Genomic DNA, 115,343 nt, shown 5'->3' with positions numbered 1-115,343 from the left:
GCGTTGCCGATGGGGGTATTCAGCTCGTGTGCGATGCCTGCGACCAGGGAGCCGAGTGAGGACAGTTTTTCATTCTGAACCAATTCATCTTGGAGTGTTTCTAAACGCAACAGCAGTGCCTTTAGTTTATCACCATAATCGTTGACGGCATGGCGTAATTCCCCGACTTCATTCAGGTTTCCCACGTCGAGTGCTTGGGTGGTTTCACCATCGATCAACTCTCGGATCTGATGGGTGGTTTGTCGAATTTTATCCAGTAAATTGCGGGCGGTGATCGTCGCGATGACACCGACAACGAGCAGCAAGCCACCAATCGCTATCATTAAAAACAACCCCATGTTGTCAGCGGCGGCGGTCATTTTGCTTTTAGGGACGGCGAGGCCAATCACCCAGTCGGCTTCAGGGTAGCGAATCAAATGAACATATGCGGCTTCGTTGAGGATGCCGTCATTTTCTACCGTGATTAGCTTGCTGGTGCTGAGTGTTTGGGTTGCCTTGAACGCCGATTGCAACCAAGGCAATTGCACTTGCAGTTCGTCTCGCGTCCATAGTGTGTTCCTGTAGGGTTGAAAGGTGACGGCTGATTGCGGAAAGCTGATCGCTTTGCTGTCTGCGTCGAAGGCGAAGACATAGCCACCGTTTTCTTTGCCATACTGGGACAAAATATCTGAGATGCCGGCGAGCCTCATATCGACGGTGGCGACACCCACAAAGCGCTTATCATCTTTCATTGGCACGGTGCAGGTGATCATCGGCTCTTTGGTAAAAGGGTCAATATAGGCGTTGGACCAACTGCAATGATCGGCGGGGGTTGTTTTGCCCGCTACGTACCAACTTTCATTGTGATACCCCTTCCCGTCTGGATGGTTGTAATCGTCGTAGTACTCCATGGTCGCGCCTGCTCGGCCCCAGAAAAAACTGCGCCGCGCCACCCCTTGTGTAAATGTGCCGGGCTCGGGCCAGATACCACCGCCGGCAATCGCTGGATCGCCATGATTATTGAGGATCTCGGGAAAGGTGGTGCGGAACAGAGCTTCATCTTTGGGGAGTGTGGTCCCCGCTAACGCCATGGTGCTGGTTAACAGTTCAATTTGGCCGAGTTTGGCGTCGAGTAAATCGAGCAGGGCGTGTTGATTGATGCTGATCCGCTCTTGTCGCTGCTCAATAAGCTCGGGTTTTACCTTCCATTCCACCACCGCAAAAATCGTCAGTAATGCCATAATCAGAACAAACGCAAAACCGAGGTTGATCTGATGACGAATCATGGGTGCGACTTTGGCCATTTTGAATACATCCTCTTTCTTAGCTGAAACAGGTGTGGAGCGGTTGCGTCCTGCGGTCAGCCTTGCCAAATTTCGATGAAGCTAGTCAATCATCCCCATTAGTGTAGTTGGCACTGAGTGTTTCTTCTGCATCAAAAAGGGGAGTGGAACGGAAAAGCGAACGTCACTCATAAAAAACCCCCTTAGCTATCCATCGCTAAGGGGGAGGCAGGGTTTTCGGTATTGCGAAATAAAGCGCGGATACTTTAGTTAATATTGACGACCATCTTGCCGAAGTTTCGGCCTTCGAGTACATCAATCAGTGCTTGAGGCGCTTGCTCAAAGCCATTCACCGCGTGTTCACGGTAATGGATTTGGCCTTCACCGACCCATTTGGCCATGTCGTGAGCGAACTCGGGATAACGGTGCGCGTAGTCATCAAAAATGATGAAACCTTTTACGGTTAGGCGCTTAACCAAGATGGTCCCCATCAACTGCGAAAGGCGGTCTGGGCCTTCTGGCAGGGCGGTGTTGTTGTATTGAGATACCAAGCCACACACGGGAACACGTGCCCCTGTGTTAAGCAGTGGCATCACTGCATCAAATACCTTGCCGCCGACGTTTTCAAAGTACACATCAATGCCTTGCGGGCAGGCTTCGGCAAGCTGCTCGGCAAAGTTGTCGGCTTTGTGGTCGATACACGCGTCAACATTGAGGTGGTTACGGGCGTATTGGCATTTGTCTTCACCACCGGCAATCGCTACCACGCGGCAGCCTTTCAGCTTACCGATTTGTGCGACGGTCGCGCCAACGGGGCCGGTTGCGGCTGCGACGACAAGGGTATCGCCTTCTTTAGGCTGGCCAATATCTAATAAGCCCATGTAGGCGGTGAAGCCGGGCATCCCCAAGATCCCAAGCGCGTATGAAACCGGCGCGAGATCAGGATTAAGTTTAAGCAGGGTATCGCCATCAACCACGGAGTGGGTTTCCCAACCTTTGTAAGCGAGTACCCAATCACCCGCCTGGTAATCGGCGTGGTTAGATTCCAGTACTTTACCCACGGTGGCACCGACCATCAGGCCATCAATCGCCACGGGTTCTGCGTACGATTTGGCATCACTCATTCGACCGCGCATGTAAGGGTCAATCGATAGGTGATGGTTTTCAATTAGGACGTCATTGTTACCTAGTGCGGGAATGGCGACTTCTTCTAAGCGAAAGTTCTCAGCGGTGGGCGCGCCAACCGGGCGCGATGCGAGAACAAAACGTTGATTTGTTAATGCTGACATTGATTCCTCCCTTGATGATGGGAAAAGAGGCGGCTGGATCAGCGCGCCTCATCATGAAATAAAACGGCGATTACAGCGCGGCTTGAAGCACGCGGCGGCAAACGTCTGGCGTCACATCGCCATGTTCACCGAGTTGGGTCATACCGTGTTGAGTCAGGCTTTCAATCAAGGGCTCAATCGCGGTTTCCTCCAGATCGTAATCGCTCATGCGCGTTTTTACGTTCATGCGCTCGAAAAAGTCGCGTGTTTTCTCAATCGCTTGCTGTGCTTTTTCGGCTTCGCTGCCTTGGTCAATATGCCAAACACGCTCAGCAAATTGTGCGAGCTTGGCCTGTTTTTGCTCAAACTTCTCATTAAGCATTGCAGGCAGTACCACGGCGAGGGTTTGTGCGTGGTCTAAGCCATGTTGAGCTGTAAGCTCGTGACCCAGCATATGGGTTGACCAATCTTGCGGCACACCCACGCCAATCAAGCCGTTAAGCGCTAAGGTGGCTGTCCACATCAGGCTGGCACGCACGTTGTAGTCTTCTGGTGTTTCCAGCGCTTGTGGGCCAAGCTCGACGAGGGTTTGTAGCAGGCCTTCGGCGAATCGGTCTTGTACCGGCGCATTGGCTGGATAGGTCAGATATTGCTCAACCACGTGAACGAACGCATCCACCGCACCGTTACCCACTTGACGAATCGGCAGGGTGTAGGTTTTCACCGGATCCAATACTGAGAACTGCGGGAAGACCAGCTCGCTCATAAACGGCAGTTTGGCTTGCATTGACTCACGGGTTACCACCGAGCCTTTGTTCATCTCAGAGCCGGTTGCAGGTAGGGTGAGTACGGTACCAAATGGCAGTGCCGCGTCTACTTTGCCGCCCATGCTGGTGAGAATGTCCCATGCGTCGCCATCATATTTGGCGGCCGCGGCTACGAATTTAGTGCCATCGATCACTGAGCCGCCGCCCACGGCGAGGAGGTAGTCATAGTCTTCGGCGCTGACTTTCTCGACGGCTTTCATCAAGGTTTCATAGCGCGGGTTGGGTTCAATGCCACCAAACAGGCCAAATTGACGTTGCCCCAGCGCTTGCTCTACTTCATCCAAGGTGCCGTTTTTGCGAGCACTTTGGCCGCCGAAAAGAATCAATACTTTTGAATCGGCCGGGATGAGCCGATCCAGCTCGGCAATCTTACCTTCGCCAAAAACGATACGTGTGGGATTGTAGAACTCAAAGTTGTTCATTGCTCATCCTTCCTTTTATTGTGCTTGATGGTATCAAGCGTTTATTTAAATTAGACCGGTCGTCTAGTTGATGCCGGTTAAAAACCCGCCTTAGCGGGTTTCGAGTTGGTGGTGGGGCGATAATCTATGGCGCCGCCACGTATCAACGGTTATTTATTGCTTACTGCGTGCTGAGTAGAGCACAACAGGATTAATCGATCAGTCCGAGCTTTTCTTCGGTGATGGTCATCGCTTGCGTGAGATGACTGTCGTTACGATGTAGCTTGGTCAGTAGGCTTGCGCCTAGCCATAACTGATACAAGGTCGTGGCGGTGGTCAGTGCGGCTTTATCGTCAAAGACATCACCCGCTTGTGCAAGAGTATCAGCTAGGCTGCCAATTAATTGGTCGGTGCCATCGCGCAGCGCTAATCGCATTGGTTCGGATAAATCCGCCACCTCTGCACTTAACTTCACCACTAAGCATGTTTGCACCGGATCTAGGCTGCAATACTGGGCTTGCCAGCGACTAAAATAGCTGTGTACGCGCGCAATTGGCGAAAGTGTTTTGTCGGTCAGTAGGCGATTCACATCGGCAACATAGCTCGCGAAATAGTGATCTAACACCGCTTGGCCGAATTGTTCTTTCGACGCAAAATAATGGTAGAAAGACCCTTTAGGTACGCCAGCTTGTTTTAGTATCGCGCTTAGGCCGACGCCGCTAAAGCCGAATTGCGCCATCACGCTCACGCCCGTTTCCAACAAATGTTGGTGAGTGGCGTTGTGAGTGCTGGTTTCTTGGGTGCTGCTCGATTTCATGTGGGGTAGCATAATTAAAATTAGACCGGTCGTCTAGTGGTGAGAGACATTTTTTATCTTGCCGTGGTTCGGCGGCATAAATCAGGCCGGTATGCTGTGCGAAATCGCAGTTTGTGTCGGATTTATTACGTTGTTCACAATTTGAACGGCACACCATGGCACAGTGGAAAAAGTGTGCTTTACTGAAATTGTCAGCCGAGCTGACACACAATTTGGTAGATGATTAGCGCGCAGTGACGCGCCACATAATGCGTTAAGTCCCCGTTAATGTCAGGCGCCCATGATGACACCTTGTTAGCCGCCAGCCAGGCAATTAACACAAGACCATGCGGTGAGGACGCTCAACGTAGTGAGCACACGGGGCAATGTAAAAACAGGTTCATTGACCAACAACCAACAAGGAATGCATCTCGAAGCCGCTCAGCAGAGCGGCTTTATCTTTTGTAGGCCTCGCGCCTGACCTATTGGGTGCGTATTTAGCGCCCTGATCCGTCTGTTTTCTCTCCTTATCGCTGCTTGACGGTGATCGAATTTGCTTTCCGGAACGAAATAATATAAGACTATGAATTGGCGCTGCATTCGGCGCTTGGCATCAATATCGTTCATTAATCTGATTGAGAGGTGTTCGATGAACAACAAAAGCAGACGTTTGTGGTATTACTACAAAACAAAGTCGAATAAGACTCGCCCAGTTAAAGCGGCTGGGTCAGCGTAATCAAGCGTTAGTCAGGCAACCGATCGGTTGCCTTTTGTCGTTCTAAGCGATTGAAAAAATCACTAAGCCATTGTGCATTGTCGAATTTTTCGTCTAATCTTATCGGTAAAGCTTTAACAAGCGCACTGACCCAAAGAGGGGCGCGGGAGGGACGATGAATGTACTATCTTTCCAGCATGTCAATGAATTGATTGATGAAACGATCACGCTCATTGATGGAACGGATACGGAATATGCAATGACGCTGGCGCGTGTCGACACCCATCCTGGCCACGGTGATGAGGTGGGCGGGCACACGGTAGAAAATTTCAGCCTGGTGTTGAAAGGGCCGGAAGACACCCGCTTTCCGCAAGGAAATTACCTGCTTACCCATCCCGCGCTTGGAGAGCAGATCCTACATATGCTCCCCGTCGGGGATGCCACCTATACCATTAACATCAACACGCAAGCCTGATCTTTCTTTGGTCGCTCTCTGTTGCCCATTGGGCATTATAATAGTTAGCGGCCAATGCTGATTAAATAACCGCCAGTCAATGAGTTACTTTCGCCTTTTCATAGATTAGTCACGGAAATTGAGTAGAATAAGACCGCTAAGCTAGCAGTAGGGGGGTCATATGTTTGCCTGGCTGAGTGGCTTATTTGAAAAGGAACAGCTGCAATCGTTTGTCTGGGTGAGAGACATCATGGCGAGCAATCCCAAAGGGAGCTACGCCAAGTATAAAAAGTATTACGATCGCCACGTTGATCGCATTCTTAAGGGTTATCACAAAGACTTTCTTCGCTTTGAGAAATTCGCCGCCCGTAATTACAAATACAGCGACCAATCGATTTTTATGGCGATAAAGGTTGCTAACTATGCCTATCAGCTTGGACAGCTGAAAGTGGCCGCTTGCATAACGGCGGCTGTGATTTCGGCGTGTAATCGTGCAAAAACAGGCGAGTCACAGGTTCACCCTAAACTGTATCGCGCCACCGTGGTGCTGCATAAAAAAGTGCTCGAAACGGGTAAGGCGAATAAGACAGAGAAACCGAAGACACCAGCGTGACGACACGGTGTTGGGTAAATTTTGCCCACTTAACAAAAATGTCATATTCCTATTCAGCCCCCGCCATGGCTGAATAGGTGATACTTGTCACGTTTTTCCCTTCTTTGACTGTAACAATTTGTTCTGGTCATTCATTCGCCACACTGATAGAGTCCCCTCCCTCACACACCTTGTGAGCGAACTAATGCTTAAATCTACACAAAATAATGACCGTCTCGTAGCCGTGTTTACTATCGGCTTTGTTGCTGTCTTCCTTGCCTTTGCCTTGTTTGACCTGAAACACTTCTCTTCTGTTATCCAGTCTCTGTTTGCTGAGTCTGCCAACCTTTTTGGTTACTGGTGGCAGTGGTTGATGGTGATCAATTTCGTGCTGGCGCTTGCTATCGGCGGCAGTAAATTTGGTAAATTAAAACTTGGCGCCACGGATACTGTCTCAATGAGTCGTTTCCGTTGGGTTGCGATGATCATGTGCACCCTGCTTGCGGGTGGTGGTGTTTTCTGGTCAGCCGCGGAACCTATTTATCACTTCATGACGCCGCCCCCGGCGCTAGGTGAGATGGAAGCGGGTGTGATGGAAACCGTCGCTCCTGCCCTGAGCCAAAGCTTTTTCCACTGGGGCTTTTTAGCCTGGGCAGTATTAGGCACCTTGGCAACCATCGTACTGATGTATGCCCACCATCAAGCGGGTGTACGCCTGCGCCCTCGTGCGTTGCTGTATCCGTTGCTCGGCGACAAGCTAGAAAACCACTGGTTAGGCTCTGTGATTGATGCCTGCTCTATCATTGCAGTCGCAGCGGGTACCATCGGTCCGATTGGCTTTTTGGCCACCCAGCTTGGCTACAGCTTGGAAAGCTTTGTGGGTATCGAAAACACCATGCCAATGCAGATGCTGATTTTGGCTGCAGTCGTGGCGATTTACTCTATCTCCGCGTTTACCGGTATGGATAAAGGTCTGCAATGGCTGAGCCGCATGAATGTGATTGGTGCAGCCGTGTTGTTGGGCGTGGTGATTGTGCTGGGTCCAACAGGCTTTATCTTTGAGCAGTTTGGCTCAGGCTTTAGCTACTACCTCAGCAATATGCATACGCTAGCACTGAATACCGATAACGGTAGCTGGAATGCATGGTGGACTTGGTTCTTCTGGGGTTGGTTTATTGGTTTTGCGCCGATGATGGCGATCTTTATCGCGCGTATCTCGAAAGGCCGCTCGATTCGTGAACTTATCTTCGCCGTTGCGATTTGTGCGCCGATTGCGACTAACTTCTGGTTCTCGGTACTGGGTGGTACGGGTATCTTTTATGAGTTGCAATCGCCTGGTAGCATCTCTGGCCCAATGGCGGATGCGGGTTTGCCTGCGATCTTGATTGCGTCCTTGTCACAGCTGCCTTACAGCGTGGTTCTGATCCCAGCCTTTATGCTGCTGACCACCACCTTCGTGGCGACCACGGGTGACTCAATGGCGTATTCTATCGCGATGGCCGTATCAGGTGATAACCAGCCAACTCGCCGCCATCGTCTGTTCTGGGCGATTGTGATGGGTGTGGTTGCCGGTGTGCTTCTGCTTGCCGGAGACGGTGGCTTGAATGCGCTTCAGTCGTTTATCGTGATCACCGCCGTGCCTGTGTCTTTCTTGATTGCCTTCACCTTTATCACCGGCCCAATTGCGGTGATGCGAATGCAGCAAGAGAAAGAAGCGAACTTGGCGTTACAGCCGGCGACTGCCAGCTAGTAAGGCCTGAGTCTGTTAATGAGAAAAGCGCCGAGTTATCGGCGCTTTTTTTTGCTTATTGGATAGGGATCATCGCGTTATTTGGGCTGCCACTGTCCGCTGGTGACGAGTTTATCCATCACCTTATCGACGGCGACTTGCGCTTTAGCGACGATTTCATCCACTTCGTTGGGGGTGACCACCAAGGGTGGGGCAAAACCAAGAATATCGCCATGTGGCATCGCACGCGCAATCAGACCTTGCTCCATACAGGCTGCGGCCACTTGTGGGCCCACTTTAAGGCTAGGGTCAAAGTGGCTGCGGTTGGCACGATCAGGCGAAAACTCGAGAGCATGGAGCAAGCCCACCCCGCGGCTATCGCCAATCAGTGGGTGATTGGCAAACGCGGCTTTCATCTTCATTTGCAAATATTCCCCCGTGGTCGCGGCGTTTTGAGTCAGATTCTCGCGCTCAATGATATCGAGGTTACACAGTGCGGCTGCCGCGCCCAGTGGGTGGCCAGAGTAGGTGTAACCATGGCCAATCGCGCCCCACGCATCGGTGCCGTCTTCCAGTACATCCCATACCTTGTGACCGATCATCACCCCAGACAGTGGCTGATAGGCGGAGGTTAATCCTTTGGCAACGGTAATCAGATCAGGCTTCATGTCGTAGTAAATAGAGCCAAAATCACTCCCGATACGGCCAAAGCCACATACCACTTCGTCGGCGATCAACAAGACATCATACTTATCCAGTACTTTGCGAATTGCCGCCCAGTAGCCCTCGGGAGGTGGCACAATGCCACCGGTGCCGAGTACAGGTTCGGCAATCATCGCTGCGACCGTGTCGGGCCCCTCCGCAAGGATCATTTTCTCCAGTTCATCGGCACAGTGTTGCGCGAATTCAGGCTCTGTCATGCCGCTGTCTTCACGGCGATAATAGTAGGGGGCCATGGTATGTTTGATGCGCTCGATGGGCAGATCAAAGTGCGCATGGAACAGTGGTAACCCCGTGAGTGACCCTGATGCCACGCTGGAGCCGTGATAACCCCGATCCCGAGAGATGATTTTCTTTTTCTCAGGCTTGCCACGCGCATTGTTGTAGTACCAAACAATTTTAAGCTGTGACTCATTGGCGTCGCTGCCCGACATGCCGTAATAGACTTTGCTCATGCCCGGCGCCATCTTGATCAGCCGCTCCGATAAGGTCACGAGCGCTTCGTTGGTGTGGCCCACATAGGTGTGGTAATAGGCTAGCTTTTTCGCTTGCTCATAAATGGCGTCGGCCATTTCTTCACGGCCATAGCCGATATTGACGCAGTAGAGCCCAGCGAAGCCGTCAATCAGCTCAATCCCTTCGGAATCGGTGATGCGAATACCTTTGCCTGTCTCAATCACTCGGCCTGGCATTTCGCCGTGCGCATACTGCTTCAAGTGGGTTGAAGCATGGAATACGGTGTTTCTGTCTTTTTCCAACAAGGCTTTTGTTTCTGGACGCATGATCAGTCTCCTTATCCGTCAGCAAACCTGAATTAGCTGCCGCTCACCGTGGGCAAGCCACCTAAACAGTAGTATTTGATTTCACTAAATTCGTCGATGCCATAGCGGCTTCCTTCACGGCCCAAGCCCGACTGTTTGACGCCACCAAATGGAATAGGGTGACCGGTCATCTTCACTGAGTTGACACTGACCATGCCGACCTCAAGGCCGCGCAGACAGCGCCAAATATCTCGAATATCATTGCCATAGATATACGCCGAGAGTCCGTACTCGGTATCGTTACCCATCGCAATCGCCTCATCCAGATTGTCGTAGGCAATCACGCCCGCCACAGGACAAAAATTCTCTTCTTGATACACCAGCATATCGGGCGTCACCTTGGTGATAAGCGTTGGGGCAAAGAAGTTTTCGCCTAGGTTGGGGTTGAGTTTTCCGCCCATCACGGTCGCGCCTTTGGCAATGGCGTCATCGACAATGGCTTGGGCTTTATCCACGGCACGAGACGAAATCAATGGGCCGATATCTGTGCTGGGCAGCAAACCATTACCCACTTCAAGTTCATCCATTAATGCGGCGAAGGCATCGACAAAGGCTTGATGTTTGTCGCGCGGGACTAAAATTTTGTTGGCGGCCAAACAATCTTGTCCCGATGTTTGAAACTTGGCATCGATGGCCGCGCGCGCCGCTTGTTGAATATCCATATCAGGCAAGACAATAAAGGGCGCATTGCCGCCAAGCTCCATGGCACACTTTTTCACGGTTTGGGCGCTTTGCTCGAGCAATAAGCGGCCCACACGCGTTGAGCCTGTAAAGCTCAGCGCTTTGACTTTGTCACTTTGACAAAGCTGGGCCGAGACCATGGGCGCGTCACCCATAATCACGTTAAACACCCCTGCAGGGATCCCGGCACGTTCTGCGAGCTCCGCCAACGCCAGCGCAGAAAAGGGCGTTTCTTCTGCGGGCTTGACGATCACACTACAGCCAATCGCGAGCGCTGCTGCTGCCTTACGGGTGATCATCGCGTTAGGGAAATTCCATGGGGTGATTAAAGCTGCCACCCCAATGGGCTCACGTAGTGTCGCCAGATGGGCGTTGGGAATGTGGCTAGGCATGGTGTCGCCATACACGCGTTTCGCTTCTTCGGCAAACCATTGAATGAACGACGCGCCGTAAGCGACTTCACCCTCGGCGTCGCGCAACGTTTTGCCTTGCTCGAGCACCATCAAATGCGCGAGATCGTGTTGGTTGTCCATGATGAGGTCATGCCATTTCATCAATAGCTTGGCGCGCGTTTCGGCGGACTCGGCACGCCACAGATGGAAAGCGGTGTCGGCGTCATCAATGGCTTGATTGATTTGCGCAGCATTGAGTGATGCGGTGTAACCGAGCACTTCGCCCGTTGCCGGGTTGAGCACGGGTGTATCTGAATCGCCATTGACCCATTTACCATTGGCATAGGCAAGTTGGCGAAATAGACGCTGATCGTCCAGGTACGCGAGAACGTCTGAACTGGCTTTGCCGGCTACATCATGACGCAATGCATTGGCTGCGCTGCCAGTGTAGTTAAGATCGCGTGATTGGAATACGGTCATACTCCCTCCTGATTCAAAATCGCCACGCTGCCTATCAGCGTTTGCCCACTGTTACTGTATGCAATGAGTAAAAAAGAGGTTTTTTGTTAAGAAGGGGGATTAACGAAATTTTTTCTGGAACCATGCAAGAACAGAAGAAAATTTTCTGATAGTGATAAAAATGCTGAATTGGCGTGCTAAAACCATGGGAGATAAGCCGTTAAGTAATGAATAAGGCGCACGAGAAATACCGTGCGCCTTACCGTTATTATTGGCTGACATCAAGGGTAACACCGCTGAATGTGCGGTACGCTCGAATGCCAATCAAGACCTCATCGCCAGCATTGACCTCAACCTCACAGCGTTCATTGTTGCCACTGGTGTATGGGCGACACTGGTACTGGTTTTGGTCTGGTTTGGTGCCTTTTTGTACATACAAGTCGGCATCTCCCGTGCCACCATACATGCGCACGGTGGCGCTACCTGTTTGTGGCGCGGTATAAGCGAAGTATTGCCAGCTACTGCGTTGACCGCTTAGCTCGGTGCGTGGAAAGTCGTTAACACTACCCACGGTAAAGGCTTTGCTTACCGAGTCAGTCAGCCCTTGGTCATCGGTGACGGTCAGTGTCACGGAATAGGTGCTAGCGCTGCCATACTTATGTGACGCTGTCACGCCAGTCGCTTGATAGCCATCACCAAATTCCCATTGATAACTGACGATGCTGCCATCGCTGTCATTGGCGCCATTGGCGTCAAACTTACAGCTTAGTGCTGTGCATTGGCCTGTAAAGACGGCATTCGGCGCGCCTCCCGATTGATGATCGCCTTGCGGAGGGACATTATCAAACTCACCGGCCACTTGTGGCCAAATCTTGTCAATGCGTACCCCTTGGTTTTCACAGCCGCCAAAGTGGTGAAGCGCTATCACATTGTGGCTGTCTTTTGCGAGTACGGGTGAGCCCGATGAGCCGCCGGTGGTATCACAAAAATAGCCTGTATCCGTGTTGCTGCCTCGACCATTCGTGATGGCGACGTCAATCTGGCATATTCCACCACTGTTTTGGTCGCTTTCAATCGAGAGTTCTTTCGGGTTACCTGCGCCGTGTTGCGGAATAAAAATGGTTTCGCCACGTTGAGGTTGGCGCACATCAAGTCCCATATAACCGAACTGCGCCACTTTGGCGAAGTTGTTCACGCTAAATAGGGTGTAATCGAGGGTGTAATCGGTGTTGAGTAGTTGCGCGCCAGTGACTTTTACCACATCAGTAATTTGACCACTGCCACAGGTGGGGCGCTGATAATTAAACCACACTTCGGTGTTGGCAAGCTCGGTCTGGCTTTCGACACAGTGATTGTTGGTGAACATGTGATTGTCTGGCCCTACACGCCAGCCGGTGCATAAGCCACTGCCATTCATTAATAAGCGCGCCACTGGGCGACTGCGCTCATATTCTTCTGGGTGACTGTCCTGCCAGCAAGCGACGTCTTTGCGCTCATTGATACCACAGGTTGAGAGTTGACCAACCTCTTGCTCGGCGATGATTTCATCACTGGGATCGCCCGCTTTATAGGTATCGATACGCAAGGCATGTTTTGATTGCCATTGTGTGCCAGCGGGGAGGGTGAGCGTGACTCTTGCGGTGTCGCCATGCACTGACATGGCAGAAAACTGATTCACACCGTCTTCGCCGTTTTCTGCGTTGAAGGTTCTCTGACCATTGGCTTGCATGGTGTAACGATATTGCTCTTGACCATCTTCACTGCTCACCGTGACATAGGCCCCTTCTGGTAAAGAAAATTGTGAAAAATGCACCTTAATAAAAGCCGCGTCAGTCTGATGTACCGTGATGGTTTTTTGGTAAGGGCTTGTGAGTGAAAATGCCTGGAAATTTGGCGGTGGTGTAAGGTCGGCATCCAGTGCGAACTGACTGGCGATTTGGATTGGGCTGAGTGGGGTGTCACCCATGCTCGCCAGTGCCGATGATGAACAAAGTGTTATTGCTGCGAGAGTTGTACAAACTAAGAACGGTCGTTTCATGATTTCCTCTATTTTCCGTGAGTGTCAATGTGCAAACGTCACAGTGATAGAGGCTAGTGAAGGTTTTATTGATAGGTGAATTTGTTTGTCTGTAATGTTGGACAAATCATGCCGTGATGTAACAGGAAGAGATATGTTGCTAAAAAGTTAATGGCCCATGCGTCAATGTCATTGAGTACTAGCAAACAAGGACAAGCAATGATTAGCCATTGGCAGCAACATCTGGTGTTTCAAGTGGTAAGGTGAGGGCTGGTCGCTTCACCTGTTTGGTGACGATATAGGTGTAGTACTGTTTGATGCCAAGGTCATCGGTCAACCAGCTGTCAATCAAACGCTGATAATAGTCGATATCAGTGACACCAAGACGAAGGATATAGTCTATCCCACCGCCCGTCGCCCAACACTCTTTGACATCGTCGCAGTGCTGCATGGCACGTTCGAAACGTTGAAAGCTGTTAACATCATGCTGGCCAAGGGTGATCTCGACCAGCACAGTGTTAAGTTTTACCACCGCATCTGGATTGATACGTGCGCCATAGCCCTCGATGATACCTGCTTGCTCAAGCCGTTTTACCCGCTCCCAGCAGGGGCTTACAGACAGGTTGATCGCCTGTGCGAGGTTAGATTTGGTAATACGACCATCTTGCTGCAAGATCTGCAAGATTTTGATATCAAATTTATCCAGCTTCATGGCCCCTCCGCTAAACAGGTTCGGCAATCACCGCAAAGGTATCGCCGATATAAATCCGTCCGAGGTGACGTTTGGCCAGTAAAATACCGTCGCGCTCGGCGTAGTAGGGGATGGGTTCGGTCCCTGTACGCTCAATATTATGCACTTTGCCAATTAAATCACCCTGTTTGATGGTATCGCCTAAGTGGACAGAGAACTCAATAATCCCAGCGTGCTCGCTTTGTACATAACAATGTTTATCTGGTAACTCGAGTTTGATAGGGGCGATGGGTGGGTGACGGTAGTCGTCTTGTAAGATCCCTGAAAATACCAAGAAGTTATGAATACCACGTTGGGTAATCGCGATGGAGTCTGGTGTGCTGGTGCCGCCGCCGCCAAGCTCTGTGGTGACAAAAATCTTACCTTGTTGCTCTACCGCCGTGTCGTACATGCTGGTGGCATCCATTTCAGTGGTTTGCACTTGATAGGGGGCACCAAACAGGCGAGCACCTTCGGCACAGGCGTCGGCTTGCTGAAGATTCTCTAAGCGGTGGGACGCCGCATAGGGAATAAGATCTAAGGTTTTACCGCCTGAGTGAATGTCTAAAGCGGTATCGCACTGTGGGATTAAATATCGGGTGAAGTAATCGGCAATTTGTTCGGTAACACTGCCGGTTGGTGAACCAGGAAAAGCGCGGTTCATGTTGCCTTGATCCCAAGGGGAAGTGCGTGTGCCTGCGGTCACGGCGGGCGCGTTCATCATCGGTAAGATGATCACACGGCCTTTGATATCGTTTGGCATCAGTTGATGGCAGGTATTGAGTAACGCTGTGATGCCCTCGTATTCATCCCCATGGTTGCCGCCCGTCAGCAGGGCCGTTTTCCCCTCACCGTTTTTAACCACAGTGATCGGAATAGTGACACAGCCCCATGCGGATTGGTCGTGTGAGTGAGGCAGTTTAAGAAAGCCATGCTGTACACCATCGGCATGAAAATCGACGGTGGCTTCAATTGCGGTGGGTTCCATAACCTCTCCTTGTGATCTGTTGTGACGCTCAATCCGGCGGAAACGGGTAAAGTTTAATTTTTAAATCATCACGTTATGAGTGTAGCTAAAAATAGTAACGAGGCTGAACAGAAAAGGGCACAAGTATGGTGCCCGTATCTGACGCGATGTACCAAGCTAATGTTTGACAAACAACTGGCGCGGTAGGTCGCACAAGGTTTGTGCACCATCGCGGGTGATCACAATGCTTTCTGTGGTTTCCATGCCCCAGTCTTTCATCCAAAGCCCTGGCATGAAATGAAACGTCATCCCCTCGCGCAATAGGGTTTGATCACTGGGTCGCAAGCTCATGGTGCGCTCGCCCCAATCGGGTGGGTAGCTTAACCCTATCGGATAGCCACAGCGCGCGCCTTCCCGATCAAACCCATAGCGCAACAAGGCATCATTGAGGGCATTGGCAATGTCTCCGCATGTGTTGCCGGGCTTGGCGACCGCGAGACCGGCTTCTAGTCCGGCCTGTAGCGCCTCGTCAGCACGGAGGAACTCATAACCCGGCTCTCCTAAGAAAATGGTACGAGAGAGTGGGCAGTGATAGCGACGATGCACCCCAGCGATTTCGAAGAAGGTCCCTTCTCCCCGTTTAAATGGGCGATCGTCCCACGTTAAGTGAGGCGCAGCAGCATCACCGCCTGAGGGCAACATCGGCACGATAGCGGCATAATCCCCAAAGTGACCGTCATGACCGACCACCGCGTGTTTATTAATCTCTGCCACCAGTAAATGCTTGGGTAAGCCGGGCTCGATCATCTCAAAGGCGACACGGTGCATATTCTCCACGATACGCGCAGCTGTATGCATGTAGGTGAGCTCTTGATCAGACTTGACCGCGCGGCACCAATTAACCAGCCCGGTAGTATCGACGAGGGTCGCCATTGGCAGATGTTCTTTGAGCGATTCAAACGCCGTGGCGCTGAAATAGTAGTTGTCTTTCTCGACGCCGATGCGGCCACGATCCCAATAGCGTTCTGCCAGCACATAGTTTGCCAAGTATTCCATGGGGTGCAGGGGCGGATTCATCACGTAATGGTCAGGGTAGTAGGTGATGCACTCGGCACTCATATAGACAGTACGCAGCGCGCCATTCGCGTCTTGGACACGTCCGAACCACAAAGGGTCACCCGTTGCGCCAATCACTACGCACTGAGGCACATAGAAAGACCAGCCATCGTAACCGGTTAGCCACGCCATGTTAGATGGATCGTGCACTAACAAGGTGTCGATCTCTTGTTCTTCCATGGCATAGCGAACCTTGGCTAAACGGGCGCTGTATTCTTCGTAAGAGAACTTCAATACAACGTCGCTCATACGCGTGACTCCTGTTCAATACCACGACTGTGGTGCTTATAAACGTACTACTGACCGGTAATCAAACTTGGATCAAGTATGATTACCGGTGCAGAAAGGTGCCGTCTTTCGGTCTTGTTATCGAACAAACGGAGGAAGCGCTGGTGTTGCGCGGTCCTGTCTAGGCGACTCTACTGTCTGCTGTGGCTCATCGTTCATGCGGCCATGTGGCTCGCTCACCGGATAAGATTTTGTTTCGCCTCTAGTTAAGTGTTAAACCATGGAGTGAAAACCCGTCAAGTTTTATTAGCAACAAATTTGTCACTAAACTGCCAATCTGTGCAGACAGGCAAGTGTTGGCGTGAAGCGGGAAAGCGTGGGAAGGGGATACGAAATACGCGAAAAGAGCCTAGTGCTGGTTTATGGGGCAAGCGCTAGGCTCTTATCAAGTAAGATTATATTGGTAGATTACTGCTTTTTCAGGTGATACATCTCAGCAAGGTCGCCTTCGATGGTTTCGCCGTTCATGTCTTGCATGATCACCTGGTTTTCCGCCACAAAGAAGTGGTTAGGGCTGTCAGTCAGGCCTTCAAGGATCACGACACTGCCTGTTTCATCCCACTTGAAGGTGCCCGATTCTTTAAGGGCTTCTCCTTCTTTGCCCAGATAGGTTTTGGTGAGTGAATACGTGTTGTCTGGGTTCAGTGTTAGTGTGGTATCAATACCCTCACAGTCGGCGCAGGGCACCACACCTTGATACGTACCATTCCAGTCTAGTGATAGTTTTGCATTGTGGTGATCAACCATCTCGTTGACAGCATCACCTGCTGCATCAACCGTATTCTCGGCGCTATCCATCGCTTGTTCTGCGCCTTCTTTCACTGCATTTTGGGCATCGTCTAAGCTAGATTCGACTTGCGACTGCGCTTCTTGGGGTTCGTTGGTTTGCTGTTCACAGCCGACAAGTGCGACAACCAGTGCCAGTGGTACAAGTAAATAGGTTTTTTTCATGTTTACCTCGTTGAATCATTGTTTAAAGCTAAATTGGTGCTGGGAGCCAGCGATGAATGGCTCCATGATAGGTGTTTGTTGCGCTTGGGTGTCATTATTGCGCTAGCATTAAGTCAGAGTTAGCCAATCAACGTAAAGAAACCGTCAATAGATTACGGTGATCGAATCGGCTTCCTTTTACGTTAGTAGTCATGTCTTGTTAGTCTACTCGATGAAAACCAAGTGAATATTACCCAAACGCGTGACAATAAGGAGCGATGATGCAACAACACAAAATTTTGATGGTGCTGACATCTCACGATGCCATGGGCGATACGGGACACAAGACAGGCTTTTGGCTTGAAGAGTTCACCACCCCTTATTACGCGTTTAAAGATGCAGGGGCAACCGTTGTGGTTGCGAGCCCTGAAGGTGGCGCGGCACCGATTGACCCAAACAGCGAAGCAGAAGATGCGCAATCGGAATCTACTCGCCGCTTTGATGGCGATGCTGAGCTGCAAGATATGATTAATAACACCGTCAAGCTGAGCGGTGTGAATGCGTACGAGTACGACGCGATTTTCTATCCCGGTGGACACGGCCCATTGTGGGACTTGGCGGAAGATCCAACATCTCGTCAGCTGATTGAGACCTTCTATTATCAGGGCAAACCCGTTGGTGCGGTATGCCACGGTCCCGCCGTGTTCCGTCACACGCGTTCAGATCGCGACGAGCCTTTGGTGCAAGGTAAACGTGTAACCGGCTTTACCAACGGTGAAGAAGCTGCGGTTGGCCTGACTGAGGTGGTGCCGTTTTTAGTTGAGGATATGCTCAAAGAAAATGGCGGCCTTTACGAGAAAGCGGATGACTTCACTTCGTATGTGGTCACCGATGGCAACTTAGTGACAGGGCAAAACCCAGTGTCGTCTGAAGCGTGCGTCAACGCGGTGTTGGCGTTGCTAAAGTAAGTCATATGATAGTCCCTAGATGAAAGCGCCTGCGGGCGCTTTTTTTGTATCGGACGAGATTACTAGGGGTGTTTTTTATTCAATGGATTCGTGTAGATTAAACACGACACGGATAGAAGAGCACGTCGCATGAAAATACTCATCATTGAAGATGACCACGACCTCAGCTTAGCGATTTCAGAATATTTAGAGCTGCATAATATCGACTGTGATTTTGCTTATAACGGCGAAACGGGTATTCAGCTTGCCAGCCAGCAGGTATTTGATTGTGTGATACTCGATAACATGCTGCCCAAAACACAGGGTATGGCGGTTTGTCGAGAGCTGCGCGAACAGGGCATTGATACCCCGGTGTTAATGCTGACCGCGTGTGATGCGGAAACCGACCAGCTTGAGGGTTTTCGCGCTGGCGTGGATGATTATGTGGTCAAACCTTGCACCATGCCCTTGTTGCTCGCACGTTTACAAGCCTTGCATCGGCGTCATCAACCGGTGCGAGAATGTATTACCATCGCCGATCTGACGATTTACCCCAAAGAGCATATCGCGTCGCGCGGTGACACGCCGCTTAAATTGACCCCCATCGGTTGGAATATTTTATTGTTGTTAGCGCGCCGTTCACCCACTGTGGTGTCCAAAAGCGATATTGAAGAAGCGATTTGGGCTAGCGAGGATGTGCGCCAAGGGACCATTAACGTGCACCTTCACCATTTGCGAAAAGTGGTTGATAAGCCGTTTGCAAAAACGCTGATCCACACCCATGTCGGCATTGGTTTGTCTCTTTCTGAAGCCGCGCCGGTATGAGCCAAAGTCCGGTTCGAAGCCTCGCAGCACAATCGCGCCGCCAGCTTTTTTTGATGGCGTTGGCGATCTTTATTGGGCTGTTGGCGCTTGTCACCGTGTTTAGTTTTTATCAAATCAGTCAGGCGGGCAAAAACTACATGCGGCTCGATGCTATCAAGCTCGAGCAAAAGCTGGCCGCCGATCCTAACTATCCATTGCCCCAAAGCGACACTGTTAGTGCGTATCGAGATTGGCTTGCTATCCCAAAATCGGTGCGTGATTTGTTTTCCTCAGAGCCGATACAACCCGATGATCCAGTTGAAATTCAGCGTATCAACGATAGTGGATCACGCGAGTATGGCTATTTGTTGTACTCCGACCATCATCTATCCCAAGGCCTGTACTTGGTCGAATTTGAAGCGGCAGAAAAAATCGAGGCATTAGCCGCCATGATTGTCGAGCGCTCTTTGGCCGATGCCAGCGTGTTAATTGCCGCTTTTATGCTGGTGCTTGTCACCGTGATTGGGCTGTTGTTCAACAATGCATTGAAGCCACTCAAAGAGTTGGTGGCATGGTCGGCGCGAGTAAAAACACACCCTGATCAAGCTATCGATGTGCGCTTTTCGGTACGTGAAGTTAACCAAATCGCCGACCACTTGATGGCCTCGCTGCAACAGGTGCGTGAGCATAACCAACGAGAGCAGCAGTTTTTAAAGCATGCTAGCCATGAGCTGCGCACGCCCTTGGCGATTATGCAGGCTTCCTTGGATACCTTGTCACTACGCATCGGTGAAAAGGATGCCAGTTATCCGGCATTACAGCGTGCCTCGCGTGCCAACGCCAATATGATGGCGCTGTCTGAATCACTGCTTTGGCTGGCAAGGCAACATCCAGATAAGGTTCGCCAATCAAAGGTCGACCTTGGCTCGCTGTGCGCAACTTTGGTGGATGAGCTGGCGTATCTTACAGCGCATAAGCCAGTGACTGTCCATATCGATAATCACAGTGATCCTATTTGTATCGAGAGGGAGTTATTTCGCATTGCGAGCGCCAACCTGATTCGCAATGCGCTCACCTACAGTGCGTCCGGCGTCATTGAGATTAAGATCACCAGCGGACAGTTTTTGATTGCCAACCCCATCGATTCAGACTTGGACGAGAATCAGCTGGGATTTGGCCTAGGTCTACAGCTTGTTGAACGCATTGCCGGTCAGCTCAACTGGCATTTTGAATTTCAGTGCGACGCTCAGATTGCTAGAGCGGTTATCAATTGGGAAGCCGCGCACAATTTGAGGGAGCGAGCTTAAGGTTTTCTTAATACCGGTTGTTTCAAGATAAGGGCGAACTCTCAGTTACTATTTCGCCATTATGGAGAATCGCCGGTGAATCCATTTGTCACACTTATCTGTTTAGTTTTGATCTTGGTGCCTTGGGTTGCGCAAGCGCAAACCGATAGCGTATCTGGGGATAATTATCTGACCGTCGGCCTGGTCGGCTATACCGAGCCGTCGATTTATAAAGATGGTGAAGATGACCAAGACATTGAGCTGGTGGTTGAAGCGCAATGGGAGGGGATTTTCTATCGTAACGACACCCTAGGTGTGTATCTCGCCGAGGGCGACAGCTGGTATGTGTCGGTGGGTGTGGGCGACGATGTGTTTGGCGATCACACCCGCGGTGACAGCAAAACCCTCAAGGATATGAAAAGTCTCGATAAGGTATATACCGCTAATCTAACTACCGGCTGGATAACGTCGGTGGGCTATTTTGAGCTCGGCTACCATCATGATATCTCGGATAATCATAACAGTGGTGCGGTATTGGCCCGCTATGGTGCGCCGATAGAACAAGGCCAATGGGTGGTGGATCCACAATTGTCACTGACTTGCGTGGGTAGTGTGGTGAGTCGTTATTATGTTGGTGTGTCTGCCCAAGACGCCAAAGCTGGCCGAACGACTTATCAACCTGATCAAACCTGCACATTCCAATCCGACCTCAATCTCTATTACACGCTTGGCCGCGCGCATCATCTGTTGTTGGGGGTGGGCTATCGCCACTATGGCGATGAAGTATCAGACAGCCCGATTGTTGATAGAGACGATTTGTGGTCGTTCAATACCGGCTATTTATACACCTTTTAGCGGTAATGGGGTGGAAGGAGAAAGGGTATGAAGTGGCTAAAGCGAGGTTTGACAGCGCTGGTGCTGATAGGCACGTTTTTGGTCATAGTCATGGATGACCCAAACGCGGGGCTAAAGCGTCAAGCCATTCACTTTAACGTAGGCGATAATCAGCTCACGGGTGAGTTAATTTTACCTGAAGGTACTGAGGCGCCGAATCAGTGTGTGGTGTTTGTGCATGGTTCTGGTGACGTGCCGACCGATGCGTTTGGTTATTACCTCCCACTTTGGCGAGTGTTAGCGGCGAATGGGTGGTGTGCGTTGTCTTGGGATAAACCGGGAGTGGGAGAGTCGAGCGGGGATTGGCGGTCGCAATCGATGCAAGATCGGGCCGATGAAGTCGCGGCGGCGATTCGCTATTTGCGCCAAACCTTGGGGCTAAAGGATGGCAAACTGGGGTTGATGGGCTTTAGCCAAGCCGGTTGGGTGATCCCGAAGGTGGCGCACCAAGTCGAAAACATCGACTTTTTGATCAGTGTCGGTGGGGCAGTCAACTGGATGGCGCAATCCGAGTATTCTGGACGTCAACGGCGATTAGCCGCCGGATACAGTGAATCCGCTATTGCGGAAGAGCAAGCTGCCGAGGCGACAGTGGATGCCTTGATCCAATCCGGCGCGTCGTATCAGCAGTACCTCAACCACGTAAACTCGAATGGCAACGCGCCCATGAGCGAGGCCTTTTGGCAATTTGTACAACGTAATTGGGCCTCGGATGTGACTGCTGATTTAATCGATCTCGACGTGCCTACGTTAGCGTTGTTTGGTGCGCGGGATGCTTATGTCGACTCAGATAAAACCGCTTCTACGTATCACCAGCTGCTCGCTAACGCGCCGCTGCCTTTTTATCACGTGCGTGTGTTTGAAAATGCCGACCACAGCCTACTGCGCACCGACAACATCGCCAATGCACACAGTGAGCGTCACCGCTGGTTAACACTGGCACGGATTTGGTGGCATGGGGACGCAGCGTTCGCCGATGGTGTGATGCCATGCTTAACGGCTTGGCTGGCTCAGTTTGAGAGTGGGCAACCAAGACCGACAACTATCTGCGTGCCCGAGCGGGTAAGCGATTCAAAGCCAGCACTAAACGCGGATACAACGCAGGGGTAACGTTTCAATTTGCGGTGAATTGGGGTTTAATGCAGACATTGACGCTAACGCTAAGAGAACCAGCATGCAAATATGGGTAGACGCGGACGCTTGTCCGGTCGCAATGCGCGAGATGATAGTGCGCGCGGCACACCGAACACACATTCAAGCCACCTTTATTGCCAACCAGTTTATTCGCTTGCCACCGTCGCCCTATGCCAGCGCACGTCAGGTCGAGAAGGGCTTTGATGTGGCCGACAACCAAATTGTTGCCGAGGCAGAGGCGGGCGATTTGGTGATCACCCAAGACATTCCGCTGGCGGATGAAGTGATTGAAAAGGGCGTGACAGTGATTAACACCCGCGGCGAATTGCTGACCAAAGAAAACATCCGCGCCCGGCTTAATATCCGTGATTTTATGGAAACCATGCGCAGTAGCGGTGTGCACACAGGGGGGCCCGCTCCGCTTGGCCCGCAGCAAAAACAAGCCTTTGCCAATCAGCTCGATAAATGGTTGGTTAAAGCGCAGCGTCATCATGCCGCGCAAGCAAAATCGTCTGATTAAGCCCGCGTGCTTATTCTCACTCAATTTTTCTTATCATTAGAAGGTGTTAGGTACCGAGAACTGATCAGCGGTATCGTGGGAAATACTAGATAGATAACCAGCTTGTCGGCGGGAGCACGTCAATTGAGTGCATGCTTTGTCATTGCTCTGCACACTACCCCAGAACGTGAGAGAAGAAAGTAAGTATAATCAATAAATTATGGAAGTAGGTGTGGTGATAGTGTGAACACATCATCAGAGATAGGCGTCATGCACACTTTCTCGGAAAAGAGGCAGGCTGGAATGATAAAAATATTCATACTAACAGTAGGTTAGGAAAGAACAATTGCGTATAGCGATTTTGACAAATAGAGCATGCGCACTAATACAATTTTAGTATTTTCAGGATAAACCTCGGAACTTAAAGGTTGCTAATTAGTCCTAGTTCTGTCCAGTTTTCGAGGTTTTTATGAAGTATGTACAGTATTTTGTTATAGCGGCTATCGCATCAAGTTGCGGTTTTATCGTTCATGTATTCAGCGCTGAATGGCTGCAAGCTTGGATTGCACAATATATGGAAGGACAACGTATTATTCCTTCTTGGGATGTCAGATATATAGCTATGCTGACATCATTGGAATATGGCATATCAGCAATAGTGTTGTATTGGCTTATCAGAGATAAAATCATCAAATATGGTCAATTTAAAGCTTTTATTATCTTAAGTTTGTTGCTTACAGCTCTACATGGAGCATTAATTCGTCAACCGTTAATGGACTTTGTTGTTGGTAACCCAATAGAGGTTGCTGTAGTGCAGAATGCCTTTAAGTGGCTAGTATGGGTCTTGATGTCACTAGTTACCGTTTATGGTTTTGAGCGGCTTTGTGGTCAGGGCGAACGCATGAGTACAGAATATTGAACACTCTCCGCCCTGGGGTCTGAAGTTTATTACACTTTGAACTTACTGAGCTTATCTTTGAGGCTGTCAGTGCTTTGTTGCATTTCATCGGATGTAGATGACGAGTTATCACTGATCGCCTTAATTTCTTCCGACATGTCTGAAATAATTGTAATATTCCGAGTGACTTCTTCACTTACTCTCGACTGTTCTTCGGCGGCACTGGCAATTTGGTGGGCTTGTTCGTTTACGTCTTCAATTTGCTCGGCGATTGACTGAAAAAGCTGTTCTGTTTCTTGGATATCTGACACTGTCTCCTTGACGGCTTTGTAATTTTCATTGATTGACAACACAACTGCCTTGGTATTGTCAGAGAGTTGATCAATCATTTCAGTGATTTCCTGAGTTGACTCTTGAGTCCTTTGCGCTAGAAGACGGACCTCGTCTGCAACAACAGCAAAGCCTCTTCCTTGATCACCTGCACGAGCAGCCTCGATGGCGGCATTCAGGGCGAGAAGATTGGTTTGCTCAGCGATATTACCGATCACGGTAAGAATGCTTTCAATGTTTTCTGTGGATGCAGATAGAGATTGTGCGCGCTCTTCTGTGCTACCCAAATCTTGATAGATAGTGGTGATCTGGCTCGATGTTGATTGTAGTCGCTTGACTCCTTGCGAACACGAATTTTGAGCGTTAGAAGCGGAATCTGATGCTTGACGCGTTGATGATGCGACTTCCTCTGCTGATTTTGACATTTGATGCACTGCGACTGTTAGTGAACCAATTTCTTTTGTTTGAGCATCAATTTTTTCTTTTGTATCCATAGAAAGAGAGCTCGACTCGCTGGCTCGCTCGTTGACTTTTAGACCAATATCTTTAATGTCTTTTATGAGTTCTTGCAAGCTTTCGAAGAAAAGGTTTGTCTTTTGTGATATTTGCCCTGTCTCGTCCTTTCTTTTCACTGCGAGTCTTTTGGTAAGATCCCCTTCTCCCTGTAGAATATCATCGAGATTGCCGATGATATCTCTGAGGGTAGAAGTAGACTGGCGTGATGTGACAATCATTGCTAGCGTACCTAGAAGTAAAGAAACACACCCACCCAGAAACGCGAAATACAACGACTTAGATGTTTCCTTATCAAGCCAGCTAGTAAAACTGTTTTGCTCTTCCTGAATCAGGGCTTCAGGCACCAGTACACTAACTAACCAAGGGTTGTTGGTGTAGGTATTGACTTCACCTGACAGGCCAATGTCATCACCTGAACGAATAAATGCTTTTTCACTCGCACTGTTTTTTATATCATTAATGTCAAAGTCTTGAAATTCTGATAGTTTTGAACCAACATTAGATGCATTATCACTATCGCCTAATGTGACACCTTTCCAAGATAGAATTTTAACGCGTCCCTTTCCGTCGAAAAGGTTTGAGTCAATTTCTTCAGCCATATTCTGAACTGTTTTTAAAGAAAGGTCTAATCCAATACTGCCAACAACTTGGCCATTAATCTCTATTGAATCACTGATTGTGGTAATTAATTCTTCACCGCGACTAGGAACTTCATAAAAATAGGGTTCCATGAGAAATAGTTTGTTATTTTCGTAAGGGTATAAATGCCAGTCATCTTTGCGCTCTCCATTGTTATTCAGCTCGGTATTTGAAAATGAGTTCATGGCTACGAAATCATACCCACCTTTACCATCCGGATAATAAAAGGGTGCGAGAAAACCAGTATCGTTAAATCCTTTTTTTGTATAGGGCGTAGAGTTAAAAGAAGAGGGCCATGCCGGTTCTTCGAATACCATATAACCAGAAAAAACAGCTTCTTCTTGAGGCATCATAGTTGCCTCAAAAAGCTTGAGAAGAAAATCAGGATCTTTTCCTTGTTCAGCAGACACTTCCATATTGCTCTTTAATATTTCCAGGTTTTTAATAACAGGAATAACGAGCTCTTCAATATCAGCAACTGCATTACTGACTGCAAGCTTCATTTCGAGATTCGACTCTCGAGTAAAAGTTTCAGTCATACGGTGGTTGATGTCGTCATAGACGCCGAGATTGTTAGATAAGTTGACACCTAGCCCAACAATCAAGACGGAGGCCATCAAAAAGGTAGAAAGTAGAGTTATTCTCGCAGTTAATGACAAGGACATTGATGATCCTCCCTTTTTAAGTTAATGAAATTATTAGTCTTTAAGCGTTGTTCTAATTTGTTGCTGTTTTGTTAATGTAGACTAAGATTAAAAAGAATGTCTCACCGAGGATGAAATAATGCGTAATAAGTCTCTAGCTTTTATCGCAGGCGCCTTTCTCACCTTCTCTTTTGTGCCAAAGGCACTCTCAACCCCCGTTACTCTGCTGGAGTTAGATTGGGCAAGTCAGCGTGTGCTGACGCATGCTCTCTCTCAGGTGATGCAAGACAACGGCGTTGAAACCGAGATAAGGAAATCGTCTGCAGCCCCGCAGTGGATGTTTTTAAGTACTGGAAAAGCAGATGTCCAAGTCGAAGTATGGGAAGGCTCAATGGGACCCAAATTCAGTGAAATGAGAGAGCGGGGACTAGTTTTAGAAGGTGTCACTCACAATGCAAAAACGCGTGAGGATTGGTGGTACCCATCGTATGTTGAGGAGCTATGTCCAGGATTACCCGACTGGAAAGCACTGCAAAAATGCCCCGGTGTTTTTTCTGGAGGCGATAGTGTTGGCCACTATTACTCTGGCCCTTGGGAAAAGCCGGACCGCGCAAGAATAAGAGCGCTTGATCTTGAGTTTGACGTAACTATGCTGAAGTCCGGTGGTGAGATTAATGAACGCATTCATAAGTACATTGCTGATAAAAAACCCTTAATGATTTTTAATTGGTCACCAAACTGGGTAGAAGCTGTTTACGATGGAAGTTTTGTTGAATTTCCCGAATACACGGAAGAGTGTGAAACGCGACCGTCGTGGGGTTATAACAAGAAGTTCACCTGGGATTGTGGTAATCCAGCTGGCGGGTGGTTAAAGAGTGCAATATCGACTGATCTAGAGAGCAAGTCTAGCTGTGCTTACTCCATCATGAAAAACTTTAAGCTGACTAACGCTGATATAGCCTTGGCTGCTTCTTTGCTTGATGTCGAAAAATTGCCAATAGAAAAAGCAGCGCAAACATGGTTGGAGAAAAAGCAGGATCTTATTGATCAAACTCTTTCAGCTTCAAGTTGCAATGTTTAGCGTTGGTTTATAGATATCAACTGTGGCTTCGCTCGTACTCTTGGCCTTGAGTCTATGACTCAAGGCTTTTTAGTCAGCGATCTCGTTCAAATGTTTATTGATGCCCACTCGCTATCTGCGAAGTGGGCAATCAGCGCATCTAGCAATGCTCGCACCGCCGGTGGTTGATTGCGACGTGACGGGTATAAGGCGTAGATATCCATTGCCTTGGGTTGCCAATCGGGGAGTACCACCTCCAGCTGACCTCGCGCAATGGCACTATGAGCCAGGTACACCGGCTGCATGCTCACGCCCATGCCCTGAATGGCAGCACTGAGTAAAGTAGTCGCCTCGTTAGCTGAGAGCTTACCTTGCACTTCAACCGCGGCGTGCTCCTCGTCTTTGTCTAAATGCCAAATCGGTCGATCAAATTGCTTATAACTGAGACAGCTATGCGCGGTGAGATCTTCCGGGGAGCGGATCGGTGCATGGGCCGCCAAATAATCCGGTGCCGCTACCAAAACGGAATCACACGCGGCGATCGGACGACCAATTAGGGAAGGGTCGGGGTTGGATGCAATGCGAATGGCTATATCAATCCGATCTGCAATCAAATCGACCGCCTTATCTTGCACTTCAATATCTACATCGACCCCAGGGTGAGCGGCCATAAAAGGCTTTACCGCGGGGATCAGTTGCGCAAAACCAAACGACATACTGGTGGCCACCCGCACTTTTCCGGTCAAGCCCGCGTCTTGTTGCCATTGCTGTGTCAGGGCATTGGCTTGCTCAACCCATTGTTCCAGTTGCGGCAAGCTTTGCTCGCCGGCGGAAGTTAATGAAACCTTGCGCGTGGTGCGCTGCAATAAGCGCACACCTAACCAGTCTTCCAGCGCTTCGACATGGCGAGTCACCATCGGGCGCGACATCTCGAGACGCTCGGCAGTGGCGGTAAAACTTTGCGTTAGGGCGACATCTACCATGACTCTTGCCGCAGTAAGTTTATCCATGAGTGTGCTCCGAGGTTGGCTATAAACAATATCGATCGTGTGATGAATGGCGACGACGCATCAATATGATCGAAATATGAAACAATGATGCAAATTATTAGCTATATATCCGAACAAGTCGAGCCCGTAAACTGCACAGCATCTCAACACCGAATGCAAACAACGGAGCACGACGATGAAATTGATAAAAACCCTAGCCGCCTCTTTATTACTAACCGGTAGCGCAATGGCAGCAAATAATGCTGAACCCTTGAACTTAGACGTGTATAACGCGGATGGTAACAGCTTCCACGTAAACTCAACCTTGGTGTATGGCGAAACCGAAGCCATGGTGGTTGATACGGGCTTTACTAAAGCAGACGCGCTACGTATTGCTGCTAAGGTGCTGGATTCTGGGAAAGCGCTGACCACTATCTTTATTAGCCAAGCAGACCCAGATTACTATTTTGGTGCGGAAGTGCTGCACGGTATGTTCCCTGATGCAAACGTGATCACCACACCGGCAGTGCGCGCCACCATTGCAGAAAAACTGGATGGAAAAATGGCATTTTGGGGCCCAAAAATGGGTGACAATGCGCCGCAAAATCCCGTGGTACCTGCTGCGTATACCCGTACGTCATTGACACTGGACGGTCGTAAAATTGAAATTCGCGGCGCGAAAGGCGAGTTGGCGCATCGTCCGTATCTTTGGATCCCAGCCAACAAGGCGATCCTGGGTAACGTCGCTGTATATGGCAATGTTCACCTTTGGATGGCAGACGCACAATCTGACCAAGCGCGTGAAGGTTGGGCCGCACAACTAGAAGAAATGGCAGCACTGAAGCCTAACGTGGTGATCCCAGGACACATGACCGCGGGCACGGCACTGAACGCTGACACCATTACTTTTGCCCAGCAGTATTTGCAAGACTTTGCCGAGGCGAAAGCAAACAGTAAAGACAGTGCTGAGCTGATTAAAACCATGCAAGCGAAATATCCGAAAGCGGGTTTGCCGATGGCTTTGGAAATTGGTGCCAAAGTACATATGGGAGAAATGGAATGGTAAACGTCCACTATATTTTTGACCCAATGTGTGGCTGGTGCTTTGGCGCCGCCACCTTGATTGAAAGCCTGAGCAACACCCCTGAGATTAACTTGCAGCTTCATCCAGGTGGCATGCGTGAGCGTGCGCCGATTGAAGACAGCTTTCGTCAACACATTTTGGCGGCAGATCAGACCATTGCCGATCAAACCGGACAGACATTTGGTCAAGCTTATCTTGACCGCGTGGCAAGCGACCAGCCGGTAATTTTGGACTCCTTTATTACCGCGCAAGCCATCCTCGCTGCTCAGCAGCTTGATGGTCAGGGGGCAGAGATGCTGAAACGCATCCAGCGTGGCCATTATCAGCAAGGTCGCTCCGTCTATGACGCTGACACGCTCGCAGAGCTTGCCAGTGAGATGGGGATAGAGGCAGAGGCTTGGCAACAGGCGATGAATCGCGCCGAAAATGACGTGATGCCCGCGGTGAATCAAACCCGTCAATTGATGGTAGCGCATGGCTTACGCGGTTTTCCATCCATGCTGGTGGAGCAAAACGGCCAATGGCAAGCCATAACAGTGAGCCAATACTATCGCCGCCCAGACGCATGGCAGGCGCTGTGGCAAACACTGACTCAGGCATAAAGCAAACAAAAACGGCGAGCACCAGGCTCGCCGTTTTTTGTCGCGATCATTGTTTGTACATTATCACTTGGGTGCAGTCAGCGGCACCGGCTTTTTAGGCTCAAAGCCTTCGATGATGCGACGTTCAAGTGGATGCCCGAGACGTGCTTCAATCATGCGCAAGTTTTTGGTGTTATCTTTTGAGACCAATGAAATCGCTTCGCCTTGAGCACTGGCGCGACCGGTACGGCCAATTCGGTGGACGTACTCGTCGGCCGGGAAGGGCAGATCGTAATTGACCACGCGTTCGAGCGACTCAATATCAATGCCGCGTGCAGCGACACCGGTGGCAATTAAAAATTGGATGTCACCGTTTTTAAAGTTTTCCAGCAGTTGGGTCCGCACGGCTTGGCTGCGTCCACTGTGAAAAGCTTCGGCGGCAATGCCCCGTTTTTCCAGCTGGGTGGCGAGTTTGGCGGCGCCGTGTTTGGTTTCGATAAAAATCAACGCCTGTGTCCAGCCATTCTCTTTAATCAAATGACTAAGGAGTGCGGATTTCTTATCTTTATCGATTGGAATGCACCACTGAGTAATGTTGTCTTTCGAGGCATCTCGTGCGGCAATGCTGATTTCTTTGCCTTCATCGCCAATGGTCGCTTTGGCCAGATCGCGCACTTTATTAGAGAGTGTGGCCGAAAACAGTAAGCACTGCGTGCTGGCAGGCAAGCGGTCAAGAATATTCTGAATGGCATCAATAAAGCCCATATCGAGCATACGATCGGCTTCATCCAGCACCAGCACTTCCACTTCATCTAAATAGACGGCACGTTGGCTGAGTAAATCCCGTAGACGTCCCGGGGTGGCGACCAAAATGTCGACGCCGTCGATCAAGGCTTGCTTTTGTGCCTGCTCGTCCATGCCGCCAACCATCGCTAAGGTCTTTAGCTCAGTAAACTGGCTGTCTTGACGTGCGCTCTCAGCCACTTGCAGGGCGAGTTCACGAGTGGGAGCGATGACGAGAGCGCGCGCGCGCTTTTTACGTCCTGCTTCACCGGCAGATAATTTATCGATGATAGGCCAGATAAAACTCGAGGTTTTTCCGGTGCCCGTTTGTGCCGCGGCAATCAGATCATGCCCTTGTTGGATGATTGGAATCGCTTTGGCTTGAATAGATGTTGGCGTGGTAAAGCCGCGTTGGGCTATGGCTTGGCAAAGTGGGTCGCTTAAACCCAGTTTTTTAAATGGCATAACAGACTCAACAAACAAGAAGCGTGTGTCCGCGTTACTGCACAGACACACTGAATGGCGTGGAGTCTAGCACGAACCTTACAGTAGCACGACGCAAAATCTGCTGGTGTTCTAGGGACAGTTTGTTCTAGGCCGCGTACTTTCTGAGCTCATGAGGATATACACGCATGCCATTGAGGGTGTTTTCATAAACAGCTTGCTCTCGAAGGTAAGACCAAACATGGGGCTCTGTCCCTGTTTGCGCCGCTAATCAATCGATAACAGCGTCGATATGTCGGCCGGCATAGTCTTTATGAGGGGTAAAAAGTTCCTTAATTGCAGATAACATAGCACGCTCCTTGTGTGTAACTAAATTACATATTGGTATATTTAGAGCATAGTTCGTGTTTCATTTGTGATCAATGTTTAATTAATATCTGTATTAAATGACAATGTTGTAATTAATTTTCAGTAGCGTGGTTCTATTTAGTGGTTTGGGTTTCTTCTTCTATTGACGGCCTTGACCGAGTGACACGACAAGACGGAAATCGGTTACTCAATAGATATAATAACCCTATTTTTTGTAGCACATTAAAGTGGTTTGGATTTGTTTAATATCAAAGGCAGTGTTTTCGTGTGTGCTAGGGTGACATCATCGAAATTCTCCTATGGAGTGCTTTACCATGCTACTGAATGTCACCGACAAACAAAAAGAAGATAAGATCCCACCGTTGCTCCGATTGGGCTTTCGGCCCTTCTTCCTCTTTGGTGCTCTTTACTCATGTCTGGTTATTATTATATGGAGTGGGCTTTACACGCATCCTGGAATGGTTTCACTGACCGTTCCCTCCCTTTGGTGGCATGCCCACGAGATGCTGTTTGGGTTTTCGATGGCCATTGTCGGTGGGTTCTTAATGACGGCGGTGCAAAACTGGACGGGTGTGCCGGGTACCCGAGGGCTGAAGCTTTTCGCCATTTTTTCATTATGGCTGTTGGCGCGGTTGAGCTTCTGGGTGGATGTCCCAATGTGGTCGAGCCTTGTACTTGATACCCTGTTTATGGCCTGCGTGGCATGGTCGTTGGGTTATCGCGTGGTAGTGACTAAGCGTCAGCGCAATTATCTGTTTATTCCTATTTTAGCGGTGGCGGCTTTGCTTAACGCATTGTCTTACGGCGTAATGCTAGGGGAAGTTTCACTACCTATTAATCAAGTTTGGCACAGTACCTTGTTGTGGTTCATGCTGCTTATTAGCGTCATGGGTGGCCGCGTGATCCCGTTTTTCACGGAGAAGAAGTTGGGTATACAGGTGTCCAGCCCACCTGTGTGGCTAGAGCGAGCGATTATTGCTCTGTTTGTGCTACTGATTGGCGTCACTTTGGTGTCCGGTACTGATAACATGGTCGCGCGTGGGTTGCTGCTTACAGCGGGTATTGCGCAATGTGTTCGGCTCTACCGCTGGCAAGGTTGGAGAGCGTACCAGGTACCTATGCTGTTCTCGTTGCACGTATTCTATCTCTTTTTACCACTTGGCTTGTTATTAAAAGCCTTGGTGATTAACCCCTGGGCATCAAATCTTATCTGGCACTTATTCGCGATAGGTGCGCTCGGTGGCGTTGTCTTGGCCATGATTGTGCGAGTCACGCTCGGCCATACTGGGCGCAATGTCTATCAAGGTCCCACTGTTTCTTGGCTCTTTTATGCCTTACTCATTTCAGCCCTCGTCCGTGTATTTGGCATGTGGTTTTGGCCGGTGTATACCCTAGAGCTGGTTGCCGCATCAGCACTGCTTTGGACGATCAGCTATGGCTGGTTTGCGGTGCGATTTGGCCCTATGCTGAGCCAAGCACGCGCAGATGGCGCGGCGGGGTAATGTATGACGCTTTACCGGATTGTGTTGGATTGATGCTAGGTAGTTTAACGCCTAATCATTGATGAGATGGCTGATAGAGATGGAAGGCGTTTATCAATTAGTAGGTTGTTTATTGTCGTTTTTTCTAGCGAACAACTAACATTAGACCTAATATGCAGTTACACACTTTAAAAACGCTGTCTCATTTTTAATAATGGATTGAAAGAGGTCGGTTTTATTGCCGCCTCCTTCACTTTGCGTCACGGTGGGCGTGAGGTAGGGTGTTGCAAAAAGGTTGAATGGACGTCATCGCACGGGAACCACAATGAAAAAAACGAACTACTACGCACTGAAGCTGGCGTTTATCTATTTCTTTTTTGCGACTTTGTGGATCTTATTCTCCGATCGCGTGGTGACTGCCTTAACAACAAACCTGGAGCTGTACGAGCTGGCACAAGCATTCAAAGGGCACCTCTTTGTTGTGGTGACATCGATTATGCTCTGGAACTTGGCAAGAAGGAATAACCTAGCGTTAGAGCGAGCGAGTGACATTGATAGTGTCACAGGGTTGCACAGCCCTTCAGTGTTTATGCGTCATGTGGATACCTTGCTTGCCCCACGGGAGCAACAAACCTCGTATGTTTTGGTGATTATCGACATTGATGGGTTTACATCACTCACCAATAAACTTGGGTTTGAACGTACTAATCACCTGCTGTCTGACATGGCTCATGCCATTGAGGTATCAACGCTATTCGATAAACTCACGTCGCGCGTCCATGCAGACCGCTTTGCCTGCCTTGTAGCGTTAGACGGTGCTAGCGATATGGCCCTTTATATTGATAGGTTGCACCGTGAGTGTCATCGTCATTTGCAACGATACGATCAAAAAGCCACTTGCTCGATAGGGGTGGCGTTATTTGGGCCAGATGGTGACGATGCCGCCACCTTGATGACGGCGGCTACGCGCGCCCTGAATGATGCCAAAAAGCGCAAAGGGGCGATAACGTATCATGATATTCATTTAACTGAGCAAGCTCAAAAGCGTAGGCAGCTCGTTTCCGCACTCAGGATTGCAATCAATAACAAAGAGATTGAGGTTGTCTTTCAGCCGCAATATCGCTTGGCATCAGGCGAGCTAACCGGCTTAGAAGTATTGGCGAGATGGACCCATGAAACCTATGGTGTGGTGCCACCGAGTACGTTTATCACGCTCGCCGAAGAGCAGGGGTTTTGCGAAGACCTAACGGCGCTCGTGCTCGAAAAAGCTGCCAAGCAGTTACATGATAGCGGTCTGTTGGGAACTGTCATTCAGCGTGTGTCGGTTAATATTTCTGCGGTTGAGTTTAATAGTGAGAGTGCGATCCGGCGTATTGATGACTACTTGCAACTGAATCCAGAATTCGCGCGTTACCTGTGCCTAGAAATAACCGAAACCGCGGCACTTGATGATATTCTTGAGTGCGCACGAGTGGTTGATACGCTCAAACGCCATGGCGTGGCTTTCTCCATTGATGATTTTGGTGTGGGATATACCTCTTTAGGGATGTTTAACCGAATCAACGTCGATGAGATCAAGATTGACCGTAGTTTCATCCAATCGATGGAAACCGACAGTCGTGCCAAAGCGATCACTGCAGGTATTATTGATATTGCCAAACGACTTGACATTAACGTGGTGGCTGAAGGCGTGGAAACGGACACTCAGCTTGCATTGTTGAAAAGCTTTGAGTGCGAATATGCACAAGGTTATTACCTAGGCTACCCTTCTTCGCTATCCGAATTGAAAGTGGCGATGTCTGTTTGAAAGGCGGATACTGAGTAGAGAGTTGATAAAGCACCGCCAAGATTTACCCGCAAAACCATTAAATATCGTATACCAAGCTATCTTTCGCCAAAAATGGCCAATTAAGGCGTTGTGGCTCCATGTCAGTGCCGTTGAAAAAATATCCGCGGTGCGGCATCGCATACACGGTATCGCCCTTTTGATACGCTGCGGCTTGCCACGCATGATGGGTCAAGGTGGCCTCCCACAGTTGTTCACTCTCCCAGCCTTGTGGAGCGAGTGAAACCCGCACCTCGGCACCGACTGGATTGATAGAGACCACACGCATGGGCAGCGAGAGTTGGCTATTGGGTTTATCGGCCAGAGTTAACTCATGGCTGCGCACATACAAAGTGCCTGATTGTTGGATGTGCGTGTTTAATGTGGGTTGGATAAAGGCATTGCCATTTTTCCAGACGCCTTGTTGATAGGCGCCGGAAAAGACATTTACATTCCCCAAAAAATCAAACACAAAGCGACTTTTCGGCGCAGCATATAGATCAACCGGGCTGTCGACTTGTTCAATTTGACCGTTACTCATCACCACCACGCGATCCGATAGTTCCAGTGCTTCGTCTTGGTCGTGGGTAACAAACACACTGGTAAAAGCCATTTCATCATGCAGTCGGCGTAACCATTGACGCAGCTCTTTGCGCACTTGTGCATCTAATGCCCCAAATGGCTCATCAAGCAATAGGATTTCCGGCTGTGTCGCTAACGCTCGCGCCAGCGCGATACGCTGCTTTTGCCCGCCTGATAATTGTTCGGGATACCGCTGGCCCAGGTGGCCTAACTGCACGACCTCAAGCAGTTGATTAACCCTTTGTGTAATCGTGGCCGGTGAAGGACGCTCGCGACGCGGCATCACTTGCAAGCCAAAGGCGATGTTCTCCGCCACCGTCATGTGTTTAAACAAGGCATAGTTTTGAAAAACAAACCCGACACGGCGATCTCGCACGTGAACGCGGGTGACATCGCGCTCTCCAAACAGGATCTGGCCGCTGTCACTGCTTTCTAATCCGGCAATAATGCGCAATAAAGTGGTTTTCCCGGATCCTGAGGGGCCAAGCAGCCCCATCATTTCACCTTGCTCAATGGTGAGTGATAACGGCGATAACGCTTGGAATTGGCCAAAGTGTTTGGTGATATCGTTCAGTTGAATGCGCATGGCTTACGGCTCACTCTGGTTCGTTTGTAAAGTTAAGTGGGCAGGCGTTGATGCACTGCTTTCATCCATCGGCGCGGTGCTGGCGTGCACACGATGCTGACGCCATTCCACCAAAGCTTTTAGCGCCAAGGTGGCGAGAGCCATAAAGGCAAGTAATGACGCACAGGCGAACGCCGCTTGGGTTTGGTAGTCCTCATAGAGCAGCTGTACCTGCAAAGGCAGGGTATTGGTTTGACCGCGAATGCTGCCTGACACCACAGCGACCGCACCAAACTCGCCGATGGCGCGCGCATTAGTCAAAATGACCCCGTAGATGAGGGCCCACTTAATATTGGGCAAGGTGACGCGGCGAAAAAGCTGCCACCATGATGCGCCTAACACCACCGCCGCTTCTTCCTCTGCTTGCCCTTGCTGTTGCATGAGCGGGATCAGCTCGCGGGCGACAAAAGGGCAGGTAACAAAAATAGTGACCAACACAATGCCGGGTAGGGCAAACATTACTTGAAGATCATGCTCAAATAGCCACGCGCCTAGCCAGCCGTTACTGCCATAAAGCAGCAAATAGAGTAAGCCTGCGACCACGGGCGACACGGCAAACGGGATATCAATCAAGGTGGTGACCAGCTTTCGTCCCGGAAACTGGAAGCGGGTGACCGCCCATGCCAACATCACACCAAATACGAGGTTAATGGGTACCGTGAGAACGGCCACCAACAATGTAAGGCCAATCGCGTGGCGGGTATCCGGTGCGAGTAAATGCTGAAAATAACTTATGATGCCATCGGCGAAGGCGATGGAAAAAATACTCACCAGCGGCACAACCAACACCAGCGCCACGAGCAGCAGCATAAGCGCGATTAAACTGCGCCTGATCCATGTGGTATCACCAATTCTCACCGAGTTTGTGCTCATAAAGTGTCCTTACCGCCCGTGAATACGTTTTAGATAACGGCCTTGCCAAAGGTTGATGGCAAACAATAACGACAGCGATGCCATCAAGATCACCGAGGCAATGGCACTCGCCGCTGGGAAATCAAACTCTTGCAAGCGAACAAAGATCATCAGCGACGTGATCTCGCTGACGTAGGGCATATTGCCAGCAATAAAAATGACCGCGCCAAACTCGCCTAAGCTGCGGGTAAACGATAAGGCCACACCGACTAACAACGCTGGCTTGATGGTCGGCAGAATAATCCGCCAAAATACCGCAGCGTCGCTCGCCCCGAGCACAGTACCGGCCTCTTCTTCCTCTTGGGAAATTTCCTCCAACACGGGTTGGACGGTACGCACCACAAACGGCAAGCTGGTAAACATCATGGCAATCACGATCCCAAGCGGCGTGTAAGCAACTTGGATACCGACGTTAGCAAGCACACTGCCTATCCAGCCGTTATCGGCGTACAGGGTGGCGAGCGTGACACCGGCAACGGCGGTGGGGAGAGCAAACGGCAAATCAACCAGCGCATCGACCAAGCGTTTGCCCGCAAAATCGTATCGCACCAGCACCCACGCAAAGAGCAGGCCAATCACACCATTTAGTAGTGAGGCAATCAGCGCCGCACCGGCTGTGACTTTATAACTGGCAACAATGCGTGGGTCAGTGATGGCAAACCAGTATTCTTGCCAACTCATTTGGCTGGTTTGCATGATAAGGCCGCTGGCTGGTAACAGCAGGATTAAGCTGATGAACAGCAAAGACACGCCCAAACTGATGCCAAACCCGGGCAGCACGCGCTGCTGACGTGCTGCCCAAGGTGTGGATTGGCGTTGATACGATAGCGATGGCATAGCGTCTCAATACCTAGAAAACATTAACGGCGTTGTAGTTGGTCGAGTTTTCCGCCACTGGCAAAGTGCGTTTTCATGGCCTGATCCCAACTCCCTGCGATGGCTTCTACGGTCAGCAGTTCGACTTCAGGGAAACGATCGGCATGGTCTTTGACTACGTCAGGATGATGGACGCGGTAGTTAAAATCGGCCAGTAAGCGTTGTGCTTTTTCGCTGTAAAGGTAAGACAAATACTCGGTCGCCAGCTTGGTAGTGCCGTTGCGTTTGGCGTTGCGCTCGACCACGGCGACGGGGAACTCGGCCAAAATCGAGGTTTTAGGTACCACAATATCGTATTTATCACTGCCATATTGCTGGCGGATATTATTGACCTCTGATTCAAAGGTGACCAGCACATCGCCAATTCCGCGTTCAACAAACGAGGTGGTTGCGCCGCGGCCGCCGGTATCAAACACCGCCACATTGGCGAGAAGCTGTTTCAAAAATTGGTCTTGCTGCTCGGTGTTATCTTTGCCGAATGCCTTTTGTGCATAACCGAGTGCGGCAAGGTAGGTATAACGGGCGTTACCAGAGGTTTTTGGGTTTGGGAAGACAGAGGCTACGTCGTCCTTGGCTAAATCATCCCAATTTTCAATGTTCTTTGGGTTGCCCTTGCGCACCAAAAACGCGGTGGTTGAGTAGTACGGCGAGCTACTGTTGGGGAAATTCTCTTTCCAGTTTTTATCGATCAACTTGCCGCGATCGTACAACACCTGCACATCCGTGACTTGGTTGAAGGTGACCACATCCGCCTGCAGCCCTTGCATGATGGCGCGCGCCTGCGCCGAGGATCCACCGTGCGACTGCTTAATGGTCACCGATTCTCCGGTTTTTTCTTGCCAGTGCGCTGCAAACAGCGGATTGTAATCAGCAAAAAGCTCACGTGCGATATCGTAAGATGAATTCAAGAGGGTTTGCTCGGCGGCAGATACCGGCGCCGCGCTGGTGGCAAGCAAGGCCGAAAGAGCCAGAGTTTTGAATACCTTCATTGTTAAATCCTTGATGGCCGTTTGTTGCTGTGATCAGCAAAGAAAGTTGGGATAGGTCACAGAATAAAAGCAATTGAAGGGAATAAAAAACAGTTTAAATATAACCATTTTGTATATGTTAGTGAAAAAATGTCTGCGTGTCGTGTCAAGCCTCCTTGTAGGATGTGGCGGTAGACAGTGTCTTACGCGGTGTTGAGAGCATCCATCAGGCAGGCAATTCATGAAACATGAAGAGGTAAACAACGTGGCTGATTTCCCCACGCTTGAAGACTATGTGGGTCAGACCCCTTTGGTGCGCTTGCAGCGGTTAGCCGCAGCGACAGGCAGCACTGTTTTAGTCAAACTCGAGGGTAATAATCCGGCCGGTTCGGTGAAAGATAGACCCGCACTCAATATGATCGTGCAGGCAGAAGCGCGGGGTGATATCCAACCCGGCGATACCTTGATTGAAGCGACCAGTGGCAACACAGGGATCGCGTTGGCGATGGCGGCGGCGATTAAAGGTTATCGACTGATTTTAATCATGCCTGAAAACGCCACACAGGAGCGCAAAGATGCCATGCGAGCCTATGGCAGTGAGTTGATCCTCGTCTCTCAAGCGGCGGGGATGGAGGGCGCTCGCGATTTAGCTTTATCCATGCAAGCACAGGGCAAGGGCAAAGTGTTGGATCAGTTCAATAACCCGGATAACTGGCGGGCGCATTTAATGGGTACGGGGCCAGAAATTTGGCAACAGAGTCAGCAACAAATCACCCACTTTATTGCCAGCATGGGCACCACAGGTACCATTGTGGGAACCTCAAAGTACTTAAAAACGCAAAATTCCGCGATTAAAACCATTGGTTTACAACCGACAGAGGGGAGCGCGATTCCTGGTATTCGCCGCTGGCCAGCTGAATATCTTCCCGGCATTTATACCGACGAGCACATTGATGCAGTGATGGACATTTCCGAGCAAGATGCGAAAGAGACCGCGCGCGCCCTCGCCAGAGAAGAGGGTATTTGTGCAGGGGTTAGCTCGGGTGGTGCCGTGTTTGCGGCCCTGCAAGTCGCCAAAGCCGAACCCGGCTCTGTGGTGGTGGCCATTGTTTGCGATCGCGGCGATCGTTATTTGTCGTCTGGGTTGTTTTCGTAACCGTTTACTGGCGAGCATAAAAAAGGTGACCCATGTGGGGTCACCCAGTTGAATTTGAACATAGTGTTCGCACTACGCTGTGGCGAATTTGTAGGTGCGATAGCCACCAATTAAGTTGCGGGCTTTAAAGCCATTGTTGACTAGCTGGCGGTAGGCGACGTTGCCGCGCAGACCGACTTGGCAGTACACCACAATTTCTTTGTCTTTTGGCAGCTCATTAATGCGTCCGCGCAGCTCGTCGACCGGAATATGCACATCGCCTTCAATGTACTGGCTGTTTTCGCGCTCTGGCGCATTGCGCACATCGAGTAGCACTTGATCGTCGGTAAGCTTTTCTAACTCATCAAAGTGGATCGGCGTCGCGTCACCTTTAAGAATATTGGTGGCCACAAAGGCCGCTTGGTTAATCACATCTTTGGCACTACCGTAAGGTGGCGCGTAAGTCAACTCTAAGTGTTGAAGCTGCTCGACTGTCATACCAGCACGCTGCGCGACCGCCATGACATCAATGCGCTTATCAATGCCATCTTTACCCACCGCTTGTGCGCCTAAAATCGCGCCGGTATCTGGGGCAAACAGCAGCTTAAATGAGACGATTTCCGCGCCAGGATAATAACCGGCATGACTGGCGGCGTGGACATAGACCTTTTGATAATCGATATCAGCGAGCTTGAGTTGTTTCTCGTTTTGGCCCACCGAGGCGACGGCCAGATCGAAAATCTTACAGATGGCGGTGCCTTGGGTGCCGAGATAATGTTCAGTACTTCCTAGCATATTGTCAGCGGCCATCCGCCCTTGACGGTTCGCCGGACCTGCCAGTGGTACTAACGTCGGTTTATGGGTCACAAAGTCGATTTCTTCCACTGCATCACCGACCGCGTAAATGTCGGGGTCTTGGGTCTGCATGGCGCTGTTGACCACAATGCCGCCTTTTTCACCAATGGCAAGCCCCGCCTGTTGCGCCAGCGTGACTTCAGGCTTAACGCCAACCGCCATGATCAACAATTCAGTATGCAGCGTGTCACCATTATTTAGCGTGAGGTTCAGTGAACCTTCTAGGTGTTGCGGCTCACTCGGCTCGCCGGCATCATCACTGGCGACATGCGTGGTGGGAATAAACTCGGCGGACTCCAGCGCTGTGCCTAGGCGTAAATCCACTCCTTGATCGCGAATGCTCTGGTGGGCAAAGCCGGCCATTTCGCGATCAACTGGCGTCATGACCTGATCGGCCATCTCCAATAGGGTGGTTTTAATCCCGCGTTGATGCAGCGCTTCCATCATCTCAAGGCCAATAAATCCTCCGCCAACGACAGTCGCATGGCTGGGGTTATTCATATCAATGGTATGCAAAATCGCATCCATATCTGGAATATTGCGGAGCGAGTGGGTCAGCGGGTTATCTAAGCCAGGAATGGGCGGCATGATGGGGGCCGCACCTGGGCTTAACAACAACTTGTCGTAGCTTTCTTGATAATTGCTACCATCGGCACGGGTGACGGTAACGGTTTTGGCCTCGCGATTAATCGCAGTGACTGTGCTGTTGATGCGCACATCCACATTAAAGCGGGCGCGAAAACTATCTGGGGTTTGCAGCAAGAGTTTACTGCGATCGGTAATATCTCCGCCGATATGATAAGGCAAACCACAATTAGCGAACGAGACGTACGGGCCACGTTCGAACATGATAATTTCGGCTTCTTCACTTAAGCGACGGGCGCGAGCGGCGGCAGAGGCGCCACCAGCGACGCCGCCAATAATTACGATTTTGGTCATTATGACTCCATCAAGCGTTGCTTAGTCCAAGTTTTTTCAGGAAAAAGGCAGCCGGACAAATCCCTGTAAACGCACTTTGGATCAGGTTTACGCCAATGAAGACGGTTAGCCAAATAAATTGGCTGTGAACTGTGAGGGTAAGCACGACAGAAAGTAGCACCATCATGCCAGCGATTACACGTACGCCATTATCAATTGTCATAGCAAGACTCCTTTGCATCCTCTATACGATTCCCCGACAGACCGAACCGCTTTGGCTCGAACGCCTTCAGTGTTTGTCGGCACTGGGATCACTCTAGAAGTTATATTTAGAAAAGTCTAATTATATTTAAACTAAATTAGAATTGACTAAATAAAATGGCGCGCTAAGCTATGAGTATTGGCGAGAGAGGAGTAGGCGATGGCAGAGTCAAGCGTGCCGTTTGAGACAGAAAGCATACCTGACATGGACATTGTTGCCATGCGTGAGCAAGCGTCTTTGGTGGCGACCATGTTGAAAGTGATGGCCCATCCTGAGCGCTTAATTGTGCTGTGCCAGCTCTTGGCCGGAGAGTGCTCCGTGGGGCAATTGCTGCAAGGGTCGTCGCTCAGTCAGTCGGCGTTTTCCCAGCACCTTAGCGTGTTAAAGCGGCATCAACTGGTTAAGGTGCGCAAGTCATCTCAGCAGGTGTTTTATCAGCTCAATGACCCCCACGTCGCGGCGATTATCGCCACCTTGCAGCGGCTCTATTGTGCCTGATGTGTCTGAATCTGAGCGATCAGCATACATTTATTGCCCGTCGATGCGCTAAGTTAATTAATATTCAGCGTTTTTACCTATCGTTTTCTTGTCGTTACTGACATCAGCCAAAGGATCGAATATGCGAGATGCCCAGCCACAAGGTCAGCTGATCACCCGAGTAATGAACAGCTTCTTCCCGCCTATCCTCATCGTGCTCGCACTGCTGGTCGGGGCGGCGGCGCTGTGGCTTACACCCAAAGAAGAAGATCCGCAAATCGTGGTGCCAATGGCAGATGTTGTGGTACAAGCGCCCGGTTTGAGTTCGTCACAAGTGGCAAAGCAGGTGACGCAGCCGCTCGAGAAAAAAGTCAGTCAAATTGATGGGGTGGAGTATGTTTATTCCACCACCCAAGCAGGCTCCGCGTTGGTCACGGTGCGCTTTTACGTGGGTGAAGATCGCGAGTCTGCCTTGGTGAAACTTTATAACAAGCTGTACGCCAACCAAGATGCGATCCCAGCTGCTGTGAGCGAATGGGCAATCAAGCCGGTGGAAATTGATGATGTGCCAATTGTGATTGCGGCACTGCGTAGCGAAAACCCTGACCAGCTCGACCATTATGCGCTTCGACGCATTGCCGAGCAGGCCACCTTGGATCTCAAAGCCCTTCCCGAAACCAATGCGGTGAAGGTGGTGGGTGGTGTGCCGCGGCAGGTATTGGTCACGCTCGATCCTGCGGCTATGGCTAGCTATCAAATCAGCGTGTCTGATCTGACTAATGCCTTTTCGCTAAGCCATCAAAAGCGTGATGTCGGGGATATTCAGCATCAGGGTGAGCGCTATGTATTAAAAACCGGCCAGTGGTATCAAAGCCTTGAGGAGATACGCCATTTAGTGGTGGCGGTGGTTAATGGCAAACCTGTGTACCTGCAGGATGTAGCCGAATTATCCGACGGCGCGCAAGAGTCCACCACAGATACCTGGATCCAATCGACCGATGATAGCCAGCCGCATCCAGCAGTGTTTCTCTCGGTGGCCAAGCAAAAAGGTTCGAACGCGGTGAGCGTGGCCGAGGATATCACCGCCACGCTCAATCATCTGGTCGCCACACAATTTCCCGAGGGCGTGAGCGTTGAGATTATTCGCAATTACGGTCAAACCGCCGATGCCAAAGTAAAAAACTTGGTGTCCAGCCTCGGTATTGCGGTGCTCACCGTGGTGGTCTTTGTTGGCTTGTTCTTAAACTGGCGAAGTGCCTTAGTGGTAGCGATTGCGATCCCAATCAGTTATGGCGCGGCATTAGGGCTGGATTTAGCCTTTGGCTATTCGATTAACCGCGTCACCCTGTTTGCGTTAATTTTGGCGCTGGGACTGATTGTTGATGATCCGATTGCCAGTATCGACAACATTGAACGGCACCTGACCCATGATAATAAGCCGCGTGGACGCACGATTGTGCTGGCGATGTTGGAAATCAAACGCGCATTGATCATGTCGACGGTGGCGATTGTGATTGTGTTTACCCCGATGTTTTTTATCACCGGCATGATGGGGCCGTATATGGCGCCCCTTGCATTCAATGTGCCGGTCAGTGTGGTGATCAGTACCTTGGTAGCGTTTTTAGTCACCCCTTGGCTTGCCAAAAAAATTGTCCGCGCTTCCAATAAAGGTGATGACTATCGCATAGAGACCACGCCGTTGTACCGTGGCTACCGACGCGTGTTGCTGCCATTGCTCGAGAGTAATCGTCGCGCCAAAGCGTTTTTATGGCTAGTGGGCGTGTTGTTCGTCATCGCCGCCTTGCTGCCTGCTTTGCGCCTCGTGCCACTCAAACTCTTGCCGTATGACAATAAAAACGAGTTTCAGGTGGTACTGGATTTGCCGGAAACCGCCAATCATGTTGATACCTCCAACGTGCTGCGAGAAATGAACCGTTATCTACAAACGCAAGCCGAGGTGGTGTCGGTATCCGGCTTTGCCGGGCTCGCCTCACCGATGGATTTTAATGGCATGGTGCGACATTACTTTACTCGCCAAGCGCCTTACCAGGGTGAACTGCGTGTGGTGCTGGTGGATAAGCACCGGCGCACGTTGCAATCGCATGGCTTGGTCACGCGCATGCGTGATGAATTAGAAGCCATTGCAGCAAATTATGATGCCGAGGTGCAATTAGTGGAAATGCCGCCAGGGCCGCCGGTGCTGGCAACCATTGTCGCGGAAGTGTATGGCTCACCAAGCACGCCTTATTCAACCCTGCAAGCGCAAGCGACGCAGGTGGCCGAGCGATTAAAGCGTGAAGCCTTGGTGTCAGAAGTGAGCACCAGTATTCAAGGGCCTTTATCGAGCTGGCAGTTTGTGGTGGACCAAGAAAAAGCCGCCTTGTCGGGTATTGCTGTGGCCGATATCAACCAAGCGCTCAGGGCCGCGAACCAAGGGGTCACGCTGGCCCATTTAGCGGATGCCGATGAAATGGATCCCTTGCCCGTGAGGCTGCAGCTTGCGCCGGATGCGCGCGATCAACTTGATGCGCTGCTTGCACTGCATGTACGCGGTCGGGCTGGGGTAGCTAAACAATCTGTTCAAGGTGCCTTGGTGGATGCGCCGCAGCCGCTGGTCGCCTTGAGTGAGCTCGGTCATTTTACGCGGCAACCGGTTGATCAGCCTATCTATCATAAAAATTTGCGCCCCGTCGTGTATGTGTACGCCGAACCCACTGGACGCGTGCCGGGCGAAGTAGTCGCCGATGTGATGGCCGACTTTAATCAACCTGAATCGGATAGTGCTCGCCCGCTATCAGCGCGTAGTTATTTGGATAATGGCGCGGGTGATGGCTGGCAAGTTGATGAGGGTATCGAGGTGGTATGGAGTGGTGAAGGAGAGTGGAAGATCACCATTGATGTCTTTCGCGATCTGGGGATTGCCTATGGCGCAGCACTGCTGGGCGTCTTTATTGTGATGCTGATACAAACTGGGCTACCGGCGGTATCGGGTATTATTATGCTCGCGATCCCGCTGACCGTGATTGGCATCATGCCGGGTTTTTGGTTGCTCAATGGCTTAAGCGGTGAGATCAACGGCTACCCAAACCCTGCGCTATTCACCGCCACCGCGATGATTGGCATGATTGCATTGGCAGGGATTGTGGTGCGTAACTCACTGGTGTTAATTGAATTTATTCAACAGTCACTTGCACAAGGCATGGCGCTGAGTGAAGCCCTAGTACAAGCGGGCGCAGTGCGAATGCGGCCTATTTTGCTCACCGCCGGCACCACCTTATTGGGGAATGTGATTATCACCCTCGACCCTATTTTCAATGGCTTAGCGTGGGCAATTATTTTCGGCATTGCCGCGTCTACCGTGTTTACCTTGCTGGTTGTGCCTGTGGTGTACAACCTTGCGTATCAACATCACCCGACCCATGGCTTATCAGTAGAAGGAGAGGATGCATGAAGGTAAAAAAAGGCTTACTCGCACTGGTGCTAGGCACTGGGTTATTGGTGTTATTTTTAGCGATGGCTGGCGCCTTTACCGAGAAAGTGGGGTCAGAATCGCCCCCCAAACCTGTCGCAAGCGATATGAAAACGCTAACACTGGAAGCGGTCGAACAGCCGCAAACGCGTACCTTCTCGGGTAAGCTAGTGGCACGACAAAACGCCACGCTGGCAGCGCGGATGACGGCCACCGTCGCGGAAGTGTTGGTTGATGTCGGTGACCGCGTTGAGCAAGGCGATGTATTACTGCGTTTAGATAATGCCGACCTCAGTGCCAAAGTTCGCCAAGTGCAACAAGCCTTGGCCTCGGCGCAATCGCAACTGAATACCGCGCGCAGTGACTACCGCCGAATGGAGACCTTGTTGGCGAAAAAACTGGTGCCTCAATCTCAGTTTGATGAAGCGGAAAATCGCTTAAAAACGGCGCAGTCTGATTATCGCCGCGCCCTTGCTGCGGTGGACGAGGCAGAAACCCAATTTGGTTTTAGTCTGGTGCGAGCGCCTTTCTCGGGCGTGATCACGGAAAAGATCATCAACCAAGGTGATACGGCAACACCGGGCGCGGCAATGTTATCCCTGTATAACCCTGCCAGTATTGAAGCGGCGGTGAATATGGCTGAGTCTGTTTTGCCTTTTGTGGCGATTGGCCAATCGTTAACGGTTGAATTGCCCACCTATGATAAAACGCTGACAGGTATGGTGCGCACGATGACGCCCGCCGCCGATGCGAGCTCACGTAGTTATCGTGTCGTGGTGACACTGCCTCATTCGGATCCTAACGATAGCTTGCTGCCAGGCATGTTTGCAAAAGTGACCGTGTCACAAAATTCCGAACCTGTGCTTTACTTACCGAGCAATGCGTATTATCAAATTGGACAACTTAACTATGTGAAGGTGCTCGATGTGGGTGAGGTGAGAACACGGCTTGTATCGCTCACACAGCAAGGACGCGTACGTAAGGGGTTAAAGCCTGGCGAGGTGGTTATATTGAATCCGTAAAAAAATGCAGTGATTCAGGTCGCATTATGGAGAATATCGTCAATACTTAAGGTGAGTTTTCCTAAAAGGAGTTCACTATGAAAATAGCGACACTTTCTGCAACCGCAATCGCCGCGACAGCACTCACTGGTTCCCTACTATCTGGGCCAGCGCTCGCTTTAGAGACATCATCACTCAAAGCCTGTGGAGACGGTGCTGGTTGGCCACCATATACCTTTGAAAAAGGCGGACAAGTGCAAGGGTATGATGTTGACGTCCTTGACGCGATATTCGGCAAAGAAGGGGTTGATGTTTCGGTCGAAATGCCTCCTTGGAAACGTTGTGTACTGCAAACGAAGGCCGGCAACTATGATATCGCCCTCAGTGCTTCGTACAGTGAAGAACGAGATAAAAATTATCTTCTTACTGATTATTACTATACGTTACAGCCTAGCTATATTTATTCGACAAGCCAACATCCTAATGGCTTGAATATAAACTCAGTGGACGATTTAAACGGCCTAAGAATGTGTGGCTTACTTGGCTATAATTATACCGGTTTTGGTGTTGACGACAGTAAAGTCAGAAAATCAGCAAAAAGTTTCGAACAGCTCGTGCAAAAAACGGAAGCAGGACGCTGTGATGTCTTCTTGGCGCGTTACGAAATATTGGCTGGATTTAAAGTTTCCCAAGGGACTGATTATCTCGCCGGTGGTATGAAAGCTGAACCTATTCCGGGCAACAGTGGGGATAAGTTCCACATGATGATCTCGCGTGAGCATCCAGAAGCCATGGAAATAAAAGCCACGCTGGATGCCGGGTTTGAGTCAATGCGTAACGCCGGTGAATTACAGTCTATTCTCGATACTTATATTAAATAAATGGTTATTAAAAAATAAAAAAAAGAGGTGATGCGTCACCTCTTTTTTTATTGTTGATAAATATTGTAGTAGAAAGACCAACAGACAGCCGTTTTAATAGTTGGGTGTAAACCCAGTCTATAGCATGAAAAAATGGTTTGCGCTCTCTTTCGATCAACCGATGGCGTTAATGGATAGTCCGGATGTGTTTTTCTCTGATTTTGCTTTGTACATATCTTGATCTGCCGAGGCCATCAGCTCATCTAAATCACGAGGTGAACGATGGTTAAAGAGGGCACAGCCAATACTGAGCGATGGGTAGATATGGTAACGTTGCCATCGACATGCGGAGGCCTCGACCGTTTCTTGCAGGCTCTTTATCACTTTGTTGACATCGCTAGGATGTACATCTCGCAATATAACAATAAACTCGTCACCGCCCATCCTTGCGACCAAGTCTGATGAACGGGTGCTTTGGTTTAGTGCTGAGGCGACATGGCTAAGCAGTGCATCGCCAGCTTCATGACCGTATGCGTCGTTAACCTTCTTAAAATCATTTAAGTCGATATTGAGCAGCGCAAAGGACTCTTTTTTCTCTTGCGTGAGTGAATCAAGTTTTTCGATCGCGAACCGCCGGTTAGGAAGTTGGGTTAACTCGTCGACGAGTGCTTGTTTTTTCGCGATAAGAAAACTGCGATAGAAAAGTAATATGAGGCCATAAATAACGATAAATATGCCCGCGCTGATCACGTAAATCATGATACCTAGGCGCACGATTTCGGGCGAGCGTTTAAGTGTGTATTCGACGGCGAGAGACCATTCGCCGCTAGGTAAAGAAATCGGGACTGTAAAGTCGGCATTGACAACTGTCGATTGGGAGCCATAAAAGTAAGCCAGTGTTTCACTGTTTTTGATGGCTACATTGGCGCCACTGAGATCGTATAATCCGACTTCACCGAGCATCTTGATATGGTCAATGACAACACTGACTCCTCCCCAGTAGTTCGACGTATCTGTCGGGGAGGAGAAGATAGGAAACCGTGCAATGATCGCTTGACCACCTTGAACGAGGTTAACGGGTCCGGCGATGTAAACGTCACCAAGATTTCGTGCTTTTAATACCGCACGGTACTGGTCTGGCCGGGTGCGAAAGTCTAATCCGATGGCAGCTTGGTTCCCTTCGAGAGGATACACATGACTGATAATATTATCGGGCGCTAAACCCACATTGCGGACATAATCTGCCTTGTCTAGGAGTTTTTGCGCCACACTGTCCCAATTGGCCATGGCGAATTCCGGATCAATGGTGACCACGGTCGCTAAGCTATCAGCGACATAGGTATCATGATATATCGCCGCCTCAATCCGGGACCGTATCAAGGAGGCTTTACGATTAATGTCCTCTTGCTCTTCTTGGATGACTCGGTTGACGATAGTGTCGCCAATGAGAGCCGTCACGCCTACTGCAGCACCTAGGTACGCGAGCGTGAAAAGGATAAACCAAGTTTTAAGGCGGCGAGGTAAAACCATATTGCTCCAAGCTAAAAAAGGGGAAAAGAGCCATTCTCTTCCCCTTAAGCATACTCAATATTTCTGTATGCGATCAGTTTATGCCATATTTTTTCAGGATTTTTTCAAATGTACCATCTGCTTTTATCGTATTAAGCCCTTTATTGTAGGCATTGATAAACATCTGGCTATCGGGGTTGGCTTTGCCACTCGTGACATGTAAAGGGTTGGTTGAGAGCGCCTGGTCAGTAAAGGCAAACTGGTTACTATCAAGCCCCTCTTCCTGCATCACTGATTGGGCGACGACCTTGTCTTCCAAAGTCAGGTCAATACGGTCAGCGAGCAGTTTTTTCAAATTGGTTGCTAGGTTATTGGCAGCAGGTTTATCAAAATGCGTCGCCTCCAAAAACGCATCACCGTAGCCGTAATCGCGCACAATACCAACCACTTTTCCCTGTAAGTCATTCAAACTCGAGAACTGAAAAACGTCATCTGCGCGTTTAATAAACGTTAGCTGATTGCTCATATAAGGGTTGCTGTAACGCAGGAACTCAGTGCGTGCTTCAGTGTGCCAAGTGGCGGGAAGCAAGTCGATATTCCCTTTGCTGACAGCATCGAGGGCGCGAGCCCATGGCATGTTTTTAAACTCGACTTCATAGCCTTGTGTTGCCATCGCTGCTTTGACAAGCTCGACAGAAATCCCCGGCCGATCGGGATCTGCAGTCACAAAGGGTGGCCACGGATCCTGAGCCGCTGTCAGCGTTCTTGCCATCGCACTAGGCACCAGTAATAGTATTGCCAAGCTAACGGTAAACAGCTTTTTCATGTTCTCTCCTTGTTATTATTCCTTTGATTACGTTTTAAATTTCCCCATTTGTGCTTTGATGTCTTCACTTAGAGTGAGCACTTTGTCGGTGCGTGCTGCGTTTTCTTGTGCACCTTCAGTCACGTAATTGGTTGCTTCTGAGGCTTCATTGATTGCTTGACTCACTTCATCAATGGCTTGACGTTGCTCGTCAGTGGCTTGCGAGATTTGTCCACTACGCTCGGAAATATCCGTGATGGTCTCGCGTACCTGACTGACAGACTCTTGCGACTCAGAGACACGACCGGCGGTGTTTTCTAAGATACTACCAATGCGTTTTATCTCTTTTTCTACCGACTCAGTCGCTTCACTCAACGACTTGATGTTGGATTGAATTTGCTCGGTGGACTCACTGGTTTTGACTGAAAGACTACGTACTTCGTCAGCCACCACCGCAAAGCCTCGGCCTTGTTCACCCGCACGCGCCGCCTCAATCGCAGCGTTCAGCGCCAAGAGGTTGGTTTGTTCAGAGATATCATTGATGACGTTCACGACATCTGAAATTTTCTCGCCTTCCTCAAGCAGTTTATGCATTTCAGCATTCACGTTCTCCATCTCTGAACGCATATTGATGATTTCAGAGGCTGAACTCTCAATGGTGCCGTACACTTGGTTAACCAGATCAGTGGCCCCCGCTGCACGTGTGGCGGCATCGTTCGCCGTATCCGCAACGGTGGCAATGGATTGATTCATCTGCGTGGCGGCGGCAGCAACGGTAGAGAGGCTTTGTTTCTGTTGCTCCAAGCGTTCCGCATTCGTGCGCGCCATTTGCCCACTCTCTGCCGAAACTTCAGCGAGATTGATAGAAGCTTGGGTCACTTCATTGACGATTTCACGTAACGAAGCGGTGAAGTGGTTAATATGCTCGGTGATCTGGGCGAATTCTTTGTATTTCGGTGCTGGTATAACGGTAGAGAGATCGCCATCACCACTGGCGAGTTCTCGGACGCGCCCAGTTAAATCGTTGAGCGGTTTAACGACGGTGGCAGTTAAGGCCAAAATTAAGAATACGATGATCACAAGATCGAGCACTAGCAGCTCAATGAGGCTTCGAGTGAGGGTCTCGGATAACTCCGCCTCTAGCCTGTCGGTATTGTAGAATACCTGAAGTGTCCCCACTTTGTTGGTTTCACCATACTCGGTAAATGAAAGCTCACTTTCTTCGTTGGGCATGGACTCGTACATCGATTTTTCGCCGTCGCCAATGTCTTTCGGCTGGCGTTGCCCCTCGTCATTGGGTGGCCCGAGGCGCAGAAAGACGATGGCAGACCCTTGATTATCCAGTATTCGCACCGCTTTGATATCGGGTGCTTTTAATTCGGCAGAAATCGAGAGTTTGGCCGCTTCCAGGTCGAAGTCCCAAATGGCTTTGGGCAAACTGAGATTCATACGATTGGTGGCATTTTCCACTGTGGTTTCAAGCGCGCTATTCAGTTCCTGTTTGGTATTTTGATAATCAATATAACTTGATATCCCTAATACCACAGAAACAGCAATAACCACTTGAGTGACAAATATTGCTTTTAGACTCTTAAACATAGCGCTACTCTTCCATTTACATTGTCATGCGACCTGACTGCGGCCACTTTCCCCTCGAGTGTTCATTATTCACCCAGGTGTTCTTTCATTATCTGTTCAATATTGATTTTCTTTAGTCCTTGGTTGACGATGTCACGCCATTTTTGCCCTTCGGCATTGTCGGCAAACGCAATGTAGAGTTTTTTATCAACCAAGAGTTTTTTGTTCATTTGTAGATTGGCTTTAACGGCACTGAGAGCAGGGTCATTCTCTTTGAGATAGTCCAGCACATTGGCATCCACGACGGCTAGCGGGATACGTTCACGTCCTACTTTTTGTAAATTTTGTGTGTCACTGGTGACCGCAGACGACTTGAGTGTGCCATTCGCAATGCGCTCATCTAGTTCTGGTGTGTTGACATAGCCACGCACCACACCAATGGTATGTTGAGTAAGATCATCAAGGGTTGACCACTCGATAGGCTTATTGACGTTTTCAACGAACCCGAGCGGGCCTGTGCCTATGGGGTCAGAGAAGATCAGTTCGTCTGTTTCGTAGTGATATTCTGGGAAATAGCCAGCGTACTGCGCATCATTCTTTACCAAATACACAGTGCGCGACCACGGGTAAAATTCGACGTTAAGTTCGTGCCCCATGGCTTGTACGGCTGCACGCACAACCGCAACGGATGCGCCCTGATCAGGCAAATTTTTGCCAGAATAAGGCGGCCATTCGAGCGATGGCATGGTGAGAACATCGGCTCGAGCTGGTGTTGCTAGAAGAAGGGCCGAGAAAACGATGGCGAACAGATGCTTGAGCATAATGCCTCCAATTTATCCATAATTCTCTTAAGCGTAGACGAGATAAAAATAGGTGGGCGCAGTGATCGTTTATTTGTCGAAAAATATGCGTTTTTTATTGTCATAATGTGATGAAAATAAACAATTTTCTGGTCGGGCCAACAGAAGAGAAGACGATGACTAGCCGGAAATACAGGGGGGATTTCTGGCTTTGTCTATAAAGCTGGTCTTTTTTGTCTTTGAGTTAGACAAAAAAGCCGCTGCTTTAAACAGCGGCTTGTTAGTGAGCGATTAATCACGCTCAAGACTAACGTTAGAGTAGCTACGGTAGCCACGCACCATTACATGGTACTCGGTACCTTCTTGTGCACTGATACGACAGGTCTCATCGTTGCCATAGTCATAAGGACGACAGTCCCAGTTGTTAGTAGTGGGTTTGCTGCCCGCTTTTACATAAAGGTCGGCATCACCCGTGCCACCGCTCATTGCCACATTCACGTTGCGGCTGCTATCAACTGTGAACGTAAAAAAGGTTTCACTGCCGCTGCCACCACTTAAACCGGTAACCGGCTGGTTGGGCTGAAGCACGTTTCCACCGTTGTCACCACAACTTGCATCGACGCCTACGGTATTAAATGCATCGATAACGTCTTGCGCATTGTAAGCCAAGTCTTGCGTGGCTTTCACTACGCCGCAAGCACCTTGGTCAAATGTGCTGCTGGCGGTCCAGTACAGTTGGTTCGCGGTGGTGAATACTTCGAAGCCTTTGCGAACATCCCAGTTTGCTTTGTTAGCGAGGAGGTAGAAAGCACGGTTATATACGCCGCTTGAATAGTGCACATTCATGCCGTCACGGTACTGGCTGGCGTCATCAATGGATTTGCCATCGCGTGAAGGTTGGTCAAAATAGCGCAGACCACCAGTGCCTTTAAAGATGTCGGCACCGACCACCCAATCGACTTCATCATGCATGTAGTATTCTGCAGCTTCACCGGCAATATCAGAAAACGCCTCATTGATCCCGCCCGACATGTCTGCATAGATGAGACCAGAGTTTTGCTCAGTAAAGCCGTGGCTGACCTCGTGGGCACTCACGTTGATATCGACCAGTGGGTAGAACGTTGATTTGCCATCCCCGAATGTCATTGAGCTACCATTCCAGAATGCATTCTCATAGTCGTTGCCGTAGTGGACGCGCATAGTGAGCTGGAAAGTCAGAGGTGCGGTGTTCATCCAATCTTGGTACATGTCAAAAACAACGTTACCGAAATAGTGCGCATCGTTCAGTGCAGAGTAAGCGCCGTTAACATATCTTTCGTCGTTGTAGTTACTGCTATCTGTACATGGGTAGGTGAAGGCAGTGCTGCCTGTGGTACCGTTCTCTAGATCGACCGTTTTCACTTTGTCGTTTTCTAACGTACACGTGGTGCCGGTTTTGTCGATAGGGAAGCCATCATAGTCCGTGCCATAAATATATTGGCCCGTTTTTTCGTTCCCACCAGGGCCTGTTCCAACGGCAGTGGCATGATTAATACCATCCCAGTGCTTCAAGATCTCACCAGTGTCGGCATCAATCATATAAAAAGGACGGCTTGGGTCGTCACCAGCGATAAAGAAATCAACGATGTAGACGAGCTGCGCATTCTGCTCATCATCCAGTTTGACCACCAAGCGAGTGTTCTCGTTTTCAAATGGGGCAGAGGTAATGGTTTGTTGGTTCTGCGTGAAAGCAGCCTTCGCGGTTTCTAAGGCCGCTTGGCTATTGAGCGCGGGTGAGATAGAGGTGATATCGTTCGCGACACCTTGTGCCATGGTACCGTAGACGTCGCTACGTTGACCTTGTTTTTCTGTCGCGACGACAGCCGTGTCAATAACGGGCACACCTTGATAGGTTTGCTGGTAACGCACTTTGACTTTGCCGTTTGGCAAGGTGACACGCTTCACTTCTTTAAACCCTAGTGGGTTGGCTTGTGAACCTGATGGCGCATAAACACCTGCAGGTTGGTCTAAGACCTGACTTAGCATTGCATCATCAGTGACGTTAATCAGTTCTGCACTCAGTGCCGGTGTGCTAGCGACAACGCTAGAGGCGATAAGCCATGTCAATTTAGAGAGTTTCATTTTATTGCCCTAATTGTTGTTGAAAGATTCCTTTCTTCCCAACTGCACAATAGGAAGACGAACATGTCGGTTCGCATCTTTAACGTGGCCTATCAATAGAATCATTTACAAGCTCGTTACAATTAACAGTGTAAACAATAAATTACGCTATCGGTGTGTTTCAAACGTCAATGAGGTAGAAAACGTATCGTGACTAGTTTATCTGACAGTTATGCTGGTTAATTATTAATTAATGACCATAATTCTTTACAGCATAAATGACTGTTCATTTATGAGATATTTACCGCAATATTGATGAATGAGCTTGCCGCCCAAAAAAGAGGTGAAGGCCACAAATTAAGTGACCTTATTGTTATTTGTGGGGCGTGAAGCGGTCAGCTTGTTAAGGATTACTGATACGTCGCCACATACAGGTTTTGTCGCCTGTCTGGGTGTCAGTCAGCCAAGTATACTGGCAATTATCATCGTAGCTATAGCGTCCTGTCTGTACTTGAAAGCGACCTAGCTCCGTGTCTTGCAGAGACGTGAAACGACCATCTTTAAGGATTGAGAAGTGCAGGTGCGGACCTGTTGATGAACCGCCTTGGCACAAGGCGACTGTGCGTTGGCTAGCATAGGTACCGATTTTTGTGTTCTTACTGACCCACTGATTGTTGTTCACTTGAATCCCATCCATGTGGTAATAATTGGTTGCCCAACCATTATCGTGCGTGACCCGTAATTGGCAGCGAGATAGCACAGTGACATAGCCGTCATGTGCGGCTGTGACACTGTAGGTTGTCCCGCCCCAGCGAGGCCAATCGTATGAGACGTCGATGGATGAAAGTGGATAGCCTGAACCCGAGTGGGCATGTGGACCATTTGGAACCCAAGCATATCCTTGACGCCACGGCCACTGCATGAACCCAGTGGCTTTTGATCACTAAACCAAGCTTGATAGTGCGCTTTCCATGCTTGCCAATCACTGGGCGTATTAAGTGCGCTGACTAGCACTTGTGTCGCATGATGCGCCATTTGAGTGGTAGGTTTTTGGGACTGGTATAACAGAGAAGATAGAGTTGCCGCCGTTTGTTTAATGTCTTCGAGCAGCTTGAGTTTGCTGATCCGATCGAGGGCGATGTTTTGCGCTAAAGCAGGCTCATTTGTAATCAGCGTTGTAATCACAATACGCGGGTCGATACCAGATGCGCCGCTCCAGTGCATAACAGCTTCACTCACCGGTTGCCAGTGTGGGAGGTGTGATCCGAGAAACGCATTGATATCGAGCGGATACTGCCGTGGTCGAAAAGTCAGGTCTTCTTCCGTGACTAACTGACTATTAATGCCGACATTTTCAAGGCTTGTCTCTGGGCGTGTTTGTACGTGATTTGCCATCAATGTATGTGCTTGCGATGAGATTGAAAATGCAATAACGCAGGCTGTAGCAAGGTGGGGTAAACGTAGCATGCTATGCTCTCCTTTCATGGTATGAAAAGTAAGCGTGGCACGATATGCCTTGCTTTCTAGTCATTGTTGTCGGTCTGCGATTGCCTGAAAAGATTGAATGTAATGAAGGAGACACAATGATAGAAAATGTGATGCCGGCCATCCGCTGGCCGATGATAAACGCCTTGAGTTTTATGGCGTACGGCGTTGACTTGCACTTTGCGATTTCACTGCAGGAACCGGATCTTTCGGCCAGAATAGACTAGAGGGGTGTTGTTTGATTTGTGTCAGTACCGCGGTTCTCACCGACTTAATGTCTAATTCACAGTTACGAGAGCGTAGAGCGACGAATAACGCCAAACCAAAGCTGACCCAAAGGTTAATAAAGCCGATCATTAACACAAAGAATAGGCTGGATAATACTGTCCCCCATGACTGGAAATCACTAATATGTGCGTATGCCGCGTGCGCAGATGAGAACGCCACGTGGCGTATATCTAGGGGGACCTCAATCAGATAGCCCAAATAACTCGTCATGCCCAATAAGACACCAAAAATAAAGTTACCACCCAGTGCGCCATAGTTTTCGTGAATGTAAAAAGCCGCTTTCTCACGGTGTTTAGAGGGGATGACCCGAAACAACCGATGGGCGACTAATCGATCTTTTAGCTCAATATAATCCGCTCGGTTATCTAAAATGCCGGTGATGATGCCAGATAAAAACAGCCACACACCGGCGATGCCAGCATAGAGCCAAGCCAAACCACTAAGTGGATGGATGGCTGCTTTTTGATAAGCCGCTTGTTCGCTACTCAGTAATGGGCTGTGATAAAAGTGGCTAAAAAGCAGGCTTACTAAGATGCTCACAGTGATGGCTGCAGTAATGTTTCCCCACACCGCAAACCATTGAGAGCGGTTTACATTTATTAACAGGCGCGCGAGTTTTTTACTGCGTGTCCGTCCTTGTTTGTTTTTCTCTACGTGCGCAGCAAAGTTTGCTGCAGTCATCGCGGGCTGCTTGGTGGCAATGGTAAAGTGCAAAATGTGTACGAGCATAAAGCCGACGCCATAGTTTAGGCTCACCAGTAGGGCGTTATTGAGAGGGGCGAGTTGCAGGCTCTCAATATATATTTTTACCCACGCTAGTAGCGAAATAATCACCCCAGCACCACAGGCCCCGCGCAGGATTTTAAAATAATCCTTTTTGGTCTTGGCAATGTAGTGCTCGCCGTGATTGCTTTTGTTTTGGGTGACACTTTGCGCAAAGGTGCGAGTGCTTTTGCGGTAAATCGCGCGCACACTGTTGCGCTCGGTCACTGAGGTCAGTAGTTGGCGCCATAGGTTAAGCACACAACGCGCTTTTTGGTGAGGATGGCGAAAATCTAAGATTTGAATCAGCAGCACCATGCGGTTCAACGTTTGATCAAGGCGCTCGAGCATATGCGAAGCGTGTGCGGAGAAACCCATTTGGCTGATGCCGCGTGCGCGGATCCGTTTTACCTGTTGTTGGCATTGTTCAATCATTACCCAAAAATGGGCTGTGTCTTGGCCAGATATGTCGTTGGCCTTGATAGCCGCGACCAAGTGGCTGGTTTCACGTTGAAGCGCAATGAACGGTGAGTCGATTTCACTCAAACGGCGGTCTATGCGAAGTAGCTCAGGGTCTAGCTCTTCTGCCGCAATCCAGATAGATAGCATTTCTAGCGAATAACAAAGTTCGCTTTTGATATAAGCGCCTGTTGTGCGAATAGCCTCTGTAGAGGCGTTTTTCACCAACAGGCAATAAAGCTTAAACCAACATTTATGGGAAATGGTTTTAACCCACGCTTTGTCTTCACCACCGACAAAGTAACTGAGCAAGTCATTGATATCGTTGCAGCGTTTTGGCGGCGGATTGACTTTATTGTAAAGGCGTCGAAAAATTTCGGTGACGAGCCCGTTTTTAGAAAAGATCCCCAATTGCACAAATGCGGGTGACAGTTTTATTTTCTTTGCCTCATTGCACACGCTATTGGCGAATAATGCAGCTTGAGAAGGGGAGTTGGCTAAGGCTAAGACAAGTTGTTCAAGACGCAGCTCTGCCAGCTCGGGTTCACCTTCACGAAGATAGGTAAAAAATATATCAAGGCGCTCTGTGTCGCTGGCACAGAGTGAGAAACCGTCTATCACTTTAAAGGCCGGTGTAATTGCAGGCATATATCAATTTTCTTATCAGTAGATAGTCAACGCGCGCGTAGTCTACAAGAGGGAGTGAATAGGGGGAAGTAAAAGTGTGTTTAGATCACATCTGCAATGTTCTGACTTGGAGGCGGCAAGCATGAATTTTATCTCTATCCTTGTTCGTTTAATAAAAAAAAGCTTTTTTATTAATATCTTGGATAAGATGGTATAAATGCACCATCATGAGTCGATGCTATCGGCTGAGCCAACTGAATAGGCCTTTAAGGGGGAGCCATGATCAGAGAAATTACCCGACCTGACTTTGCGTCGTTTTGGCCAACATTCTCAGCCATTATTAAGGCAGAAGAAACCTATGCGTTGGATCCTGACATGACGCAGCAAGAGGCTTTTTCGCTTTGGTGTGAATCAACACTGGAAGCCTATGCATTGGTAGAAAATGATGTAGTTTTGGGTATTTACTACCTCAAATCTAATGGAATGGGCCCAAGTCGCCATATCTGTAATTGTGGTTATATGGTGGCCAACGAGGCGAGAGGAAGAGGCATCGCACGCCTTTTATGTGAGCATTCACAGGAGAGGGCGATCGCGTTTGGGTTTCAAGCCATGCAGTTTAATAGTGTGGTCTCGACCAACGAGGTGGCGGTAACGCTTTGGCAGAAACTCGGCTTTTCGATTGTTGGTACCATCCCTCGAGCGTACAAGCATTCGCAATTGGGGTTGGTTGACAGTTATGTGATGTACAAATGGTTATAGCATCGCTCAGTATCAGAAAGGTGAAAGCGCTCTCAGTCATTTTACTGGTCACCCAACTCGTGCTGATTGGCTTTTCTTACTACTACCGCGGCATGGCGAGTGGTGAGCTACAAAACATATCGACAGCGTCAGGTAATCATCTTGATGAGTACCTGTTTCGCTTGCAGCACTATGATCGCTTGGAGGCTCTTCTTGGTTACGCTGCGGCGGGTGTTTGGTTATTAACAGTTACTATCTTGAATGTCGGAAAAGCAACAAAGCTCGTGTGGGCACAAGTATCGATTGTTGTCCCAATGATGATCAGCTTTTTACTGAGTTTTTTCTAGCGCCATTGAGCCGGATAGGAATAGTCTCTCCCTTCGGTTGTGGCGAGCATAGTCGCGTTAATTAGGCACGCTCCGATCAGCCTACAATAACCACTATGGGCTGGAATCAGCAGACTTGTATGATGAACCCTCATCAATGACAATGATAGCCATTCTCATTATTTTTCGTTTATAAGATATGACGCAATTCGCTTTCATACAGTCACTGTGCCCTGTGGTCTTGCCTGATCCTGACACGTCAGTATTAATGGTTCAGTTTGATGTACAGCATTATTCCCCAATGCTATTTGCCAAGCTTGGTATTGAGATGCCCGAGGCGATTCGTCGGGCAGTGTGTAAGCGGCAAGCGGAGTTTTTGGCGGGTCGTTATCTGGCAAAAAAAGTACAAATGAGTCTGGGAGTGATGCCGATTGAGATAGCTATCGGTGACAGCCGCGCACCGGTTTGGCCATCAGCATGGACGGGAAGCATCAGTCACAATGATTCGTTAGCCATATGTGCGATGACGCCTCAGAGCTATGAGCATGAGGGCGTCGGTATCGATATTGAGTCATTGATTGATGTGGATAGACTATCGGAGATGAAGGGTGTGGTCGTTACCGAAAAGGAGCTGGCGGCGCTACCCAGCAATGTACAAAATTTAAGTGGGTTGATGACTCTGTTGTTTTCGGCCAAAGAGAGCATTTTTAAAGCCTTGTACCCTCAAGTTAAACGCTATTTTGACTTTTTAGATGTCGCCTTTTTGCGGATGGACGACCAATGGTTGTACTTTGAGCTGAATACAAAGCTTTCTGACACCTTATTGCCCGGTCTGCAGGGAAAGGTGTATTACTCTAGGATGGATGAACGAGTGCTTACCTTTACGCGTTCTGAATATTTCATATGATAATAATTATCATTTATTGAGTTTGTGTTATCGGGCGGTTACAATCGATTTTTTTAGATAGGTTGTGTCCATGGATAGTAACACGCTGAATGCGAAGCCAGTTTTAAGGCTTGCGCTGCTTATTAACATGCTCTCTGTTGGAACCTTGATGATGGTGATGCCGTTGGGTCCCGATTTAGTCCGAGATATTGGCTTAAAAGGTGAGCACATCGGATACATCAGTGGCGGTGCGACGTTTGGCTCCGCAATCATTGGTTTTTTTCTCGCACCGGTATTAGACCGTTATGATCGACGAGCCGCTTTGACATTGTTTCTCCTACTTCGTTCTGCCCTGTTTGCCTTGTGTGGATTAGCGACAGAGCCGAAACAGTTGTTACTTATTTTTATTGCCGCAGGCTGTTTCTCCGGCCCTCTTAGCGGCTTAATCATGGCGTCTGTCCTTGATGTAACTAACGTGGCGGAGCGAGGTAGGGCGATGGCCTTCGTTGCCAGTGGATTTTCTCTGGCGGCGATCATCATTGTGCCAGCTTCTTTGATGTTGGCGCAGTGGATGGGTTGGCAGATGACGTTCTTTTTCTTTGGTGGCATGGGAGTAATATTGGCGGTCGCCGTCAGGATCTATATGCCATCGCTGGTCCCACAGGCAAGCGCGACGACAAGTCCAACAATGCGTTCGGCAGGACTATCTAAAATGATCGGCTCCACGCCGTTTGTACTCGCGATGGCGATGATGGGGTTGACACTCTTTGGACATTTTCTATTGGTGCCAAACTTGTCGGCGTATTTCCAGTTTAACCTTGATTTCCCGCGGAACGAGATCAGTTACCTTTACCTCTTGGGTGGGGTGATGAGCATTTTAGCGATGCGTTACAGCGGCAGAATGATGGACAAAGGCTCAGGGCAACCGGTGTTATTTGGCTTAAGCGTGATTGTCGCTATGGTGGTTTATTATGGATTTATCAGCGATAGCACGGATAAGTGGGTCTATCTGATTTTTATGATTTTGATGGCATCGAGTTCGGCGCGTAGTGCGGTCCTGGCAGCGTTTACATCAAGGGTACCACCACCACAATACCGTGCCGCCTTCATGACGTATCAATCAACAGTGTCTAATTTGGCCGCTGGTAGTGCAGGGATTGTCAGTTCCATCTATCTTGTTTCAGGGTCTGCGAATCAATTAGTAGGGCTCGATAAACTTGCCACAATGACTATCATTAGTGCGCTCGCGGTTCCTCTGCTTGTTTGCTGGTTTATCCCATCACTTAAACAGTCTCAAGCTTCACAACAAGTTCCGGGTTAATTCCCGGAGCTATTCCACTCCGTTTTCACCCTTTACCTGTACGTTTTTCGCTCGTCTTACCGGCTTGGCCGTTTTGCATTGTGAATATCTACGCAAATTTTCATGATCAAACGCAAATAATAATAAAAAAGATTATCAGTTGTTTGTGGTTAGGATTGAGCATAAAATAGAAATCATTATCATTTGCACCACCATTTATATGGGGTGGTTAATTTTTGATGGACAAGGAGATAGCGTGTTTAAGTTGACTCGCCTGAATCAGGCTTTATGTGTAGTAGGTATGGTTTCTTCATTTACGGTAATGGCAGACACGGCCAATAACGACGTTAGTGAAGTGATGGTGGTGACGGCGAGTCAGACAGAGCATCCGGAACTCACAGCGCCGGCTTCTGTCTCGTATATTACCCGCGAGGACTTGGATAACCTTGTAGTCAATGATGTTGCTGAAGCGATTGAAAAACTTCCGGGTATTCACATCAACGCGGGCACAACATACGGGCGGAATGAGATCAAAATCCGTGGATTGGATTCAGATTATACCCTGCTGCTAATCAACGGTCGTCGGATTAACTCTCGAGATGGACTCCTTAGCTCTTACGGTAACGATTTTGACCTGTCTAGTATTCCGATGTCAGCGGTCGAGCGTATCGAGGTAACCCGTGGCCCTATGTCATCTTTGTATGGTGCCGATGCGTTGGGGGGCGTAGTGAATGTGATTCTTCGCAAACCCACAGAAGAAACGCAGGGCTCTTTGGGTTACCAGTTTGATGGTATTACTGAGGGCTCTGGTGGTAATACTCATAAAATGAATGGCTACGTCAGTGGCGCCCTGGTTCCTGACACCTTATTGGGGAACCTGATCATTGAAAAAAGTGATCGTGATGCGTGGCGGTCAAACCAATCCGTTAACCCAGATACGGATGTGCTGGAGGAACGTGATGAGTTGAGCTTGTACTCCAACCTGACATGGCTGGTGAATGATCAGCAGGATATCGAGCTTGACCTTAACTACAGCACCGATGACCGTGATGCGGATTGGAACAACTGGGGTAACGCCGTAAACAATGTGCAGGAAATGGAGCGTTACAACCTGGCATTGACCCATTACGGTTACTGGGAGGCGATGAACTCTCGAGTGCGTTATAACCTCGACCATTCTGAATTGCGAGATGATTCAGAGCTGAATAGTGCAGTCGGTGATATCGAGCAAACCAATAACACTATTGATGCCCAGCTTTCTGGTTATTTAGGCGATCACCTTCTCACGGGCGGCGGCGAATTTCGTGATACTAAACTGGAAAATAACCTGACGCTGACGACCGATTCTGTGCACTACAGTCAGGCGGCGATTTACCTGCAAGATGAAATTTCGCTAGGCGACTTGGCACTGACTCTGAGTGCGCGTTATGACGATCACGAGGTGTACGGCGGTGAGTTTAGCCCGCGTGCTTATGCAGTTTATACGATCACTGACAACTGGGTAATTAAAGGTGGTGTCGGGGAAGCCTTTAAAGCGCCCGGCCTGAATCAGTACAGTGATTCTTACTCGGTGCTAGCGTGTCGGGGTAAATGCCATGTGGTTGGTAACCCGGATCTAGAAGCAGAGACCTCACGGAGCTATGAGCTGGGAACCAGCTATGAAACTGCTCACTGGGGCGCCGGGTTAACTGTGTTCGAAAATGACATTGATGACATGATTGAGGCGGAAACGTGGGATCGCGTCAAAACTGAGTTGAGCTACTTCAACGTCGACGAGGCCGAGATCAAAGGGGTGGAAACATCGCTATGGGCCGACATTACCGACACGGTCAGTGTATCGGTGAATTATACCTACAGCGATGCAGAAGACAAAAGCACGCAGACCGATCTGCTCAATACGCCCGCCCATGTGGCTAATGTTCAACTCGACTGGCAGGCGAGAGACAACCTTTATGCTTACACGTCATACCAATACACAGGCTCTCAATACGCAAAAAATGGGTCGGATGTCGTGAAGCTAGATGCTTATGGCACGCTGGATCTAGGGGCTCGCTATCAACCTGTAGATGATTTGAACTTGAAGCTGGGGGTCACCAACCTCACTAACGAAGAGCGAGATGAGACCGCGATAGATCTGGATTACATCATGAAAGCACGCAGCGTCTATGCTGGCGTTTCATACGACTTCTGATAACAACATTCATCAGGACCACCTGATGCCAAAGGAGCCAACACAGGTTGGCTCCTTTTCGTACACAAAAGCAATGTGATGTCACCTTATAACAACTAAACCTACCGAGTTAATACTAAGCCTGTCAGTTTGCAATTAAATGCAACAAAAACAGGCTATTGTGTAAATGGAGTTGTGACATGCAACATACCCAACGTGAGAGGCTAGGATCGACCCCCGTATTCTCACCCGACAGAGATCTTTTTTTCTCATCGGAATACAAAACGGTCAGTGGAAAGGGAATTAGCCAAACGATTACGACACCCGCTATCTATGGTGAGCAACGCCAGAGCGTGTTCCAGCAAAAAATACAACAAGCATTCGCGGACGAAAAATCTAAAGGCGTCGAAAATCCGATTTTAATGGGGTCGATTCCGTTTGATGTATCTGAACCGTCTTGTCTCTATATTCCTGAATCTGTTGAGGTGACGGAGCACAACGCGGCAATGCCCGAACCCAATGGAATACTCGCAGGTGAGCCTTTACAGATATTGGCTAAACGTAGTGAACCCGATGAATCGTTGTTTAAACATGCGGTTGCAGAGGCCGTAAAAAAGTTTCAGCGCACTGAATTAGAAAAAGCCGTGTTATCTCGGGTACTGAACCTAGAGTTAAGTGATGCCATCTCCGCTGATGATGTGCTTTCACGTTTGATAAAACAAAATCCTACTGGCTTCCATTTTGCCATTCCACAGCAAGACCAATCGGTTTTACTCGGCGCTAGTCCTGAGCTTCTGATTCGGCAGCAAGGGACGTCTATTTTATCGAACCCATTAGCTGGTTCAGCGAAGCGTCAGGGTAATACGGATGCCGATCGACAGGTGAGTGATGCTCTGCTGAAATCGGTAAAAGATAGATATGAACACCGTCTGGTCATTGAAGAAATCGCTCAACAGCTGACACCGTATTGTCGCGAGCTAGACGTACCTACTGGTCCATCGCTGATTTCTACCCCGACTATGTGGCATTTGTCGACACGCATCGAAGGGCAACTTAATGGTTTGGGTGATGAACAGCGTAAGCCGTCGAACTATAACGTCCTGCAGTTAGCGTGCCTACTACACCCAACTCCGGCTGTTTGTGGTTTCCCCTTCACGTTATCACGCGATGCGATCAAAGAGCTGGAAGGCTACGAACGTGGCATGTTCACCGGCATGGTGGGTTGGTGTGATTCTCAAGGGAATGGCGAGTGGGCGGTCACGATCCGTTGTGGAAAGGTACGTGAGAACTCTGTTCGCTTATTTGCAGGAGCGGGGATTGTAGATGCCTCTTGTCCGCAGGCGGAATGGGCGGAAACCGAAGCCAAGTTAGGTACGATGCTCAATGCGTTCGGATTAGGTGAGAAGGGGGCTGCATGAGTATCGCCTTCACCTCATGGCCGCCTGAGCTTGCTGAGCATTATCGCCAGAAAGGCTATTGGACAGATGTGCCGATGACAGACATCTTAACGCGTCACCAACAGAACCCTACTGACCACCTAGCGTTGATTTGTGGCGAACGAAGCTGGACGTACCGTCAGCTTGAGCACGATGCTGAGCGGCTGGCTGTCTCCCTGTTGCAGCTTGGTGTACAACCTGGCGACACGGCGTTGGTGCACCTACCTAATGTCGCTGAGTTTTATATTACCTTTTTTGCCCTCATGAAATTGGGCGTGGTGCCAGTGAATGCGCTATTCAGTCACAACCAGCATGAACTCACTGTCTATGCTGAGCAAATCAGACCGACGCTGGCGATCGTTTCTTCAGGCCACCACTTATTCAGGCAAAGTACGTTTGCTCAAACCTTGAGTGAGCAGGTGACATCACTCAAGTTCTGCTTGGTTGATGGTGATGCGGACTTTGGCTATTCGCTCGCCGCAGCCATTGCGGGTACCTTGATGCCTTGTCATGCGTTCAGTAGTCAGGCGAAAAAAGCCGTCTCTTGGCCAGAGCTGAATGCCTCTGACGTTGCCTTTTTCCAGTTGTCTGGCGGCAGTACCGGTACCCCAAAACTGATCCCCCGAACGCATAATGACTACTACTACAGTGTCCGCGCCAGTGCAGAAATTTGTCGCTTAGACAGCGATACGGTTTATTTGTGTGCATTGCCTGCACCACACAATTACACCTTAAGCTCTCCTGGCGCGCTGGGTGTGTTTTATGCAGGGGGAACCGTGGTTTTGGCGGCAGAGCCCAGTCCAATGACATGTTTTCCATTGATTCAATCTCATCAGATTACCATGGCTGCGTTGGTGCCCTCTGCTGTTACCTTGTGGTTGCAAGCCGCGGCAGATGATCGCTCGGCGCTTAGTAGTCTGCAATGGCTGCAGGTTGGTGGTGCGCATCTTGGTGAGAGCCTTGCCCGTCGCATTTATCCTGAGTTGGGATGTCATCTACAGCAGGTGTTCGGTATGGCCGAAGGCCTAGTGAATTATACGCGGTTTGAAGACAGTGAGTGGCACGTTCTTCATACCCAAGGGCGTCCCATCAGCGACGATGATGAAATACGGATCGTTGATGAAAACGGCGACGATGTGCCGAGAGGAACTCCGGGTGCCTTGCTCACTCGTGGGCCATATACCTTCCGGGGCTATTACAACAGCCCAGAACATAATCGCGTTGCATTTGATAAGGATGGGTTTTACCGCTCTGGTGATGTCGTCGTGATGACCGAAGACGGTTACTTGATGGTGGTGGGCCGCGACAAAGACCAGATTAATCGTGGTGGCGAAAAGGTGGCGGCCGAAGAGGTCGAAAACCAGCTGCTGGCGGTGCCGGAGATCACGCAGGCTGCGTTGGTTGCCATGCCTGATAGCGTCATGGGAGAGAAAAGTTGTGCATTTATCGTGACGACTAACCCGAAGCTAAAACCTCTTACGATCCGAAAACACCTGCGCATGCGTGGTATCGCTGACTATAAACTCCCTGATCGGATCGAAAAAGTCGATGCCTTACCTATGACCCCTGTCGGAAAAATTGACAAAAAAGCGCTGCGTCAGCGGATTGCCAACCTACTAAAAAAACAGTCACAGCCTCAGCCCGAAAAGGACGTTTTATCATGACTATTCCTGCATTACCGACTTATACCATGCCTGCCGTCGAGGCCTTTCCAACCAACAAGGTGTCCTGGACGTTTGAGCCAGCGAAAGCGGCGTTTTTGATCCACGATATGCAAACTTATTTTGTGAGCTTTTATGAGCGCGATAGCGCGCTGATGCAAACGCTGCTCGATAATTTGGTGGCCTTAAAACACTTCTGCAAATCTCACGGTATTCCAGTGATCTACACGGCTCAACCCAAAGAGCAGAACATGGCAGATAGAGCGCTTCTCAATGATATGTGGGGGCCAGGTCTTAACAAATCGCCAGAACTGCAACAAGTCGTTGAGGCGTTAGCACCAGAAGAGGGAGATATTGTTCTCGACAAATGGCGTTACTCGGCGTTTCAGCGTTCACCTTTGGAGCATACGCTCAACGAACTAGGACGTGACCAGTTATTGATTGGGGGGATCTATGGTCATATAGGTTGCCTGATGACGGCAGTGGACGCTTTTATGCGTGACATTAAACCCTTCATGATCGGTGATGCCATTGCTGACTTTTCACTCGAAGAGCATCAAATGACACTCAAGTACGTGGCAGGACGAGCAGGTATGGTGATGTCAACGGCCTCGGTGATAGGTCAGGTGTCGAAAGCCGAGCCGCACGCGTTGCCTGATGTGCTCACTCACGGTGGTTTACTCGCCCGCATCGCGAAACTGGTCGACGAAGAGGAAGACGCGTTTGACCCGGATGAGAACCTGATCGATTACGGCTTAGACTCTGTGCAAATCATGGCGTTGATCACCGAATGGCGCAAGCACGGCGTTGAGATCAATTTTGTCCAACTGGCGGAGACGCCAACCTTCAATCACTGGTGGATGTTACTGGAGCAAGCACGAAATCAAGTGAATATGGAGGGACAAGTATGACACCGCTAAATACAGCTCAACATGGGTTATGGCTTGGGCACACTCTTAATGAAGATAAAGCGCTGTTTAACACAGCCGAATGTATCGTTTTTGACGGAAAAGTCGATGCAGACCTATTAGCGAGTGCCGCACGACAAGCAGTGGCGGAGAGTGAATGCCTCTCTTGCTACTACCGTAGTGAGAATCAACAACCCTATCGGGTTGCTACATCTGAACCAGTGGTATTTGAACGCGTCCACCTTGCAGCCTCCTGCGAACAAGATACTGAAATGGCAACAGTGCGCCGTTGGGCAACCCAAGATATGAAGCAGGCGTTTGATTTGGCGCACCAGTTGCCGTGCCGCTTTACGTTACTTCATGGGGAACACCAAGACTATCTGTATCACTGTGTTCATCACATTGCGCTAGATGGTTTCGGCACGACGCTTATCTTTCAACGTATCGCCGAGATTTACTCTCAGTTAATGGAGGAGAGAGCACCCACACCATCGCCTTTCGGTTCGTTTCAGGCTGTGCTGGATGAAGACCAGCAACGCCGAGACTCCGGCGCTTATGACAAAGCCCGTCAGTTTTGGCTCGACACCCTTGCTAAAAATGTGGCGCCGTCTTCTTACCGCCATGATATCGCGCCGATTTCTGCTCAATTTCATCGAGAGAGTTGTACGTTCAATGACACGCTATGGCAACAATGCCAGAGCCTCGCTGAGCATCATCAATTAACTTGGGTGGATTTATTTCTCGCTGCACTTTGTACGCACCTGCGTCATTACAGCGACAACGAACAAGTTGTACTGGGGATGATGGTGATGAACCGTTTAGGTTCAAAATCGTTGACGGTTCCTTGTATGCAAATGAACATCGTACCGCTGGTGGTCGATGTCGTCGCTGACGATGATTTGCTAGACGTTGCCAGAAAGGTTGCGGCGCACAAAAAGAAGATGCGTCGCTTTCAGCACTATCGCTACGAAGACCTTCGTCGGGACCTGAACCGGGTCGGTGGCGGCCAGCGATTGTTTGGTGCCTTGGTGAATATCATGCCGTTCGATCATCCTTTGCATTATGGCAACGTAGCGGCTAGCACGCTAAATCTAAGTGCTGGGCCAGTAGAAGATCTGACTATTGAATTGCACAGTAAGTCAGAAGGCGTGCCAGAAGTAGACATTGATGCCAACCCTGCAGTGTATGACAAAGGTGACCTCGCTGAGTTGCAACAAGAACTGATGAGCTTACTGACACACTGGCTTGCATCGCCGACACAAACGACGAGCTGTGTACTGGCAAGCTTACATGCGCAGGCGCGGCAAGATGCTGTTATATCAGGAGAAAACGACGCACGAACTCACACCCCTGCGGAGTCTGTACTGAATCAGATTCGCCGTCATGCAGCGCAGCAACCAGATGCCATCGCCGTGGAACAGGATGGAGTAGTGTTGACCTATGAGAGTCTGGTCAATAAGGCAGACACGATCGCTAGCGCTTTACGGGCACAAGGTGTGCAATCAGGAGAGCGAGTTGGAGTGGCACTAAGCCGATCGCTGTCTTGTATCACCACAGTGTTAGGAGTCATGTTCAGTGGTGCTGTATACGTGCCGCTCGATCCAGAGCAGCCGATTGAGCGTCAGCACCTGATTGTCGATCAGGCGGCGATCCGTATGCTGATTACCGAAGCGCAGTATCAACACTCCTTATCGGCCTTGCCTGTTACTGTTCAACTGGCGGGGCGTCTGCATAGCGAACCTGTCGCACTACCGGTTGTCGAGGCTGCTGACCCAGCTTATATCATGTTCACGTCTGGTTCGACCGGACAGCCGAAAGGCGTGGTGGTTAGTCATTCGGCGATGAATCATTTCGTCGCAGCGGCAGCTAAGCGTTATGACATCGCGGCGATCGATCGCGTCCTGCAGTTTGCGCCTTTCCATTTTGATGCCAGCATCGAAGAAATCTTCGTGACGCTGGGACAAGGTGCCACACTTGTGCTCCGCACTGATGCCATGCTTGAGTCAATGGCGAGTTTTTCTGATGCGATCACCGCTGAGCGGGTCACTGTGCTGGATTTGCCGACAGCGTTCTGGAATGAGTGGGTGGTGAGTCTACGAGCTGGCACTGCGACATTACCGAATACGCTGAAAGGCGTGATCATCGGTGGTGAAGCGGTTTATCCCGAGCCGTTAGTCCAGTGGAAGACAGCCGTCGAAGAGGCAGGGTTGACCAACCGCATCTGTCTATTCAATACCTACGGCCCGACAGAAACGACCGTGGTTGCAACGTGTAGTGAGTTGCAAGACGTTGATGGTCGTCATGGTCAATTACCTATCGGTCTGCCTTTGTCCGGCATCGACGTATTGGTGCTTGATGATCAGTTGCGCCCGACAACCACAGGCGAGCTGGTGATCCTAGGCGATACACTTGCGGATGGCTACCTCGGCCAAGCGCACCCTGCTTTTATCCGCATACTCGTGGGCGGGGTTGAGCGCCGTGCATACCGTACCGGTGATCGAGTGACACTCATTGATGGCCAGCTGATTTACCTAGGTCGCATTGATAACGAGTTCAAAATCAGTGGTTATCGCATTCAGCCGGGCGAAGTTGAATCCCACCTCCTTGCGCTTGATGGCGTGGAAGAAGCCTGTGTACAGGGGATGGTATTTGATAATGGCCTCCGTCGTTTGGTGGCATTTGTCGCTGGGAAGGGTTGTCAGAATGAAGATGCACTGGCGATTAAAACCGCGCTGCAGTCGAGTCTTCCACCGGCGATGATACCGACCGATTTTCGTTTCTTTGCCAACTTGCCGAAAACCCTCAATAACAAAATTGATCGCAATGCCTTGCTGGCCAGTTATGAGGGGGACAGTGTTGAATCGGTGTTAGCGAGTGAGACTGAAAGCCGAGTCGGTGCAATCTGGCAGCAGATCCTCGGGGTCAGCCTGATTCAGTCGCAGGATAACTTTTTTGAATTAGGCGGGCAGTCACTGCAGACCATTCAAATTGTTAACCGTCTAGGCGCCGAATTTGGTGTCAGTATCAAGGTGTCCGATGTATTTGATCGCCCCGTTTTGAATGAATTTTGTCGCTATCTCGATGAGATGCAGCAGCAGAGTGAAGACGAAGTGGAGATGGTGTGGTGAAGGCCGTGAAGCAGCAAACAGCAGTGACCTCCAGTGGTCAATTTGACAGCAAAGTGGTTTGGGTTACGGGGGCGGCTCGTGGCATTGGCTACGCGGTAGCTATACATTTCCATCAACTGGGTGCTCAGGTGATTGGCTTGGATAAAGACTTTGGGGCTGGGGGCGACACGGGCGCAACGTACCCGTTTGCAACTTATCATGTGGATATTGCTCATCCAGACCAGGTTAAAGCGGTTGCTCAGCGCATCTTATCAGATGTACCGGTGATCGATGTGCTCGCCAATGTGGCGGGTACCCTACGCATGGGAAAAACCGAGGAACTGACCGAAGACGATTGGCATACCTGCCTTAATGTAAATGCCTCCGGTGCTTTTTACTTATTCCAACAGCTGATCCCTGTATTTAAGCAGCAACGTCATGGTGCCGTGGTGACGGTCAGCTCGAATGCCGCCCATGTTCCCCGTCAGCATATGACAGCCTACTGTGCCTCTAAAGCCGCACTGAGCAGTCTAGCCAATTGTGTTGCGCTAGAGCTTGCCCCCTATGGGATACGCTGCAATCTGGTATCGCCGGGATCAACCGATACGCAGATGCAGCGCTCGTTGTGGCACAGCAAAGATGCCGAGCAGCGTACTATTGCGGGATTTCCTTCGCAATTCAAACTGGGTATCCCGCTAGGAAAGATAGCCCAACCTGAGGAAGTCGCGAACGTCGTCGTGTTCCTAGCATCAGATTTAGCCAGCCACGTGACAATGCAAGACATAGTGGTGGATGGCGGCGCAATTCTCAACGCGTGAAGACGACCCGTAGTGATATAGGAAAAACCATGACAGATATGATTTCATTTTTGGCGGATCTTGAGCGCAAAGGTATTCGGTTAGCACTGAATGAAAAAGGTCAGCTGGTTTCTCAGTGCAGCAAACAAGCGATGACGCCAGAAATCGGCCAGCAGATCCGTACTCATAAAGAAGCGATTATTCGGTGCTTACGCGCCCGTCAAGCGTATGAGCAGCCTATTCCGGTGCAAGACGATAAAACAGGACCGCTTTCATTTTCGCAGAGTGGTTTGTGGTTTATCGAGCAATATGAGGACAACTCGCACTTATATAATATGCCAGTGCATTTTCGCCTCACCGGTAAACTTGATGTTAATGCACTAGAATACGCGTTTGCTGCTTTGGTGGATAAACATGCCAGCTTGCGAACTCGATTTGTGCGTAATCGCCATGGAAAAGGCGAACAACATATAGATAACCAGACCGCGCTTACTGTGACGCATCATGATTTGTCCCACCTAGACAAAAAGTCGCGTGAAGAAGCCTTACTGACAAGGATCGAGGAAGACATATACCAGTCGTTTGATCTAGAGAAAGGCGCTTTGACTCGGGTCGAATTGATTCGACTGGATGAGGAAGAGCATTTGTTGATGCTCACCCAACATCACATCATTTCAGATGGCTGGTCAGTAAAAAACATGTTTGCCGATTTTAAGCAGGCTTTTTTGGCATACCAGAATAACCAGTTAGCACCGTTGAAACCGACTGCTGTCAACTACATCGATTACGCGCACTGGCTCAACTCTCCAGCCTTTCGCGATTATCACCAAGAATTTCGCCCGTTTTGGGTAGAGCGATTGAAAGGTATTCCTGAGGTTCATGCCTTGCCACTGGATAAACCGCGGCCTGCAAATCACAACAATGATGGCGCACTGGTATTTTCGACCATTTCTTTAGCTAAGTGGCAGCAATTTCAGCGGCTATGCCAACAAAATAGTTGTTCGTATTTTATCGGCCTACATGCGGTTTTCTCGCTATTAATGGCGCGCCTAGGTGGAGAAAAGGATGTCGTCATTGGAACACCTTTGGCGTACCGAGAACGCGCGGATATTGAAGATGTCGTGGGATTCTTTGTCAATACCATTGTGTTGAGGACACAGCTTGATGAAGATGCAACCTTTATCGATTACTTGCAATATTGCCGTGAGCAGGATTTGTCAGCGTTTGACCATCAGCTGTTTCGCTTTGAATCACTGAGTGAGGCCATTGGGGCTGATCGAACCACGGCACACAACCCTATTTTCCAGATTATGCTGGTTTATCAGGCAAAGGTCGACTTTAACGATTTGATCCCAGGGTGCGATGCGGTGGAAGAGCCGTCGCCAGTATTACCGGCTAAAACTGACCTGTCACTAAAAGTGACCGAGTTGGTAGATGGTGTCCGTCTCGAGTGGCTATACAGCAAAGGAATATTCGAACATCAGACGATTACCCGCTTCGCAGATATGTTTCTGCAGCTGTTAGACGGTATTCTCGCTGCTCCCGAAACAACAGTAATGGCCTTCCCGCTTGTGGAACAGGCGCACCAAGCCCAAATGGCAAGCGCCTTGGCTCGCTTACCAGCCCACATAGAGATGCCCACGTTGACGCATGAGCAAATCAGTCGCCATGCGGCAACGTGCCCGACTCGACTCGCGGTCACTGGGGTGGACGGTCACTTAAGTTATCAAGCGTTGGAAGAGGCAGCAAATCGTTTAGCCCACTACTTATTGGCACAATCCGCCCACCGTCAAGCGTCGGATGCTGAGACTAAAATAGGTGTTGTCGCCAGTCGAACAACCCAGTATGCGGTGTCGGTACTCGCTGTTTGGAAAGCGGGTATGAGCTATGTGCCGCTCGACCCAGCGTATCCAACCGCGCGACTACAGCACTTAGTTGATGATGCGCAGCTGTCGTTGATGATTGCGCCAGATGCGGATTTTTCGCAATCTCATCCGGCACTGACTGGTTGTGAAGTCATTGATCTCTCCGAACCATCCACTATAGAGAAACTCTCACTGGCAGCACCGACGTCGCCCTCACGCGCGGTCACGGAAAAGGACTTGGCCTATGTGATTTACACCTCGGGTTCAACAGGCCTGCCGAAAGGAGTAGAAGTCGAGCATGGCGCGTTTACGAACCTGCTAACCGATCATACCGCGCGATTAGCGCTGAATCACGATAGTGTGATGCTCAACCCAATGTCTTTGGCGTTTGATGCTGGAAACATGACTGCCATTCTCCCCCTGTTTGCGGGGGCTCATCTGGTGTTTGGTACGCCAGATGACACCTTGCTTGACCAGGCGGACTCATGTCGTGCAACACATATGATCAGCGCAACGGCACTGTTTGCCGCCATGGTTCCTCGGCCACTGCGTACACTTCATACCGTCGCGTTTGGCGGTGAAGCTTGTCCGGCCACATTGGTGAGTAGTTGGCAGGGCAAACTCCGCCTGCTCAATATGTATGGCCCGACAGAGTTCACTGTAACGGCATTGGTCAAAGAGCTTGAGCCTGGTGAGCCAGTGACCATCGGTCAACCTATCGATAATACACAAGCGCTGATCATAGACGAGCGAGGGCAGCTTTGCCCCGTGGGGGTGGCAGGAGAGCTTTGTCTTGCTGGTCTGGGGTTGGCTCGGGGCTATCTGAACCAACCAGATTTAACCGCAAGTGCCTTTGTAACCCTAACCGTCGCGGGACAGCGTGTACGTTGCTACCGAACGGGTGATAAGGCGCGATGGCTTAACAACGGCGACGTCGAATATCTGGGTCGGTTAGATCAACAGATCAAACTGCGTGGTTATCGAATAGAGTTGGCTGAAATTGAGAGTCAACTGGCCAAAGTCGCACCGCAACTTAATCAGGTCAGGGTCATTCTTGCCGGAGAGGGTGCGCAGTGCCAATTGGTTGCTTACGCGACACCACAACATGTGTCATGCCCCGAGCATTCGGTTGATCAAACGGGTGTGGATGTTGGTCAAATTCTGTCTGAGGCGACCCGAATCTTGCCTGAATATATGGTACCAGCAGAGCTTATTATGCTGGATGAACTGCCGCTGACGGTGAACGGTAAGTTGGACGTCAGTCGATTGCCAGCACGCCAACGGATAACACAAGCATATGCGCAGCCAGAAACAGAGATGGAAGCCGACGTACTTACTGTGTGGCGAGATGTGCTGAATACGGATCTGGGTGTGGAAGATGATTTCTTCCGTTTGGGAGGCGATTCAATTTTGAGTATACAGCTCAATACTCGTCTTCGTGATGCAGGCTTTCCTTGCACCGTAAAAGATGTTTTTGAAGCGAAAACAGTCCGTAAACTGTGCCGTACTCTTACCGCACGCGCTGTGACCGAGCAGGCCGTTGATGCCGAACAGGGGCAACTATCTGGCGAGTTTGATTTGCACCCTATTCAGCATTGGTTTGATGCTCAGCCTTTTACTCGGCCAGCGCATTGGAACCAAGCGGTAATTTTGGCTATTCCCAACATCGATACGGGTCGTCTCAACGAGATGATGTCAATGCTATTGGCACATCATGACGCACTGCGCCTACGGGTGACTGAAGAGGGAAAGACGCGTCGCCAGCGCTACCAAGCCTCTGTCACTGTGCCCGAGCTGAAAGAGCTGGATGCGTCCACCATGACTCAAGAGTCACTTTATGATGCGCTCACCACATTGCAGTCGCAGTTTGATCTGGTTAACGGCCCCATCATGGCTTGGGCTCGGATCCGTCACTTACCTGCCCAAGGAGAGCAGGAGCCGCAAACTGGTCTGTTTTTGGCATTCCATCACTGGGTCATTGATGCCGTCTCTTGGCGGATCATCGCTGATGATCTGAGGCGCTTATCACAAGGGTTGCCGTTGGCGAATAAAACCTCCAGCTATCGACAATGGGGAGAGGCGCTTCGAGACTATGCGAACCGTCACTCGGCACAGTTTGATTTTTGGTATCGTCAGCTGGATAACATCAGAAACGGTGGAGGCAGCACCTTGCCAGCGGTTCTTAACCAAGACCCAGATGGTCGTGTCGTTCCTAGCCAGGCGATGTTACAACTCGATCAAGCCAACACAGCGCGTTTGGTTGGTCCTGCAAATACTGCCTTTAATACCGAGGTGCGTGACTTGCTGTTATCGGCTTTGAGTATCACGCTTAATGAACTGGGCTGGGGAGAGCAAGCCACCGTGATGTTAGAGGGGCATGGCCGGGAAGAGATTGACGCGCAATTGGATGTCAGTCGCACCGTGGGGTGGTTCACTAGCACCTATCCATGCCGAGTTGCGGTGAGACCAACCTTGGCAGAAACCATCAAGCACGTTAAAGAAGCACTGCGTGAGGTGCCTGATAATGGGGTGGGGTTCAACGCCTTACGTTGCTTCCACCCTCAAGGTGAGCAGCTAACTTTCTCACCGATTGTCTTGAACTACTTGGGCCGTCAGACACAAAAGCACGATCAACCGGCTGAGCAATGGCGTCCTTTACCTATTGTGCCTGGACAGACCGCCTCACCGCTTAATCCTGGCGAAGAACTGCTCAGTTTGCATGGGGGGATCGATGATGGCCAGTTAACACTACGGCAGGTTGGCGTTTTAGATCAGACGCTTAGCGAGCAATTCATGGCAGCATTTAAAGCCAACCTGGTCAAGATCGTCCATGATTGTGAGCAGCACGCGACAATATATGGGCGTATGTTTACCCCCTCGGATTACCCGCTTGTGAGCCTTGCTCAAGGCGAGCTAGATAGACTGAGCGAGCGCTTTGATATTGAAGCGTTGCTGCCCGCATCATCACTACAGCAAAGCATGTTTGTTCACCAGTGTCGTTGCCCAGACGATGAGGCATACCTGTTGCAGACGCCGATTCGGTATCGTCAACCGGTGGATAGGGTGCGGTATCAGCAGGCTTGGCAGGCCGTTGTCTCGGCGTTTCCAGCCCTACGGACCGTGATGAGTGGCCCTTACGGCGCTGATAATCAGTTGGTACAAGTGGTTCAGCGTCAGATAGCTATGCCATTCGAATGGGTCGAACTGGCTGATGAGGAAGATCCTGCCACTCAGATTGCGTCCTATTGCCAGCAAGACAGTCAACGTGGTATCGCGCTTGATGGCGATGCTTTAATGCGTGTGCGTTGCTTCCGGCTTGCCGATGATGATATTCAAGTTATCTTCAGTTGCCACCATGCTGTCATTGATGGTTGGAGCGGTCCGCGTTTGTTTTCAGCGTTGCATCAGGCCTACGAGGCACTGAGTGAGCCCAATAATGGTCTGCCATCGACATTGTTGCCGGCGGATGAGGCCTATATAGCGCATGCAGAGTATGCTGCGAGTGCTCGTCCTGATGCGGCGGCGTTCTGGGCGAATAAAGCATTGACGACAGCCAAAGCCGACGATTTAACCCCGCTATTCGGTCCGGACTTTGCCTCTTTACCCATGCAGCGACAACCAGAAGTGGTTAGAACAGCACTCAATGAGCAAGAGCAGGCGGCATTGCAGCATTTTGCTCGTGAGGTCGGGGTAACCCACAGTACCGTGGCGCAATTTGCGTGGCACCGTCTGGTCGCACGTGAGTGCGGGCTGCCAAGCGACAAGACAACGACGATTGTTGGCAATGTTGTACCGGGTCGCGATGCGCCTGTGACGGGAATTGCTAACAGTGTTGGATTATATATCAACACGTTACCCTTGATCGTCGATTGGCAGAGTCACCTAACATTGGCTGATCAATTGCGTGCGCTGCAAGATGAAGCGATGGCACTGAATCAGCATGCGACACAGTCGCTGATCGAGTTACACGCTGGACGTCGTCGTTTGTTTGACAGTGTCTTTGTTTATGAGAATTACCCACGAGCAGAGGTGGATGATCACCAAGCGCACATGGTTCCCGGAGCTAACCTGTATCCTGAGTTTGGCGTTGCGTTTGAAAAAGTCGAGGTACCGCTCAGTTTGGTCGTCAATGAAGTAGGAGGTCAGCTGTCGCTGCGTTTCGAGTTTGATGGCGCGCAGGTCGAGCCATCCCGTGCTCGTGATGTGTTGGACCAATGGCGGGCGTCACTATTAGAAGTGTTTACCGCCGATCCGCAATACACCTTGGAACTTGACCCCGCAGAAGCTTTGCCTGAGGTATCGGTCGATATAGCGTCTCAGACAAAGCGCGATCAGCAGCCAAAAGAAGGTGTGAAGTCTGATTGTGCACAAGGCAGTCAGTATTCATCGGAAGTGGCGCGTTTGGTCAGCGAGGTGTGGCAACAAAGTACTCACCTTTGTGTCACCCCTAAGAGCCCGCATTGGTATCAGCCTTTATGCGTGTTAGGGATAAGCTCACTGGCGGCGATTGGGTTGGTGCAACGGCTCAATTATGCGCTGAACATGCACGATGTATCAGCGATGGGTGTCGCACAGTCGATAACGTTAGCGTTTTTGTATCAGCATGCGACACCAGATGCAATTTGCCGAGCACTCAGTGTGGGTCGCGCACAACCGCCAAAGAGTGAGCAACCTGTGATGGAGGCGACCGATGCGGGCGAATAATCAATTCAGTGAAGAGACAACCTGTTTAGCACCGATGCTGGAGGCCGCCCTCATGGAGGCGGCTACCTCAGGCCTCATTGCCATTGACTTTGGCGACCAATCGATCCGCTATGATCAACTATTGGTGGCGGTCAGTCAGGTGCAGCAGCGGTTAAACCAGGCTGGATTGCAGCCTGGTGATCGCGTTGGCATACATTTAATGCGCTCGCCAACCCTGATAGCGACCTTATTGGCGTGTGTGTTTTCAGGTGTGGCCTTTGTGCCGCTCGACCCGCTGTTTCCTGCTGGGCGATTAAGAGAGATCGCCGATGAGGCGAAGTTAAGCGCGGTGATAGAGGCAAACAGCGATGGGGCAGCGCCAATTGCGTTTGACTGTCCTGTTATCACCTTGGGTCTTGTTGAGGAGTGTGTAGCAAACGAAAGTGGCCTGACGCCATTACACTTACCTTTACTGAGTCCGCAAACCACCGCCTATATTATGTTTACCTCTGGTTCAACCGGTAAGCCGAAAGGAGTGGTGATCAGCCACCAGGCAATGGCGACTTTTTTGTCTGCCGCTGTGACGCGACTCAACCTTGATGACAAGTGCCACTGGCTACTGATCACGACCATTGCGTTTGATATCTCGATATTGGAGATTTTTGCGCCTTTGTTGGTTGGTGGTCGCCTATGCCTCGCGAATAGTGAGGAGCACAAAGATCCCCATCTTGTCGCGACGATGTTAACACGTCATCCATCGTTAAATACGCTTCAAGCAACACCGACGTTTTGGCGAATGATGATCAATACTGGTTGGAGCGGAAAGACAGGCCTAAGGGCATTGATAGGAGGGGAAGCATTAGATGCTGGATTGGCGGAACAGCTAATGGCGCGTTCGAGGATACTTTGGAACTGCTACGGTCCGACAGAAGCCACCGTGTGGTCAATGATGTCAGAAGTAAAAACCGCGCACCAGATCACCATTGGGTCTAGCCTAGTGGGATATGCCCATTGCGTGCTGGATGACGAGGGGCAGCCTGTCGATTTAGGGCATGAAGGGGAGCTATGTATCTCAGGTAATGCACTCAGCGATGGTTACTGGCAAAGGGATGACCTGACGGCGCGTCAGTTTATTACGCGCAATGATGGTCGGCGTTATTACCGTACCGGCGATATCGTTCGGCGGCTGGCGGATGACTGTTATCAATATATTGGCCGTCAGGATAGTCAGATTAAACTGCGTGGCTACCGGATTGAATTAGGAGAAATCGAAGCGCGTCTCCGCGAGTTAGATACGGTGCTTGATGCAGCGGTGAAACTAGAGGGAGAAGGTGAGAATCGTATTCTCGTTGGTTATATAGAGCAAGGTGAATACGGCACCGCCTACACGCCGGAGATGACGCGTCTGCAATTGCGAAAAGCACTGTCCCCTCATTTACCCGGTTATATGATCCCCACTCGTTTTGTCTGGCTGGCGAGCTTGCCGAAAACGGCGAGTGGAAAGGTTGACCGCAAACAATTAACGGCGAGCTAACTCGGCTCACGACGGAAAAAACCGCCGAAAGGCGGTTTTTCAAACGGTAACACGACGTTTATTCGCTCAGTGGCTCAGCGTTGGGCTTATTGACCAATTCAGCAATATCATCCATGACTTTAAGTGCAGCGAGCGGGCCACCGACTGAGGTCCACAACGAACCATCAACCGGTGCAAAGCGACCTGCTTCAATGGCGCTAAGTTGGCGGAATGCTGGGGTGCTTTCTGCTTGTTTCATCGCGTCAACCGCGTCACCAGACGCGCTGAGTGTACCAATTACCATCCAATCACCATCTAGTACATCAAGTGCTTCCAAGCTCAGTGACATGGAATGGGTATGGCCTGGATCCTGCTGGTCGCTCGGGCGCTTCATGCCAACATCGGCGATCACCTGACTGGCAAAAGAATCCCGGAACATGTACGCCGGCCCTTTCGGATTCCAGCGCACGACACTGATGGTTTGCCCCAGTTTGTCGCCAATCGCTTGTTTTGTTTTTTTCACATGGGCGTGGTAGCGCGTCATAAAGGCTTCGGCTTCGGTTTGACGGTTTAGAATAGTCGCAGTGCGCTTAAATACCTTTTTCCAATTTTCACCGTAGTCAAATGTGACCACTGTTGGTGCAATTTCGCTTAGCAGCGCAATCACTTCAGGTCGATTGGGCGCGGTTAAGATTAAATCTGGCGCGAGCTCTAGAATGCTTTCTAAGTTTGGCCGAGACAGCCCACCGACGACCTGGATTTCATCGTCAATGACAGGTTTTAAATATCGAGGTAAAGACGACTGGCCGCGGCCATTGACCGTACCAATTGGGGTGAGGCCTAACGCGAGGGTGGTATCTAAGTCGATTTCGCTTAGCGTAATGATGCGTTTAGGCTGTGCAGGGATCGCAACACGCTCTCCATACGCATTCTCGACTGTACGGGTTTCGGCGGCACTGGCTTGGTTCACCATGCAGAACAGAGCGAGGGCCGTAAAAAGGCTTCTCAGCAAAATAATGCTCCTTATTATATGTCCAATGAAATGAATAAATTCTGGTGAATCTTACCTAATAAGGCGACTGATAACTATTTTTATTTAATTCTGTTATCAGAAAACGGGTGTTGATATCATGCCCGACATCGTTGTGATACAAGGAGTTGCAAGCGTGTCGAAATCTCACCTCGCCTGGTTAGGGGGCGGTGTTCTCAGTGTTTGTCTTTTTTCGATGATATCAATGTCGGTTGGAGCAGGGGAGTATGGCGCAGCAGACGCTTTTGCGTACTATTTGTCTGCAATCATCCCATCCTCTTCAATGCATCCGTCAGAACATATGACAATGGTGATGGACACCCTACGCTTGCCACGCACACTGTGCGCACTGTTGGTCGGTGTTAGCCTATCATTGGCGGCGTCATTACTCCAAAGCGCGACCCGTAACCCACTGGCAGAGCCAGGCTTGCTGGGTGTGAATGCCGGCGCAGTGCTAGGGCTGGTCACCGGCTTGACTTATTTTGGCGTCGAATCTGCATTGGGATATCTCGTCTGGTCTGGATTAGGCGCGTTGGCGGGCAATGTGTTGGTCTTACTTGTTAGCCAAGTGGTGGGGAAGTCCAGTCCACTCAAGCTGATTTTGGTCGGGGTCGCGATGAATGCCACCTTTGGTGGGGTATCCAATTACCTTTTACTGTCAAACCAAGTGGTCTTAGATCAGTTTCGGTTTTGGAACCTCGGCTCGCTGGCGGCTGCGGACATGACGGCGATGATACTGATCTCTCCCTTTATGCTCGCTGCCATCGCGTTGACATTCTTACTGGCGCGTCAGCTCACCATGATGCAGCTTGGCGAGCAGCAGGCACAATCGCTTGGCATTAATACCTATTGGGTGCGAGTGGGGGTGTTACTGGCGTCTACTCTGTTTACCGCTTGCGCCATTTCTGTGGCTGGGCCGATCAGCTTTGTTGGTTTTCTCGCCGCTTATTGTGCCCGCATGGTCGAGCCCGTTCGCTTGTCTCTCCAGGTTATCTTCTCGGCGCTATTCGGTATTTGTTTTATCTTGCTTGCCGATATCTTGGCGCGTTGGATCATTCAGCCTTATGAAATGCCAAGTGGCGTGTTGTTGGCAATGATAGGCGCGCCGGTGTTGATAGGTGTGGTACGACGTGGCGGGTTTCGCGCATTGCTGGCCGTTAAGTAGGAGCAAGTAGTATGGAAAAAATGGTTACTCAGGCTCGGCAAATAGCGGACGATTCATCAAGCAATCAAACGCCGCGCCACATACCAAACGGAAAATGGCTATGGCAGTTTGGTCATTACACAATGCTTATCGAACGCCGACCGTTGTGCATAAGCATACTAATGATGCTGATTCTCGTAGCGATAAGTTTGCTGGCTGTAAGTATTGGCTCGGCCAAGCTGACGCCCTGGCTGGCGTTTAAATCCTTATTCGGCGAGTCGAGTCGCATGGCAGAAATCATGGTGTTTAACATTCGCCTGCCGCGTGTGGTTGCGGTGTTAGTTGCTGGCGCGGCGATGGGTTTGTCGGGGTGTATGATCCAAACCTTAGTGCGCAACCGGCTTGCAACCCCTGATATGGTCGGTGTCAATGAGGGGGCGACATTAGCCATCACGTTTTTTACCCTTTATATCACATTGGGAGCTTGGCCATGGTGGGCGGCTCCCTTGGGGGCAATGTTTGCTGCATTCATGTTGTATACATTGTGCCGACACCCTGGAGAGCAAGGATACCTGTTTGTGGTGATTGGTATTGGTGTTTCTGAGCTCATGCGGGCTGTGGGTGAGTTTCTGATGTCGACGGAGTCCATTGTGCATGTCAGCAGTGTATATTTTTGGACCATGGGAAACTTTGTGGGTCAGGGGTACAGTGTTAGCGTGCCGGTGGCGTGCCTATTACTATTATTGACCCCGGCCGTGATTTACTTTTCCCGCCAGTTGGATGTGCTGCGGCTGGGTCTTCCTACCGCCCAGAGCCTGGGGGTAAACATCAGCCGTGTGCAGATAGCCATTCTACTGTTAGCGATTGTGACTGCCGCGTTGGGAACCGCAATTGGTGGTCCCGTGGTGTTTATCGCCATGGCTGCGCCTATTATTGCGACTTACCTACTTAAGGGGCGTGTCGTCCCACTTTGGACAGCAGCAATACTCGGCGCGCTGCTACTTTTGGTGAGCGATACATTGGTCAGGGTCTTAGCCGATCCCCACGAAGTCGCGACAGGGATCATGACCCGTATTCTAGGTGGCATCATGCTATTTGTGTTTTTACTGCGAGATAAAGGGCAGGCAGATTAATGACAGCATTATCGATGACAGGTGTCGGGTTTTCTTATGAGAAAAAAACGATCCTCAAAGATGTTTCATTCAACTTGAGTAAAGGCAAGTTGGTAGGAATTGTTGGCCCGAATGGGGGTGGCAAATCTACCTTGCTCAAGATGATGGCTAAGCACCTCGTGCCGCAGCAAGGCGTAATTACTCTGAACGGACAACCCTTGTCGGATTATTCGATGAAAGCGCTGGCCAAAGCGCTGGCATTTCTACCCCAGCAGCCGATCAGTCCGGCTGGGATCACGGTTGAACAGCTCGTGCAGTACGGGCGACATCCTCACCAAGGTTGGTTCAATCAATGGAGTGATGAAGACGCGGTTCAAGTCAGCAACGCCATCGGTAAAATGAAATTGAATGGTTTGCTCAAGCAACCCATGACAAGTTTATCGGGGGGGCAACGTCAACGGGCTTGGCTAGCAATGATTTTGGCGCAAGACACAGAGGTTATTCTGCTTGATGAGCCGACCAGCGCATTAGATATTGGCCATCAAATCGAAGTGATGGAGAGCATTCACCAAATGGTGGCGATGGGTAAAACCGTGGTGCTAGTTATCCATGACCTTGCGGCGGCGGCGCGTTACTGTGATGAACTGATCGCCATAGGTGGTCAAGGTATTGTGGCGACAGGGCCAGTGACGGATGTGATCACTGAGCCGATGATCAACAAGCTCTACAATACCCAGGTGGATATCCTCAACGCGCCTTTCGATGATGCCCCGGTCATCGTCCCACGGCGTCAAGCCGCGTATAGCATTGATTAATTTATGTTTTCACGAGTAGATTGGCGAACAATGAAAGCCAGCTGTTGAAGCTGGCAGTGGTCAATCAAACGCGCGTTTGCGGTCGTACGGCTACGCCTCTAGCATGCGTTGGCGACTAAAGGATCCGAGTGTCTTTGACGGCGAACATTAACGGCAGTGGCGAGCATGTCTAGCATGGTCTCAGTATCTTTCCAGCCGAGACAAGCATCTGTGATTGATTGCCCAAAGGTCATCTCTTTCGATATCTCTTGCCGACCTTCAACCAGGAAACTTTCCGCCATAATGGCGTTAATGCCATGATTTCCGTTGCTAATCTGACGACATAGCTCTTCGGCGACAAGCAGCTGGCGTTGGAATTGCTTCAGACTGTTGCCGTGACTACAGTCGATCATTAAGCCTGTATTTATTCCTTTGTCTTGCAGTTGTAGCAAGGCATTACTGATATCTGTTTCGCTGTAATTGGGAGTTTTACCACCTCGTAAGATTAAATGACAGTCGGGGTTACCGGTGCTGTTCACCGCATAAAGCTGTCCATCTTGACCTGTCGCGGTGTAACGATGGGAGTGGTTGCTGGCAATAATGGCATCCATCGCCACACTAATATTTCCGTCAGTGCCATTTTTAAAACCGATTGGACAAGGGAGTCCAGAGCTTTGCTGACGATGGGGTTGAGATTCCGTCGTTCTCGCGCCAATGGCGCCCCAGCTCATTAAATCAGCGAGATAAGTAAAGCTGGTGGTATCGAGAAACTCCGTCGCAGTTGGTAGCCCCAGCGCATTGATATCAACCAGCAACGCTCTAGCTTGCCGAAGCCCCTTGCCGATTTTATCGCTGCCATCCAAATCGGGATCAAACAGCAATCCTTTCCAACCAACAGAGGTCCGTGGCTTTTCAAAGTAGGTTCGCATCACTACAACCAATTGATCCTGGTAGCGCTCGACATAACGAGCCAGTAGCTTGGCGTACTCTAGCGCTGCCGCTGGATCATGAATTGAGCAAGGGCCGATAACGACCAACAAACGATCATCGCGACCATGTAAAACCTCTCTTATTGTACGTCGAGAGTGATCAATGTGTTCGCTTAGTGTGTCTGGGCAGGGGATGTCGGTTGCAAGTGCAGCCGGTTTAGGCAGTGCCTGCCACGAATGGGCGCGGATCACTGAAGGGTCAATAGCCATTATTTGTTCCTTGTTTGTCATCATGAGATGACACCACTCTTGTGCTTCAAAGCGCCATTACAGACTAATGGATAAATAATCTATATTGTTATAATTATCATCAAGATATGCTCACCGCGCTCGCGGTCTCAAACAAGTGTTACTGATGAAATGATATCTATTCGCGTTTGATTATACACAAACTCATCAGCGATAAAAGAGCAAATATTTGCCTCAGCGATGTTGCTTTCCTACATTATCCTACAGCGCTGAAGTGCCCCTTTTCTTGGCAACTCTTCGCTCTAAAGCGAAAAATGCAATTCATAACAGTCAGTCGGGGATTCAACCGCGAAGTGCAACACTCTCGTTTGCAGCTAATGATGATTGTGACATTTATTGTGAGGAGTGTGTTCCGTTTTGATGGTTTTTCTAGCAATGAATAGGCTGTGGTATTAGCCTTTTTATTTCTCTAGCGAAAGCAGGTGCGTGATAATTTTGATTCTAAGCCTCACTAGTATCAAGGCCTTCAGGGTATTTCACTAACTAGCGCATCTTTCATTTCTTTATATTTTAAGCTGTCTTTTATTGGTGTTGGCTCAGGTTCTCACGTTGACAGTATTTTTACTTGGAGGTATATTTCTATGCGCATAAATTCAGTGATTTATGCTTATAAATGAACGCTTCAGCCCAATGTCGTTTAATTTTTATAATACGTCTTTAGGATCTAAATAGAATGAACAAAAAAAGTCTGTGTGAAAAAGGGTGTTTTTTGTTGGTGGTGAGCCTGTTTGCTAACGCTTCATATGCGCAAGAATGGTTAGAGGGTGTTTATATCAATCAAGAAAAAGACTCTCTTATGGAAGAGGTGGTCTTCTGCAAAGATGGTAAAGCATATGCAGGTATGTCACCTCGAAACTATGAAATGACGACTAAGAACGATGAAAGATTCGTTGTTCTGAAGTCAAATGGTGTGTTCACTTTTAAAGTATCTGATGACAATAAAGAGTTGTTCCCTGTCGATAGTTTCACCAAAAACTGGTTTACAGAAAAAACACTTCTTCTAGATAATGATCGAAAAGACACTTGTAGATAGTAAAGGTTATCTTCCACGAGCCATACCAAAATATACAACCAGATCAAACACTTTGATTAGACTGTTTTTACTTCTGATAACCTTTTAGACTAAATACTTTGCTTTATTATAGGAAATATAATGACTAATGAAATTACTGAGAGTCCGATTAAAGTGGTTCAGTTCTCGCGTAAGAATTTTATCGCGCAGGTAGTGATAGGTGGACTGATGATTGCTGCAGGTATAGCCTTAAATGTCTTTGTCGCAGCTTTGGGCGGCTTGTCATTTATCTTAATGTCAGTTGCCAATAATAGCATCGATCATTTAAGATTTTATCAAGATCGTATGGAAATAAAGCTATTAGCTCTTCGCTCTAGAGATACAATTTTTAACAAAGATATATCGGATGTGCAAGTAGAGTCCAATGTTGTGATCTTGACCGTTAAAGAGAGCGAGAAGCAAAAGAAAATCCCCTTAGGTTATTTTTCCGAAGAGGATAAAAAAGAAATAGTCGCTTACTGCGAAGGTATAAAAAATGATGCTTTACGGGGTTAATGCCTCTCGTGCACTTTGCTCGTCAACGACAGATATTATGCATTGTTAATAATGGTGAAACATGAAAATATGCCCAGAAATCGAAGTATCGAACGCGCAGCATGAGGCTATTCAAGCGCTTAGAAACAAGGCATTTCCTGACCATCAAGTTTCCCGTTCTTACCATAAGCAGCTTCTCCACATGCGGGCTTTGCAGTACCACGACAATCAACTGATTGGTTATATGGGGCTGGATTATAGGGTCGTGAATGTCGGTGGTGAGGTATACAAAGTGTTAGGCGTGAGTGATTTTTGCATCGACAGCGCTTGGCAAAGAAAAGGGATTGGCTCGGGTATGCTGGCGCAACTGGCTGACTATGCACGAGATAAAGATGTTGATTTCATTATTCTTATTTCTGATCTGCACGATTTTTATGTGGCCAATGGCTTTCAGCTCGTCGAGTCACATGCCTCTTGGCTACGCATTCATGAACATACAAATTATGGCGTTGCGGTCGAGTATGTTGATGAATTGTACGTTAAACCGATGAAAGATAAATCATGGCCTGCAGGGCATATGGATTGGCTTGGGTATATGTATTAATGCCATAGGTATAAGTAGCTTATGCCGCGTAAGAGGGGGGTTAGTCGTTTTTTGTGTTGTGTGCTGGGCGTTGCTCAAATCCCACTTGATCACGTCCATTGTTCTTCGCCCAATATAGGCGTTGATCCGCCAAGTGGACAAGATAGTCAGGCGAGATGTCTGGCGTACACTCAATGGTCGCAACCCCCAAACTAGCGGTAACATGACGAGCGGCGTTGGATCTGCCGTGGGGAATACCGAGTGCTGCGATCGACGCTTTAATCGTCATCGCAATCGATACGGCGTCTGCATGCTGGGTTTCCGGTAAAATACAACTAAATTCCTCGCCACCATATCTCGCGGCCAAATCTTGTGGACGCTTGAGGCTTTGTTGAATCACCTCGCCAACTGCCTTTAGGCATCTATCGCCTGCCAAGTGACCATAGGTGTCATTGAAGTGCTTAAAGTAATCTAAATCGATCATGATCAGCGACATAGAGGCGTTTATCCGCTTGAGCCTTTGATATTCGCCGTCGAGCACGTTATCAAAGCGGCGGCGGTTCGCTAAGCCAGTGAGGGCATCGGTAATACTCAGCGTTTCAAGCTTGTCACGAGCTATTTTGAGCTCGGAAAGGTAGTTTAGTTGATCCCAATAGGTGCGAAGTGTAAATAAGGCGAGTAACCACAACACAATCAGCGCTCCCACAGCGACTCTCACCTGATGACGCCAATCTGCCTGCCAATGCTGGTCTGCTTCCCCGACTACGGCATAAAAGGGGAGCCCCTCGACTTTACGAATACTGAATAAACGTGGCACGCCATCTATTGGCGAGGTGGCGCGAAAGCTCTTGTCGGTTTGTCCGGATGTGATAAAAGCCTCAACGATAGGATCATCAATGAGTTTACCCAAGGTTTCCGGCTTAGCGGGCTTTCTTGCCAATAATCGAAGGTTTTTGTCAGTGATAGCGACCACGTCCAGGGGATCTATGGAAATATGCTCGACCCATTTAGAGAAAAAGGTGAGATCAACGCCCACCGCGGCAAACCCTTTGAAGCCTGGCTGCTCGGGCAAAAGCTCACGCGTCTGTGTGATGTTTAGTGGGCCGGTCGTACTTTTAAATGCGTTGGAGACAAATGTATCTCGATCAGGGAAATCGCGCAGTGCTCGGCAATAGTCTCGGTGACTTCCATCCCACCCTAGTTCGTCACTATTGGCATGGGTAATGATACAGTGTTGATCAAAAAGGCCGGCGAGAATGACATTAGGGACGGTGTTCATTTTGGAGACAACAAGCTCTGTTAGTTGCTGATGTGCCTGCAAATCTTTGGGCGGATAGACGAGATCCTCAGGCTCAACATGCCCTAGTATATCTCTTAATAAATAGTCGGTGATTTGAAATGAGCCATCGATCCATTCGGCGATCAAAAAACTCACGCCTTCGACGCGCCCACGGGCTTTATCTTCTTCTTGTTGTAACGAGCGCATTAAGCCCATTGTTGCGACTGCACCGAGAAGCAAGCAAAAAACCACACAAAAAATCAGACTGCTCTTTCGGTTGGACACTAATCACACTGCTCCTTTGTTCACAAATTTAACTATAGGAGCCGCTACTTCGGTTGTCGACAAGGCTGAATAGACGCGCGCCTGCAGCTGTCGGCAGGCGCGATCGTAGCGTCTTGATGTGATTGGTAGACTGGGCGCTCTTTTATTGCATCACCGTAAACGACTCGTAAGGGGCCAGTTTATAGGTGGTGCTTAACTGTTTAACCGGATCCATGTTGTAGCTGAGGCAAGTTAGGGGCTTATCGCGCCAGTGATCGGGGAGGGTGATGGCTTGTTTTTGCTCGCTAAAGTTGCTGACCACCAAAACACGGTGGGTGTCGTCGAAACGCTCGTAAGCGATGACATCCGAATGGTCTTCCGCCACAGGCGCAAACTGGCCGTGTACGATCACTGGATATTGCTTGCGCAGCTTAATCAGTTCACGGTAGTGATAAAGCACTGAGCCGCTATTTTCAGTCGCCCGTGCCACATTGATGGTGGTGTAGTTAGGATTAACCGGTAACCATGGCGTCCCTTGGGTAAAGCCTGCCTGCGGCGCGTTCTCCCATTGCATCGGGGTGCGGGCGTTATCGCGACTGTTTTGGTATACCGCCTCTATCATGGTGTCTGAATCCACGCCTTCTGCAACACGCAAGTCGTAAAAATTGCGGGTTTCGATGTCTTGATAATCGTCGATAGACGGGAAGGCGACATTGGTCATCGCAATCTCTTCCCCTTGGTAGATATACGGCGTACCTTTCATCAAGTGCAAGGTCGTGGCGAGCATTTTTGCCGAGCGGGTCCGATATTGGCCGTCGTGACCAAACTTGGATACGGCGCGAGGCAAATCATGGTTGTTCCAAAATAGTGAGTTCCAACCGCTATCGGCCAGCGCTTGTTGCCATTTGAACAGTACCTGTTTGAGGGCGGCGACATCCAGCGGCACGGGCTGCCATTTATCGCCGTCTTTCCAGGTAGCGGTAATGTGTTCAAATTGGAACACCATGGAGAGTTCATTGCGTTCCGGTGCGCTGTAAAGCTTGGCAATCTCGGGCGTTGCGCCCCATGTTTCGCCGACGGTAAGCAAGTCTTTGCCGCCAAATGTGGCCCGATTCATGGCCTGTAGCAGTGGGTGAAGGCGCGGCCCGTTGCCAGTGATGCCTTTATCGATTTCTTTACCAATTAAATCAATCACATCAAGGCGGAATCCGCCAATGCCTTTGTCAATCCACCAGTTCATCATTTTATACACGGCGTCATGGACGGCGGGGTTTTCCCAGTTCAGATCGGGCTGGCGTTTGGAGAACAAGTGAAAGTAATACTGCTCGGTGTTTGGCTCCCATTGCCATGCGCTGCCACCAAAAATTGAGCCTTGATCATCGGGTGCACTGCCATCGGGTTTGGCATCGCGCCAAATGTAAAAGTCGCGATAAGGACTGTTTTTGTCGTGAAGCGCGGCTTGGAACCAAGGGTGTTCGTCGGAGGTATGGTTCACCACCAAATCCATCACGATTTTGATGCCAAGCGCGCCGGCTTTATCAATTAAGCGCGTCATGTCTTCCATGGTGCCAAATTCAGGCGCGATCGCGCAGTAATCGGAAATGTCATAGCCATTGTCATCCATCGGCGATTGGTACACCGGCGATAGCCATAACACATTGACGCCGAGCCAATGTAAGTAATCGAGTTTCTCGATAATTCCGTTAAGATCACCAATGCCATCACCATTGGTGTCGTAAAAACTGCGTGGGTAGATTTGATAAACAACGGCATCATGCCACCAAGCGTTCTGCATACCGATTACCTCTTATCGACAATAAAAATCCTCAAAGCCTCAGCTTGAGATGTGGCCAACAGCCTAGCGCGCGGGCGGTGCCAAGAAAAATAGGCGTGACGCTTGTTGATATAACCGATTGGCTATAGGTAAAGTGATAATAGGTGAAAAATATGCGTTATGATTGAATCACGTATCTTGACTAGGCTATAAAGTAAGCCATTAAACTGTGAGTGGGGGCGGTATGGATGTAGAAAAAGTTGCTGGCTACTTTATTGCAGTGGTTGAGGCTGGGGGTATTAAAGCGGCTGCGTTGCAGTTAGGGATCAGCCAACCTTCATTGACGGCACAGATCCAAAAGCTGGAGCAACGTCTCGCATGTCAGTTATTGGTCCGTCATCCTCGTGGCGTCAGTATGACAGCCGCAGGAGAGCTTTATTATCAGCATGCCACCGCACAGCATGCTGCGCGGCAGCGACTTCATGCCCAGCTTCATGCTTTGCAAGCGCGTGAAGCGGGACAAATAAAGCTTGGCACTGGGGAGGCGTGGTGGCCCTTGTTTGTCAAACCGGCAGTGCTTGAGTATCAAGCGGATCGTCAGTGTGCCGTCCATATTGAATTCGGTAACCGTTTGGCATTAATGGCGTCGCTACTCAGTGGCGATGTGGATGTATTTGTCGGTCATGAAATTGACGATTTGGTTGCGAGCCAGCAAGTGCGCTTTATGCCGTTGTTTCAGGATACGGAAAGCTATTATGTGGCTGATAACCATCCGCTACTCACAGACACATCCGTCAGCATCGGCTCTCAGCGCCTAAGTGATTGGCCTTTGATGCGTGTCACGCCTGATCATGCCCGGCATGCGCATTTGCTGGCGAACCCCATCAGCCCAACGACGCACGTCAACCAAGTGGTGTTTGATGTTGATGCCCTCAGTCCCGGTATTGACTTACTACACGACACTCAGGCGGTGATGCCCTATACCAGTCGAGCCCAGATGTATCTGGCGAGTCAGGGGGTAAAAGTGTTGGGTGCTCACCCGAGTAAGAGAGGTAACGTCGGTTTATATACCTTGCGCAATGAGCGGAATGAAAAAGTCGACGCGCTGATCCAGCAGCTGTGTGAGGCGGCTCATCAGATGGACACTTCGCCATGTCATACCAGTTAGGGTAAAGCTTATTGGTTAAGAAAGTGCTAGACTAAGTCGCCTTTGTCGCACACTGTCTGTGTCGTGCTGGCTGCGAATGTAGGGATTAGCTAGCCGATTCAGGGTGTTCCAGTGGTGACATCGATGAAATCAATAGGTAGCGCCAATTACCAATTTGGCCTTAGCGCTGCTAATTTGTGGCGCAAATCACATGCAGTACCTTTATTATCAAAGGAAAGATGATGGTAATTCCAGAAAACAGCAGTATTGTTATTTTTGGTGCATCTGGCGATCTGACCTTCCGTAAGCTGATCCCAGCCCTGTACCACTTATATGCGAACAAACAGATGCCTGCGTCTTTCGCGATTCTAGGCGCAAGCCGCACCTTCTACAGTGACGAGTCATTTCGCGATAAACTACGTCACTCCATGCAAGAGCTTGAAGAGACCGATCCTGCCACGCTCGACGCCTTTATGGCGCATGTTCACTATCAATCATTTAATATCTCTGACACCAACGAATATGGTGCGTTGACAAGCCGCTTGGATGCGCTTTCTGACCAATATGGCTTTACTCAGCGCAATACGCTTTTCTACCTCGCGACTCCACCGAAGCTGTATAACTTTATTCCTGCCTGCCTGGCAGCGCATGGCCTCAATGATGAGAGCAACGGTTGGAAACGCTTGGTGGTTGAAAAGCCGTTTGGTTATGACTTAGCCTCCGCGCGTCAGCTCGACAAAGACATTCATGCTTATTTTGCCGAGCATCAGATCTATCGTATTGACCATTACTTAGGTAAAGAAACGGTGCAAAACCTACTGGTTTTCCGTTTTTCTAATGCGATGTTTGAACCGCTTTGGAACCGTAACTTCATTGACTATGTAGAAATTACGGGGGCTGAAAACCTTGGGGTAGAAGGCCGCGGTGGTTACTACGATCAGTCTGGTGCGGTGCGCGACATGTTCCAAAATCACTTGTTGCAAGTGTTATCGCTCGTGGCGATGGAGCCTCCGGCGCAAATCAATGCTGACGCCATGCGTGATGAAGTATTCAAAGCGTTGCAGTCACTCGAGCCGCTCTCTGAAGACGACTTACACAATAACCTAGTGCTAGGTCAGTACACCGAATCTCACGTGGGTGGTAAGCCACTGCCTAGTTATCGTGATGAGCCAGGTGTGGCGGAAGACTCGCGTACTGAGACCTATGTTGGCCTGAAGATGTTTATCAACAACTGGCGTTGGAATGGGGTGCCGTTTTATGTGCGCACCGGTAAACGCTTGCCAACACGTGTGACCGAAGTGGTGATCCACTTTAAACAAACTCCGCATCCTGTATTTGGTAAAAATGCCCCTGAGAACCGTTTGGTGATCCGCATTCAGCCCGACGAAGGCATCCAAATGAGCTTTGGTCTTAAAGAGCCAGGTGCCGGCTTTAACGCGAAAGCGGTCAATATGGATTTCCATTATACGTCGCTGGAAGAAACCCAGATGCTGACCGCCTATGAACGTTTGTTGCTAGATGCCCTCAAAGGCGATGCGACCTTGTTTGCTCGCAGTGATGCGGTCGAAGCTTGCTGGCAGTTTGTTGAGCCTATTCTGCAGTACAAAGAAAATGACAAAGCCTTGTTTGGCTATGCCTGCGGAACATGGGGACCGAAAGAAGCGGATCAGTTGCTGGAGCGTGATGGCCATGCTTGGCGCTTTCCCTGCAAAAACCTGACTGACACGGAATACTGCGAATTATGATAAATGCCCAAATTTTTGATGATGCCGACGCGGTGGTCAATCATTTAGCCGACGCGATGCAAGCGCTCAGCGCGCAAGATCGTGCTGTACACATTTCGCTTTCTGGCGGCAGCACGCCCAAAATGCTGTTTAAGCGTTTAGCCAGTGATGATTATGCCAATGCGATTCAGTGGCAAAACCTGCATTTTTGGTGGGGCGATGAACGCTGTGTGGCACCGGATGATGCCGAGAGTAACTTCGGCGAAGCCAATAAGCTGCTGTTTAGCCACATTCGCATTCCGGAAGAAAACATTCACCGCATTCGGGGTGAGGAGGATCCGGACGTGGAAGCGGCGCGCTTTAGTGCGGAAATGCAAGCCTTGATCCCAAGCGAAAACGGCACGCCTGTGTTTGATTGGATTTTGCTGGGCGTCGGTGGCGATGGCCATACGGCCTCACTGTTCCCGCACGATCCTCAGTATGACAATACCGCGCTCGCGCTGGTGGCTTCGCATCCAGAGTCGGGGCAAAAGCGTGTATCAAAAACCGCCCGTGTGCTGCGCGCGGCGAAGAAAATCAGTTATCTGGTGTTGGGTGAAGGTAAGCAAGCGATCGTGCATGAGATCGCCACACACGAGCCTACCCAACTGCCATATCCTGCCGCCAATATCCGTAGTGCCAAAGGCACCACGGAATGGGTACTCGATGCCGCGGCAGCAAAAAAATTACCAGAACAGAATTAATGGAGAGCACGATGAAAGGTGATATCGGCGTAATTGGTTTGGCGGTCATGGGCCAAAACCTGATCCTTAACATGAACGACAACGGCTTTAAAGTGGTGGCGCATAACCGTACCGCGGCCAAAGTCGATGAATTTCTGGAAGGCCCAGCGAAGGACACCAACATTGTTGGCGCTTACTCGTTAGAAGAGCTGGTTGAAAAGCTCGAAAAACCACGCAAAGTGATGCTGATGGTTCGTGCAGGCACCGTTGTAGATACCTTTATCGACAAACTGACGCCACTGCTTGATGAAGGCGACATCATTATTGATGGCGGTAATACCAACTACCCAGATACCAACCGTCGCGTGGCAGCACTGCGTGAAAAAGGCATTCACTTTATTGGTGCTGGTGTCTCTGGCGGTGAAGAAGGCGCACGTTTCGGGCCGTCAATTATGCCAGGCGGCTCAGAAGAAGCATGGCCAGCTGTTAAACCTATCTTCCAAGGTATCGCAGCAAAAACAGATAGCGGCGAGCCATGTTGTGACTGGGTCGGTCGTGACGGCGCGGGCCACTTTGTGAAAATGGTGCACAACGGTATCGAGTATGGCGACATGCAGCTGATCACCGAAGCGTATCAGTTCATGAAAGACGGCCTTGGCATGAGCCATGACGAGATGCAGCAGGTGTTTACCGACTGGAATAAAACCGAGCTGGATAGCTATTTAATTGAAATCACCGCAGACATTTTGGGCTATAAAGACCAAGACGGTGAGCCATTGGTTGAGAAAATTCTCGACACTGCAGGCCAAAAAGGCACCGGCAAATGGACCGGCATCAACGCGCTGGATCTTGGCATTCCGCTCACTCTGATTTCTGAGTCGGTCTTCTCTCGTTGCCTGTCGGCACTTAAAGATCAGCGTGTCGCGGCAGAGAAGCTGTTTGAAAAACACATCCAGCCGGTTGAAGGCGATAAGGCCGAGTGGGTTGATGCGCTGCGTCAAGCGCTGCTGGCGTCAAAAATTATCTCTTACGCGCAAGGTTTTATGCTGATGCGTGAAGCGTCTAACGAGAATGGCTGGGATCTTAACTACGGTAACGTCGCACTGATGTGGCGCGGTGGCTGTATTATCCGTTCGGCCTTCTTGGGTAACATCCGTGATGCGTTTGATAAGGATCCTAACTTGGCCTTCTTGGGCTCAGATGCGTACTTTAAAGGGATCTTGGATAACTGCTTGGCGGCATGGCGTAAAGTGGCAGCGAAATCGATGGAAACCGGTATCCCAATGCCATGTACTACCTCAGCGCTGACCTTCTTGGATGGCTACACCACGGCACGCTTGCCCGCGAACTTGCTGCAAGCACAGCGTGACTACTTCGGTGCCCACACCTATGAGCGTCTTGATCAGCCGCGCGGTGAGTTCTTCCACACCAACTGGACAGGCACCGGCGGTAATACCGCGTCTACCACGTACGACGTGTAACGTTACAGACTAAGTCACTGTCCATAGCAATAAATAGAAAAGGGATGCGCTGGCATCCCTTTTTGTTGGCATAAGTAAAAAACTCACTTAGCATAGGCAAAAAAGGAGACCCTATGCCGCGTCCTAAAATGCCCCGCCGTATCTGCGGGAAACCCCATACCAACTGTTTTAAACCCAACGCCATTCCACTCAGTGAGCTAGAGACGGTGACCATTGGTTTGGATGAGTTCGAAGCCATGCGTCTTGTTGATCATCAGGGTATGCAGCAACTGCAAGCGGCGGAAGTCATGGGCGTATCTCGTCAAACGTTAGCCAACCTGGTTAAACGCGCCCGCGCCAAAACCACCGCCTGCCTTGTAGAAGGCAAAGCCTTGGTGTTTGAGTCAGAAGAGTCGTGTTAGGTTAGCCATCTACAAAAACAAGATCTGTGCTGCGTGTGACTCACCAAGGTGCTTTTATGGTTTACTAAACTGTAATTTCACGTCAATGATTGCCGTGAAAATAGGTATTTTTAAACCAATACTTCCATTTAGTTATTGTCATTCATCATGCGGCTTAGCAAGGATGCGCGCGTGTTCGAAAAAGCATTCTGTCGCGCGACGTTGCAGCTTGACGCGAATACTCTCGATGTCTTGACGCAACTTTCCTCATTTTTCTCTCACAGAATAGTTTGCATATGCCACAAATAAAGCGTATTTTTTGCATATGCTATTTATATAAAGAGAGAACGGAAGATGACAATTGCTATTGCGATGAACCAAGACCGCCCTGCGGGACATTTTATGAAGGCCGAGCACTTTGCGCTGTTTGACGACGATGGCCAAGCACTCGTTCAGTTCGCCAACCCACGTGTAACAGAAGGTTGCGGTGCCAAAAACGCCTTGATAGCGAAGCTGAAAGCTAACCAAGTAACACGTGTGGTGACTCGTCATATTGGCGAGCATGCGTTAGCGGGATTACTTGATGCTGGCTTACATGTTTATCAGTTAACCAATGGTCGCCTAAATCCCACCCAGTGGTTGTCGCCTGCGTACTGGCAACCGCTTACGGATGCGAGTCAAGGACGGCCGGCGTTGCAGCGAATGAAGCAGCAAAAACCACAACAACAGAACGCCACTTGTCACTCAGAGCGTGGGAAAGGTTGTGGCGCGCAAGGCCGCCGTTTAGGTCATCAACATCGAGGGTGTGGTAAGCGGCAAGGTAAAGGCGGTCGCGCGAGTGGAAAGGGTTGTGGTTGCCATGAGTGAATTACGCGTGATGCCGCCACGGTCGCATCATCAGTGTGTGGCTTGCAGTGACAATGGGCTGTTTAATCTTAGATTTTACCAAGACGATGAAACTGCAGTGAGCGCAAAAGTATGGTTAGAAAGCACTTGGCAGGGGTATCAAGATCAGCTACACGGTGGGGTGATTGCCACGCTTTTAGATGCGGCGTTGACCCATTGTACCTTTTTGTTTGCCCCGCAAAGTGTGACAGCGTCACTTAATATTCGCTATCACCATCCAGTGCCCGTTGCCGTTGAGGCTGAGATACGTGCTTGGTGTGTGAAAGCAAAACATGGAATGAGTCAGTTGGAGGCAACGCTCACCGTTGCGGGCACTGTGTGTGCCAGTGCAACGGCAAGCTTTATGCGAATGCGTGCGTCAAAAACTAGCTAACGGCGCGGCGCAGGCGATCATGCACGGCAAGCCATGCTTCGCCATGAGGAGGCTGGGCGAGCCAGATCTCATCGACGCCGAGTTGATCGGCTTGGGCAAGTTGGTGATATAACGCTTGCCCGTAGCGTGCAGCGTCATCCGGCATGGCAATACATACCAGATTATCCCGTGTTGGGGCGTCGCCAAAGTGAAGCAAGGCCGCTCGTTTTTCAGGATGGGGCGCAGGGAGATCAGACAAGTCCGCAGCCACCATCTGTAACCGGGTGTTGGGTTGGTAATGGCTTCCCACATTGCCGGGCACCACGGTGTCGTGCTGCTCAGGGGCTTCGACTGTTTCACCCAGCACGGCGCTCAGCTCGCTGGCGGTGATTGGACCGGCGCGAAGTACGCGGAATGGACGTTTGGTAAGATCGACTATGGTCGACTCCAGCCCATGCTGGCAAGGGCCGCCATCAATCACCGCGGCGATCTTTCCGCCTAAACCATGCATCACTTGCTCCGCCGTGGTGGGGCTGAGCTTTTTATACGGGTTCGCAGACGGGGCGGCAACAGCAAGCTGATGGGTGGCGAGCAAGTCTAACAACACAGGTTGCGCGGGCACGCGAAGCCCAATGGTATCCAATCCACCCGTGACCACTGGTGAAATATGCTCGGCACGTGGCAACAGCAGTGTCATCGGCCCTGGCCAGAAGGCATTCGCCAGCTTATACGCTTCATCCGGGATCAGCGTTGCCCACTCGGTGATCGATGCGACGTCACCGAGATGCACAATCAAAGGGTGGTTCGCGGGTCGACCCTTGGCGGTAAAAATACCCGCGACGGCGTCTGGATTGCTGGCATCCGCTGCCAAACCGTACACGGTTTCTGTGGGCACCGCGACTTGTTCGCCGGCTTTTAGCAGCTCGGCGGCTTGTGTTAGGTCCGTTGAACACTGCGCTGAGAGAAGTTGCGTTTTCAACGACATGCTCCGTTTTATGTTGCTACGTTCAGGTGATACCACTGACCCGAGCGATCGCGTTGCCAAACTGCACCCTGCGCATCAATTTGCATCAAGTACAGCCAGCCGTGATTCGCCAGCGCGGCTATATCGTCATGGCGTGCAAGTATACTATCAATTGCCTCCCGAGGGGCAGCGATAAATACGCTTAATCGCACTGGCTGGTGGCGATATCGACGACCATCGTGCACGGATTGATGCGATAAGCCAATTCGTAAGTCGCCACCATTCCCTTCAAATACCCCAATGTGGCCACCCACGATGTTGTGTAGCAATTTGTTTCCACTGCCGAATTTTTCCGGTGCGGTGACAGAAGCAAAGTACTGCAGATTGATCCAATTGGTCACCACCATGGGCGCGGTGAGTATGGTTTCAAGCTGGCTAAAGTCACGGTCTTTGTGCATGTCGTAGTCGTGTAAAAAGCTGCGACCTTGCAAATTAACCTGTCGAGACAGAGTGCGCGGGCCCACGATTAACGCCGCGTTGTCACACAGTCCCCACTCAGGACGCATTTGCGCCCAGTCTTTGGCCCGTGTAGCAAAGAAGCGTTTGAGTTTGGATGGCTGGGTTGGTGTTTGATCAAACTGGTTGGCGCGGGTTGCACGTGCTTGTTCGCTTGCAGCGGCCAGCCAAGTTTGCCACTCGGTATGCTCGGGGGCGTGAAAGACATCCAGTGCGTCGGTGGTGGTGTTGTGCATGGCGGCATAAAAACGGGTACTGACGGGAATCGTCACGCCTTGCTTTGCCATGACATCACGTACGTCGGCATCGTTAAGAAGCTGTGCGAGTACACGAACATTCACCTCACCGGTTTGTCCGCCGCAGGCACCACAGTCAAGCCCTGCTACATGAGGGTTGTTACAGGTTTCACTGCCATGACCCACCAACAAGACGGCATCGGCCAGTTGATCAGCAATGCCCATTGCCCGCAAGATACCAGCGCCTAGCTCCGCCTTTTCTTTTGCGCTTAACGGTGTATTGTCACGGGTGAGCGCCCAATCACTGTCAGTATGGCTGAGTCGATTTAGCGGGTTTTCGGTGCCAGAAATGCGTAATGCGCGTTTTAATAGGCTCACTAGCTTCAGCATGCCACCGGCTTCGACCATGCCTAAGTTGGCGGCGGGCGCATCGAGGCTACGCTGCCAGCCGAGCTTGGTCATTCGCAACCAGCGTTCGGGGGTAGCATGAGTTTGTGAGGCGGTGACCGCTGGCGCCAGTAAGCCGGGCAGTTGTGGGCGATGAATATGGCTATCAGTGGGCTGATAGGCAATCGGCAAGCCAAAAAAGCCAGCAAAGCCAAGGGTTTGAATTCGTTCGGATTGCGCTTCTAATGCGCGACGCATTGGCTCAGAGCGCACATCGATACAAAATACAGCCTGAAGCGTGGGGGAGGTGTCGAGCGTGTCGACACTGGCCTGCGCAGATAGGGCGTGTGCCCAAGGGCGCTGCTGACTGATTTCCAGCGCTTGTTGCCAAATCCACAGTGGCGCGAGCTGTTGTTGTGCTTGGTGATACCAATGGCGCACATTCACCGCTTGATGGTGCATGGACTGACGAATATTTGCCCACGCTGCTTCACGGTGTTTAGCAAGCCAGCGTGCCAGCACTGTATCCCACGCGAGTAAAATCGCGAATAGGCCCATGCCATGATCTTGCTGTTCACTGTCACTGAGCTGTTGTTGCCAATCTAACCAGGCTTGCCAGCTTGCCCAACCCGATAAACCGTGCATAAGCGCGTGGCAATAGGCCAAGTTACCGTCTTGGTCGTGAAGAGTCGGTTGCCAAAAGGCGGCGGCTTCAGCGATCAGGGCATCCATTTGGGTGGGCAGAGCGGCGAAATCGGCGAGCAAATCCACGCCAGTGAGGGTTTTAATGCCTTTATCTTGGCTCACCACATCCAACCAGCATTGATAAAGGTGCTCACCGCCTTGGCCTTGAGCATCAAAACGCTGTGGGTACTGGTGATAGAGTGCGAGAAACTGGCTCACTTGCTGCTGGATTTCTTGCTGCCACGATAAACCTTCTTGTGCTTCTCGAGTGCGGTCACACAACTCAGCCAGTGGCTTCCAACGCGGGAGGTCACTGTTATGACTGCGCAGCGCACGCAGACAATCACTTACCGTCAATGCGCTGCCAGAGGTTGAAATGGCCTCGGCAAGGTGTGTTTCACTAATCGGCGATTGCCAATGCGACAGATAGTACGCCGACGACATTAGCGGACAGTGGCCGCTTAACACCGCTTGTTCGGCAAAAACTTGCTCAATGGGGGTAAAGCGTTGCGGCCACCATGGGTTCACCGCAATCATTTGATCCAACGGCCAGCTTGGCGCAATCGCGGCGACCGCTTGCTGTGTGGCATCGCGAAAATCGCTCACATCGAGGGACTCAGGGTATGCAGATACATTGGGCGTTTTCGCAATCATTAACGCGTCTCCTTATGCGGTTGCCAGTGGGTCGTTTGTAGTTGGATTAAAGAAGCACTTGGCCACCATTTGAGTGTTAGGCGCGTCGCCCATTCATCAAGGTAAGCGCCGGCGTTCAGCCAAATAAATAGGCGATTCACCCACGCTTTGTGAGGCCAGTACTGGACCGCCAGTGACAGAGCAAACAGCGCGATAAACAGCACCAGCGCAAAGGCATCGGCAAATAAGTAGGTGGCATTACCGCCCGCGACAAACACAATCAAGCTATGTTTAATGGCGGCGTAGAGTCCGAGCAGGCCAAGTGCAAACACGCTACTGAACAGCACGCGTGTCGGGCGGGCAGCGCCTGGGCGCGTAAAGGCTGGTAATAGCAGCATGGTCATCGCCATCCACAGCAACCAGCCGGCGGCCAAGCTATTTAAAATACCGACACTCAGATGCACGGCGACAATCAAACCGCCTGCGGTGGCCATCGCGGCAAGCCAATGGCAGCGACGGGGGATTGAGGCATCAGCCAGTTGGGTGGCGAGCCAATGATTCACGCCATTGCCGCTGTTGAGGAAAGAGAATGCCTTGTAGAAAGAGTGCGCCAGTAAGTGCAGCAGTGCCAACTCGTAAAGACCTAGGGCGATTTCGACTAACATCAGCCCCATTTGTGCGACGGTCGACCACGCCAGTTTTACCTTAATGCTCACGCGTGTCAGGCTCACCAGCCCCGCCACCAGCGTACTGATGCCTGCGATAACCAGCAGGGCAAGGCTGGCACTGGGGCTCGCCGCGAGCACTGGCGCGAACAGCATCAATAAGATCCCGCCAAGGTTCACAATACCGGCGTGCAATAAGGCAGAGACAGGAGTTGGCGCTTCCACCACTTGAATGAGCCAGCCGTGCAAGGGCAGTTGAGCGCACTTGATAATCGCCACGCCCACCAACATAAAGGCGGCGATGCTTACAGTCAGCGTATGAGGCTGCTGGCTGACTTGAAACATCAATTGGTCAATCTGCGCGGTTTGGTAGTGGAAAAACAACAGTAAAAATGCGCCACCGAGTAGCAATTCGCTAAAGCGGGCGAGCAGCATCTTTTTGTGAGCCGCGAGTTGGGCGCGAGGCCGATGCGGATAGAAAAGAATTAAGCGACCCAATGAGAGGCTAACCGCCACCCAGGCGAGCCAAAACAGCAACAGATGATTGCTGACTAAAACCAACAAGACTGCCGACAAGGTGAGCAGTAAAGAGGAAAGAAAACGGTGTTTGTCGGCTTCACCTGCAAACGCAGTGGCACTGTATCGCCAGATGACACCGCCAAGAAGAGCAACCAGTGCGAGCAGCACCAGTTTGAGCGGGGTGACGAGAAATAGGGATAACATGACTTACCTCACAGCAATAGTTATGAGATACATTGTGAAAACTTACTACAGTTAAGTAAAATACATAATAAATCATTTTTCATTCTGTTTTAGAGAACGATGAGCCGACTTAACTACCATCATTTGTATTATTTCTGGCAGGTGGCGCGCCACGGCAACCTGACTCAGACCGCCCGTCAGCTGCATATTTCGCAGTCGGCACTATCGTCGCAAATCAAGCAGCTTGAACAGGCGATGCAGGTGCAATTGTTTGAGCGCCAAGGTCGTACATTGACGTTGACCGAAAGTGGCTATCAAGCGATGAACTATGCCGAAGAGATATTCCGACAGGGGGAAGAGCTTGAGCAGTTGCTATCCAGCGGCGGGGCGCTGTCCAGTGCCACGATTCGCATTGGCACCTTATCCACTATGTCGCGGAATTTTATCGAGCAGTTTATTCAGCCATTGGTGAATCAACGAGAGTGCCGCTATGTGTTGCAATCGATGGATCAAACCGGCTTACTCCATGCGCTGTCTGATCACCAGTTAGATTTGGCGCTAACCAATATTGCGGTGCGGGGCACCAATAAACAGATTTGGCAGTATCAGCAATTGGCACGCCAGCCGGTAGCCGTGATTGGTTGGCCGGGTAAAGCCTTGTCGCCGACCTTAGACGCCAGCTACCAGCACCAAGCGTGGGTGTTACCTTATGGCGATAACCCGATTCGCTCGGGGTTTGATGCCATCTCTGCGCAGTATCAACTCAAGCCTTACATCATGGCTGAAGCTAATGATATGGCGATGCTACGCCTGTTAACCCGAGACAATGATGCGTTAGCGGTAATGCCCGAAGTGGTGGTTCGCGATGAGCTAGATAGCGGCATGCTTACCCGCTATGCTTTACTGCCGAGTGTGTATGAGCCGTTTTATGCGGTATCGATTAAACGTCAGTGGGTGCATCCGCAACTTAGCTCGCTGCTAGAAGCGTTTAGATCTTCGCCGCTCGCGCATGGCGACGACCTTCGCGACGGCAACGGTCAGAGCAATACCTAACTTCGTCCCAACAGCGCGCCCACTTTTTACGCCACGTAAACGGCCGTTCGCACGTCAAACATACCTTGCTGGGAAGATGTGGCTTTTTATGCGCCATCTTGGTTGCCTCCGATAGATTGAGCAGCAGGTGAACGTGATTTTTGAGCGCGCTTGTCCGCGTTCTCGGGGCTGTTTGTTGGCTCAGGGCTGCTTGGACGCACATGGGTGGCGAGGATCCGTGCTTTCTCGATACGAACGGCGTCTTGTTGACGAAACGACCATAAAATATCTCGCGCACGTTTGCCGGTTTGTTCGGTATCGACAATGGGTTTCGGGTAGTCTTCGCCAAGCACCACACCGTACATCATCGCTTCCATGTCGGTCATTTGCCACGGGGTATGGATCAAACTGTCGGGCAAGGGAGAAAGCTCGGGTAACCATTCACGAATAAATGCTCCCTCGGGATCTTGCTCCTGCGATTGTTTCACTGGGTTATAAATACGCAAGGTATTGGCGCCTGTCACGCCAGCTTGCATTTGAAATTGGGGATAATGAATACCGGGCTCAAAATCGAGAAATAACTGCGCGAGGTGATGCACACCGCGGCGCCAATCAATCAACAAATGGTGGGTTAAAAAGCTGACCAGCATCGCCCGCATACGAAAGTTGATATAGCCAGTGGCGTGTAAGCAACGCATACAAGCATCGACGAGCGGATAACCGGTATTACCTTGTTGCCATGCGCGCAGGTGCGCATCGCTCTGCGGACCGTTTGCGTACTCAAAATGTAAGTAACCTCGATTGACGGGCCGATGTTCCATGTGGTGCTCGCTTTCAAATTTCTGCATAAAATGACAGTGCCAATGCAAACGCGACACCATAGCTACTAGCGCACGCCGCCAACCCTTTTTTTGCCAATGAAGGAGGGTGATTTGATACATCTCGCGCAAGCTGATATTACCCCATGCAAGATAGGGCGACAGTCGCGTACAGCTTTTGCGGCTGGCGAGTGGTTTAGAGATGTGGCGCTGATAGGTTTGCCCGCGCTCGCGGAAAAAAGACTGCAAGGTTTTATACGCCCAACTCGGCCCGCCGGACTGAAAGCGTGGCGCGGGCGAGTCCCAGTTATGGTGACCGAGCGAAGGTAGCGTGAGTGATGCGTTTAGCCAGCGCGCTTGTTGCCAATCAGGATCGGCAAGGGGAGCGCGCATCACTTTTTGCCATTCAGCGTCCCAATCAACCCGATTTTTCGCGCCGCGGATCACGGCTCCGGTGGGGGATTCATGCCACGGGATCTGATGGATCTCCAGCCATTTCGCCACCGCTTTATCACGAGAAAACGTCGCGTCGACGCCAATTTCTTGATGGCTGTACACCGCACCAATGGCCTGTTGCCGGTGGATAGCGTCGAAAACGGCGAGTGCGTCACCTTGGCAAATAGTGACCTGCCCGCCAAGCGGCGCCAGCTGCTGATTAAGATCGCACAGCGACTGCCAGACAAATCGCCAGTGGCGCTCGCTATGGTGCGGATCGTTAAGCAGCAGTGGTTCAAACAGGTACAGGATCACCAAGGGGCGCCCCGCGGCAATGGCGGCTTGTAATGGGGCATGATCCCGCAGGCGTAAATCGCGTTTTAGCCACACAAGGCTGATGGGCGCGGACATAGGGTTCTCGACAGTCGTAACAACAATTTATATTTATCCATGGGCGATACGAGGCTGAATGACGCTTGGATCCCTGATAGGGACTTGGTTGAGGTCTAATTTCTCTCATTAACAAGCGCTAAGCACACAAAGCGAAATCAAAATGGTTTGCATTTGCCTTTTAAGCATCGGAAAATTACCGCTCTTAGAGATAACGGGCAAGTGCTACGCGCTTGTGTTTGCAATAGTAGGATCGAGATATGTTAGAGGCAAAGGACGTTGCGTTTGCCGTCAACGGAAAAGTGTTACTCGATAAGGTGAGCTTGTCGTTTACGCCCGGAAAAATCTGTGCGTTGGTCGGGCATAATGGCTCGGGTAAGTCGACGTTGATAAAGCTGTTAGCGCAGCAACAGGCAACCAGCAGCGGGCAGATCGCATTAGACCAAAAGCCCTTATCAAAATGGTCGGAAAAAGCCTTTGCGCGCGAGGTGGCGTATTTGCCACAGCATTTACCGGCAACCGATAACTTAACTGGGTATGAGTTGGTCAGTTTTGGTCGCTATCCTTGGCATGGCTTGCTGGGGCGGTTGACCAAAGCCGATCACCAAGCGATTAACGAGGCAATGGCGCTCACTGGTACCCAAGATTATGCCGAGCGCTTGGTCGATACCTTATCGGGGGGCGAGCGCCAACGGTTGTGGATTGCGATGCTGCTGGCACAGCAAACGCGTTACTTACTGCTCGATGAGCCGCTATCTGCACTGGATGTCGCCCACCAAGTCGAAGTGATGACCTTGGTGCGCAAACTCAGTCGAGAGTTGGATAAGTCCATCATTATCGTGGTGCACGACATTAATATGGCGGCACGTTTTTGTGATGAAATTGTCGCGCTGCACAGCGGACAAGTCCTGACTCAAGGCGCGGTCAGCGATGTGTTTCAAGAGTCGGCCCTTAAATCGATTTATGGCATTGAGATGCCGATTGCCGATCATGCCGCCGGCTATGCGGTTGCCATGCCGGGGGAGTTATCGCCGGTATGATCAAGTCCTCTTTTCTGACGCTTGTGGTCTGGCTGACTGCGGCCATGATGTCAGCGAGCGTCAGCGCGTCACCCCGTATTCTCTCGCTGGATTGGACCCAAACTGAAACCTTGTTGGCCTTGGGAGTGACTCCGGTCGCGGTTGCGCAAAAGGCGGATTACAATTCGTGGGTGAAAGCCCCGCTGATTCCAGAAAACACCGTCGATATTGGGCTTCGCACCCAGCCAAACATGGAGCGTTTGGCCGAGCTTCGCCCGGATAAGATTCTAATTTCGCCCATTTTTAAGGCGATGAAGCCCAAGCTAAGCACCATTGCGCCGGTCAGCTCGATTCCTCTGTATGAAAGTGGCTTAAGCTGGACGTCGCTCAAGACCGTGACGCGGCAAATTGCGCGCGAGGCTAACCGTCCGGAGGCCGGTGAAACCTTGATTGCCAATGCGAAACAGCAATTGGCGAGCTTGCGCGATACCATTCCCGGCGAACAACCACCGCTTCTGATGATTCAATTTCTTGACGCCAACCATGTGCGGGTGTTTGGGACGAACAGCTTGTATCACGCCGCAATCAGTGAATTGGGGCTCAGCAACGCGTGGCAAAATACCACCAACAGTTGGGGGTTTAGCATGGTCTCCACCCGCGAGCTGCTAGACCTTGATGCGCAGCTGGTGATTGTGCGCCCACTCCCCGCGGGCGTCGAGCAAGCCCTTCAGACTAATATGTTTTGGCAATATTTGGTTAAACGTACGGGGCATACGCCATTGATGATTGATCCGGTATGGAGCTTTGGCGCGATTCCGTCGGCGTTACGTTTTGCCCGCCTTGTGACCGCAGCATTGATCGAGCAAGGAGGGCAGTCATGAAACTGAACCTATTATGGGTGCCCTTGGCATTACTGGCGGCATTGTTGAGCCTCGCCTCCACTCAGTTGGGACAGTGGGGTGTAAATGCATCCATGCTCTGGCAGTCTCTATGGTCGCTGGATGACAGTGCGTCGATTGGGGTGGTGATGCATTTAACTTGGTGGCCACGCTTGGTCACCGGATTGTTGGCAGGGGCGTGTTTGGGGCTGGCCGGTACCTTGATGCAACAGGTATTGCGTAACCCCTTGGCCTCGCCCTCGACGCTGGGGGTGGCGAATGGTGCCAGCTTGGCGCTGATGCTTGCGACGCTTTATGCCCCTTGGCTACTGACTTGGTCGAGCGCGATGGTGGCGATGTCTGGCGGAGTGCTGACCATGCTGGTGGTGTTTGCGCTGGCATGGCGACGCGGCCTATCGCCCACCGTAGTGGTGATCGCGGGGTTGATTTTAAACCTTTACTGCGGCGCGCTCAGCACCGTGCTGCTGTTGATGAATCAAGAAGCGCTACACGGCATGATGGTGTGGGGCGCGGGCTCGATGGTGCAAACCGACTGGCACAGTGTGCAAGCCTTATTGCCACGTGTTGGATTGGCGGTCGTGTTGATCCTTGCCTTGTTAAAGCCGCTCAACGTCCTAAGCCTTTCAGATGAAGGAGCAAAAAGCTTGGGCGTATCACTGGCGAAAATCCGTGTGATTGCACTGGGGCTATCGGTGCTGCTGACCGCGTGGGTGGTCAGCTTGATTGGCGTGATTGGCTTCGTCGGTCTTGCCGCGCCCGCGATTGCGCGCTTATGTGGCGCTCGCAAGCTCATCACCCGATTGAGCCTAGCGATGGTTTTAGGCGCCTTGATGTTGGCAGCCACCGATTTGGCTGTCCAGCTGTTACCGGGCCGCCGGGCAATGATGGTGCCCACGGGCGCCGCCACGGCAGCGTTGGGTGCGCCGCTATTATTGTGGCTGTTGCCACGTGTATCGCTGGGCAATCGTCAACGCCAACAGATGCAATCGGGATCGCCCGCACCGCGTCAGGATTGGCCACTAGGCCGAACGTTGATGTTACTGGTGTTGGGTGTGGTGATTTTTGCCACTGTATCGCGTCAAAGTGAGGGCTGGCAGTGGCTGGCGCTCAGCGGCGATTGGTCCTTGTTGGAATGGCGCTTGCCACGCTTGCTGGCCGCGGCATTGGCGGGTGGTGTGCTTGCTGTTGCGGGTGCCGTGCTTCAGCGTTTGAGTGCTAACCCGATGGCGAGCCCTGAAGTGATGGGGATCAGTGCTGGTACGGCGCTGGGACTGATTGTCACCATTTTTGCGGGCATGGGCGCATCTATGCTGAGCTTATATATCGGCGGTCTAATCGGTGCGGGGGCGACCTTGGCGTTGATTGTGCTGCTTAATCGCAAAACCGGCTTCCAACCAGAAAAAGTGTTGCTCACAGGCGTCGCCATAGCCGCTCTGATGCAAGCGGTACAAAGCTTTTTGATGGCGGGTGGCGACCCTCGCGCGTATCAAGTGCTCGCGTGGATTTCAGGCTCAACCTACTATGTGACTGACAGTACGGTGACCACATTGGCCCTGGTCGCCGCGGTGCTGGTGGCACTGGGGTTAATGTGTCAGCGTTGGCTCGATATTTTGCCGCTCGGTGGCGAAACTGCTCAATCACTGGGGGTTAAGGTAGGGCGTGCCCGCATGCTGTTGCTGGCCCTCGTCGCGGTCATGACCGTCAGTGCCACCTTGGTGGTGGGGCCGCTCAGCTTTGTCGGCTTGATGGCGCCACACATTGCGCGCAGTTGGGGAGCGAAAAATGCTCGGGCGCATATGATCACCGCCGGATTGATTGGCATGGGATTGATGCTGTTTGCCGATTGGCTCGGACGACAATGGTTGTATCCGCAAGAAATGCCAGCAGGGATCATTGCCTCCTTGATTGGCGGACTCTACCTAATGGTTGTGCTACGTAAGCTATAGTTTTAACACACGGTGATCGACAGGATCGCCTCATCCCTAACTAAAGAGATGCAGTTTGCATCTCTTTTTGTTTGAGGAGCCAAGAGAATGAACAGTGATTCCATGCAGCGAGTGGCGGTTGTCGGCGCAGGTGGCGCGATTGGTGAAGCTTTTTGCCGCGCGTTGCTCGATAAGCCATCCATTCAGCACGTCTTCGCCCTAGGGCGTCACCCCGCGCCACTTGCTGAGATAAGTGAAAAGGTGGTGCCTGTGGCGGTTAACATTCGCGATGAAGCATCAATCCAAGCGGCGGCCGAGCACATCGACGACAACAGCTTAGATGCGGTGATCATTGCCTCGGGAATGTTGCATGATGATGCGCTCAGCCCAGAAAAGCGGCTCGCGGCGTGCAGTAGTGAGGCCATGCATCAGCTCTTTGACGTCAACGCCGTCGCGCCGCTGCTATTGAGCAAGCACCTCGCGCCCAAATTGAAACGCAACGCCGAGGCGAAGCTTGCCATTTTGTCGGCGCGCGTGGGCAGTATCAGTGATAACCGTGCGGGCGGTTGGTACGCCTATCGTGCAAGTAAAGCGGCGGTGAACATGCTGATCAAATGCATGAGCATTGAGCTTGGCCGTCAAGACAAGTCATTAACCGTGGTCGGTCTGCATCCGGGGACGGTCGATAGCCATTTATCCGCGCCATTCCAAGCCAATGTTAAGCCCGGTAAGTTATTCAGCCCAGCCCAATCGGCTGGCTATTTGTTGTCGGTGTTGGATGGCCTCGACAGTCGTCATACGGGTCGATTGTTTGCGTGGGACGGGGAAGAAATTGCCCCGTAGGTTGGGGGCATTGTTGGGTTATTTCCAATGCAATGGCTGCTCTAGAGTCGACAAAGGCTTTTCCGTGCTAAGCCCTATCATTTCATCGTATGCCGTGTCAGTGACTAGCACGTACTGCGCGGCGTTAACCCATTCAAAATCATCTTTCACCGCCAGCAAGCTGCGAGATAAATAGGGTTTATCGCCTTGATAAATCAGCTTTTGCTCTACCGTATCGCCGTGACGCAAAAACGCAATGGCTTGATATAACATGCCATCAATGCCACGGATCTGAATCTTGTCAATGTTGTCGTAATTTATCAGTTCGCTCAGTTGTAAATTCATCACTCGTCCCTGCAGTTAGGCCTTTTCAACCACTACGGACCACGCAAGCGCGCGGATCCCTCAAGGTTGATGCATTGCCCGTAGCGACAGCCTTTTGGATGCGCGATGTAAAATAAATGTTACGCAAAGGTAAAATTAAAACCGTGGTGAGGAGATGATTTTCTCTGCAAAGTCGACGTAACCTGTGAGTAACGGAGACATTGCGTAAGGCTAAGGGCCGCTGTTTACGCGCGATTTTTACGCCAGACAACGACACAAGGCGGTGAACGTGAAACAGAGTAAATACGAATCCAAACCAGTTGATGAGCTGGGTCGTGTAGCCTGGTCGGCACAAGAAAACGATGTATGGCGCCAGCTAGTTACACGGCAGCTTGCATGTATCAAAGATAAAGCGTGTCAGGAATATCTCGACGGGTTGCGAATGCTGGATTTGCCGCATGACACGGTACCACAGATCCCAGATGTGAATGCCGTGTTAATGCGAGAAACGGGCTGGCAAGTGGCCCCTGTGCCTGCATTGATTGATTTCGACCATTTTTTCGCCTTGCTGGCGGATAAGAAATTCCCTGCGGCGACCTTTTTGCGCACCAAAGACGATTTCGATTACTTGCAAGAGCCGGATTACTTTCACGAGATTTTTGGTCACTGTGCGATGCTGACTCACCCAGCGTTTGCGGAGTTTACCCATATGTACGGCCAGCTCGGTAAGCAAGCCACGCCCAAAGAGCGCGTTTATCTTGCACGCTTATATTGGTTTACGGTCGAGTTTGGTTTGCTCAGTGACTCGCAAGGCAATCGCAGTATTTATGGCGGCGGGATCTTGTCTTCGCCGGCGGAGACTGAGTACGCCTTTAATAGCGACAAAGCGGTGCGTAAGCCTTTAGAAGTGATAGATGTCATGCGCACGCCATACCGGATTGACATCATGCAACCCATTTACTTTACCATTGAGTCGATTGACGATTTATTTGCCATCAGTCAACGTGATTTGATTGCTGATGTGCATCAAGCGATGGAACTGGGCCTTCATGCGCCTTTATTCCCGCCCAAACCGAAAAAGACAGAACAGCAAAAGGAAACGCAACATGTCTGAACTAACTGAGTTGAAATGTGAAGCCTGCGATATTGATGCCCCTTTGGTCAGTGCTGAGGAAATGCCAGCGCTGCTTAAAGACATTCCGCAGTGGCGCAAAGTAACACGAGATGGGATTGATCAGCTCGAACGTGAGTTCACCTTCCGCAACTTTAAGTTGGCGTGGGCATTTGCCAACCAGGTGGCTGAGCTGGCTGAGCAAGAAGGACACCATCCCGCTATCTTACTGGAGTGGGGTAAAGTGACCGTGACGTGGTGGTCGCATAAGATTAAAGGCCTGCACAAAAATGATTTTATTTGTGCGGCGAAAACCGACGGCATTGCTCCTGAGTAAACCAGAAAAACGCCCCGAGTTTGAGCTCGGGGCGGATCTGTGTCGATAATCTTCTGTCTATCCCAGCCACGCAAGTATCAACCCTGCGCCGCTAATGCCTTTCATTATCATCTCTCGGCATCTTCTTCGTAGAATAAGATAGATTTAAAAAAGTTACGCGGTCACGTCTTCGTATTGTTCTTACTCTTCTTCGTCGCTTGTGTCTTTTTGCTTAACGGCAAAATACTGCGCTAGGATTTCGTCAGTGAGCTCACCTTTCTCCTCAAGGGCTTTGAGTTTTGCCACAATCGCTTTTTGTTCGTCGAGTGATGGCAAGGTGTCCGGCTCATGCTCGGGCGCGTCATCGGCAAGTTGATTCAAAACATCCATAAATATACCTCGTGATATGCTTAGCGCAGAGCCTAGCAAAAATCGTGATTTTGCCCAAGCAAAAGACGAGCACGTCCCAAGTAGTTGGACTTAACACACTCAGTTATATCAAAAAAAAGGCGCCATAAGTCATACCTTTGGTCTACGTTTGTAGTAAGGGATTGTTTTAAGGAGAGTGAGTTGTGAGTGAAATTTTTTTTTCGTGCCAGCCCATCTTTGACGAAGCGCAGAACCAATGGGGCAATGAGCTTCTGTTTAGGGAAGGTCAAGAAAACAAGTTTCCTTCAATTGATGAAGATACGGCGACATCGCGCATTCTCAGCGCCAATTTTCTATCAGGGAAAGAACTCGATGATAGCTTGCGATACGTGGTGAGCTTTTCGGAGGCGGCACTGCTTGATGAGATCCCCTTTTCTATTCCAGTAAAATCTTTGGTGATCTGTGTCACTGCAAAGTGCAATGCGACGCCAATGCTAGTGAAGCAACTGGAGTCTTACCGGAAAGCAGGCTTTACCATTTTAGGAGAGAGTGATGTCTTCTCGAGCCGCTGGCAAAGGCATCTGGACTTATTCGATGTGGTGCGGGTCAGTATGGCAACAGAAAGCTTGAACGAATGGACCGCAGCGATTTCGGACTATGCCCAGACGCGTTTTATGGCAAGTAAAGTGGAGAGCAACGAAGAGTTTGTTTTGGCTAAACAGCTTGGGTTTAGCTTGTTTCAAGGATACTTTTTCGAACAACCTCAAATTAAAAGTCATAGCGATGTGGCACCCTCAGTAATCAGTTTACTGGATGCGTGTATCGTGATTAATCGCAGCCCTCATGATATCGATGAAATCACAGAGGTTATCTCTCGCGATGTCTCGTTGCTCTACAAAGTCGTCACAAGCGCCAATATCTTAGCGAAGTCAAAAAAGAAAGCGATCACTAATCCCAAACAAGCGGTGGTGTACTTGGGGTTAGAGTCATTGCGGCGGCTGATTTCTCTGCTGATTATGTCTAACATGAATCATCAAGAATGCTCACACTTGCAGAATGCGGCCATTCTTCGGGCCATTTTTATGCAGCAAGCAGGCCCATTGATGAACGACTTGGACCCCGATGAAGCTTTCTTGGTGGGCGCTTTTTCACTCCTGGACGCGATGTTAGGTGTCCCAATGGAGGATGTCGTAGAGCAACTTGCCCTAAATCAACAGGCAAAACAAGCATTACTATCACGTGCAGGTCCTTATGGTGACCTTTTGGAACTATGTAAACATATTGAGCATGCGAATTGGGATTGGGTTGGGTCACTGTGTGAAAAAATGTCGCTAAGAGAGCGCGCGGTTTTAAAAGCGTTTGATAAAGCCCGATACCAAACCCAAACCCTGGCGGCGACAATGCAGGTGTGATCATGATGAATAAAGTAGGTATGCGGCTCGCTGTCATTTTAATTGTACTAGCGACCTTACTGTTGGGTGTGTTTGGTTATTACAATTATCATGTTGCTAAAGGTCGGCTTGAGTCTGATATGAACCAAGACATTAATTCTATCACTCAACGCCTAAAGCAACGACTTCCTACTTTGATGTGGAATTATGATTTTAATAATGTTCAAAATGACTTAGACAGTGAAATGGGCTCTCGTTATGTCCACCGTCTTGAGCTGACGGATACCAATGAGCAATTTCGTTATGTGACTGACTCTAAAGGCATGCGGTCAAGTGATGAGCTAAAAGAAATCAACGTTCCCTTGGTTTATGATCAGGGAGAACAATCTGTGGATGTGGGTCGACTGATCATTTATCAAGACAGTCGCTATATCGATAAAGAGCTTAACACAGAAATACTTCGCACTGCGACGCAAATCATTCTACTGAACTTGTTGGTTGGTTTTTTTATTTGGAAATACGCCAAGCAAATTAATCGAGCGGAACAAAGCCGTGCGTATTTAAATACGGTAATTCATAGTTATACTGACGCGTTATTAGTGCTCGGTGATAAACACAGTATTATTACCATTAATGATTCGGCTAAGAAGCTATTCGAATTAGAATCTGTGCCCGATGAAGCGATCAGCCTATCGACGATTATCTCTCGCGTAAGCCCTAATTCGCGCGGCTATTTTTCACAAGCGCTTTATGGCCTCGGTGGGCAGTTACAGCGGTCGTACGAGATAGATACGGATCAAGGTGTCCGTATTGTGCAGGTCAAATCAACCCCCATTAAAGATGAAGATCCTAGAGCGCTGAACGTAGCGATTATTCGCGATATCACAGAACAACACTTGGATAAACAGAAAGTATCTAAAGGGGCCGAGCTTTTTTCTGCAATGAAAAGCTTACAAGATAAGTTTCTTATCAGGGAAGACTTTGGTAAGAGCTTTCAGGATGTCTTACAGATACTGCTAAGGATAGGCGAAAGCAATCATGGCATTATTGTTGAGGTAGGCCATAACGACGAAGAAGCAATAAAGAACAACTTGCCTTATAAAGTGCTGGCACAAACGCGATTGGTGAAAAATGAGTTTATTGGTGAAGAGTTTGTGCGAGGACTCATTGAGGAAATTATCGAGACCAAGCAAAGCAAACGTAGTCTGCAAATGGCGAGTGTGGCGGGGAATAATCAGAAAATGATTATTAACGTCTACGGTACGCCCCTATATATGTCTAGCCAGATGGTAGGGGTGGTGTGCTTGTTTGACGAGTCGACCACTTATAATGAAGAGCTTCAGGGGTGGATTGAGCCGATACTATCAAGTTTGAGCGCTATGGTGCACTTTGTGCAGCAGAAGGCGCTTAATGACATGATTTCACGGGAAATGGCACGGGCTAAAGAACAAGCCGAGCGAGCAAATGAATCGAAGACCAATTTCCTGGCGATGATGAGCCATGAGATCCGTACACCGATGAATGGCATTGTTGGCATGTCTAATCTTTTGATGGAGACCTCGCTCAATCAGCAGCAACGCTATTTTGTTGATACCTTACAGCACTCTTCGACTGCACTGTTGAATATCATTAACGATGTACTCGACTTAACCAAGATTGAAGCCGGTAAGATGACGCTCACCAAACAGTCATTAGATCTGGCGGAGCTTGTTCACGAATCCTTAAGTATTTTTACCGCAAAAGCGGCGGAAAAACAGTTGCGCTTACATTGTTATATCGATCCTGATATGCCCTGTGACATTGAATTAGATGCCATGCGTTATAAGCAGGTGATCATAAACTTGGTCGGCAACGCCGTTAAGTTTACAAAGCAGGGGCACATTGCTGTGCGCTTATTCCAACGGCAAGCAGGCGATGGTTCGGTCACATTGGTCATGGAAGTAGAAGATACAGGGATTGGGATCCCGGAAGACCGCCACGAAGCTATTTTTGAGAACTTTACGCAAGTCGATAATTCGTATTCACGCTCTTATCAAGGCACAGGGCTGGGCTTGCCAGTCTGTCGTAAGCTTTTACGCCTAATGGATGGTGATATCTCTATCCGCAGTCGAGAAAACCAAGGCACGACTTTCACTGCAGAAGTACCCGTGACGGTGGCGAATACTGACTCGACATTGATGTCAAGCTACGAGCCTGACGAGAGCATGACAGATAGCAAGGTTTACCTCGTGTCTGAAGACGCCATTTTGATAGAAATACTATCGACCTATTTAGAGCGTCTAAAGTTAGATTTAATCAACTATTCGGATGGCAGTGAGATAGCTTTTGATAACTCGAGCCAATCAGTGTTGATGATCGATCAGGACAAAATGCAAAGCTGTCAGCGTTTGATCGGTCAAGCACATAAATCGATTGCTATCAGCCATGATGGCCATCATGACACTGGCATGGCGACGCTGACCTGTCCGATTTATCACGTTGAATTGTATCGTGTATTGAACGAGGATGAGAATGCATTGACAGAGCCTGGGCCCGTGGCTGGGCAGTATGATGATATTCAATTCAATCTCAACGTTCTAGTGGCCGAAGATCACTTGGTTAACCAAGAATTGATTGACATTATTTTGTCCAAACTGGGCTGTCAGCGTGCGCTTGCCGTCAATGGTAAAGAAGCGTTAGAACTTCACAAGTCTTCGCCATTCGACATCATTTTAATGGATTGTCAGATGCCAGAAATGGATGGTTTTGAGGCGACACGAGAGATCCGAAAATTCGACAAAACCACGCCCATTTTGGCTGTGACAGCTAACGCGCTCTCAGGCGATGCAGAGCGTTGTGTGGAGGCGGGAATGAATGGGCATCTCGCTAAGCCATTCAGTAAAGATCAACTCATTGAATTGTTGCTCCTATATGCGAATCCAGATGCGGTCAGTTATGGTGATAAGAATACTGACGAAGAGGAAACAAGGTTGGATGATTTGGCCAGTGAGCACTTTACAGATGCATCCATAGATACAAACTCCTTACCAGAACCAGAACCAGAACCAGAACCAGAACCAGAACCAGAACCAGAACCAGAACCAGAACCAGAACCAGAACCAGAACCAGAACCAG

Annotated in this window: 93 protein-coding genes (1 of these 93 running past the window's edge); 54 read left to right on the top strand and 39 right to left on the bottom strand. The window is 50.1% G+C overall.

Features of this window, described 5'->3' with window-relative positions; genetic code table 11:
* The 4 genes from BZG25_RS00465 to BZG25_RS00450 all read right to left on the bottom strand — a co-directional run.
* Positions 1 to 1,283, bottom strand: partial view of a sensor histidine kinase gene (locus tag BZG25_RS00465; RefSeq protein WP_077638312.1) — the 5' portion only. 685 nt of this gene lie to the left of the window's left edge; only the first 1,283 of its 1,968 coding nucleotides appear in the window; it begins with the start codon at positions 1,281 to 1,283; its stop codon lies off the left edge, out of view.
* 245 nt (positions 1,284 to 1,528) lie between these two features.
* On the bottom strand, positions 1,529 to 2,551 hold the full coding sequence (locus tag BZG25_RS00460) for an NADP-dependent oxidoreductase (protein WP_077638311.1): 1,023 nt from the start codon (positions 2,549 to 2,551) through the stop codon (positions 1,529 to 1,531).
* 70 nt (positions 2,552 to 2,621) lie between these two features.
* A complete protein-coding gene (locus BZG25_RS00455; RefSeq protein ID WP_077638310.1) occupies positions 2,622 to 3,779 on the bottom strand; it encodes an iron-containing alcohol dehydrogenase in 1,158 nt (385 codons plus the stop codon).
* 190 nt (positions 3,780 to 3,969) lie between these two features.
* On the bottom strand, positions 3,970 to 4,575 hold the full coding sequence (locus tag BZG25_RS00450; RefSeq protein WP_108744000.1) for a TetR/AcrR family transcriptional regulator: 606 nt from the start codon (positions 4,573 to 4,575) through the stop codon (positions 3,970 to 3,972).
* 869 nt (positions 4,576 to 5,444) lie between these two features.
* Between BZG25_RS00450 and BZG25_RS00445 the strand changes: the two genes are divergently transcribed.
* From BZG25_RS00445 to BZG25_RS00435, 3 genes are all read left to right on the top strand, one after another.
* Positions 5,445 to 5,744 (top strand): DUF6916 family protein, encoded by a 300-nt coding sequence (locus BZG25_RS00445; protein WP_077638308.1) that lies wholly within the window; start codon positions 5,445 to 5,447, stop codon positions 5,742 to 5,744.
* Between the two features lie 160 nt (positions 5,745 to 5,904).
* Positions 5,905 to 6,336, top strand: coding sequence for a hypothetical protein (locus BZG25_RS00440; protein ID WP_077578377.1), 432 nt, complete (start codon positions 5,905 to 5,907; stop codon positions 6,334 to 6,336).
* A 184-nt stretch (positions 6,337 to 6,520) separates the two neighbouring features.
* The gene (locus BZG25_RS00435) at positions 6,521 to 8,065 is read left to right on the top strand and encodes a BCCT family transporter (protein ID WP_077638307.1); all 1,545 of its coding nucleotides are present in this window, start codon (positions 6,521 to 6,523) and stop codon (positions 8,063 to 8,065) included.
* 77 nt (positions 8,066 to 8,142) lie between these two features.
* Here BZG25_RS00435 and BZG25_RS00430 read toward each other — a convergent pair whose 3' ends face one another.
* The 7 genes from BZG25_RS00430 to BZG25_RS00400 form a co-directional block, all read right to left on the bottom strand.
* Complete coding sequence (locus BZG25_RS00430; protein WP_077638306.1) at positions 8,143 to 9,546, bottom strand: aspartate aminotransferase family protein; 1,404 nt, start codon at positions 9,544 to 9,546, stop codon at positions 8,143 to 8,145.
* 32 nt (positions 9,547 to 9,578) lie between these two features.
* Positions 9,579 to 11,138 carry an NAD-dependent succinate-semialdehyde dehydrogenase gene (locus BZG25_RS00425; RefSeq protein WP_077638305.1) on the bottom strand — a complete coding sequence of 520 codons (1,560 nt, stop codon included), beginning with the start codon at positions 11,136 to 11,138 and terminating at the stop codon, positions 9,579 to 9,581.
* A gap of 247 nt (positions 11,139 to 11,385) precedes the next feature.
* On the bottom strand, positions 11,386 to 13,155 hold the full coding sequence (locus tag BZG25_RS00420; protein ID WP_077638304.1) for a PKD domain-containing protein: 1,770 nt from the start codon (positions 13,153 to 13,155) through the stop codon (positions 11,386 to 11,388).
* 202 nt (positions 13,156 to 13,357) lie between these two features.
* Positions 13,358 to 13,846 (bottom strand): Lrp/AsnC family transcriptional regulator, encoded by a 489-nt coding sequence (locus tag BZG25_RS00415; RefSeq protein ID WP_077638303.1) that lies wholly within the window; start codon positions 13,844 to 13,846, stop codon positions 13,358 to 13,360.
* Between the two features lie 10 nt (positions 13,847 to 13,856).
* Entirely contained in the window at positions 13,857 to 14,852 is a 996-nt protein-coding gene (doeB, locus tag BZG25_RS00410; protein ID WP_077578373.1) for a N(2)-acetyl-L-2,4-diaminobutanoate deacetylase DoeB, read from the bottom strand.
* Between the two features lie 156 nt (positions 14,853 to 15,008).
* Positions 15,009 to 16,196 carry an ectoine hydrolase DoeA gene (gene doeA / locus BZG25_RS00405; RefSeq protein ID WP_046075758.1) on the bottom strand — a complete coding sequence of 396 codons (1,188 nt, stop codon included), beginning with the start codon at positions 16,194 to 16,196 and terminating at the stop codon, positions 15,009 to 15,011.
* A 447-nt stretch (positions 16,197 to 16,643) separates the two neighbouring features.
* Positions 16,644 to 17,186, bottom strand: coding sequence for a copper resistance protein NlpE (locus BZG25_RS00400; protein WP_077638302.1), 543 nt, complete (start codon positions 17,184 to 17,186; stop codon positions 16,644 to 16,646).
* Positions 17,187 to 17,446: 260 nt separating this feature from the next.
* On the opposite strand from BZG25_RS00400, the gene BZG25_RS00395 reads away from it, so the two are divergent.
* From BZG25_RS00395 to BZG25_RS00365, 7 genes are all read left to right on the top strand, one after another.
* Positions 17,447 to 18,133, top strand: coding sequence for a type 1 glutamine amidotransferase domain-containing protein (locus BZG25_RS00395; RefSeq protein WP_077638301.1), 687 nt, complete (start codon positions 17,447 to 17,449; stop codon positions 18,131 to 18,133).
* A 129-nt stretch (positions 18,134 to 18,262) separates the two neighbouring features.
* Positions 18,263 to 18,937 (top strand): response regulator transcription factor, encoded by a 675-nt coding sequence (locus BZG25_RS00390; RefSeq protein WP_077638300.1) that lies wholly within the window; start codon positions 18,263 to 18,265, stop codon positions 18,935 to 18,937.
* Positions 18,934 to 20,223, top strand: a complete 1,290-nt coding sequence (locus BZG25_RS00385; protein ID WP_077638299.1) for a HAMP domain-containing sensor histidine kinase — start codon at positions 18,934 to 18,936, stop codon at positions 20,221 to 20,223. The genes BZG25_RS00390 and BZG25_RS00385 overlap by 4 nt, the downstream gene beginning before the upstream one ends.
* Before the next feature lie 75 nt (positions 20,224 to 20,298).
* Positions 20,299 to 21,057: a MipA/OmpV family protein gene (locus tag BZG25_RS00380; RefSeq protein WP_158010244.1), complete on the top strand. Its 759-nt coding sequence runs from the start codon at positions 20,299 to 20,301 to the stop codon at positions 21,055 to 21,057.
* Positions 21,058 to 21,084: 27 nt separating this feature from the next.
* Positions 21,085 to 22,206 carry a S9 family peptidase gene (locus BZG25_RS00375; RefSeq protein WP_077638297.1) on the top strand — a complete coding sequence of 374 codons (1,122 nt, stop codon included), beginning with the start codon at positions 21,085 to 21,087 and terminating at the stop codon, positions 22,204 to 22,206.
* A 64-nt stretch (positions 22,207 to 22,270) separates the two neighbouring features.
* Positions 22,271 to 22,750 (top strand): YaiI/YqxD family protein, encoded by a 480-nt coding sequence (locus tag BZG25_RS00370; RefSeq protein WP_077638296.1) that lies wholly within the window; start codon positions 22,271 to 22,273, stop codon positions 22,748 to 22,750.
* A gap of 448 nt (positions 22,751 to 23,198) precedes the next feature.
* Positions 23,199 to 23,648, top strand: a complete 450-nt coding sequence (locus tag BZG25_RS00365) for a hypothetical protein (RefSeq protein WP_077638295.1) — start codon at positions 23,199 to 23,201, stop codon at positions 23,646 to 23,648.
* Positions 23,649 to 23,677: 29 nt separating this feature from the next.
* On the opposite strand, the gene BZG25_RS00360 is transcribed toward BZG25_RS00365, so the two are convergent.
* Positions 23,678 to 25,777, bottom strand: coding sequence for a methyl-accepting chemotaxis protein (locus BZG25_RS00360; protein WP_077638294.1), 2,100 nt, complete (start codon positions 25,775 to 25,777; stop codon positions 23,678 to 23,680).
* Positions 25,778 to 25,895: 118 nt separating this feature from the next.
* On the opposite strand from BZG25_RS00360, the gene BZG25_RS00355 reads away from it, so the two are divergent.
* Positions 25,896 to 26,837 (top strand): ABC transporter substrate-binding protein, encoded by a 942-nt coding sequence (locus tag BZG25_RS00355; RefSeq protein WP_077638293.1) that lies wholly within the window; start codon positions 25,896 to 25,898, stop codon positions 26,835 to 26,837.
* A gap of 86 nt (positions 26,838 to 26,923) precedes the next feature.
* On the opposite strand, the gene BZG25_RS00350 is transcribed toward BZG25_RS00355, so the two are convergent.
* Positions 26,924 to 27,826, bottom strand: coding sequence for a LysR family transcriptional regulator (locus BZG25_RS00350; protein ID WP_077638292.1), 903 nt, complete (start codon positions 27,824 to 27,826; stop codon positions 26,924 to 26,926).
* A 175-nt stretch (positions 27,827 to 28,001) separates the two neighbouring features.
* Between BZG25_RS00350 and BZG25_RS00345 the strand changes: the two genes are divergently transcribed.
* Both BZG25_RS00345 and BZG25_RS00340 read left to right on the top strand, forming a co-directional pair.
* A complete protein-coding gene (locus BZG25_RS00345; RefSeq protein WP_046075766.1) occupies positions 28,002 to 28,871 on the top strand; it encodes an MBL fold metallo-hydrolase in 870 nt (289 codons plus the stop codon).
* The gene (locus BZG25_RS00340) at positions 28,865 to 29,491 is read left to right on the top strand and encodes a DsbA family protein (protein ID WP_077638291.1); all 627 of its coding nucleotides are present in this window, start codon (positions 28,865 to 28,867) and stop codon (positions 29,489 to 29,491) included. Before BZG25_RS00345 ends, BZG25_RS00340 begins: the two co-directional genes overlap by 7 nt.
* Positions 29,492 to 29,554: 63 nt before the next feature.
* Here the strand turns inward: BZG25_RS00340 and BZG25_RS00335 are convergent, their stop codons facing one another.
* Positions 29,555 to 30,718 (bottom strand): DEAD/DEAH box helicase, encoded by a 1,164-nt coding sequence (locus tag BZG25_RS00335; RefSeq protein ID WP_077638290.1) that lies wholly within the window; start codon positions 30,716 to 30,718, stop codon positions 29,555 to 29,557.
* 662 nt (positions 30,719 to 31,380) lie between these two features.
* Between BZG25_RS00335 and BZG25_RS00325 the strand changes: the two genes are divergently transcribed.
* Both BZG25_RS00325 and BZG25_RS00320 read left to right on the top strand, forming a co-directional pair.
* The gene (locus tag BZG25_RS00325) at positions 31,381 to 32,568 is read left to right on the top strand and encodes an NnrS family protein (RefSeq protein WP_158010243.1); all 1,188 of its coding nucleotides are present in this window, start codon (positions 31,381 to 31,383) and stop codon (positions 32,566 to 32,568) included.
* 304 nt (positions 32,569 to 32,872) lie between these two features.
* The gene (locus BZG25_RS00320) at positions 32,873 to 34,354 is read left to right on the top strand and encodes a bifunctional diguanylate cyclase/phosphodiesterase (RefSeq protein ID WP_077638288.1); all 1,482 of its coding nucleotides are present in this window, start codon (positions 32,873 to 32,875) and stop codon (positions 34,352 to 34,354) included.
* Positions 34,355 to 34,412: 58 nt separating this feature from the next.
* On the opposite strand, the gene BZG25_RS00315 is transcribed toward BZG25_RS00320, so the two are convergent.
* Genes BZG25_RS00315 through cysP form a run of 4 tightly spaced genes read right to left on the bottom strand, consistent with a single transcriptional unit; the run spans position 34,413 to position 38,356 of the window.
* A complete protein-coding gene (locus BZG25_RS00315; RefSeq protein ID WP_077638287.1) occupies positions 34,413 to 35,540 on the bottom strand; it encodes a sulfate/molybdate ABC transporter ATP-binding protein in 1,128 nt (375 codons plus the stop codon).
* A 3-nt stretch (positions 35,541 to 35,543) separates the two neighbouring features.
* Positions 35,544 to 36,452 carry a sulfate ABC transporter permease subunit CysW gene (gene cysW / locus BZG25_RS00310; RefSeq protein WP_077638286.1) on the bottom strand — a complete coding sequence of 303 codons (909 nt, stop codon included), beginning with the start codon at positions 36,450 to 36,452 and terminating at the stop codon, positions 35,544 to 35,546.
* Positions 36,453 to 36,461: 9 nt separating this feature from the next.
* Positions 36,462 to 37,328 carry a sulfate ABC transporter permease subunit CysT gene (gene cysT / locus BZG25_RS00305; RefSeq protein ID WP_069363063.1) on the bottom strand — a complete coding sequence of 289 codons (867 nt, stop codon included), beginning with the start codon at positions 37,326 to 37,328 and terminating at the stop codon, positions 36,462 to 36,464.
* A gap of 23 nt (positions 37,329 to 37,351) precedes the next feature.
* Positions 37,352 to 38,356 (bottom strand): thiosulfate ABC transporter substrate-binding protein CysP, encoded by a 1,005-nt coding sequence (gene cysP, locus BZG25_RS00300; RefSeq protein WP_077638285.1) that lies wholly within the window; start codon positions 38,354 to 38,356, stop codon positions 37,352 to 37,354.
* A gap of 244 nt (positions 38,357 to 38,600) precedes the next feature.
* Between cysP and cysM the strand changes: the two genes are divergently transcribed.
* On the top strand, positions 38,601 to 39,491 hold the full coding sequence (gene cysM, locus BZG25_RS00295; RefSeq protein WP_077638417.1) for a cysteine synthase CysM: 891 nt from the start codon (positions 38,601 to 38,603) through the stop codon (positions 39,489 to 39,491).
* A 72-nt stretch (positions 39,492 to 39,563) separates the two neighbouring features.
* Here cysM and BZG25_RS00290 read toward each other — a convergent pair whose 3' ends face one another.
* Entirely contained in the window at positions 39,564 to 41,264 is a 1,701-nt protein-coding gene (locus tag BZG25_RS00290) for an FAD-dependent oxidoreductase (protein WP_077638284.1), read from the bottom strand.
* Between the two features lie 10 nt (positions 41,265 to 41,274).
* The gene (locus BZG25_RS00285; RefSeq protein ID WP_069586663.1) at positions 41,275 to 41,466 is read right to left on the bottom strand and encodes a DUF2892 domain-containing protein; all 192 of its coding nucleotides are present in this window, start codon (positions 41,464 to 41,466) and stop codon (positions 41,275 to 41,277) included.
* 243 nt (positions 41,467 to 41,709) lie between these two features.
* Here BZG25_RS00285 and BZG25_RS00280 point away from each other — a divergent pair, with 243 nt between their 5' ends.
* The 4 genes from BZG25_RS00280 (at position 41,710) to BZG25_RS00265 (ending at position 47,333) form a co-directional block, all read left to right on the top strand.
* Positions 41,710 to 42,003 carry a metalloregulator ArsR/SmtB family transcription factor gene (locus tag BZG25_RS00280; protein WP_077607408.1) on the top strand — a complete coding sequence of 98 codons (294 nt, stop codon included), beginning with the start codon at positions 41,710 to 41,712 and terminating at the stop codon, positions 42,001 to 42,003.
* Between the two features lie 121 nt (positions 42,004 to 42,124).
* On the top strand, positions 42,125 to 45,433 hold the full coding sequence (locus BZG25_RS00275) for an efflux RND transporter permease subunit (protein ID WP_077638283.1): 3,309 nt from the start codon (positions 42,125 to 42,127) through the stop codon (positions 45,431 to 45,433).
* Positions 45,430 to 46,473 carry an efflux RND transporter periplasmic adaptor subunit gene (locus BZG25_RS00270; RefSeq protein ID WP_077638282.1) on the top strand — a complete coding sequence of 348 codons (1,044 nt, stop codon included), beginning with the start codon at positions 45,430 to 45,432 and terminating at the stop codon, positions 46,471 to 46,473. The genes BZG25_RS00275 and BZG25_RS00270 overlap by 4 nt, the downstream gene beginning before the upstream one ends.
* 77 nt (positions 46,474 to 46,550) lie before the next feature.
* Complete coding sequence (locus BZG25_RS00265; protein WP_077578353.1) at positions 46,551 to 47,333, top strand: ABC transporter substrate-binding protein; 783 nt, start codon at positions 46,551 to 46,553, stop codon at positions 47,331 to 47,333.
* A gap of 153 nt (positions 47,334 to 47,486) precedes the next feature.
* Here the strand turns inward: BZG25_RS00265 and BZG25_RS00260 are convergent, their stop codons facing one another.
* The 8 genes from BZG25_RS00260 to BZG25_RS00230 form a co-directional block, all read right to left on the bottom strand.
* Positions 47,487 to 48,842 carry a diguanylate cyclase domain-containing protein gene (locus tag BZG25_RS00260; RefSeq protein ID WP_077638281.1) on the bottom strand — a complete coding sequence of 452 codons (1,356 nt, stop codon included), beginning with the start codon at positions 48,840 to 48,842 and terminating at the stop codon, positions 47,487 to 47,489.
* 73 nt (positions 48,843 to 48,915) lie between these two features.
* Entirely contained in the window at positions 48,916 to 49,647 is a 732-nt protein-coding gene (locus tag BZG25_RS00255) for an ABC transporter substrate-binding protein (RefSeq protein ID WP_077638280.1), read from the bottom strand.
* Positions 49,648 to 49,674: 27 nt separating this feature from the next.
* On the bottom strand, positions 49,675 to 51,225 hold the full coding sequence (locus BZG25_RS00250) for a methyl-accepting chemotaxis protein (protein WP_046075781.1): 1,551 nt from the start codon (positions 51,223 to 51,225) through the stop codon (positions 49,675 to 49,677).
* Positions 51,226 to 51,290: 65 nt separating this feature from the next.
* Positions 51,291 to 52,025, bottom strand: coding sequence for an ABC transporter substrate-binding protein (locus BZG25_RS00245; protein ID WP_046075782.1), 735 nt, complete (start codon positions 52,023 to 52,025; stop codon positions 51,291 to 51,293).
* A gap of 270 nt (positions 52,026 to 52,295) precedes the next feature.
* Entirely contained in the window at positions 52,296 to 54,125 is a 1,830-nt protein-coding gene (locus BZG25_RS00240; protein ID WP_077638279.1) for a M4 family metallopeptidase, read from the bottom strand.
* Between the two features lie 382 nt (positions 54,126 to 54,507).
* Positions 54,508 to 54,864, bottom strand: coding sequence for a M23 family metallopeptidase (locus tag BZG25_RS16190; protein ID WP_305794068.1), 357 nt, complete (start codon positions 54,862 to 54,864; stop codon positions 54,508 to 54,510).
* A complete protein-coding gene (locus tag BZG25_RS16185; protein ID WP_305794067.1) occupies positions 54,783 to 55,571 on the bottom strand; it encodes a hypothetical protein in 789 nt (262 codons plus the stop codon). The genes BZG25_RS16190 and BZG25_RS16185 overlap by 82 nt, the downstream gene beginning before the upstream one ends.
* Positions 55,572 to 55,742: 171 nt before the next feature.
* The gene (locus tag BZG25_RS00230; RefSeq protein WP_077638277.1) at positions 55,743 to 57,746 is read right to left on the bottom strand and encodes a hypothetical protein; all 2,004 of its coding nucleotides are present in this window, start codon (positions 57,744 to 57,746) and stop codon (positions 55,743 to 55,745) included.
* A 258-nt stretch (positions 57,747 to 58,004) separates the two neighbouring features.
* Between BZG25_RS00230 and BZG25_RS00225 the strand changes: the two genes are divergently transcribed.
* The 12 genes from BZG25_RS00225 (at position 58,005) to BZG25_RS00170 (ending at position 79,136) form a co-directional block, all read left to right on the top strand.
* Positions 58,005 to 58,484 carry a GNAT family N-acetyltransferase gene (locus BZG25_RS00225; RefSeq protein ID WP_077579087.1) on the top strand — a complete coding sequence of 160 codons (480 nt, stop codon included), beginning with the start codon at positions 58,005 to 58,007 and terminating at the stop codon, positions 58,482 to 58,484.
* Positions 58,475 to 58,810, top strand: a complete 336-nt coding sequence (locus BZG25_RS00220) for a hypothetical protein (protein ID WP_077638276.1) — start codon at positions 58,475 to 58,477, stop codon at positions 58,808 to 58,810. Before BZG25_RS00225 ends, BZG25_RS00220 begins: the two co-directional genes overlap by 10 nt.
* 178 nt (positions 58,811 to 58,988) lie before the next feature.
* Positions 58,989 to 59,696: a 4'-phosphopantetheinyl transferase gene (locus BZG25_RS00215; protein ID WP_077638275.1), complete on the top strand. Its 708-nt coding sequence runs from the start codon at positions 58,989 to 58,991 to the stop codon at positions 59,694 to 59,696.
* A 70-nt stretch (positions 59,697 to 59,766) separates the two neighbouring features.
* Positions 59,767 to 60,996: an MFS transporter gene (locus tag BZG25_RS00210; protein WP_206744464.1), complete on the top strand. Its 1,230-nt coding sequence runs from the start codon at positions 59,767 to 59,769 to the stop codon at positions 60,994 to 60,996.
* Between the two features lie 235 nt (positions 60,997 to 61,231).
* Entirely contained in the window at positions 61,232 to 63,166 is a 1,935-nt protein-coding gene (locus tag BZG25_RS00205; RefSeq protein ID WP_241828615.1) for a TonB-dependent receptor domain-containing protein, read from the top strand.
* A gap of 179 nt (positions 63,167 to 63,345) precedes the next feature.
* Entirely contained in the window at positions 63,346 to 64,563 is a 1,218-nt protein-coding gene (locus BZG25_RS00200) for an isochorismate synthase MenF (RefSeq protein WP_077638274.1), read from the top strand.
* Complete coding sequence (locus BZG25_RS00195) at positions 64,560 to 66,245, top strand: (2,3-dihydroxybenzoyl)adenylate synthase (protein WP_077638273.1); 1,686 nt, start codon at positions 64,560 to 64,562, stop codon at positions 66,243 to 66,245. The genes BZG25_RS00200 and BZG25_RS00195 overlap by 4 nt, the downstream gene beginning before the upstream one ends.
* Positions 66,242 to 67,153 carry an isochorismatase family protein gene (locus tag BZG25_RS00190; protein WP_077638272.1) on the top strand — a complete coding sequence of 304 codons (912 nt, stop codon included), beginning with the start codon at positions 66,242 to 66,244 and terminating at the stop codon, positions 67,151 to 67,153. Before BZG25_RS00195 ends, BZG25_RS00190 begins: the two co-directional genes overlap by 4 nt.
* Positions 67,150 to 70,278, top strand: coding sequence for a non-ribosomal peptide synthetase (locus BZG25_RS00185; RefSeq protein WP_077638271.1), 3,129 nt, complete (start codon positions 67,150 to 67,152; stop codon positions 70,276 to 70,278). Before BZG25_RS00190 ends, BZG25_RS00185 begins: the two co-directional genes overlap by 4 nt.
* Positions 70,279 to 70,283: 5 nt before the next feature.
* Positions 70,284 to 71,075, top strand: a complete 792-nt coding sequence (dhbA, locus tag BZG25_RS00180) for a 2,3-dihydro-2,3-dihydroxybenzoate dehydrogenase (RefSeq protein ID WP_241828613.1) — start codon at positions 70,284 to 70,286, stop codon at positions 71,073 to 71,075.
* Positions 71,076 to 71,104: 29 nt separating this feature from the next.
* Positions 71,105 to 77,623, top strand: a complete 6,519-nt coding sequence (locus BZG25_RS00175; protein ID WP_077638270.1) for a non-ribosomal peptide synthetase — start codon at positions 71,105 to 71,107, stop codon at positions 77,621 to 77,623.
* Complete coding sequence (locus BZG25_RS00170; RefSeq protein WP_108743999.1) at positions 77,610 to 79,136, top strand: amino acid adenylation domain-containing protein; 1,527 nt, start codon at positions 77,610 to 77,612, stop codon at positions 79,134 to 79,136. Before BZG25_RS00175 ends, BZG25_RS00170 begins: the two co-directional genes overlap by 14 nt.
* Positions 79,137 to 79,194: 58 nt before the next feature.
* Here BZG25_RS00170 and BZG25_RS00165 read toward each other — a convergent pair whose 3' ends face one another.
* On the bottom strand, positions 79,195 to 80,127 hold the full coding sequence (locus BZG25_RS00165; RefSeq protein ID WP_235606031.1) for an iron-siderophore ABC transporter substrate-binding protein: 933 nt from the start codon (positions 80,125 to 80,127) through the stop codon (positions 79,195 to 79,197).
* Between the two features lie 154 nt (positions 80,128 to 80,281).
* Between BZG25_RS00165 and BZG25_RS00160 the strand changes: the two genes are divergently transcribed.
* From BZG25_RS00160 to BZG25_RS00150, 3 genes are all read left to right on the top strand, one after another.
* Positions 80,282 to 81,310, top strand: coding sequence for an iron ABC transporter permease (locus tag BZG25_RS00160; RefSeq protein WP_305794066.1), 1,029 nt, complete (start codon positions 80,282 to 80,284; stop codon positions 81,308 to 81,310).
* 161 nt (positions 81,311 to 81,471) lie between these two features.
* The gene (locus BZG25_RS00155; RefSeq protein ID WP_305794065.1) at positions 81,472 to 82,422 is read left to right on the top strand and encodes an iron chelate uptake ABC transporter family permease subunit; all 951 of its coding nucleotides are present in this window, start codon (positions 81,472 to 81,474) and stop codon (positions 82,420 to 82,422) included.
* The gene (locus BZG25_RS00150) at positions 82,422 to 83,216 is read left to right on the top strand and encodes an ABC transporter ATP-binding protein (protein ID WP_046075793.1); all 795 of its coding nucleotides are present in this window, start codon (positions 82,422 to 82,424) and stop codon (positions 83,214 to 83,216) included. The genes BZG25_RS00155 and BZG25_RS00150 overlap by 1 nt, the downstream gene beginning before the upstream one ends.
* Before the next feature lie 98 nt (positions 83,217 to 83,314).
* On the opposite strand, the gene BZG25_RS00145 is transcribed toward BZG25_RS00150, so the two are convergent.
* Positions 83,315 to 84,394: a 3-deoxy-7-phosphoheptulonate synthase gene (locus BZG25_RS00145; protein ID WP_077638267.1), complete on the bottom strand. Its 1,080-nt coding sequence runs from the start codon at positions 84,392 to 84,394 to the stop codon at positions 83,315 to 83,317.
* Positions 84,395 to 85,106: 712 nt separating this feature from the next.
* On the opposite strand from BZG25_RS00145, the gene BZG25_RS00140 reads away from it, so the two are divergent.
* From BZG25_RS00140 to BZG25_RS00130, 3 genes are all read left to right on the top strand, one after another.
* Positions 85,107 to 85,466, top strand: coding sequence for a hypothetical protein (locus tag BZG25_RS00140; RefSeq protein WP_046075795.1), 360 nt, complete (start codon positions 85,107 to 85,109; stop codon positions 85,464 to 85,466).
* Positions 85,467 to 85,586: 120 nt separating this feature from the next.
* Positions 85,587 to 86,000, top strand: a complete 414-nt coding sequence (locus BZG25_RS00135) for a hypothetical protein (RefSeq protein ID WP_077638266.1) — start codon at positions 85,587 to 85,589, stop codon at positions 85,998 to 86,000.
* A 61-nt stretch (positions 86,001 to 86,061) separates the two neighbouring features.
* On the top strand, positions 86,062 to 86,583 hold the full coding sequence (locus tag BZG25_RS00130) for a GNAT family N-acetyltransferase (RefSeq protein ID WP_077579098.1): 522 nt from the start codon (positions 86,062 to 86,064) through the stop codon (positions 86,581 to 86,583).
* 40 nt (positions 86,584 to 86,623) lie between these two features.
* Here BZG25_RS00130 and BZG25_RS00125 read toward each other — a convergent pair whose 3' ends face one another.
* Entirely contained in the window at positions 86,624 to 88,048 is a 1,425-nt protein-coding gene (locus tag BZG25_RS00125) for a diguanylate cyclase (protein ID WP_158010241.1), read from the bottom strand.
* Positions 88,049 to 88,268: 220 nt separating this feature from the next.
* On the bottom strand, positions 88,269 to 89,900 hold the full coding sequence (locus BZG25_RS00120) for an alpha-glucosidase (protein WP_077638264.1): 1,632 nt from the start codon (positions 89,898 to 89,900) through the stop codon (positions 88,269 to 88,271).
* A 223-nt stretch (positions 89,901 to 90,123) separates the two neighbouring features.
* Here BZG25_RS00120 and BZG25_RS00115 point away from each other — a divergent pair, with 223 nt between their 5' ends.
* The 7 genes from BZG25_RS00115 to BZG25_RS00085 all read left to right on the top strand — a co-directional run bounded on the left by BZG25_RS00115 (position 90,124) and on the right by BZG25_RS00085 (position 96,612).
* Positions 90,124 to 91,047, top strand: coding sequence for a LysR family transcriptional regulator (locus BZG25_RS00115; RefSeq protein ID WP_077638263.1), 924 nt, complete (start codon positions 90,124 to 90,126; stop codon positions 91,045 to 91,047).
* Positions 91,048 to 91,268: 221 nt separating this feature from the next.
* Positions 91,269 to 92,771, top strand: a complete 1,503-nt coding sequence (gene zwf, locus BZG25_RS00110) for a glucose-6-phosphate dehydrogenase (protein WP_077638262.1) — start codon at positions 91,269 to 91,271, stop codon at positions 92,769 to 92,771.
* A complete protein-coding gene (gene pgl, locus BZG25_RS00105; RefSeq protein ID WP_046075801.1) occupies positions 92,768 to 93,493 on the top strand; it encodes a 6-phosphogluconolactonase in 726 nt (241 codons plus the stop codon). Before zwf ends, pgl begins: the two co-directional genes overlap by 4 nt.
* Positions 93,494 to 93,504: 11 nt before the next feature.
* Entirely contained in the window at positions 93,505 to 94,953 is a 1,449-nt protein-coding gene (gene gnd, locus BZG25_RS00100) for a decarboxylating NADP(+)-dependent phosphogluconate dehydrogenase (protein ID WP_077638261.1), read from the top strand.
* Between the two features lie 113 nt (positions 94,954 to 95,066).
* Positions 95,067 to 95,354, top strand: coding sequence for a DUF134 domain-containing protein (locus BZG25_RS00095; RefSeq protein ID WP_074214694.1), 288 nt, complete (start codon positions 95,067 to 95,069; stop codon positions 95,352 to 95,354).
* A 333-nt stretch (positions 95,355 to 95,687) separates the two neighbouring features.
* Positions 95,688 to 96,200, top strand: a complete 513-nt coding sequence (locus tag BZG25_RS00090; protein WP_077638260.1) for a NifB/NifX family molybdenum-iron cluster-binding protein — start codon at positions 95,688 to 95,690, stop codon at positions 96,198 to 96,200.
* Positions 96,193 to 96,612, top strand: a complete 420-nt coding sequence (locus tag BZG25_RS00085) for a PaaI family thioesterase (protein WP_077638259.1) — start codon at positions 96,193 to 96,195, stop codon at positions 96,610 to 96,612. The genes BZG25_RS00090 and BZG25_RS00085 overlap by 8 nt, the downstream gene beginning before the upstream one ends.
* Here BZG25_RS00085 and BZG25_RS00080 read toward each other — a convergent pair.
* The 3 genes from BZG25_RS00080 to BZG25_RS00070 are packed head-to-tail and all read right to left on the bottom strand — an operon-like array spanning position 96,605 to position 101,399.
* Positions 96,605 to 97,576 carry an L-threonylcarbamoyladenylate synthase gene (locus BZG25_RS00080; RefSeq protein ID WP_077638258.1) on the bottom strand — a complete coding sequence of 324 codons (972 nt, stop codon included), beginning with the start codon at positions 97,574 to 97,576 and terminating at the stop codon, positions 96,605 to 96,607. The two genes, BZG25_RS00085 and BZG25_RS00080, sit on opposite strands and share 8 nt — an antisense overlap.
* Before the next feature lie 8 nt (positions 97,577 to 97,584).
* On the bottom strand, positions 97,585 to 100,032 hold the full coding sequence (locus BZG25_RS00075; protein WP_077638257.1) for a DUF2309 domain-containing protein: 2,448 nt from the start codon (positions 100,030 to 100,032) through the stop codon (positions 97,585 to 97,587).
* Entirely contained in the window at positions 100,032 to 101,399 is a 1,368-nt protein-coding gene (locus BZG25_RS00070; protein ID WP_077638256.1) for an NADH-quinone oxidoreductase subunit L, read from the bottom strand. The genes BZG25_RS00075 and BZG25_RS00070 overlap by 1 nt, the downstream gene beginning before the upstream one ends.
* Positions 101,400 to 101,498: 99 nt before the next feature.
* On the opposite strand from BZG25_RS00070, the gene BZG25_RS00065 reads away from it, so the two are divergent.
* Complete coding sequence (locus BZG25_RS00065) at positions 101,499 to 102,431, top strand: LysR family transcriptional regulator (protein ID WP_046075806.1); 933 nt, start codon at positions 101,499 to 101,501, stop codon at positions 102,429 to 102,431.
* Here BZG25_RS00065 and BZG25_RS00060 read toward each other — a convergent pair.
* A complete protein-coding gene (locus BZG25_RS00060) occupies positions 102,367 to 102,528 on the bottom strand; it encodes a DUF2256 domain-containing protein (RefSeq protein ID WP_074214700.1) in 162 nt (53 codons plus the stop codon). The two genes, BZG25_RS00065 and BZG25_RS00060, sit on opposite strands and share 65 nt — an antisense overlap.
* Positions 102,518 to 104,074 carry a deoxyribodipyrimidine photo-lyase gene (locus BZG25_RS00055; RefSeq protein WP_077638255.1) on the bottom strand — a complete coding sequence of 519 codons (1,557 nt, stop codon included), beginning with the start codon at positions 104,072 to 104,074 and terminating at the stop codon, positions 102,518 to 102,520. The genes BZG25_RS00060 and BZG25_RS00055 overlap by 11 nt, the downstream gene beginning before the upstream one ends.
* A gap of 239 nt (positions 104,075 to 104,313) precedes the next feature.
* Here BZG25_RS00055 and BZG25_RS00050 point away from each other — a divergent pair, with 239 nt between their 5' ends.
* The 4 genes from BZG25_RS00050 (at position 104,314) to BZG25_RS00035 (ending at position 108,739) form a co-directional block, all read left to right on the top strand.
* A complete protein-coding gene (locus BZG25_RS00050) occupies positions 104,314 to 105,093 on the top strand; it encodes an ABC transporter ATP-binding protein (protein ID WP_021023558.1) in 780 nt (259 codons plus the stop codon).
* Positions 105,090 to 105,953, top strand: a complete 864-nt coding sequence (locus BZG25_RS00045) for an iron-siderophore ABC transporter substrate-binding protein (protein WP_077638254.1) — start codon at positions 105,090 to 105,092, stop codon at positions 105,951 to 105,953. The genes BZG25_RS00050 and BZG25_RS00045 overlap by 4 nt, the downstream gene beginning before the upstream one ends.
* Positions 105,950 to 107,917: a Fe(3+)-hydroxamate ABC transporter permease FhuB gene (gene fhuB, locus BZG25_RS00040; protein ID WP_077638253.1), complete on the top strand. Its 1,968-nt coding sequence runs from the start codon at positions 105,950 to 105,952 to the stop codon at positions 107,915 to 107,917. Before BZG25_RS00045 ends, fhuB begins: the two co-directional genes overlap by 4 nt.
* A gap of 87 nt (positions 107,918 to 108,004) precedes the next feature.
* Positions 108,005 to 108,739 (top strand): SDR family NAD(P)-dependent oxidoreductase, encoded by a 735-nt coding sequence (locus BZG25_RS00035; RefSeq protein ID WP_077579114.1) that lies wholly within the window; start codon positions 108,005 to 108,007, stop codon positions 108,737 to 108,739.
* Positions 108,740 to 108,757: 18 nt separating this feature from the next.
* Here BZG25_RS00035 and BZG25_RS00030 read toward each other — a convergent pair whose 3' ends face one another.
* Positions 108,758 to 109,063 (bottom strand): DUF6482 family protein, encoded by a 306-nt coding sequence (locus BZG25_RS00030; RefSeq protein ID WP_046075809.1) that lies wholly within the window; start codon positions 109,061 to 109,063, stop codon positions 108,758 to 108,760.
* 220 nt (positions 109,064 to 109,283) lie between these two features.
* On the opposite strand from BZG25_RS00030, the gene phhA reads away from it, so the two are divergent.
* Positions 109,284 to 110,156, top strand: coding sequence for a phenylalanine 4-monooxygenase (phhA, locus tag BZG25_RS00025; protein ID WP_077579115.1), 873 nt, complete (start codon positions 109,284 to 109,286; stop codon positions 110,154 to 110,156).
* Positions 110,149 to 110,490, top strand: coding sequence for a 4a-hydroxytetrahydrobiopterin dehydratase (locus BZG25_RS00020; RefSeq protein WP_046075811.1), 342 nt, complete (start codon positions 110,149 to 110,151; stop codon positions 110,488 to 110,490). The genes phhA and BZG25_RS00020 overlap by 8 nt, the downstream gene beginning before the upstream one ends.
* A gap of 180 nt (positions 110,491 to 110,670) precedes the next feature.
* Here BZG25_RS00020 and BZG25_RS00015 read toward each other — a convergent pair whose 3' ends face one another.
* Positions 110,671 to 110,859, bottom strand: coding sequence for an ATPase (locus BZG25_RS00015; protein WP_046075812.1), 189 nt, complete (start codon positions 110,857 to 110,859; stop codon positions 110,671 to 110,673).
* A 182-nt stretch (positions 110,860 to 111,041) separates the two neighbouring features.
* On the opposite strand from BZG25_RS00015, the gene BZG25_RS00010 reads away from it, so the two are divergent.
* Positions 111,042 to 112,250 (top strand): EAL and HDOD domain-containing protein, encoded by a 1,209-nt coding sequence (locus tag BZG25_RS00010; RefSeq protein ID WP_046075813.1) that lies wholly within the window; start codon positions 111,042 to 111,044, stop codon positions 112,248 to 112,250.
* Positions 112,251 to 112,252: 2 nt separating this feature from the next.
* Positions 112,253 to 115,343, top strand: a 3,091-nt coding sequence (locus BZG25_RS00005; RefSeq protein WP_077638252.1) for an ATP-binding protein, incomplete at its 3' end; no start/stop codon positions are given.

Source organism: Salinivibrio sp. ML198 (assembly GCF_001996015.1).
Lineage (GTDB): Bacteria > Pseudomonadota > Gammaproteobacteria > Enterobacterales > Vibrionaceae > Salinivibrio > Salinivibrio siamensis.
This window is presented reverse-complemented; position numbering and strand designations above follow the sequence as displayed.

Bases quoted from the DNA above. Each gene is read 5' to 3' on its own strand.
- BZG25_RS00340 (WP_077638291.1), top strand. From the start codon at position 28,865: ATGGTAAACGTCCACTATATTTTTGACCCAATGTGTGGCTGGTGCTTT.
- BZG25_RS00175 (WP_077638270.1), top strand. From the start codon at position 71,105: ATGACAGATATGATTTCATTTTTGGCGGATCTTGAGCGCAAAGGTATT.
- BZG25_RS00125 (WP_158010241.1), bottom strand. From the start codon at position 88,048: ATGCGCTCGTTACAACAAGAAGAAGATAAAGCCCGTGGGCGCGTCGAA.
- BZG25_RS00055 (WP_077638255.1), bottom strand. From the start codon at position 104,074: ATGTCCGCGCCCATCAGCCTTGTGTGGCTAAAACGCGATTTACGCCTG.
- BZG25_RS00150 (WP_046075793.1), top strand. From the start codon at position 82,422: ATGACAGCATTATCGATGACAGGTGTCGGGTTTTCTTATGAGAAAAAA.
- BZG25_RS00375 (WP_077638297.1), top strand. From the start codon at position 21,085: ATGAAGTGGCTAAAGCGAGGTTTGACAGCGCTGGTGCTGATAGGCACG.
- BZG25_RS00085 (WP_077638259.1), top strand. From the start codon at position 96,193: ATGAGTGAATTACGCGTGATGCCGCCACGGTCGCATCATCAGTGTGTG.
- BZG25_RS00250 (WP_046075781.1), bottom strand. From the start codon at position 51,225: ATGTTTAAGAGTCTAAAAGCAATATTTGTCACTCAAGTGGTTATTGCT.
- BZG25_RS00430 (WP_077638306.1), bottom strand. From the start codon at position 9,546: ATGCGTCCAGAAACAAAAGCCTTGTTGGAAAAAGACAGAAACACCGTA.
- BZG25_RS00260 (WP_077638281.1), bottom strand. From the start codon at position 48,842: ATGGTTTTACCTCGCCGCCTTAAAACTTGGTTTATCCTTTTCACGCTC.
- BZG25_RS00335 (WP_077638290.1), bottom strand. From the start codon at position 30,718: ATGCCATTTAAAAAACTGGGTTTAAGCGACCCACTTTGCCAAGCCATA.
- BZG25_RS00015 (WP_046075812.1), bottom strand. From the start codon at position 110,859: ATGGATGTTTTGAATCAACTTGCCGATGACGCGCCCGAGCATGAGCCG.
- BZG25_RS00220 (WP_077638276.1), top strand. From the start codon at position 58,475: ATGGTTATAGCATCGCTCAGTATCAGAAAGGTGAAAGCGCTCTCAGTC.
- BZG25_RS00215 (WP_077638275.1), top strand. From the start codon at position 58,989: ATGACGCAATTCGCTTTCATACAGTCACTGTGCCCTGTGGTCTTGCCT.
- BZG25_RS00265 (WP_077578353.1), top strand. From the start codon at position 46,551: ATGAAAATAGCGACACTTTCTGCAACCGCAATCGCCGCGACAGCACTC.
- BZG25_RS00320 (WP_077638288.1), top strand. From the start codon at position 32,873: ATGAAAAAAACGAACTACTACGCACTGAAGCTGGCGTTTATCTATTTC.
- BZG25_RS00455 (WP_077638310.1), bottom strand. From the start codon at position 3,779: ATGAACAACTTTGAGTTCTACAATCCCACACGTATCGTTTTTGGCGAA.
- BZG25_RS00315 (WP_077638287.1), bottom strand. From the start codon at position 35,540: ATGCGCATTCAACTGAACGATATCACCAAACACTTTGGCCAATTCCAA.
- BZG25_RS00240 (WP_077638279.1), bottom strand. From the start codon at position 54,125: ATGAAACTCTCTAAATTGACATGGCTTATCGCCTCTAGCGTTGTCGCT.
- BZG25_RS00140 (WP_046075795.1), top strand. From the start codon at position 85,107: ATGAACAAAAAAAGTCTGTGTGAAAAAGGGTGTTTTTTGTTGGTGGTG.
- BZG25_RS00345 (WP_046075766.1), top strand. From the start codon at position 28,002: ATGAAATTGATAAAAACCCTAGCCGCCTCTTTATTACTAACCGGTAGC.
- BZG25_RS00280 (WP_077607408.1), top strand. From the start codon at position 41,710: ATGGACATTGTTGCCATGCGTGAGCAAGCGTCTTTGGTGGCGACCATG.
- BZG25_RS00400 (WP_077638302.1), bottom strand. From the start codon at position 17,186: ATGAAAAAAACCTATTTACTTGTACCACTGGCACTGGTTGTCGCACTT.
- BZG25_RS00445 (WP_077638308.1), top strand. From the start codon at position 5,445: ATGAATGTACTATCTTTCCAGCATGTCAATGAATTGATTGATGAAACG.
- BZG25_RS00290 (WP_077638284.1), bottom strand. From the start codon at position 41,264: ATGACCAAAATCGTAATTATTGGCGGCGTCGCTGGTGGCGCCTCTGCC.
- cysW (WP_077638286.1), bottom strand. From the start codon at position 36,452: ATGAGCACAAACTCGGTGAGAATTGGTGATACCACATGGATCAGGCGC.
- BZG25_RS00325 (WP_158010243.1), top strand. From the start codon at position 31,381: ATGCTACTGAATGTCACCGACAAACAAAAAGAAGATAAGATCCCACCG.
- BZG25_RS00070 (WP_077638256.1), bottom strand. From the start codon at position 101,399: ATGTTATCCCTATTTCTCGTCACCCCGCTCAAACTGGTGCTGCTCGCA.
- BZG25_RS00460 (WP_077638311.1), bottom strand. From the start codon at position 2,551: ATGTCAGCATTAACAAATCAACGTTTTGTTCTCGCATCGCGCCCGGTT.
- BZG25_RS00365 (WP_077638295.1), top strand. From the start codon at position 23,199: ATGAAGTATGTACAGTATTTTGTTATAGCGGCTATCGCATCAAGTTGC.
- fhuB (WP_077638253.1), top strand. From the start codon at position 105,950: ATGAAACTGAACCTATTATGGGTGCCCTTGGCATTACTGGCGGCATTG.
- cysT (WP_069363063.1), bottom strand. From the start codon at position 37,328: ATGCCATCGCTATCGTATCAACGCCAATCCACACCTTGGGCAGCACGT.
- BZG25_RS00385 (WP_077638299.1), top strand. From the start codon at position 18,934: ATGAGCCAAAGTCCGGTTCGAAGCCTCGCAGCACAATCGCGCCGCCAG.
- BZG25_RS00435 (WP_077638307.1), top strand. From the start codon at position 6,521: ATGCTTAAATCTACACAAAATAATGACCGTCTCGTAGCCGTGTTTACT.
- BZG25_RS00045 (WP_077638254.1), top strand. From the start codon at position 105,090: ATGATCAAGTCCTCTTTTCTGACGCTTGTGGTCTGGCTGACTGCGGCC.
- BZG25_RS00155 (WP_305794065.1), top strand. From the start codon at position 81,472: ATGATGCTGATTCTCGTAGCGATAAGTTTGCTGGCTGTAAGTATTGGC.
- doeA (WP_046075758.1), bottom strand. From the start codon at position 16,196: ATGAGCGACGTTGTATTGAAGTTCTCTTACGAAGAATACAGCGCCCGT.
- BZG25_RS00065 (WP_046075806.1), top strand. From the start codon at position 101,499: ATGAGCCGACTTAACTACCATCATTTGTATTATTTCTGGCAGGTGGCG.
- BZG25_RS00145 (WP_077638267.1), bottom strand. From the start codon at position 84,394: ATGGCTATTGACCCTTCAGTGATCCGCGCCCATTCGTGGCAGGCACTG.
- BZG25_RS00370 (WP_077638296.1), top strand. From the start codon at position 22,271: ATGCAAATATGGGTAGACGCGGACGCTTGTCCGGTCGCAATGCGCGAG.
- zwf (WP_077638262.1), top strand. From the start codon at position 91,269: ATGGTAATTCCAGAAAACAGCAGTATTGTTATTTTTGGTGCATCTGGC.
- BZG25_RS00195 (WP_077638273.1), top strand. From the start codon at position 64,560: ATGAGTATCGCCTTCACCTCATGGCCGCCTGAGCTTGCTGAGCATTAT.
- doeB (WP_077578373.1), bottom strand. From the start codon at position 14,852: ATGGAACCCACCGCAATTGAAGCCACCGTCGATTTTCATGCCGATGGT.
- BZG25_RS00020 (WP_046075811.1), top strand. From the start codon at position 110,149: ATGTCTGAACTAACTGAGTTGAAATGTGAAGCCTGCGATATTGATGCC.
- BZG25_RS00185 (WP_077638271.1), top strand. From the start codon at position 67,150: ATGACACCGCTAAATACAGCTCAACATGGGTTATGGCTTGGGCACACT.
- BZG25_RS00060 (WP_074214700.1), bottom strand. From the start codon at position 102,528: ATGGCGCATAAAAAGCCACATCTTCCCAGCAAGGTATGTTTGACGTGC.
- BZG25_RS00395 (WP_077638301.1), top strand. From the start codon at position 17,447: ATGCAACAACACAAAATTTTGATGGTGCTGACATCTCACGATGCCATG.
- BZG25_RS00285 (WP_069586663.1), bottom strand. From the start codon at position 41,466: ATGACAATTGATAATGGCGTACGTGTAATCGCTGGCATGATGGTGCTA.
- BZG25_RS00420 (WP_077638304.1), bottom strand. From the start codon at position 13,155: ATGAAACGACCGTTCTTAGTTTGTACAACTCTCGCAGCAATAACACTT.
- gnd (WP_077638261.1), top strand. From the start codon at position 93,505: ATGAAAGGTGATATCGGCGTAATTGGTTTGGCGGTCATGGGCCAAAAC.
- BZG25_RS00425 (WP_077638305.1), bottom strand. From the start codon at position 11,138: ATGACCGTATTCCAATCACGCGATCTTAACTACACTGGCAGCGCAGCC.
- BZG25_RS00245 (WP_046075782.1), bottom strand. From the start codon at position 52,025: ATGCTCAAGCATCTGTTCGCCATCGTTTTCTCGGCCCTTCTTCTAGCA.
- BZG25_RS00115 (WP_077638263.1), top strand. From the start codon at position 90,124: ATGGATGTAGAAAAAGTTGCTGGCTACTTTATTGCAGTGGTTGAGGCT.
- BZG25_RS00190 (WP_077638272.1), top strand. From the start codon at position 66,242: ATGACTATTCCTGCATTACCGACTTATACCATGCCTGCCGTCGAGGCC.
- BZG25_RS16185 (WP_305794067.1), bottom strand. From the start codon at position 55,571: ATGCTACGTTTACCCCACCTTGCTACAGCCTGCGTTATTGCATTTTCA.
- BZG25_RS00450 (WP_108744000.1), bottom strand. From the start codon at position 4,575: ATGAAATCGAGCAGCACCCAAGAAACCAGCACTCACAACGCCACTCAC.
- BZG25_RS00090 (WP_077638260.1), top strand. From the start codon at position 95,688: ATGACAATTGCTATTGCGATGAACCAAGACCGCCCTGCGGGACATTTT.
- BZG25_RS00270 (WP_077638282.1), top strand. From the start codon at position 45,430: ATGAAGGTAAAAAAAGGCTTACTCGCACTGGTGCTAGGCACTGGGTTA.
- BZG25_RS00200 (WP_077638274.1), top strand. From the start codon at position 63,346: ATGCAACATACCCAACGTGAGAGGCTAGGATCGACCCCCGTATTCTCA.
- BZG25_RS00095 (WP_074214694.1), top strand. From the start codon at position 95,067: ATGCCGCGTCCTAAAATGCCCCGCCGTATCTGCGGGAAACCCCATACC.
- BZG25_RS00225 (WP_077579087.1), top strand. From the start codon at position 58,005: ATGATCAGAGAAATTACCCGACCTGACTTTGCGTCGTTTTGGCCAACA.
- BZG25_RS00135 (WP_077638266.1), top strand. From the start codon at position 85,587: ATGACTAATGAAATTACTGAGAGTCCGATTAAAGTGGTTCAGTTCTCG.
- BZG25_RS00440 (WP_077578377.1), top strand. From the start codon at position 5,905: ATGTTTGCCTGGCTGAGTGGCTTATTTGAAAAGGAACAGCTGCAATCG.
- BZG25_RS00075 (WP_077638257.1), bottom strand. From the start codon at position 100,032: ATGATTGCGAAAACGCCCAATGTATCTGCATACCCTGAGTCCCTCGAT.
- BZG25_RS00360 (WP_077638294.1), bottom strand. From the start codon at position 25,777: ATGTCCTTGTCATTAACTGCGAGAATAACTCTACTTTCTACCTTTTTG.
- BZG25_RS00275 (WP_077638283.1), top strand. From the start codon at position 42,125: ATGCGAGATGCCCAGCCACAAGGTCAGCTGATCACCCGAGTAATGAAC.
- BZG25_RS00230 (WP_077638277.1), bottom strand. From the start codon at position 57,746: ATGCCTGCAATTACACCGGCCTTTAAAGTGATAGACGGTTTCTCACTC.
- BZG25_RS00080 (WP_077638258.1), bottom strand. From the start codon at position 97,576: ATGTCGTTGAAAACGCAACTTCTCTCAGCGCAGTGTTCAACGGACCTA.
- BZG25_RS00035 (WP_077579114.1), top strand. From the start codon at position 108,005: ATGAACAGTGATTCCATGCAGCGAGTGGCGGTTGTCGGCGCAGGTGGC.
- BZG25_RS00355 (WP_077638293.1), top strand. From the start codon at position 25,896: ATGCGTAATAAGTCTCTAGCTTTTATCGCAGGCGCCTTTCTCACCTTC.
- cysP (WP_077638285.1), bottom strand. From the start codon at position 38,356: ATGAAGGTATTCAAAACTCTGGCTCTTTCGGCCTTGCTTGCCACCAGC.
- BZG25_RS00120 (WP_077638264.1), bottom strand. From the start codon at position 89,900: ATGCAGAACGCTTGGTGGCATGATGCCGTTGTTTATCAAATCTACCCA.
- BZG25_RS00030 (WP_046075809.1), bottom strand. From the start codon at position 109,063: ATGAATTTACAACTGAGCGAACTGATAAATTACGACAACATTGACAAG.
- BZG25_RS00390 (WP_077638300.1), top strand. From the start codon at position 18,263: ATGAAAATACTCATCATTGAAGATGACCACGACCTCAGCTTAGCGATT.
- BZG25_RS00050 (WP_021023558.1), top strand. From the start codon at position 104,314: ATGTTAGAGGCAAAGGACGTTGCGTTTGCCGTCAACGGAAAAGTGTTA.
- BZG25_RS00350 (WP_077638292.1), bottom strand. From the start codon at position 27,826: ATGGATAAACTTACTGCGGCAAGAGTCATGGTAGATGTCGCCCTAACG.
- BZG25_RS00255 (WP_077638280.1), bottom strand. From the start codon at position 49,647: ATGAAAAAGCTGTTTACCGTTAGCTTGGCAATACTATTACTGGTGCCT.
- BZG25_RS00130 (WP_077579098.1), top strand. From the start codon at position 86,062: ATGAAAATATGCCCAGAAATCGAAGTATCGAACGCGCAGCATGAGGCT.
- pgl (WP_046075801.1), top strand. From the start codon at position 92,768: ATGATAAATGCCCAAATTTTTGATGATGCCGACGCGGTGGTCAATCAT.
- BZG25_RS00170 (WP_108743999.1), top strand. From the start codon at position 77,610: ATGCGGGCGAATAATCAATTCAGTGAAGAGACAACCTGTTTAGCACCG.
- BZG25_RS00415 (WP_077638303.1), bottom strand. From the start codon at position 13,846: ATGAAGCTGGATAAATTTGATATCAAAATCTTGCAGATCTTGCAGCAA.
- BZG25_RS00210 (WP_206744464.1), top strand. From the start codon at position 59,767: ATGGATAGTAACACGCTGAATGCGAAGCCAGTTTTAAGGCTTGCGCTG.